The sequence below is a fragment of the Aquitalea sp. FG25 genome, from assembly GCF_057809375.1.
Genome location: NZ_JBMDJV010000018.1, coordinates 1 through 113,277 on the forward strand (window position 1 = coordinate 1; position 113,277 = coordinate 113,277).

Here is a 113,277-nt window from a genome sequence, read left to right on the forward strand (position 1 = left end):
GCGGCGTTGTGACGTTGGCTGAAGGGTAGGTGAGGTGTTGAACAACAAGGGCTGCTGCGGCAGCCCTTTTGTTATGCCTGATCAATAGCGAATGAATTGTGACATTATTTTTATTCGTATTTTTTCGGTTGTGAAAATAATGAAAAAACAACAGGATAGATCACTTCGCGTGAAGATATTCTTGGCTTGCCTTTGTCTTTATCTGCAACGATAATCGCCCCCATCATGCAGGAGAGAGTGGCCAATCGCGGCCACCGCCGAAGGCGCAAGCGCACCCGCAATCGCTCAGGCAAAAGGACTGCATCATCGGATATCACGTATCTGCTTTACTCTGGAGAGCGCTGCCCGCGTAGGCAGCCACCGAAGGGGCTAACGGCGGCTGAAAACGCCCGCCGGAAAATCTCAGGTGTCAGGACAGAGGGGTGTTGTACCAAGACAGGCAAAACACCCCCTTTGCAAGGACGCACAGATGACGGCCCCGAAACGTACCCCCCTGTTTGACGCTCATGTCGCCGCCGGCGCCAAGATGGTTGATTTCGCCGGTTGGGAAATGCCCATCCATTACGGCTCCCAGCTGAAGGAACATGAGATCGTGCGCAGCGACGCCGGCATGTTCGATGTGTCCCATATGACGGTCATCGACATCAGCGGTGCCGATGCCAAAGCCTGGCTGCAACAGCTGATTGCCAACGATGTGGCCAAGCTGCCCTTCGAAGGCAAGGCGCTGTATTCCGGCATGCTGACCGAAGACGGCACCGTGGTGGACGACCTGATTGTCTACCTGACGTCCTACGGCTACCGCATGGTGGTGAATGCCGGTACCACCGATAAAGACCTGGCCTGGATGGACAGCCACAAGGCCGGTTTTGATGTCTCCCTCAATGTGCGTCGCGACCTGGCCATGCTGGCCGTGCAAGGCCCCAATGCCATTGCCAAGGTCTGTGCGGTCAAGCCGCAACTGGCCGACGCCATTCAATCACTCAAGGTATTCCAGGGCTTGCCTGCAGGCGACTGGTTCTTTGCCCGAACCGGCTATACCGGTGAGGACGGCCTGGAAATCATGATTCCGGCCGCTGAAGCCATCAACTTCTTCAATCAGCTGGTAGCCGCTGGCGTGGCCCCCATCGGCCTGGGCGCGCGTGACACCCTGCGCCTGGAAGCTGGTATGAATCTGTACGGCCACGATATGGACGAAACCGTGTCCCCGCTGCAAGCCGGCATGGGCTGGACCATTGCCTGGGAACCGGCCAGCCGTGACTTTATCGGCCGCAAGGCACTGGAAGCCCAAAAGGCCGCCGGTGTGCCGATGAAGCAGGTGGGCCTGGTGCTGGAAGGCCGTGGCGTGCTGCGTGAAGGCCAGAAAGTGGTGGTGGAAGGCGTGGGTGAGGGCATTATCACCAGCGGCACCTTCTCGCCCACCCTCAAGCACTCCATCGCCATTGCCCGTGTACCGGCTGCAACCGGTGCCGACGCACAGGTGGATTTGCGTGGTACGCTCACCGCTGTCCGCGTGGTGAAGATGCCGTTCGTGCGCAACGGCAAGAAAGTTTTCGAATAACAGCGAGCCGGAATACAGCTAGCCAGCCCTTGTCGCTGGCTTGCCGTTTCCCGCTCCAGTAACGGTTCAACCAATCCGAGGAGATTCAATCCATGAGCAATATCCCTGCCGAACTGAAATACGTTGCCAGCCACGAATGGCTGCGTCTGGAAGCCGACGGTTCCGTTACCGTAGGCATTACCGAACATGCACAAGAGCTGCTGGGCGACATCGTGTTTGTCGAGCTGCCGAAAGTGGGTGCCAAGCTGGCTGCTGAAGAACAAGCCGGTGTGGTGGAATCGGTAAAAGCCGCTTCCGACGTATACGCTCCGATCGCCGGTGAAGTGCTGGAAGTGAACGCCGAACTGGAAGCCGCGCCCGAACTGGCCAACAGCGAGCCCTATGGCGCTGGCTGGTTCTTCAAGATCAAGCCGGCCAATGCCGCTGATCTGGACAGCCTGCTGGATGCCGCTGGCTACGCCAAGGAAATCGGCGCCTGATTGCACGTTGTAAAAGCCTCGTGATGCTGACCATCGCGGGGCTTTTTCACTTTCAGAACCCGCTCAATATCTGCTGCGCTTCGGCGATACTGCGTTAAAAACATCTTCGGAATGCTCATTTACTCTGTGTAAATTCCGCTTCCTCAGCCGTTTTCGCCTTGTCTCGCTCTAGCTCGCTAGATCTTGAATGGATTCTCTGGTTCTGCTCTTCATTACCGGACACCCACCATGACTCTTGCTTCCCTGTTTAATCGAAACGAATTCATTGCCCGCCATATCGGGCCTTCCGATGCCGAGCGCAGCGAGATGCTGGCCGAAATCGGTGCTGCCTCGCTGGACGATCTGGTGGCCCAGACCCTGCCGGCCGACATTCGCCTGAACCGTGCGCTGGATCTGCCGTCCCCGGTGCCGGAAGCCGAAGCCCTGGCTGCGCTCAAAGATGTGGCCAGCCGCAACATCGTCAACAAGTCTTTCATCGGCCTGGGTTACTACCCGGTGCTGACCCCCACCGTCATCCTGCGCAATGTGCTGGAAAATCCGGGCTGGTATACCGCTTACACCCCGTACCAGGCTGAAATCGCCCAGGGTCGTCTGGAAGCACTGCTGAACTACCAGCAAATGGTGATGGACCTGACCGGTCTGGAAATGGCCAATGCCTCGCTGCTGGACGAAGCCACTGCCGCCGCTGAAGCCATGGCCATGGCGCGCCGCGTGTCCAAGAGCAAGTCCGAGCAGTTCTTTGTCGACAGCCGCGTACTGCCGCAAACCCTGGACGTGATGAAGACCCGTGCCAAGTACTTCGGTTTCGAGCTGGTTTCCGGCCATCCGGAACAGGCTGGCAATGGCGACTACTTCGGCGCGCTGTTCCAGTATCCGGGCGAAGCGGGCGACCTGTTCGACCTGACCCCCTACATTGCCGCCGTCAAGGCCAAGGGTGGTGTGGCCGTGGTGGCTGCCGACATCATGGCGCTGGTGGCACTGAAGTCCCCGGCCGAAATGGGCGCTGACGTGGCCATTGGCAACACCCAGCGCTTTGGCGTGCCGATGGGCTATGGTGGCCCGCACGCTGCCTACTTTGCCTTCAAGGATGAAATGAAGCGCTCGGCGCCGGGCCGCATCATCGGTGTGTCGGTGGATGCCAAGGGCAAGACCGCGCTGCGCATGGCGCTGCAAACCCGCGAGCAGCACATCCGCCGCGAAAAGGCCAACTCCAATATCTGTACCAGCCAGGTACTGCTGGCTAATATCGCCGGCATGTACGCGGTGTACCACGGTGCCGAAGGCGTCAAGCGCATTGCCAGCCGCATCCACCGTCTGGCTGCCATCTTTGCCCATGCGGTGAAGAGCGCCGGTGGCAAGCTGGTATTCGACCGTTTCTACGACACGGTACAGGTGGAAGCGGCCAATGCCGACGCCATCTACGCCGCCGCCCTGGCTGCCGGTTACAACCTGCGTCGCGTGTCCGCCACCGTGCTGGGCGTGGCCTTCCATGAAGCCGCCACCGAGGCTGATCTGGCCGCGCTGATCAAGCTGTTCACCGGCAAGGATGCCGACATCGCTGCGCTGGATGCTGCCGCTGCCGATGCCATCCCGGCCGGCCTCAAGCGTGAATCCGCCTTCTTCACCCACCCGGTGTTCAACACCCACCACAGCGAGCACGAGATGCTGCGCTACCTGAAGAAGCTGGAAAACCGCGACCTGGCGATGAATCACTCGATGATTTCGCTGGGCAGCTGCACCATGAAGCTGAATGCCACCAGCGAGATGATTCCCATCACCTGGCCGGAATTCGCCAATATGCACCCGTTTGCCCCGCGCGATCAGGCTGCCGGTTACCTGCAACTGATTGACGACCTGCAAACCCAGCTGAAAGCCATCACCGGTTTTGACGCCATCTCCATGCAGCCCAACTCCGGCGCGCAGGGCGAGTACGCTGGCCTGCTGGCCATCAGCCGCTATCACGAAGCGCGTGGTGAAGCTCAGCGCAATATCTGCCTGATTCCGCAATCCGCCCACGGTACCAACCCGGCTACCGCGCAGATGATGAATATGCAGGTAGTGGTGGTGAAGTGTGATGAATCCGGCAACGTCGACGTGGCCGACCTCAAGGCCAAGGCCGAGCAGCATTCTGCCAACCTGGCGGCACTGATGATTACCTATCCGTCCACCCACGGTGTGTTTGAACAACCGATCCGCGAAATCTGCGACATCATTCACAGCCATGGTGGCCAGGTGTATATGGACGGTGCCAACCTGAATGCCCAGGTAGGCCTGTGCCGTCCGGCCGATATCGGTGCCGACGTGTCGCACATGAACCTGCACAAGACCTTCTGCATCCCGCACGGCGGTGGCGGCCCGGGCATGGGTCCCATCGGCCTGAAAGCGCATCTGGCCCCGTTCATGGCCAACCACGTGGTGGCTGAAGTGCCGGGCGCGGTGGCCGGTCAGACTGCGGTGTCCGCTGCGCCGTTCGGCTCGGCTTCCATCCTGCCCATCTCCTTCATGTATATCCGCATGATGGGTGCCGAGGGCATGAAGGCCGCCACCGAAAACGCATTGCTGTCCGCCAACTACATGGCCAAGAAGCTGGGTGAGCACTTCCCGGTGCTGTATACCGGTGCCAATGGCCGTGTGGCACATGAGTGCATCATCGACCTGCGTCCGCTCAAGGCCGCCAGTGGCGTGACCGAAGTGGACGTGGCCAAGCGCCTGATGGACTACGGCTTCCACGCCCCGACCATGAGCTTCCCGGTGCCGGGCACGCTGATGATCGAGCCGACCGAATCCGAACCCAAGGCCGAACTGGACCGCTTCATCGCTGCCATGACCGCCATCCGTCAGGAAATCGACCAGGTGCAGAACGGCACATGGCCGGCAGATAACAACCCGCTGCGCAATGCACCGCACAGCAAGGCTGACATCGCTGGCGACTGGGAGCGTCCGTACAGCCGTGAAACCGGCCTGTTCCCGCTGCCGTATGTGCTGGAGAACAAGTTCTGGCCGAGCGTGAACCGTATCGACGACGTATACGGCGACCGAAATCTGGTGTGCAGCTGCCCCAGCACGGATAGCTATCTGTAAGCCAGCACCATGTCGGCATCAGTCTGCCAGCTGGCGGGACTGATACTGCACACCGTGACCATAACCCCCGTCTTGGACGGGGGTTTTCTTTTTTATACCGATGTTTGCGATGGAGCAAAGACTCTAATTGGGAGTGCGCCCTATAGTGGCCGTTACGCTGCCCACGGTGAATATTGCCCAAATTATGAGCAGTCATTAAAGAAATAAGATTTATTTTAAGCTAAAAGCTTAAAAAACGATGGAGGATTGCTAGAATGACCGGCTCATTGATGGCACTCAGCTGATGGAAGCATTGTCATGGCAGCTCAATTCATATTGGGATAGGTCGAAAGTCGATATGAAGCACGATGCAGTACCTTTCCCCACGGAAACCATGGCGCGCTTTGCCTTGCTGGAAAAGCTGCGCCATCCGGTATGGGTGTTTGATATCGATGAGCGGCGCGTGTTCTGGGCCAACCAGCATGCCCTGGCAGTGTGGGAGGCGGAAAGCCTGGAAGCCTTGTGTGCCCGCGATATGGGGCTGGATATGTCCGATTCGGTTTCGCGCCGCTTGCTGCAGTACCAAAGCGACTTCATCAGCCATGACATGGCATTTTCCGAGACCTGGACACTCTACCCGAACGGCCACCCGCGTAGCTTGCAAGTGGTATTCAGCGGCCTGCGCCATCAGGGGCGCATGCTGATGCTATGTGAAGCGCTGGGTGAATTGCAGGCTGATCCGGACACCCTGCGCAGTGCCGAAGCGCTGCTGCACTCTCCCGTCTTCATCACGCTGTACCAGGCCGATGGCCAACCCCTGTATCGCAACCCCAGCGCGCGCAAGCATGTGCTGGACCCAGCCGAATGCTGGCAATCACGCTTTGTCGATCCGGCGGATCTGGCCGCGCTGCAGCAACAGCTGGGCGAGCATGGCCGAGGACGGCTGGTGGCACGGGTGCTCACCCGGCAGGGCGAGCGCTGGCATGAAGTATCAGCCCGCCATTGCCAGGATGCGGCTACCGGTCAGAACGCCCTGTTGGTCAGTGAGATGGATGTCAGCGAACTGAAGGAGGCTGAGGCACGCGCCAGCCATCTGGCCATGCATGACATCCTGACCGGCCTGCCCAACCGCAACTTCGTACAGCAGAATTACCCGGCCTTGCTACAGCAGGCCCGCGAACAAGGGCTGGAAGTTGCCTTGCTGTGTATTGATCTGGATCGATTCAAGAATGTCAATGACAGTCTGGGTCATGGTTTTGGCGACTTGCTGCTGGTGCAGATGAGCGAGCGTTTGAAAACCCTGCTGCAGCCCGGTCAGCAACTGGCCCGGCAGGGCGGGGACGAATTTTTGCTGTTGCTGTGCGCACCACAGGTCAAGGACGAGGCAGCCCGATTGGCGGCGGATATTGTTGAGACGCTGGCACGGCCACTGTGGCTGCACGGCCAGGACGTGCAACTGACAGCCTCGGTGGGCATCAGCCTGTGTGCCGATGGTGCCGACGATGTACAAAGCCACATGCGCCACGCGGATCTGGCCATGTACAGCGCCAAGGAGGCCGGGCGCAATGGCATCCATTTTTATGATGAGGCAATGGATGCCCGCGCCCGTTCGCGCCTGGCGCTGGAGTACGAGATTCGCCGTGGCCTGGAAAATGGCGAGTTTGAAGCCTTCTATCAGCCGCGTGTCGACTGCTTTAGTGGCGACATCGTTGGTGCCGAGGCGCTGGCACGCTGGCGGCATCCAGAACGAGGGCTGTTGTTTCCGGACAGTTTCATTCCGGCTTGCGAAGAAAGCGGCCTGATTCGCGAGCTGGACCGGCAAATTCTGGCCCAGGTTGCCAGCCAGCTGGTGCGCTGGCAACGGCAGGGCAGGTCCTTGCAAGTATCGGTAAATCTGTCAGCCAGTCAGTTTGCCGACCCGGAGTTGCCCGCTAGCTTGCAACAGATTCTGCAGGACAGCACATGCTCCGCTGCCAGCATCGAGCTGGAAATCACCGAGTCCCTGCTGCTGGGGCACGACCAGCATACAATGGACACCCTGGCCTCACTGCAGGCCATGGGTTTTGCCATTGCCATCGACGATTTTGGCACCGGTTATTCCAACCTGGCCTATCTGCAAAACTACCCGCTCAATACCCTCAAGATCGACCGTTCCTTTATTTCCGGCCTGCCGCAACGTTCGGCTATCCCAGAGCTGATCACCAGCTTGTGCCGCATTCTGAAGCTGGCCATGGTGGCCGAAGGGGTGGAAACCCACGCCCAACTGGACTGGCTGCGCCAGCAAGGTTGCCAGCAGTATCAGGGTTATCTGTGCAGCCGACCGTTGTCGCTGCGGCATTTCAACGAATTGCTGGAACACAGCATCGCAACGGTCTGAGCCTGGCAGTCTGCAATACCGGTTGAAACAGCAAGGCGAATAAGCTTAGCGGGAATGTGTCATTCTATTTTTCCGCATCTTCCCTTAAGCTGATGCCCAGCCGGGGCCCCGCATGATGACGGCCTTCCCCCGCACGGAGACCAAGATGAATCTACGCCCCCTGTTGCCAGCATTGCTGCTGGCCAGCCCGCTGGTGCTGGCTGCCAAGCCGCTTACCGTTTGTACCGATGCCAATCCTGAAGGCTTTGACGTGGTGCAGTACAACTCGCTGGTCACCACCAATGCCTCGGCCGACGTGCTGATGAACCGGCTGGTGGAATACGATGCCTCCGCGCATAAACTGCTGCCCGGCCTGGCCAGCAGCTGGCAGGTGAGCGCCGATGGCCTCAGCTACACCTTCAAGCTGCGTCCGGGCGTGGCTTTTCACAGCACCGATTACTTCAAGCCTACGCGCAAACTGAATGCCGACGACGTGGTGTTCAGTTTTCAGCGCATGCTCAACCCGGAACACCCCTGGTACAAAACCGCCGCCAATGGCTATCCGCATGCCCAGTCCATGCAGCTGCCCAAGCTGATCAAGGCGGTCAGCAAGGTGGACGACAACACCGTGCGCTTTGAGCTGAACTATCCGGAAGCCACCTTCCTGTCCACGCTCAGCATGGGCTTTGCTTCCATTTACTCTGCCGAATACGCCGCGCAGTTGCAGGCTGCCGGCAAGCAGGCCGAACTCAACAGCAAGCCCATCGGCACCGGGCCCTTTGTGTTCCGCAGCTTCCAGAAAGACAGCGTTGTGCGTTACCAGCCCAACCCGGCTTACTGGGGTGGCAAACCCAAGGTGGCGGCACTGGTGTATGCCATTACGCCCGATGCCACGGTGCGGGTACAAAAGCTGAAAGCCGGTGAGTGCCAGCTGGCCTTGTCCGCCAAGCCGCAAGACGTACTGGCGGTGCAGGGCGACAGCAAGATCCGCGTGCTGTCCACGCCGGCTTTCATGACAGCCTTTGTCGCCATCAACAGCCAGCACAAGCCCTTTGATAATGTGCTGGTACGCCAGGCGGTGAACCTAGCCTTCGACAAGACCTCCTATCTGAAAACCGTGTTCGATGGCACGGCCACGGCCGCCACGCTGCCTTATCCACCCAATACCTGGAGCTATAACAAGAGCGTAAAGCCCTACCCGCAAGACCTGACCCGCGCGAAAAAACTGCTGGCGCAGGCGGGTTTCTCCAATGGTTTTGATACCACGCTGTGGGTGCGCCCCAGCGGCAGCACGCTTAACCCCAATCCCAAGGCCGGGGCCGAACTGCTCCAGGCCGATCTGGCCAAAGTGGGCATTCGGGCGCAGATCAAGGTGATCGAGTGGGGCGAGCTGATCAAGCGCGGCAAGGCTGGCGAGCATGATCTCTTGTTCATGGGCTGGGCCGGGGATAATGGCGACCCGGACAACTTCCTCACCCCGCAGTTTTCCTGCGCGGCAGTACAGTCCGGTACCAACTTTGCCCGCTACTGCAACCCGAAACTGGACAAGCTGATTAGCGACGGCAAGAAAACCAGCGACTTTGCCCAGCGCAGCAAGCTGTACCTGCAGGCGCAAAAGCTGATCAGCGATCAGGCCCTGTGGCTGCCGCTGGCTCACCCCACCGCCTATGTGCTGGAGCGCAAGGAAGTAACCGGTTTTGTGGCCAACCCGTTTGGCCGGGTTAACTTTGCCACGGTAAACGTGCAGTAGACCCTTGCTGTCGGCAAGGATGACAAAGGCAGCCTGGTGCTGCCTTTTTGTATGTTCAGGCCGCTGGATTGGTGCGCGGGATGCTGGCAAGGGCCGCTTGCGGTATTATGGGCGGGTGTTTGTCGATCACAGACGCAGCGGGTAGCGGAAGGTTGCATTCCGCCAGCTTGCACCGGGGAAAGAAACCTGCCATGAGTCGCAAAGAAAGCAAAAGTCCAACCTTCGACCGCATTGTCGAAGCCAGCTTGCAGCTGTTCAACCAGCAGGGCGAGCGCAGCGTCACGACCAACCATATCGCGCGCTATCTGAATATCAGTACCGGCAATCTGTATTATCACTTTGCCTGCAAGGAAGACATCATCAACGAGCTGTACCGGCGCTACGCCAAGGGGATGGCCGATTACCTGAGCGCGGCCGGTGAGCTAAGCGTGGCCACGTCCATCGAAGGACTGGTGAGCCTGCTGGATAAGGTGCTGCAGCATTTGTGGACATTCCGTTTTATTCCGCAAAGCATTTCCAGCCTGTTTTCTGTCAATCAGTCGCTGCGGGAAAGCTATAGCAAGATCGAAGCCGGGCTGATCAGCCGTGGCGTGGAAAAGTTGTTCTTCAAGCTGCGCGATCAGGGCATGCTGGAAGGCGACGACGTACAGATCGGCTTTCTGGCGCGCAATTTCCAGCTGTTGCAAACCGGCTGGATTGCCCGCCCCGACATTGCCAAATGCCCGCAAGAAGCGCAAACCGTAGCACGCGAAGGCTGCCTGAGCCTGCTGTACTTCCTGGCTCCTTATGTTTCCAGCCGTTTTCGCCAGCCGTTTGAACGTGTACTGGCCGGCATGGCCCCCGGCCAATCCTTGCCTGCGATCTAGTCCTTCCTTCTTCACGGCCTTGTCCGTCTGGCCGGTGCTTGCTGCACCGGCCATTTGCATTTTCATGCCGGTTTTTGCATAAGCTTTGCAGGAAATCCGGCTTGGCTTCTTTCCCTGCTGACGGTATGGTTAGTGCGATATGCAACAGGCGTAAAGCCACAGGAGAGAAGAAGATGAAACTGGAAACCCTGGCCGTGCACGGCGGCTACAGCCCGGACCCCACCACCAAGGCGGTGGCGGTGCCGCTGTATCAAACCACCAGCTATGCCTTTGACAGCACCCAGCACGGTGCAGACCTGTTTGACCTCAAGGTGCAGGGCAATATCTACACCCGCATCATGAACCCCACCACCGATGTGCTGGAAAAGCGCGTGGCTGCGCTGGAAGGCGGCATTGGTGCATTGGCGGTGGCATCCGGCATGGCCGCCATCAGCTACGCCATCCAGACCATTGCCGAGGCGGGTGACAACATCATTGCCACCAGCACGCTGTATGGCGGTACTTATAATCTGTTTGCCCACACCTTCCCGCAGCTGGGCATAGAAGTACGTTTCATCGACTACAAGGACCCGGCCTCCATCAGCAAGCTGGTGGATGGCAAAACCAAGGCGGTGTTCTGCGAATCCGTAGGTAACCCGCTGGGCAATGTGGTGGACTTTGCCGCCTTCGCCGCAGAAGCCCACCAGCACGGCCTGCCGCTGATTGTGGACAATACCGTGCCGTCTCCCTATCTGTGCCGCCCCTTCGAGCATGGCGCGGATATCGTGGTGCACAGCCTCACCAAATACCTGGGCGGTCACGGCACCAGCATCGGTGGCATTATTGTCGATTCCGGCAAATTCCCTTGGGGTGAACATAAAGAGCGTTTTGTGCGCCTGAATACGCCGGATGTCAGCTACCACGGCGTCAACTATGTCGAGGCACTGGGCCCGGCAGCTTATATCGCCCGTGCCCGCGTGGTGCCGCTGCGCAATATGGGTGCTGCCATCTCGCCGTTTAATGCCTTCCTGATCCTGCAGGGCATCGAAACCCTGGCGCTGCGCCTGGATCGTATCTGCGACAACGCGCTGAAAGTGGCCGAGCGTTTGCAGGCGCATCCGTCGGTGGAGTGGGTGGAGTATGGCGCACTGCCGGGCAGCCCCAGCAAGCCGCTGGTGGACAAATATATGGGTGGCCGCGCATCGGGCATTCTGTCCTTCGGCATCAAGGGCGGTATCGAGGCGGGTGGCCGCTTTATCGATGCGCTGCAACTGGTGACCCGGCTGGTGAATATTGGCGATGCCAAGAGCCTGGCTTGCCACCCGGCGTCCACCACCCACCGCCAGCTGTCGCCGCAAGAGCAGCTCAAGGCTGGTGTGCGTCCGGAGCTGATCCGCCTGTCCATCGGCATCGAGCATATCGACGACATCCTGGCCGATGTGGATCAGGCGCTGCAGGCTGCTGCCAGCTAGGTATTGCATTGCTGCGGGTAGGGAAAACAAGAAAGGCTGCCCTGAGGCAGCCTTTTTCGATGCGGGAGGGTGCTAGCGGCGGTGTACCACTTGCGGGTTTTGACCATTGGGCAGGTGGTGGTGCCACTTGCCGTTGATGAACTCCAGCACAAAGCGCTTGGCGCGCTCGGCATGGTCCAGCTCACCGTGCGGAGCAATATTGCTCAGGTGCACCGGATGTCCCAGCTTGTGCGCCAGCTCTTCGGTATCGACAAAAATCAGCGGTTGATTGGGAAAGCTGGGTTCGCTCACCGTTTCACGCGACAGCAGGGTGAGCTGCAGGTGGTGCTGATCGTGCTGGATGAATTCGAACAGCTCGTCCACCGCAGCTTCCTCGCCCTCCAGCATTTGCAGGAAATCCTTGTTCATCAGCAATAACAGGCTGTTGATGCCCAGGCGCTGGTTGCGCGCACGGTAGCTATCCAGCAGGCCGTGTAGTTCCTGCACCGCATAGGCAGGATTGAGGGCGCTGGAATAAATCAGGCGGATCATGGCGGTCTCCTGGCGCTATGGCGCTCTTGTGCTTGCTGTGATTGTCGGTGCTCTGGTTCATCTTCATCCGGCGCAGTCTGGTTGGCGTATGTGATGACCAGCATCTGGTGAGCCTGGCTGGATTCATGATAAGTGGAATTGCCTTGTCATGCATCATGCATTGAGCGCAGCGTCAGTCGGCGCTGCCACCATGCAGCCAGGCCAGGAAGCTGAGCAGCGCTGCCAGCGCGTGTAGCCAGGCCCGCCAGCGATAGCTGCTGGCCACGCGCTGCGGGGGGAGCGTGTTGATCAGGAAGGGTTTGCCGTCTTCTGGCTGGCGCACATGCAAAGTAGCGGGGGTGTCGGCCAATTGCTGGTGTAGCTGGCGCACCTCGCGCTCGGCGGCGGCACGTACCAGCAGCCATTCCTGCTCGCTGATCTGGCCGCTACCATCCAGATCAAAGCGGCGCAGCAAGGCCGGCTGGTCCTGCTTCCACTCGCTCAGTTTGGCGCCAACATCCTGGCGGAAGGCTTGTTGATCGGGGCGCGTGCCGCCATGACTGTGCAGTTGGCCCAGTACGTAGAGCGGGTCACCTTCGTCTATCCATTCCTCTACCAGTGTTTCCTTTCCCTCCTGCCAACTTTCGCGGTGTGGTGACTGTACTTCGGCACCTTCGGGATGAATGACGACCGTCTGTTTGCCATCCTGCAGTACAAAAGACTGATCACTACATTCCGGGACTGACAAGAGGCTGGCACTATCCAGGGACAGCGGATCAAGGGTACGACCGGCGCCGATGGCCTGGCGGTCATTGCGGTAGCGCCAGCAGCGGTACCAGACACAGCGCCGGCCCGAGTAGGGACTGTAGTTGACGGTACTGTCGTGATTGGCGGCTATGCCATAGAGTTCGACATGGCCAAGCGCGGCAGATGCCGCACGGGCGGTGGGGGTGTCGGCAATCAGCCGGTAGCGGCGGTAGTTCAGCCACCAGCCAATCAGTCCGCAGGCCAGCATGGCGGGAAGAATGGCGTGATGGAAAGCCGGTAAACCCAGTTTGAGCCCGGCGATGCCCAGCAACAGGTAGAGGCCAAATGCCATCCAGCCATTGCGTGTCCATTGCCAGCTTAGCCACTGCTGCATGGCTTAACCTTGGCGGAACAGCTGCGCCAGATCGACATCGCGCTTTTCGGCTGCGCTGAACTGCAGGGCGCGGGCGGGCGCAAAGTTGAACAGGCGGGCAATCAGCACATCGGGAAACTGCTCGATGCGCACATTGTTGAGGTTGACGGCATCGTTATATAGCTCGCGCCGGTCGGCAATGGTGTCTTCCAGCTGGCTGATGCGCTCGGCCAGATGGGCAAATTGCTGGTCGGCCTTCAGTTCCGGGTAGGCCTCGGCCACGGCCAGCACCTGGCCGATCAGCCCGCGCAGTTTGCCCTCCTCGTGGCCCAGCCCTTCCATATTGCGGCTTTGGGCATACTGCGCCACGGCTGAGCGTGCTTCCATCACCCGGCTGAGGGTTTGCTGTTCGAACTGGGCATATTGCTTGCACACCTCCACCAGCTTGGGTAGTTCGTCGTGGCGCTGCTTGAGCAGCACGTCGATATTGGCCCAGCTGCGCGCCACGGCATGCTTGAGATTAACCAGGGCGTTATACAGGGTGACAAAATACAGCAGGACAATGGCGATGACGCCAAAGAAGATCACCAGCTTCATGGTGGGGACTCCCCGAGACTGCCGTGGTGGCAGGTAAAATACTGTTAAGCAGGATTATTCTAACGGCATCGTCAGACATGCTGCTAGCGGTGTCAAGAAAGAGGATGGGTAATGCAGGAACTGAACATCATCGGAGTCGGAAAGCTGGGACGTACGCTGGGGCGGCTGGCGACTGTCAGCGGCAAGTACCGGGTGCAGGCCTGCCTGGCGCGCAGCATGGCCTCGGCACAGACTGCGGTGGGTTTTATCGGAGACGGGCAGGCCTGTAGTCAACTGGCAGCCTTGCCGCCTGCGCATTTGGTTTTGCTGTCGGTGCCGGATGATGCCATTGCGTCCACCGCCCATGCCCTGGCTGACAGTGGGGTGGTACCGCCGGGCACGGTGGTGTTTCATGCCAGCGGTGCGGCGGAGGCGGAAATACTGGCACCCTTGCGTGCAGTGGGAGCGCATATCGCCAGCCTGCATCCGGCGTTTTCCTTTGCCGATCCGGCTCGGGCGGTTGAGCAATTCGCTGGCACCCTGTGCGCGCTGGAGGGGGATGCGGCAGCGCTGCCCTTGTTGCAGGACTTTGCCGCAGCCATCGGTGCGCGCCCGTTTGCGCTGGCCCCTGGTGGCAAGGCGGCTTACCACGCGGCCTTGTCGGTGGCATCCAATTATCTGGTCACGCTAACCGACATCGCCCGTCAGTTGGCTTTGCAAGGCGGGGTGGATGAGGCGCTGTTGTCAGCCTTGCTGGGGCCGCTGATGCAGGGCAGTCTGGCCAATGCGCTGAGCATGGGGCCGCAGCAGGCACTGACCGGGCCGATTGTACGTGGCGATGCGGCGACGGTGGCGCGCCATCTGGCGGTATTGCCGCCGGACTTGCAGCCGGTCTACCGGACGCTGGGCGAGCGCACGGTGGCGCTGGCGGGAGCGCGTCTGCCTGCTGACGCCCGGCCAACGCTGCTGGCCTTATTGCGCGACTGAATCACTCTCTGGCGCTGCCACCTTGAACACCTGGCGCAGATAGGCCAGGAAGGTGGCATCGCTGCACATGGTCTTGCCCGGGCTGTCGGATAATTTGGCCACCGGCTGGCCGTTGCAGCTCACCAGCTTCAGCACAATCTGCAGCGGCTCCAGCCCCATGTCATTGGTAAAGTGAGTGCCAATGCCAAAGCTCACCTGAATGTGCGGGCTGTAGCGGCGGTGCAGTTCCAGCGCCTTGTCCACGCTCAGGCCATCGCTGAAGGTGAGCATCTTGGTGGCAGGATCGATACGCAGCTTGCGATAATGGGCAATGGCCTTGTCTGCCCATTCAATCGGGTCGCCACTGTCGTGGCGCAGGCCATCAAACAGCTTGGCAAAGTACAAGTCGAAATCCGCCAGGAAGGCGTCCATGCACACCACGTCGGTGAGCGCGATGCCCAGGTCTCCACGGTATTCCTGTACCCAGGCTTCCAGCGCCGCATTCTGGAAGTCACGCAGCCGCACGCCCAATGCCTGGAAGGCCTGGAAGAATTCGTGCGCCATGGTGCCGATGGGGGTGATGCCCAGCTTCCAGGCCAGCCAGACATTGCTGGTGCCACGGAAAATCTTGGGCAGGGCGGCATTGAGTTGTTCCACCACCTGCTGCTGCCATTCGCGGCTGAAACGGCGGCGGGTGCCAAAATCGGAAATCAGTAGCGGAAAACGCTGGCTGGCACTTTCTTCCGCCTCGAAACGTAGCAGGGTGGCAATCTTGGCATCCAGCCGGCGCTGGCCTTCCTCACGCACTTGTGGGGTGTCCAGGCGGCGGAAGTACAGCTCGTTGACGATGGCCAGCACGAAAATCTCGAAGAACATGGCCTGCACCAGCGGCCCTTCGATATGAATGGTCAGGGCATCGCCGTCACACTGCACCCGAATGAAGCGGCGCTGCAGGTGAAACAGTTCCAGATAATCGACAAAATCGCTCTTGATGAAGCGCAGGCTGCGCAGATAGGCCAGTTCCGGCTGGGTAAACTGCAGCTGGCACAGCCAGTCCAGCTGCGCTTCCAGCTCCTTGTGCAGCTGCGACAGCGGAAAGTCAGGCTGGTTGCGGCAGCGGAAGGCATATTGCCCGTAAGCCGCCGGAAACTGGTGCAAGATGGCCTGCAGCATGGTGAACTTGTACAGGTCGGTATCCAGCAAGGAGTGAATCAGCGGCGGCAGCTTGGGCATGGGGTGGTCTCTCAGGCAGCGTGCAGGATGAAAATGGCCGGGCGCTTGTGGAAGTCCGGCGCGTTTTGCGGCCAGTCCTTTACCTGGCGGCTGACGATGGTTTCTGTCGGCAGGGTCAGGTCGCAAGCCACGGCCAGCCGGGTGCTGGGGGCCAGTGTCTCACGCAATTGCTGCAGCAGCGCATTGTTGCGGTACGGTGTTTCAATGAACACCTGGGTTTCATTGCGCTGACGCGAGCGTTGTTCCAGCTCCTTTACCAGTTTGGCCTTTTCGGTGGCATCTACCGGCAGATAGCCATGAAAGGCAAAGCACTGGCCATTGGCCCCGGAGGCCATCAGCGCCAGCAAAATGGAAGAAGGGCCGATCAGCGGTGCCACGCGGATGCCGCGCTCGTGCGCCAGTGCCACCAGTTGCGCGCCGGGGTCGGCTACTGCCGGGCAGCCGGCTTCGGAAATCAGACCCACGTCTTCACCGTCCAACAACGGTGTCAGCAGGGCGGCAACATCGGCAGGCTTGGTGTGTTCGTTGAGCGTGCTCATCGCCAGCTCGCGGATGGGCGTGGTCACGCCCAGCGCTTTCAGATGCTTGCGCGCGGTTTTTTCCGCCTCCACCACAAAGTGGCGGATATGCAGCACTTTGGCTGCCTCGGCTGCGGGCAGCCAGGCAATGTTTTCGTCGCCCAGCGGGGCAGGGATGAGAAACAGGGTTCCGGCCATTACAGTATCTCCACACCTTCAGTGTTCAGCATGCTGATCAGCTTGAACAGCGGCACGCCGATCAGGGCATTGGGGTCGTCCGACTCCACTTTTTCCAGCAGCGCGCCACCCAGGCCCTCGCTCTTGGCGCTGCCGGCGCAGTGCAGGGCGTCTGGTTCGCGTGTCAGATAATTGCGGATTTGCTGCTCGGTGAGTTGACGCAGGGTGACGTGGGTAATGCCCACGGTTTCCTGCAAGCGCCCGCTGGCGCTGTTGTATAGTGCCAACGCCGAATGAAACACCACGGTGCGGCCACTCATCCATTGCAGCATGGCCACGCCGTTTTCAAACGAGCCGGGTTTGCCGATTTGCTGGCCATCCAGCAGGGCCACCTGGTCGGAGCCGATGATCAAGGCATGCGGGTAGTCAGCCGCCAGCGACTGGGCTTTGCTGCGTGCCAGGCGCACGGCGGTGTCCAGCGCGCTTTCGTCCGGCAGCGGGGTTTCGTCGCAAACGGGCGGTACGGCAGTGAAGGGGAGGCCCAGGCGGGCGATGATTTCCTGCCGGTAGCGGGAGGTGGAAGCCAGGATGATCTGCATGGTGGTATTGCTTGATTATTTTGACAAATCAGGGAGGCGGATTATATCATGCTGGGTTTATGTCTAACCCGATTTTGATCGACCCGCTCAAGTTCGCCCGTGAGGGCCGCGTGCTGACCGGCAAACTGCCCGTTAGCGCCCTGGACGAGCGTGTGCACAGCGACCTGTCCGACACCTCCGGTTTGGTGGAATACACCCTGGAAGGTTTTCGTGATGGTTCGTCCCGCCTTTCCCTGCGCCTGCAGGTGAAAGCCAGTGTCTCGGTAAGCTGCCAGCGTTGTCTGGACGTGATGCCGTTCGAGGTGAATACCGATTCGGTGCTTACCTTGTTCACCCGGCAGGAAAAGCTGGATGAAGCCTGCGAGCTGGACGAAACGCTGGATGCCATTCTCGCGCCGGAAGAGCTTGATGTGGTGGCAATGATCGAAGACGAAATCATCATGGGCTTGCCGCACTCGACGAAACACGACGAATGCGGTTCGGAAGCTCTGACACGTGCCAAGGCTGACAAGCCCAATCCGTTTGCGGTGCTGGCCACGTTGAAGACCTCCAAGTCTTGAGTTATCAATACACGCGATTTTCCTAGGAGTCGAACATGGCTGTTCAACAGAACAAAAAGTCCCCGTCCAAGCGCGGCATGCATCGTGCACACGATTTTCTGACCGCTCCGTCGCTGGCTAGCGAGCCGACGACCGGTGAAACCCACCTGCGTCACCACATCAGCCCGAACGGCTTCTACCGTGGTCGCAAGGTCGTTAAGACCAAAGGCGAATAATTCGTCCTTTCTCACCCAATACTTACCGTTTGTATAAAAACAGGTAGGTTTCACTACCGTACACGTTGATGACTATCACCGTCGCGGTTGATGCAATGGGCGGTGACGTTGGCCTCAAGGTCACCGTCCCAGCATCGATCCAATTCCTGCAAGACCATCCCAACACCAATCTGATTCTTGTCGGAGACCAGGCAGCCATTGAGGCTGAATTGTCCCGCCATCCGGGTGTTGCGCGTTCGCGCGTCCGTATCCAGCATGCCACCCAGGTGGTAGGCATGGACGAGTCGCCGCAGCTCGCCCTGAAGAACAAGAAAGATTCGTCGATGCGGGTGGCGATCAATCTCGTGAAGGAAGGCGAGGCGCAAGCCGCCGTGTCTGCCGGCAATACCGGCGCACTGATGGCAACCGCACGCTTCGTTCTCAAGACCATCCCGGGCATCGAACGACCGGCCATCGCCAAGATGATGCCATCCGTCAAGGGCAGCACCTGCATGCTGGACCTGGGCGCTAACGTCGATTGCACACCAGAACAACTCATGCAGTTCGGCATCATGGGCTCGGAGCTGGTTTCCAGCATCACCGGCAATGCCAATCCGCGTGTCGGACTGCTCAATATCGGCTCGGAAGACATCAAGGGTAACGACAGCGTCAAGCGCGCTGGCGAATTCCTGCGGCAGTCCGAGCTGAACTTCATCGGTAATGTCGAAGGTAATGACGTCTACAAAGGCACGGTAGATGTGGTAGTCTGCGACGGTTTTACCGGCAATGTGGCGCTCAAGTCGGCTGAGGGGCTGGCGCACATGATTGCCTCTTTCCTGCGGCAGGAATTCACCCGCAATTGGTGGACCCGCCTGTGTGCGCTGGCAGCCATGCCGGTGCTCAATCAGTTCCGCAAACGTGTCGACCCGCGTCGTTACAACGGTGCCAGCTTGCTGGGCCTGCGTGGCATCGTGGTGAAAAGTCATGGTGGAACCGATGCCGTGGGATTCCGTTTCGCGCTGGAACAGGCTTGCGAGGAAGCCGGCTCCGACGTGATTGGTCATATCACCGACCGGGTTGCACACCAATTAAACAACCTCAAGCAAGCCGAGCCGGAAGCGAACTGATTAATACATGGCCCATTCCCGCATTCTAGGCACTGGCAGCTATCTGCCATCCAATGTGCTCACGAATGCGATGCTGGCCGAGCGCGTGGAAACCAGTGACGAGTGGATTGTCTCGCGCACTGGTATTCATGCCCGCCACATCGTGTCCGATGAAGAAACCACCAGCGATCTGGCGCTGAAGGCAGCAGAAGCTGCCATCCAGAGCGCTGGCATCGACAAGGCCGAGATCGATCTGATCATCGTTGCCACCACCACGCCCGACATGATTTTCCCCAGCACCGCCTGCCTGTTGCAGGAAAAGCTGGGTATTCACGGTTGCGCTGCATTCGACGTGCAGGCGGTTTGTGCCGGCTTCATGTTTGCCCTCACCACGGCGCACAACTACATCAAGGGCGGTATGGCCAGCAAAGTGCTGGTTGTCGGTGCCGAAGTGATGTCGCGGGTGATGGACTGGGAAGACCGTCGCACCTGCGTGCTGTTTGGCGATGGCGCCGGTGCCGTGGTACTGGGTGCCTCGGATGAGCCGGGCATCTTGCATGCCAAGCTGGCTGCCGATGGCCGCTACAAGGATATTCTCAATACCCCGGCGCAGATTTCCGGCGGCAAGATCCAGGGCATTCCCTTCTTGCACATGGACGGCCCGGCGGTGTTCAAGTTTGCCGTCAAGGCATTGTCCGACATTGCTGCCAGCACCCTGGCCGAAGCGGGTGTGGATAAATCGCAAGTCGACTGGCTGGTGCCGCATCAGGCCAATTTGCGCATTATCGAATCCACGGCCAAGCATCTGGGCATGTCGATGGAGCGGGTGATCGTGACATTGCCACAACAGGGCAATACCTCGGCGGCATCCATTCCGCTGGCGCTGGATCACGCGGTGCGCGATGGCCGTATCCAGCGCGGCCAGACCATTCTGCTGGAAGGCATCGGCGGTGGTTTTGCCTGGGGTGCTGTGCTGCTGAAGTACTGATTCTTAGCGACGGAAGTCTGGCCGGTATCATGCAAGGTCATGCACTAAGATAACGCCCATTTACATGGGCGTTTGATCTGACTGCTTGGCAGTACGGTCTGATTACCTCATGCTTCCGTCGATTATTATTCCGTCGAAATTGCGGAGACTATCTATGGCGTTTGCCTTTCTCTTTCCCGGTCAGGGCTCGCAAAGCCTGAAAATGATGGACGGCTTTGCCGACCTGCCGGTGGTCAAGCATACCTTCGAAGAAGCCTCCACCGCGCTGGGCGTGGATCTGTGGGCCATGCTGCAGGCTGACAGTGCCGAGGCCATCAATGCCACGGTCAATACCCAGCCCATCATGCTGGCTGCCGGTGTGGCCACTTATCTGGCCTGGCAGGATGTCAGCGGCCAGCAACCTGCTGTGGTTGCCGGTCACAGCCTGGGCGAATACACCGCCCTGGTGGCTGCCGGTGCGCTGCCGTTTGCCGAAGCGGTAAAACTGGTGCGCCTGCGTGCCGAAGCCATGCAGAATGCCGTACCGGCCGGGCAGGGTGCCATGGCCGCCATCCTGAACCTGTCGGACGATGAAGTCCGTGCCGCCTGCGCCGAAGCGGCCAATGGCGACGTGGTGGAAGCCGTTAATTACAACTCGCCGGGCCAGGTGGTGATTGCCGGTAGCAAAGCTGCTGTCGAGCGCGCCATGGAGGCCTGCAAGGCCCGTGGTGCCAAGCGTGCGCTGCCGCTGCCAGTGTCGGTGCCTTCGCACTGCGCGCTGATGAAGCCGGCCGGCATGCAACTGGCCGAGGCCCTGCTGCAAGTACATATCAATACCCCGGCCATTCCGGTGCTGCACAATGCCGACGTGGCCAGCTATAGCGACGCGGCGGATATCCGCGACGCACTGGTGCGCCAGCTGTACAGCCCGGTGCGCTGGACCGAAACCATCCAGAAGCTGGCTGCCGACGGCATCGTCAGCATGGCCGAGTGTGGCCCTGGCAAGGTGCTGGCGGGTCTTGCCAAGCGCATCGACGGCAACGTCAAGTGCCTGGCACTGACCGATGCTGCCGCGCTGCAAGCGGCCAAGGCCGAGCTGCAATGATACTCAGCCGCCAGCCTGCGTTGTGGGCGGCTGGTGGCTGGTGATGTACACAACAAGGAGACATCCTCAATGAGTCTGCAAGGCAAAGTAGCCCTGGTTACTGGCGCTTCGCGCGGCATTGGCGCAGCCATTGCCGATGCGCTGCAAGCCGAGGGCGCCATTGTCATTGGTACCGCGACTTCCGAGTCCGGTGCTGCTGCCATCAATGAACGTCTGGCTGCCAATGGTGGTGCCGGTCGCGTGTTGAACGTAACCGAAGACGGTGCCATCGAAGCGCTGGTGGATGCCATCGACAAGGAATTCGGCGCGGTGGCCATTCTGGTCAATAATGCCGGTATTACCCGCGACGGCCTGTTGATGCGCATGAAGGACGACGACTGGGATGCCATCATGGATACCAACCTGAAGTCGGTATTCAAGGCATCCAAGGCGGTACTGCGCGGCATGATGAAGGCCCGTTGGGGGCGTATTATCAACATCGCTTCGGTGGTGGGTGCAACCGGTAACCCCGGTCAAACCAACTACGCAGCGGCCAAAGCCGGTATCATGGGCTTCACCAAGTCCATGGCACGGGAAGTCGGCAGCCGTAACATTACGGTAAACTGTGTGGCACCGGGCTTTATCGACACCGATATGACCCGTGCCCTGCCGGAAGAACAGCGCACCGCACTGGTAGGCCAGATTTCCCTGGGCCGCCTGGGCGATGCCAAGGATATTGCTGATGCAACCGCCTTCCTGGCATCGGATCGTGCGGCCTACATAACCGGCCAAACACTGCATGTCAATGGCGGCATGTTCATGCCTTAACTGGTCCTGTCGAACAAAAGACAAGATTTAGGTGGGCTGCTCTAATTTTTTTTTGTAGAATACACGGGTTTTGTGATCCCGAATCAGAAAGGTCAAGGGTTTAGACAAATGGAAAACATCGAAGCGCGCGTTAAAAAGATCGTTGCCGAACAACTGGGCGTAAACGAAGCTGAAGTCAAGATCGAATCGTCCTTCGTTGATGATCTGGGCGCTGACTCCCTCGACACCGTTGAGCTGGTAATGGCTCTGGAAGAAGAGTTCGAGTGCGAAATCCCGGACGAAGAAGCTGAAAAGATCACCACTGTTCAGCAAGCCGTTGATTACGTTACCGCCCACCTGAACAAGTAATACTTTCAGGCCTGTACAGGACCTCTGCGCGGTGTGGCCTTGGCTCGCCTGCAGAGGTTCTTTTGTTATAGAGGGTTCCAAACGTCCGTTTGACTGTCATCATCCTCAAACAGAGGTTGTGGGATCATCGGGAGACTGCCTCCCCTCTACTCACGGAGATTCTTCGTGTCCAAACGCAGAGTTGTAGTAACCGGTCTGGGACATATTTCCCCGGTCGGCAATGATGTCGTTACCGGCTGGGCCAATCTGTTGGCTGGCAAGAGCGGCATTGGCAAAGTGACCCGTTTTGATGCCAGCGATCTGAATTGCCAGATCGCCGGTGAGGTCAAGGACTTCGACATCAGCGCGTACATTTCCCCCAAGGAAGCACGTCGTTCCGACCTGTTCATCCACTACGGCATCGCAGCAGCGCTGCAAGCCGTGGCTGATGCTGGCCTGGATGATGTTGCCGATCTGGACAAGACCCGCGTTGGCGTCAACATCGGTTCCGGTATCGGCGGTCTGCCGCTGATCGAGGAAACCGGCGTGGCCGTACAGCAAGGCGGTTCGCGCAAGATTGGTCCTTTCTTCATCCCCGGTTCGCTGATCAACCTGATCGCCGGCCACGTGTCCATTCTGAAGGGCTTTCAAGGCCCGTCGTATGGCATCGTGTCTGCCTGCACCACCGGTGCGCACTGCATCGGCGATGCAGCCCGGATGATTCAGTACGGTGATGCCGACGTGATGGTGGCCGGTGGTGCCGAAGGTGCCATTTCCAAGCTGGGCATGGGCGGTTTTGCCGCCATGAAGGCGCTGTCCACCCGCAATGACGACCCGGCAACCGCGTCCCGTCCGTGGGACAAGGGCCGTGACGGCTTTGTGATGGGTGAGGGCGCTGGCGTGCTGGTGCTGGAAGAGTACGAGCACGCAGTCAAGCGCGGTGCGCGTATTTACGCCGAGCTGATCGGTTTTGGCATGAGTTCCGATGCCCACCACATTACCGCTCCGAATGCGGATGGCCCGGCTCGTGGCGTGCAGAACGCACTGCGCGATGCCCGGATCAATCCGGATCAGGTGCAGTATGTGAATGCGCACGGCACCTCCACCCCGCTGGGTGATACCAACGAAACCAGCGCGCTGAAGATTGCCTTTGGTGATCACGCCAAGAAGCTGGTGGTGAATTCCACCAAGTCGATGACCGGCCACTTGCTGGGCGGTGCTGGCGGCGTGGAAGCCATCTACTCCATCCTGGCGCTGTACAACCAGGTATCGCCGCCCACCATCAACCTGCACGAGCAGGATGTGGAAGCGGGTTGCGATCTGGACTACGTGGCCAATACCGCGCGTGACATGAAGATTGATATCGCCATTTCCAACTCGTTTGGCTTTGGTGGTACCAACGGCACGCTGGTATTCAAACGCATGTAATGCCTGGCGTGCTGTACCGCATACTGCGGTGCAGCGCGCAAATGGATTGACAGCCCGAACCGCTGCGATACACTCGCGGCGGTTTTCTTATTTGTGCGGCGTCTTCATGCCGCCTCTCCGGATCTGGCATGTTCACCGAACGACTCGACTTCCTGCCCGAGCTGCTGGCCCTGCATGCCGCGCATCGTGCTGAATTTCCCTACCTGCTGATGTCCTCTGGCGAGCAGGGCTGGGACATGCTGTTTGCCGCCACCAGCACCACCCTGTACCACGCGGGCGAAGGGGCTGCCTTTGTCGAGGCCCTGCGTGGTTTTCAGCCACAGGCGGTGGACAACCCGCATGGCCTGCCCTTTGTTGGCGGGCATTTTCTCTATCTGGCTTACGACTTGCTGTCGCAGTTTGAAGCCAGGGTGGAGGAGGCGCTGCCGGACAGCTTTCCGCTGGCAGCCATGGCGCGGGTACCGGCGGCTGTGTTGATCAACCGGCGCGATCAAACCGCCTGGCTGGTGGCCGAAACTGCCGAGCAGTTGCAGCGCCTGCATGCGCTGGTGCAGCGCATTCCCGCCTTCAGCCCCCAGCCGGTCAGCTTGCAATCACTGCAGGAAGACCCGCCACAGTGGTATACCGATGCGGTGCTGCGCTTAAAGCAATACATTTACGAAGGCGATGTGTTTCAGGTAAACATCTCGCGTGGCTGGCGTGCCGAACTGGGCGCGGAAGTGGCCGCGCCCGACCTGTTTGCCGCCCTGCGCCACGCCAACCCGGCCCCGTTTTCTGCATTGGCAGATTTTGGCAGCGCACAGATCGTCAGCTCCTCGCCAGAACGCCTGGTACGGGTGCGTGACGGCTGGGCCGATACCCGTCCGATTGCCGGCACCCATCCGCGCTCGCCAGACCCGACCGAAGATGCCGCCCTCAAGCAGCGGCTGATTTCCAGCATCAAGGAACGCGCCGAGCATGTGATGCTGATCGATCTGGAACGCAATGATCTGGGCCGCATCAGCCAGCCTGGAACGGTGGAAGTGAACGAGCTGATGGCGGTGGAAAGCTATGCCTATGTCCACCACATCGAATCCAATATCCGTGGCCGACTGCGCGACGATGTGTCGCCGCTGGACACCATCCGCGCCCTGTTTCCCGGTGGCACCATTACCGGCTGCCCCAAAGTGCGCACCATGCAGATTATTCGCGAGCTGGAAAATAGCGCGCGTCGTGCCTATACCGGCAGCCTGGGTTATCTCAACCGCGATGGCAGCATGGACCTGAACATCCTGATCCGCACCTTCATGCAGGAAGGTGCACAACTACGCTTCCGTGCCGGTGGTGGCATCGTGGCCGATTCCGACCCCGAACGCGAGCTACAGGAAACCCGCCACAAGGCACGCGGCCTGCTGCGCGCGCTGGGCGTGAAGCAAGCCTGATGACGATGCTGATCAACGGCCAGCCCGGTGCACAGGTTTCCGCCCTGGATCGTGGCCTGGCCTATGGTGACGGCATTTATCGCACCATCGAAATCCGTGATAGCCAGCCCCGGCTGTGGGCCTGGCAATACCGGCGACTGGTGGCCGATGCCAGCCGCTTGAAGCTTTCGGTGCCGGACGAAGCCTTGCTGCTGGATGAGATTGGTCAGCTGGCGGCTGGAGTAGCGCAGGGCGTGGCCAAGATTGTGCTCACCCGAGGCGTGGGCGCACGCGGCTATGCCATCCCTGCTGATTACCAAGCCACCCGCATCGTGTCTGTCACCGCCTGGGCCGGATATCCACCTGAACGTGCCCGTGACGGCGTTGCTGTGCGTTGGTGTGACACCCGGCTGGCCTGCCAGCCCTTGCTGGCTGGTATCAAGCACCTGAACCGGCTGGAGAACGTACTGGCGCGTTCTGAATGGCAGGACCCGGCCATCCATGAAGGCTTGATGCTGGACACGCGTGGCCTGTTGGTGGAGGCCACCATGAGCAATGTCTATCTGGTGCAAGGGCAGCGTATTCTCACCCCTCGGCTGGATCAGAACGGCGTACAGGGCATGCTGCGCGACTGGCTGTTTGCCCATGCTGCGCAGTTGGGCTATCTGCTGACCGAGGCCGAGATTCTGCCTGCGCAACTGCAGGCTGCCGATGCGGTATTCCTGTCCAATAGTCTGATCGGCCTGTGGCCGGTAGCCAGTATCGACGGCCAGGCCCTGCCGCAAGGGCATCCCTGCTGCGCACAGTTGCAGGCCCTGCTGGCCGGGCAGAGGTAATGATCCTGGCCGGATTCATCACCTATCCTGACTGATCTTGCAGTGTGGCTAGCGTGAGCAGCCGGCTTCACCAAGGCTGTGCGCTGCACGCTTTCCTGTTTTCATCCGTTTGCTTAGATATATTTTGCATAAGGTTTGCTGATTAAATTATTTCTGGCGCTAAACAGGGCTGGTTATAGTGGCTGCCACAAGGCGGGGAGCTATTTCCTGACGCCAAACCAGCGTGCACCCACGCTGCGCCAAGGAGAATCAGCATGGTGGCAGCCAGCCTGCTGGAACAGCTTGCCTGTCAACAGCCCGCCGCACTGGCACCGATCGAACGCGACCTGGCTTTTATCAACCAGCTGCTGAACGCCCACCAGTTCGAACAACACCCCCTCAGCCTGCAAGCCGGACGGGTGCGCGGTCGCCATGAAGAGTGGCGCTTCCGCTCGGTATTCCAGCCCATCTATGCGCTGGAGAACGGCACTACCCGCTTGTGGTCGGTGGAGGCACTGGCCCGCGTCACCGACAGCTTTGGCGGTCAGTTGATTCCCACCGTGCTGTTTGCTGCCGAAACCTCGCCACGGCGTTCGGTGTTTCTGGATCGCCAGCTACGCTGCCTGCATCTGCTCAATTTCCTGCTGCAACAACCCGCGTCTGATTTGGTGCTGTCACTGAATGTGAACGCCCAGCATCTGGTGAATGTCAGCGAAACCCATGGCCAGTTTTTTGCCGAAGTGCTGCAGCAGCTGGGTATCCCGGCCAGCCGGATCTGCCTGGAAGTGGTGGAAGATGCGGTGAGCGACCCGCTGCGCTTGCTGGAAGCCGTGCAGCGTTATCGCAGCCTGGGTTTCCAGATTGCGCTGGATGATTTTGGCCAGGGTGCGTCCAATCTGGAAAGGGTGTGGCTGCTGGAGCCGGACTACGTCAAGCTGGACAAGGTGCTGATGCGCCATGCGCTGATGCGTCCTGGTGTGCGCGACAAGCTGGCGCGGCTGGTGGACATCCTGCATCTGCATGGGGCGCTGGTGGTAGGCGAGGGCATAGAAAGCACCATGCAGCTGGATATTGCCCGCGCTGCTGGTTGTGATTTCGTGCAGGGCTTCCATCTGGCCCGGCCCGCAGAGTTGCTCAAACTGCCTGCCTGATGACGCCCCTTGCGCGCTGGGTTGTGCTGCCTGTTGCTTCAGTCATCCAGCGCCACAAACCACTCTGCATGCCGCGCTGTTAACGCCTGTTCCAAGCCATAGTCCTGCAGCGCCTGTTGCAGTTGGCGGGTAAATTCCACGCTGTCTTTCACCTCCCGATACACTTCCATCCAGGTCTGCAGGTCGGTGCTGGCTGTCTCATCCTGCCTGCGCATCAGGCTGGCTTGCACGCCATGCACTGCCAGCGCGGCCTGCATCTGGCGCAAGCGTGGCAGGAGTGCGCGGCCCTGCTGCGGGGAAATCCGGTAATACACATACAGCTGGCTGGGCATGCTTGGGCTCTCTTCTATCGGGCGCAGGCTTTGCAGCAGCGCAAAATCGCTTATCATAGACCCTTCGTCCATGATCGTGGGCGAGCAGAATCCGGGTGATCGCGCAGGAAAGGGGAGTGGTGTGCAGCAGGGTATTACCACCTTGGTGGTGGTTGGCGTCGGTCTGATTGGTGGCTCGTTTGCCTTGTCGCTCAAACGCGCAGGCAAAGTACAGCACGTCATCGGTGTCGGTCGCACACTGGAAAACCTCAACCGTGCGCTGGAACTGGGTGTGGTGGACGAAATCAGCCAGGACCTGGCCGCCGTGGCTGGCCGGGCCGATATGGTGTTGCTGGCCTGCCCGGTAGGGCAGATGGGCAAGATGATGCAGGCCATGGCCCCCCATTTGCCGCCACATGCCATTGTCAGCGATGCCGGTAGCACCAAGGGTGATGTGGCCCAGCTGTTTGGCCAATATCTGCCACAGCACCTGGCCTGCTGCGTACCGGCCCACCCCATTGCCGGGTCTGATTTGTCCGGTGCTGCCGCCGCGCAGTATGGTCTGTATGAAAAGCGCAAGGTGGTGCTCACCCCCTTGGCACAAACCAGCATCGCCGCCTGCGATAAGGTGGCCGAGCTATGGCAGGCCTGTGGTGCCGTCATCCACCGCATGCGGCCGGAAGAACACGACAGTGTGTTTGCCACCGTCAGCCATCTGCCACACCTGCTGGCCTTTGCCTATGTCGGCATGGTGGCGGGCAAGGACGACGCCAGCCGCTGTTTTGACTTTGCCGCTACCGGTTTTCGTGATTTCACCCGTATTGCCGGCAGCCACCCGGAAATGTGGAAGGACATCACGCTGGCCAACCGCACGGCCTTGCTGGACGAACTGGAACGCTACCGCCAGGCATTGGCTGCCCTGACTGCCCAGGTGGAGGCTGCGGATGAAGTCGGCCTGGCCGCCAGCTTTGAAACCGCCCGTGCCGCTCGCGTGGGCTGGTACCAACGTTTTCTGCGCGAAGGGCAAACCTGAGATGGCCCCCACCCTGCTGATTACCGGTGCCTCACGCGGCATTGGCGCGGCCACGGCCTTGCAGGCAGCGGCGGCGGGCTGGCTGGTGGCGCTGAACTATCGACAGGATGCAGCTGCTGCTGCGCAGGTGGTGGCTGACATCCGCAGCGCCGGTGGTGTGGCGCAGGCGTTTCAGGCCGATGTGGCTGAGGAAGAGCAGATCGTCCGCTTGTTTGCCGATGTCCTGACCCATTTTGGTCGGCTGGATGGCTTGGTCAACAATGCCGGTAGCACCGCGCCCATGGGCAGGCTGGACAGCTTTAGTGCCAAGCGCATCCAGCACATGCTGCAACTGAATGTGGCCGGCCCCATGCTGTGTTGCCGCGAGGCGGTACGCCACATGTCCACCGCCCATGGCGGGCAGGGCGGGGTGATTGTCAATGTTTCCTCTGCGGCCTCCCGCCTGGGTTCTGCCGGGGAATATGTCGATTATGCGGCCTGCAAGGGGGCTATCGATACCCTGACGCTGGGGCTGGCGCGCGAAGTGGCCAGCGAAGGCATCCGCGTCAACGCTGTCCGCCCCGGTCTGATCGAAACCGGCATCCATGCCATCAGCGGTGAACCCGGCCGTGTGGCAAGGCTGGCACCGGGCGTGCCCATGCAGCGTGGCGGCCAGCCGGAAGAAGTGGCGGCCGCCATTGTCTGGCTGCTGTCTGCTGCTGCCAGCTTTTGTACTGGCAGCATTCTGGATGTTGCTGGCGGGCGTTAGTCCGCTGTCTTGGCCGTTGACTGGGCCTGGGAGCCCGGTAGCACAAACACCCGTTCCGGCAGACTGAACTGGCGCAGCTTGAGCAAGGCCAAGGGACCATCTGCCGCGCTGGTGCGCAGAATATAGCGCGCGGTCAGGCCATCGGGCAGGGCAAAGTCCAGCTGGTAACGTGCCTTGTCCAGTTGCTCCACCTTGGCCTGCTCCAGCAGACGGATAAATGCCCAACGCCCGTTGAATGCCAGCGTTTGCCGGCTACCGGCCTTCAGCGATTCCCACACCAGTTGGCTGCCCGGCTGCTGGGCATGGCCCGGCCAGCGTAATGCGCTCCAGCTGGCTTGCTGGTTGAAATAGCTCACGGTTTGCCCATCCACGGTCAATTCGGTGCGGACCAAGCCTGGCATCGCCACTGGCTGCAGTTCAAAGCTGAAAGCGGCGTCCCCTTCGGTAAACCAGCGGCTGGCCAGCCGACTGAGGCTGTTGACGGCATTGAGGAAGGCCGCATCAAACGGCGCAGCATTGGCCAGATTGGGGCTGGGCAACCATTGGTCACCTTCCTGCACCAGCGCACCGCCCAGGGTTTGTTGCAAGAAGCGGGCAATCTCGCCCTGTTGTGGTGCCAGATAGCGTCCCAGGGCCGGAATAGCGGCATCGTTGTCGGTACTGTTGAAGGGATAACGTCCGCTCATCTCGCTGCCCCAGGGTAGTACGATGCTGCGCCGCCACAGCGCATTGATGTCGGCAGCGGCGGGTAGCAGCACCACGGCACCGGCCTCATCCAGCGGGCTGACAAAGGCTTGCTGGGCAAACCCCGCCCATTCCTGACCCAGGCTGGCGGCCAGCAGGGCGGCGTATTTCTGCCCATCGCTGATTTCATTCTGCCGTCCTTGAAACAGGGCCTGCGCCAGTTGGCGGGCTGCCGCATCCGGATTGGGGCTGGCGGCCAGTTGTTGCAGTTTCAGCCGTACTGCAGTGAGGGTTTCCAGATAGCGGGTCAGGCTGACGCTGCTGGCCGGTGTGGTATTGCCCGTGTTATTGCCATCTGGCGGTACGCTGAGCGCCAGCAAGGGGCCAAAGGCGGCAGTCAGCGGGTCGGATGCCGCCCGCTGCTCGCTTGCCGTATTCTTGCCCACCAACTGGCGGGTTTTGTCCAGCAGATTGCCAGCCAGTGATTTCTCTGCCGCACCGGCGCGGCCCTGATACTGCAGCATCGCCATCAAGGCTTGCAGCGGCGAGCGTTGCGGATCGGCATAGGCATTCAACTGCTCGCTGGCGGCGGCCAGCGATGTGGTGTTCTGCCAGTGCAGCCGGTTGAGAAAGGCCTGCCAGGCGGCAGCATAATCGGCAAAGTAGCGCTGGCGCAGCCGTTGTGCCAGCACCGGCCCCTCGCTTTTGCTGCTGGCAACGCCCAACACCCAGCCAGCCTCGCTGCCTTGTTTGGGGTCCGCCTGCTCGAACGCCTCCTTGAGATATCCTTCCCATGCCTCCCGCGTATAAATGCCCGCTACGGTGCCGGGCAGGACAAACAGCCCGCGGCTATCCACCCCCGGCAGCAGGCTGGCAGCACTGCGTGGCGGGTACTTGGCTTCTGCCTGTTTCAAGATGGTTTGGTACAAGGTGGCATCGTCATGTTCGATGCCATTGAGTGACAGCAGCGTTTGGCGTGCCGCAGCCACCACGGTGGGTTCGGCAGCCTGCCGCCAGCCTGCTTGGCTTGGCAGCTGCTGGCTGTAAAAGCGCAGTACATCGGCCCGTCTGCCCTGTGCCAGCCCATCCGCCTGCACTAGTTGTGCAGTTAAAAAGGCAGGCTGCGCCCGTGCCGGCTGGTCCAGCATCAGGTAAGCCTTCAGGCTGTCATAGCCTTGCCGTTGCGCTTGCTGCAGCAAGGCGTTGTCCCCCGTTGTTAAAGGCAGCGCATTCAATGCCTGCAATACCTGACGCAGATTCTGCCGTGCCGGTTCCACCAGCCAGCGTCGCGCGGCCTTGCCATAGCCATCCAGCAAGGCCTGCTGTACCGCAGGTAGCTGGTTCAGGCCCAAACGCCACCACCATGGCAAACCCTGACGCTGTGCCTGCTGCAATTGAGTGATTTGCTGTTGCACCGTAGCCAGTGTGGGCAGGGCCGCAGTCAGCGCAGCGGCCTGTTGCAGCGCCTGCCGTTGTTGCCTTGCCTGCTGAATCATCTGGAAATTGTGCTGAAACGACAGCGCTACCCCCAATAACAGCAAGCCGACCATGGCGGTGACTGCCCAGCCAGCCTTGTCGCTGTGCGACAGCCGGTGCCGACGTGGCGAAAACTGCTGCCAGGGCCGTGTCGTGGTGGTGGGGAGTCGCGCTGCGTTGTCCGCCACCCAGCCTAGCTGCACCAGCGGCTGCCCCGGTGGTAGCTGCTGGCTGATGGTGCGCAGCTGCTGTGCCAATTGTTTGATGACCTCGGGCTTGTCCAGTGCGGCAGATAGCGCCAAGCGCTTATTGTCCGACGCCTGCTGTAGCAAATCAGCCTGCCCCTCCACGGCCAGCGTCCAGGCCAACTGCTGCAAATCGCGGGCGGTGGTTTCTGTATTACTGGCATCCGTTAACTGGCAGACCACCCCATCGGCCGGCACAGTCCAGCCGCTCAGCGCCAGGCACAGCGGCAGCCGCCAGCCACTACGCTGGTTGAACTCCAGCAACTGTTGCAGCGCCGGGCTGCCGACGCTTGGTAGCGTGGATGCAACCAGCATCACGCCGTCCAGCGGTGGACGAAAGCGGCCGCGCAGGGTACGCACCTCTTGTGTGGGGATGCTATCCGGCAGAGGAATGAACAAGGCAGTATCGCTTTCCTGCAAGCGCCTGAGCGTCTGGCGCAGCTCGGGCCGGGGGGCGGGCAGGCGGGTGCGCTGCTGGCCATCGTGCGGTGGTGGCTGGGCAATGCTGTCCCAGCGCACAACACGGGCCAGCCGGAATGCCGCAAATGCACCTTGCGGCTGTTGTCGCAGATAGCTGCACATGGCGCGCAGCTGCTCCAGCAACATCTGGCTGGACTCAATCACGTTCTCGCCGGCCTGATGACTGCTTTGCCTTGCTGCCGGCGGTGTTGCGGCGTCAAGCGGGCTATCGCTGTCAAAGGTGGCCAGCATGCTGCGCAGTCCGGCCCAGGCATCGTTCAGCACGATGCCATGCTCTGCCCATTGCCCGGTCAGCGTGTCCAGATGTTGCTGCAGCGCCTGGCGTAGCGACTGGGCTGGCGCATCCAGGCTCTGCAGCCAGTCCAGCACCTTGCTGCTGCCAAGCCAGCCCAGAATGGCATGGCGTGCTGCCTGACGTTGCGGATGCAGGGCGGTGCCGTAATGCAGGGTCAGCATTTCGAGAAACTCCAGTCCCCGTTTCAGTCCGTCCCAGCCATGCTGGCGCATCCAGGCATAAACCAGATACACCGCCGGGCGCAGATCCTTGCCTTGTTGCAACAGCAGGTGACAGTCCTGCTCCAGCGCCAGACAATCCAGCCCGCTCAGGCGGGACAGGTTGTCCTTGAGTTGCAGGAATACCTCATGCTGACCCACATCTTCGCCGCAGGGCGTGTCTGCCTTGCACGGCTGCACCAGCAGGACAATGTCTGCGGGCGCATCTGTGTGGGCAATGCTGGAACTGTCCGGTCGAATCAGGCGCGTGAGCCAGTCTGGTTTCATGGATGGTCCGGTTGATGGCAGTGGGAATGGCGGAAGGAAATGGCGCAATGGCATGGGCTTGCCCGCCGCAAGGCCGGGCAAGCCGCTGCCTGACTAGCTGTTTTTGGCCTTGGGCATCTGCGATACCAGCGACAGGCTGATGTCCATGCCCTCCACCTGGAAGTGCGGCACGATAAACAGCTTGATCTTGAAGAAGCCCGGGTTATCGTCGATGTCCTCCACCACGACGCGTGCTTCGCGCAGCGGGTGGGATGCCTGCAGCTCGTCGGCCGGGTCTGTCATCTCGGTGACCAGATTCTTGATCCAGCTGTTGAGCTCCAGCTCCAGCACCCGGCGGTCCTTGGTGGTGCCAATGTTTTCGCGCTGGATCAGCTTCAGGTAATGGGCAATGCGCGACAGCAGGAAAATGTAGGGCAGGCGGGCATTGATGCGACTGTTGGCCGTGGCCTCCCGGGTTTCGTACAAGGCCGGTTTCTGTACCGAATTGGCCGAGAAGAAGCAGGCGTAATCACGGTTCTTGTAGAAGGACAGCGGGGTGAAACCGAGGTTGGCGAATTCAAACTCGCGGGTTTCGGGAATCAGCACTTCGGTGGGAATCTTGATCTGGTTGCCGGTGCCCAGGTCGTACAGATGGATGGGCAGGTCTTCCACCAGCCCGCCAGCCTGTGGACCGCGGATTTGCACGCACCAGCCATTGTGAATGAAGCTGCGCACCATATTGGCGGCAAAGGCAAAGGAGGCATTGGCCCACAGATAGCGCTGGTGGTCCGGCCCTTTTACCTGTTCGCAGTAGTTGAAGCTGCGTACCGGTACGGTGTCCGGCCCATAGGGCAGGCGGGCCAGGAAGCGCGGCAGGGTGAGGCCGACATAGCGGGCATCGTCGGTATCGCGGAAGCTTTTCCACTTGATGTATTCGGCGCGGTCAAAGTAGTTGGCCACATCCTGGATGGCGGCCACTTCTTCCATGCTGTCCTTGCCAAAGAAGGCGGCACCCACCGAGGCGATGAACGGCATGTGGGCGGCGGCGGATACCTTGGAGACATTGCGCAGCAGGGCAATGTCCTGCGGGCCACGGTCGAATTCGTAGTCGGCGATGATGGCACCGATGGGTTCGCCACCGGGGGTATCGTATTCCTGGATGTAGGTGTGGCGGTACAGGCCGCTTTGTATCACTTCCGGGCTGTCGTCGAAGTCCTGGCGCAGGGCTTCCTTGGAGACATCCAGCAATTCGATCTTGATGTTCTTGCGAAAATCGGTGCGGTCCACCAGAAACTTCAGGCCGCGCCAGGCCGACTCGGTGCGCTGGAAATCCGGATGATGCAGCACGGCATCCAGCTGGCGGCTGATCTGGGCATCAATGCGGTCGATATGGTAGTCGAGCAGGCTTTTGTCCAGCCGGTCCACCTTGAGTGCGGATTCCTGCACCAGCTTGAGAAAGACATTGACGGCCACGGTGATGCGCTCATCGAGGCTGGCTTCGGACAAGGCATCCTGATTGCGGAAGACTTCCACTGCAGGTGCGTGGCTGACCGGGGTCAGGTTGATGCGACTGCACAGTGCGCCGTACACGCCGCTGCCTGTGGTGGTGTCGGCATCAAGAACGGCGGTATTGCCTGGCTGGCTGGTATTTTCCATGTGTTTTCCTTGGTGATCCGGGGTGGTCAGGATTGAGGGGCGTCCAGTGGGGCGATGTGTTCCAGCTCGGCGCGCAGGCTGCGGGACAGTTGCTCGTCTTTCATGATCTTTTCCAGCTTGCGCCTGAAGGCTGCGTTGTCCAGCAGATTGGATTTCAGATCGCGCAGCAGATTGCGCATGGCTAGCAGGGCGGCCAGTTCGGGAATCTGGCGCACTACCTGCTCGGGGTGGAAGTCACGCAGGCTGTTGAAGTCCAGCGTGACCGGCAGTTCCGAGCCATCACCCGCCAGTGTGTTTTCCACGCCCAGACGCAGGGTGGGGTGGTAGTCGGCCAGCACGGAGTCGAAGTTGTTTTTGTCGATGCGATGTCTTGTTTTTTCGGCCAGCGGGGTGCCATCGTCGCGTTGGCTGAAGTCGCCCAGCACCAACAGCTTGAGCGGGAGCTCCAGCTTTTTGCGGGCTCCGCCGGTGTGCAGGTCGAGCGTGATATTGACGCGAGCTGGGGGGACTTCTTTCTGGAAACTGTCAGCCATGGTTGCTTGCTCCGTAGTTGTGTGCTGCAGGTGGCTCAGCCATTGCGTATGCTGTACTTTCTGCAAGCTGTTGATGTTTAATGGTTTTTATTATGTGCGTAACCATATTTCATGTAATTTTTGCGATCAATAGCCATTTGTATTGTTCTGAAAATGCGGATTGGGTTGAGGCAAAAGTCCATTGGATGACGGAAGAATGAGAAGGGCGACTCAGATAATGACTAATGCATTCATCAGCGCCGGTGGGAATGAGCAGGCTGCCGGGAGGGCGTGGTGATGCCGATGGGGATGCATGCCTCGGCTAATGGCGGGCAATCTGACTTTGGTCGGCTTGGCTGGAGGTCGGGAGGATTGCAGTGCTGCTGAAGCAGCTGGTGGTGCGGGTGGTCAATCGTTCGTGCGGCTGGGGTGAGGTCGGGCAGCGTTTAGCGCTTAAAGCGGCAATGTTCGGGTTTCAGCGCGTGATGTCCCCTGACGGGGTCATCACGCGGTGCAGGGCAGACAGGTCAGTAACTGAGGCCGGGGATGGCATAGTCGCGCAGGCGGTAATACAGCATGCCGGCAGCCTGCAAGGGCACGCGCAGCAGCTTGCCACCCGGGAAGTCCGGCTTGGGCAGGCGCATGAACAGTTGTAGCAGATGTGTGTCGCCCAGAATGGCATTGGCCAGCACACGGCCAGCGGCGCAGGTGGGCACCACGCCATGGCCGGAAAACCCCTGCGCCCAGTAGACATTGCCACGGTGGCCGAAGTCCGGAGTGCGCGGTACGGTAATGTCGATATGGCCGCCCCAGGTGTGGGTGATCTGGTAGGGGGCCAGTTGCGGAAACACGCGCAGCAGGTCGGCACGCATGCTGGCGGTGAGATTGGCCGGTGTGCGGCCGGAGTAGGTGCATTTGCCGCCAAACAGCAGGCTGCGATCGGCAGTGAGGCGGAAGTAGTCCAGGATGAACTGGTTGTCGGACACGGCCATATTGCTGGGCAGTAGCTGGCGGGCCACGTCTTCCGGCAGGGGTTCGGTGGCAATCATATAGGTGCCTACCGGCATGATCCTGCGTTCCAGTGCCGGGTCCAGCTGGTCGATATAGGCATTGGTGGCCAGTACCAGTTTGCGGCAGCGGATGCGCCCCTGTGCTGTGTGTACCACGCAGCCATCGCCCTGGCTGGTGTAGGACAGCGCCCTGGTTTGCTCGAAGATTTGCACACCCTTGTCCTCGGCGGCGCGCGCCAGCCCCAGGATGTATTTGAGCGGGTGAAAGTGGCCACCTTCGTGGTCGATCAGCCCGGCGACATAGCGTTCCGAGCCCACGTGCTGTGGCAAGGCCTGGCGTGGCACGAACTCCAGCGCTTCATAACCATAATGCCGTGCCGCATGTTCCTGCCAGTCGGACAGCAGTTTGATGCGCTGCCATAGTACCGAGGTCCACAAATGGCCGGCTGCCAGTTCACAGTCGATAGCATGGTGGCTGATTTTGTGGCGGATATCGGCTGCGGCACCGCGCAGTAGCTGCCAGATTTCCTGTGCCGCCTCTAGGCCCAGCGCGGCTTCGATGGGTGGCATGTCGCAAGAGAACCCCAGAATGATCTGCCCGCCATTGCGCCCGCTGGCCGCCCACCCCACCCGGCTGGCTTCGATCACGGCGACATTGATGCCAGCATCGGCCAGATTATGCGCGGTATACAGGCCGGTGAAGCCCGCGCCCACCACCAGTACATCCACATCCATATCCTGTTGCAGTGCCGGGCGCTCGGTTTGCTGGGCGATGCTGCTGGCGGCATACCAGCTGGTCGGATAGTGCTGGTTGGATTCAAACATGGCCTTCTCCTTGGTCTTATTGTCTGCGGGCAGGTAGTGCTGCGGTTCAGCTGCTGACGGTGTAGGCCCACATCACCTGGGTTTCTGCGCTGCCGGGATTGCGGTAGCGATGTGGACGGCTGCTGTTGAAGCTGAAACTGTCGCCAGCGGCCAGCAGGTGGCATTGTTCGTCCACCCATAACTCCAGTTGGCCGCTGAGCACCATTCCGCCCTGATCACCACCGTGGCTGAGCGTTTGCGGGCCAGAGCTGGCACCAGGGGCAAAGCGGGTGAGCATGAGTTGCAGGCCGCTGCCAAAGCCGGGGGAGAGCAGGGCATCGCTGACGCCTTCGGCATAGTGCAGCACCGGGCGGTGTGCCTGGCGCACCACCAGGCCGCGTTCATGCAGCGGGGCCTGGCTGAAAAATACGCCATAGGGCACGGCCAGGGCGGTGGCCAGCTTGTTGAGGTCGGATACGCTGGGCTGGCTTTTGCCGCGCTCCAGCTGCGAGAGAAAGCCGATGGAGCGGCCAGTGGCTTCGCTCAGTTGCTGCAGGGATAGTTTGCGCAGCTTGCGCAGTTGGCGGATTTGCTCGCCCAGCCAGCTTGGGTCTGGCTGGGTATGGTCGCTGTGTGGTGTGTCTGTCATGCCTGCCAGCATACGCAGGCAGACAAGAATTTTGTGAAAAAATTAAAACAAATTTTCATATATTGAAAATTAATGTTGTATTTTTTCAGCGTGGGCGGCAGTGTGGGCAGTTAGGTGCGTTATCCCAATGGGGGCTCAGTCCGGCCGGTCTGTCGGGGACGTGGAGCAGGATTCAACCGCCCGCGCGTTTCACTGTGAAACCCTGTTTTTGCAAGGCAGTGATGATGGTGGCCACATGGTCACCCTGGATTTCGATGATGCCATCCTTGATGGTGCCGCCCGTGCCACAGGCAGCTTTCAGCTGCTTGCCCAATGCCGTCAGGCCGGCAGCATCGCGCAGCACGCCTTTTACCACGGTAACGGTTTTGCCGCCACGGCCCTTGTTTTCACGGCTGACGCGTACGATGCCATCGCCGCTGGGCAGGGTGTGCTGCTGGCAGATACAGGCGTCAACCGGCTGGCGGCAGCCCGGACACATGCGGCCATGTTCGGTGGAATAAACCAGGCCGCCGGAAGAGGATTTCGATTTCATGATGCATGCGGGTGAAAAGGGCAGCCGGCAGTCTAGCGCCAATTGCGCGGCTAGACGATGGCTTTGAGCATGACAGAGCGAGGACGGGGAGACGGCGTATGGCGGATCAGCAGCGTGTGATGTTGGTGACCGGTGGTACATCCGGCATTGGCAAGGCAACAGTACAGTTATTGGCACGGGATGGTGCCCTGGTGTTGTTTACCGGGCGCAGGCAGGCGGAGGGCATGGCCTTGCAGCAGGCTTTGCAGGCCGAGGGGCTGGCGGTGGAATACTGGCTGCTGGATCAACTGGATACCGCTGCCACCGCGCAGACGGTGGCGGCTATGCTGGCCCGTCACGGGCGCATCGACGGCCTGTTCAATAATGCCGGTGTGGTGCTGGGGGGAACGGCTGAGTCTACCAGCGAGCAGGACTGGGCCACGGTGATGAACCTGAATGTGACGGCGGTCTGGCGCATGTGCAAGGCGGTTATTCCCGCCATGCGGGCGCAGGGTGGCGGCGCTATTGTCAACAATGCTTCGGACTGGGGGCTGGTGGCGGGCGAAGCCGCCGTGGCCTATTGCGCCAGCAAGGGCGCGGTGGTGCAGATGACGCGGGCGATGGCGTTGGACCATGCGCGTGACCACATCCGCATCAATGCGGTGTGTCCGGGGGATACCGAGGTAGAACGCTGGGCGGCAGAACGTGCCGCCGCCGGGCCGGATACGCCCTCGCTCACGGTGGAGGGCGGGGTGCCGTTGGGGCGCACCGCACGGCCAGAGGAAATCGCTCGGGCGGTGCGTTTTCTATTGTCTGCTGATGCCAGCTTTGTCACCGGCACCACGCTGGCGGTGGACGGCGGTAATACCGCGCGCTGATCAGGCATAGGTATTGATGCGGCCATCCGGTACCGGTGGCACGGCAGCAGCACTGGGCGCTACGGCTGGTGTTGTGTTGGCGGGGTTGGGGCTGCCAGTGGCTGCCGCTGGGGCCAGTGGCGGATAGTTGACTGGCTGCGGCGTGGTGACGGTAATCATGCGGTGCTGACCTGGCGGTGGAAAACAGCTAACCATGCAGAGGACATGACGCCGCAGCAAGCCTGTGCGGTGGGCTTTTGCGTTTATTTACCTGATGCGGACGAAGTGTCGGGCGCTTGTCGTGCAGCTGAACTGCCAAAAAAGTGCCAACCCGGTAAAGGGTTGGCCCGAGAGTAAAGCCGAGAAGAAACAACGGAACAAGAGACAATCCAGCACCAGTAGCTGGCTCGGGAGGAATTGTCGTCTTGTCATGTGACAGCGTCTTGACGTTGAGATGAAAAAACCGCGATGCCTAGCGGGCGTTTTCTGGATGCATGTCATTAAAGCGCTGCAGTATCTGGTGCAGCTCGTCGCGGCTGATATTCAGTTCCAGCATGGCGGTGAGGGTGATGAACAGGCCGCCGAACATATCGGGTGCCATGCTGACCAGTTTGGCCTGCGCTTGCTCCACGCTCAGTGGACACTTGCTGGCCACCAGTTGGGCCACCGCCTGCAGCATGGGTGGATGCCGGGTAAGCTGCACCAGTGAGGAGTCGGCGGTTAGCCGGGGATAAAGCGGCTTGCTGTGGACGGTCAGCATGGCTTGCTGGCGGATGTCGCGGCTGGATGCGCCGATACGGATTGCATACTGGCCACTCTCCACTACCCAGGCCGTGTGGGCCGGGTCGTAACAGGCAAAATCCTCACGCTGCAGGGTGAACTGTGCCTGGCGCATGCCGCCTGCCGGGATGTCGAGTTTGACGAAGCCGCGCAAGGCCTGTGCTGGTCGCGCCAGCGCACCCGGCGGCGGGGCGATGTACAGCTGCACAATCTCCTGGCCGGCGCGGGTGCCGATGTTGTGAATGTCCACGCTAAGACGCAGCGTGTCGTGTTCATCCATGCTGTTGCTGGAGAGCTGCAGCTTGCGGTAGTCGAAGCGGGTGTAGCTCAGGCCAAAGCCGAAGGGAAACAGCGGTTGCAGCTGGCGTTTGTCGTAATAGCGGTAGCCCACGAACAAGCTTTCCCCATACAGATGGCGGCCATTTTCGCCGGGGTAATGCAGATAGGCCGGGGTTTCTTCCAAGGTATTGGGCAGCGTGGTGGTGAGCTTGCCGCTGGGGTTGTTGTGGCCAAACAGCGTGGCAGCCACCGCATGGCCCATGCCCTGACCGGCAAAAAAACATTCCAGCACGGCAGGCACCTGCGGCAGCCAGGGCATCAGTACGGCATCGCCATTGCACAGCACCACCACCAGCTTGGGCTGCACGACGGCCAGCCGCGCGATCAGGCGCTCGTGACTGGGCAGCAGGCCCAGATGCTGGCGGTCGCCATTTTCACCGTCCACCCCGATGGGGGTACTGACAAACACCACCGCCACTTCGGCGGCGGCAGCGATGGCGCAGGCTTGTTGCAGTGCTGCCTCGTCGTCGTGTTCGTCGTGCGGTGCGCCGACGGCATAGTCAATCTGCACGCCACTGCCTGCCAGTGCGCGGATTTCATCCAGCGGGCAGTCCAGCTGCCAGGGCTGGGTGGTGGCGCAGCCCGAGCCCTGTATCACCGGCTGCCGTGCCGGTTTGCCGATGACCGCCAAGCGGTGCAGCTGCTGGCCATCCAGTGGCAACAGGTCGTGGTCATTCTTCAGCAATACCAGGGATTCGGCGGCAATCTGCCGTGCCAGCTGATGGTGGGCGGCAAAATCAGCCTTGGTGCCGGGGCGGCGGCCAGCCTGCACTTTGTCGATCAGTTGCAATAGGTGCAGACAGGCGTTGTCGAGTACCTCCTGCGGAATGCGACCTTGTTCGATGGCGGCCAGCAGTTCGGCATTGTCCAGCGGGTTTTCCGGCATGGCCAGTTCATTGCCGGCCAGCAAGGACGCCGGGCGATCCTTGATGCCATACCAGTCAGACATCACCAGCCCCTGATAGCCCCACTCTGCGCGCAATACCTGGGTGAGCAGCCAGTGGTGCTGCGAGGTTTGTTGTCCGTTCAGCCGGTTGTAAGAAGACATCACCGTCCACGGCCTGGCCTTGGCAATGGCGCGCTGGAAACCGTACAGATAGATTTCACGTAGCGCCCGTTCTTCGACGATGGAGTCCATCTCGGTGCGCTGGAATTCCGAGTTGTTGCAGGCAAAGTGCTTGAGGCTGGCACCTACCCCTTCCTGTTGCAGACCGTTGATCAGCGCGGCGGCCAGATCGCCGCTGAGCAGCGGGTCTTCTGAGTAATACTAGTAACCACGTCCGGCCAGCGGGGTGCGGCGGATATTGATGCCCGGCCCCAGCAGCAGGCCCACGCCCATGGACTGGCATTCGATGCCCAGCGCTCGGCCCATTTGCTGTACCAGGTTCACATCCCAGCTGCAGGCCAGGCTGGAGCCATTGGGAAAACAGGTGGCCGGGCGCGAGTGGCCGAACAGCGCTTCCGAGCCGCCCTTGCCGCCGTCGTCTGCCTGTTGGCCTGCGTCCTGCTGAATTACCGCCAGAAAGTCACTGATATTCCAGCTTTGCTGCTGGTCAATCTGGGCACTGCTGTAGCGCACGCCATAAGTGCCATCGGTCATGACAAAGCCGCAGATGCCGTACTCAGGCAGGCTGGCGCTGCGCCACAGGCCCTGGCCGCTGAGCAGCTTGACCTTGTCTTGCGGGCGCATGCGGGCGATCAGTTCTGCATGGGTGGATGTCATTTCAGGACTCCTGTACTGGGGTGGCGGCGTGTTGCTTGCGTGCCTCGATTTGGCCAACCATGCGCAGATAGCTGTCTTCATCCAGCTGATAGCGCAGTACAAACAGCAGGGCGAGCACGAACATGGCGGCGGGAATCAGCGTCATCATCAGGGCGATCCAGTCCTGCGCTCGCGCGGTGATGTGAGCGGCGTCATAACCGGCATATTGCAGGATGAGCCCGGCCAGCCCACCGGCAATGGCCATGGCCACCTTGGTGATGAAGTTGAAATAGCCGTAAATGGCGCCCTCGGTACGCACATGGTGCTGCCATTCGGCGTATTCCACCGTGTCGGCCAGCATGGCGTACATGCAGACAAAGATGCTGCCCATGGCGGCGCTGTATAGGCAGACGCAGGCCATGATGGCCAGTCGGCTGTCACCTGCCAGCCAGTACTGATAGGCCAGCGCCAGCGCTCCGGCACTCAGGGTGAGCAGGGTCAGTCTTTTTTTGCCGCAGCGGGCAATCAGCGGTTCCGAGGCAATGGTGCCGAACAGATTGGCCACGGTCTGGATGGCAAAAAAGCTGGCGGTATAAGCCGGGTCGCGCAGCACGTACTGGATGTAGTAGATGGCGGCGGCCATCCACACGCTGTAGGCGATATAGGTAAACACGGTAAACATCGATAGCTGGAACAAGGGCCGGTTGGCGCTAATGGCCTGCACCATCTGGCGCAGGCTGGGGGCTTCTGCCTTGTCCTGCCGGATGCGTTCCTTGGTCATGGCAAAGCAGGCGTAAAACAGCAGGGTGGCCAGCACGGCACACAGGGCGATGGTGAGCTGGTAGCCGGTGCGCGGGTCGGCAAAGCGGCGAATCAGCTGCTCGGCATATACCGACACCACAAAGTAGCCCAGCGTGGCAAACAGCATGCGGTAGACCGACAGCGAGGAGCGCGACATGGCGTGCTGGGTCAGCATATTGTTCATGGCCGAATAAGGCGTGTTCACCGTGGTGTAGGCCAGGCAGTACAGGGTATAGCTGGCCTGAGCATAGGCAAACTTGTAGCTGGTGTCCGGGGTGCTGAAGCACAGCACGGTCAGCACACCCAGCGGCAGCGCGCCATACAAAAGATAAGGCCGCAACTTGCCGTGGCGGCTGTGGGTCTTGTCGATGGCGTAGCCCAGCAGAATATTGAACAGCGCGTCGAGGATGCGGGCAATCAGGAAAATCAGGCTGGCTTCGCCAGCGCTCAGGCCAAAGATATTGGTGTAGAAAAACAGCAGAAATAGCGAGACGGCACCAAACGACAGATTGGATGCCATATCACCCAGGCCATAGGCGATTTTCTCGCCAAGGCCCAGTTTGACATCAGCGGCGGACAGGGCAGGGGCAGACATGGTGCGGTTCTCCAGAGCCTAGGCGGGAATGGGGCCTACCATAGCAGTGCAGCCCGGCACTGCTTTGGTCATTGCAGTCTGGAAACTTCGGTTTTTGTCGTGGGAATTGCGCAGTAAAGGACAAAAAAATGCCAACCCGCAAAGGAGTTGGCCCGAGAGAGAGAAACTGTTAAGCGGCCAGCAGATCTGCGCTGCCGGGCCGGATAGGGTTTACTGTGCCAGCGGTTTTTTCAGTACGCGCAGCATCACGGCGGTCAGCACTGTACCCACTACCAGCGCCACCAGATAGGATCCCAGATGGGTCACCGCATTGGGGATGGGCAGTACGAACACGCCACCGTGCGGCACTTTCAGTTCCACACCCATGGTCATGGAGATGGCACCGGTTACGGCGGAACCCACCATCAGCGACGGAATCACGCGCAGCGGATCGCGGGCGGCAAACGGGATGGCACCTTCACTGATGAAGGAAATACCCAGCACGCCAGCGGCCTTGCCAGCTTCGCGCTCGTCGGCGGTAAAGCGGTCGGCAAACAGCTTGGTGGCCAGCGCAATACCCAGCGGCGGCGTCATGCCGGCGGCCATGACGGCAGCCATCGGGGTGTACACCTGGCTGGCGATCAGGCCGGTAGCAAAGGCGTAGGCTGCCTTGTTCACCGGGCCGCCCATATCAAAGGCCATCATCGCGCCCAGAATGGCACCCAGCAGCAAGGCGCTGCTGCCCTGCATGCTCTTGAGGGCATCGGTCAGCATGGCCAGCAGGCCGGCCACCGGCGTGCCGATGACGTAGATCATCAGCAGGCCCACCAGCAAGGAACCCAGCACCGGCAGAATCAACACCGGCTTCAGGCCATCCAGATTGCGGCCCAGCTGGATTTTCTTGTTGAGGAAATCCGTGCCGTAACCAGCGATGAAACCGGCGGCGATACCACCCAGAAAGCCGGAACCCAGGCTGGCGGCCAGCATGCCACCCACCATGCCGGGGGCAATGCCCGGACGGTTGGCGATGGAGTAAGAAATATAACCGGCCAGAATCGGCACCATCAGCGCAAAGGCGGACTTGGCACCAATCTGGAACAAGGCCCAGGCCAGTGTGCCCTTGTGGGCGTCGTCAAAGGCGTAAATACCGCCCAGCGCAAACGCCAGCGCAATCATGATGCCGCCCGCGGTGACGAAAGGCAGCATGAAGGACACACCGGTCATCAGGTGTTTGTAAGCGCCATTGCGCTGTTCGCTCTGGCCACTGGCTGCCGGTGCGGCGGCCTGGTTGCTGGCGGCCTGGCTGGCACCGTGTGGCTGGGCTTCGGCAATGGCACGGCGTACCAGATTTTCACCATCATTGATGGCCGGTTTGGTGCCGCTGGAGAACAGACGCTTGCCGGTAAAGCGCGACAGGTCCACCTGGGTGTCGGCGGCAATGATCACTACATCGGCCAGGCGGATTTCATCCGCCGTCAGCGTGTCTTGTGCACCGACCGAACCCTGGGTTTCCACGCGGATGCTGTGGCCCAGCTTTTGCGCGGCCTGGCTCAGGCCTTCGGCGGCCATGAAGGTGTGGGCAATACCGGTGGGGCAGGAGGTGATGCCGACAATGCGCAGTGCGCTGCTGGCGGTTTGGGCATTCAGGCTGGCCTTGAGCTGGCCTTCGGCATCGGCCAGCACTGCTTCCAGCGAGCTGAGCAGAGTGTGGCTGTTGGCAAAGCGCACATCTTGCGCGGCAGCTTCGCCAATCAGCAGCACGGCGTCGGCGTCGGCAATGGCGCTGGCACTCAGCGGCTGCTGCACGCCTTGTGCGGTGTGGATTTCTACATCGATCTTGTGTTTCAGCCGGGTAGCCGCCTGGCGCAGCGCTTCGCCAGCCAGCATGGACTGGGTGCTGCGATCGGGAGCTGCAATCACTGCCAGCAGGTTTGCCATTGTCTTTCTCCTAGTTTTATCTGCCTGTTGTTGTTGCTTTGCTGATGATCTGCCGCGTGGCGGGGGTGGGTGAGCGTTGCCCGCCCGCAGCATGATGGTTTAGAGCCGCTAACAAAAAACCTGATGCGGCGTTGCGCCTCCTAGCCGTACTGCTTGTACTGTCTGCGTCGGCGCGCCTTGCCTCAGGGACGCTGCGCTATTTTGTTAACCGCTCTTGCTGTAAGTGCTGCACTTCCACTTGCCGTGCCAGTTGTTCCACCTGGCTGCGTTCCGGCAGGTGGGGGCCGATGCGGGCCAGCTTGGCGGTGGCAAAGGCCACGGCCAGCCGGGCGCGGTCTTCACCGGCCAGGCGCTGGTGGCGTGCGGCACTCAGGCCAGCTACCAGAGCATCACCAGCACCCACGGTGCTGAGCGGGTTCTGTACCGGCAGGCGGGCCAGCAAGGCCGGGCCGTCGTCCAGTACAAACAGCGCGCCTTCTTCACCCAGCGACACCACCACCTCGGCCACACCGGCCTGTTGCAGTTGGCGGGCGCAGGCCAGCACGTCGTCCAGGGTGGGCAGTGCACGGCCAGCCCATTGTTCCAGTTCGTGGCGATTGGGCTTGATGCAGTCCGGCAGGCTGGCGCGTGGCGCGGCCAGTGCGGTGGCCAGTGCGGCACCGCTGCTGTCCAGCAGCACATGCGCGCCCCATTGGCGCAGCTTGCCAATCAGCACCGGCAGCCGTTCCGGCTCCAGTCCTTGCGGCAGGCTGCCGGCCAGCACGATCTGGCTGCCCGGATTGACGTCGGCGGCCAGCAGGGTCAGCAGGCGTTCCCATTGCGCCTCGCCTACGCTCAAACCGGGCAGGTTGATGTCGGTGGTGCTGGCATTGGCCTGATCGGACAACTTGATGTTGACGCGGGTATCGCCCGGCACGCGGATAAAGCGGTCGGCAATGCCTTTGTCCTTGAACAGCGCTTCAAACGCTTCGCTGTTATTGCGTCCCAGCAGGCCGGTGGCCAGCACCGGCAAGCCCCAGTCGGCCAGACAGCTGGCCACGTTGACGCCCTTGCCTCCGGCATTGCTGGTGCTGGACAGCGCCAGATTGACGCTGCCGGGCTGAAAATCCTGCACACACACCGTCTGGTCGATGGCCGGGTTCAGGGTGATGGTAATCAGCGGGCCGTTCATGACAGCAGGCTCTGCAGGGCGCGCACTTCTTCGGCGCTATCGCAATCCAGCGCTTGCTGTGCCAGCTCGGCCAGTTTGGCAAAGTCGCTGCCACGCAGGCGGGCCTTGACGCTGGCGATGTCGCGCGGACTCATGGACAGTTCGTTCACACCCAGGCCGGTGAGCAGGGCGGCACCAAAGGGGTCGCCAGCAATGCCACCGCACACGCCCACCCAGCGGCCATGCTGGGCTGCGCCTTGTACCGTCTGGTGAATCAGGCGCAGCACCGCCGGGTGCAGGCTGTCGGCTTCGGCGGCCAGTTCCGGGTGCTGGCGATCGATAGCCAGTGTGTACTGGGTGAGGTCGTTGGTGCCGATGGAGAAGAAGTCCACATGCTCGGCCAGTTTGTCGGCCAGGGTGGCGGCGGCAGGCACTTCCACCATGATGCCGATCGGCACCACCGGGGCGTTCAGCTCGCGGCGAATGCCTTCACACAGGCCCTTCAGGCGGGTGATTTCCTTCAGCGAGGTAATCATCGGGAACATGATGGACAGCGGCTGACCACCACGGGCGGCGCGATACAGTGCACGCAGTTGCGGTTCCAGCAGGTCGCGGCGGCGCAGCAGCAGACGGGCACCACGCATGCCGAGGAAGGGGTTTTCCTCATGCGGCAGGTTGAGGTAGGGCACTTGCTTGTCGCCGCCGATATCCAGCGTGCGCACGATCAGCGGGCGGCCTTCCAGAGCCTGCAACATGGCTTGGTAAGTAGCGAACTGTTCTTCTTCGTCCGGGCTGTCGTCACGTTCCAGGAACAGGAATTCGGTACGCATCAGGCCCACGCCTTCGGCACCGGCGGCAATGGCGGCGGCCACTTGGTCCGGGCGATTGACGTTGGCGGCCACTTCCACGCTGTGGCCGTCACGGGTTTGGGCTGGCAGGCTGCGTTCGGCTTCTTCGCGTTCCTTGCGCAGCTGCTGTTGTGCCATCCAGTCGCGGGCTGACTTGAGATCGGCTTCACCCGGATTCAGGTAGAGGCGGCCAGCCTGGCCATCCAGAATGGCAGCCGTGCCATTGGCCACGCCCAGCAGGCCGGGGCCACCGGCTACCAGCGCGGGTAGGCCGAGGGTGCGCGCCAGAATGGCAGTGTGCGAGGTGGGGCCGCCCTGGGCGGTGGCCAGGCCAATCACCTTATTGGTATCCAGCCCGGCGGTGTCGGACGGCGACAAATCGCTGGCCAGCAGAATGCAGTTGTCCGGCAGCTCGGACAGAGTGGTGGCTTGCAGGCTGGGGTCGATCTTGCCCAGCACACGGCGGCCCACGTCGCGCAGGTCGGCAGCACGGGCGGCCAGCAGCTGGTTGCCCAGCGCGGCCAGCCGGTCGGCCAGGCGCTCCACCGCCTGATGCCAGGACCAGGCCACGCCGTGGCCTTCCACCATCAGCTGGCAGGACAGGGTGATCAGGTCGGTATCGCTCAACAGCTCGGCCTGCGCCTTGAAAATGGCGGCTTCGGCATTACCCAGTCGCTGGGCGGTGTCTTCGGCCAGCTTGGCCAGTTCGGCACGGGTATCGGCCAGTGCGGTGTGCAGCTTGTCACCGGCTTCGGCCAAGGCCAGCGGGTGATCGGGAATGGCGGGCAGGCCGTGGGTGAGCACATGCACCTGACCAATTGCCAGGCCGGGGCTGGCGCTGATGCCGGCCACTTCTAGCGGGTGGCCCGGCGGCTGCCAGTTGTTTTCGCTACGCTGGGCCTGGGCTTTTTGTGCGGCCAGCGCGGCGTCGGTTTGTTCCTGTGCGGTCAGGCGGGTCATCACCCCTTGCAGGGCTTGCAGCAGGGCGGCGGCATCGCTGCCTTCGGCGGACACGATCAGGCGGTCGCCACGTTGCAGGCCCAGTTGCAGCAGGGAAATCATGTTCTTGGCGTCAGCCACATGGTGGCCGTGACGCACTTGTACCTGTGCCGCGTATTGGCGCGCGGTTTCCACCCATGCTGTCGCCGGGCGGGCATGCAGGCCGTTGGGATAATCCACTAGCCATTCAAATTTTTCCGCCAGATCGCCCGCCGGTTCCTGCGGTGCAGCCGGTGCGGCAGCTGTGTCGGACAGGGCGGCAATCAGCTCTTGCGGATTGCTGGTGGCAAACAGCTGCTGCAGGCGGGGCTCGTCTTGCAGCAAGCGAGTCAGGCGGCGCAGCAGCTGGATGTGTTCGTCCGACTGGGCGGCAATGGCAAACAGCAGGTGGGTAGTCTGGCCCGGATTCCATTCCAGTCCCTGCGGAATTTGCAGAATAGCAATACCGGTACGCTTGATCAGGTGGCGGTCTTCCACCATGCCGTGCGGAATGGAGACGCCGTGGCCCAGAAAGGTGTTGGCCACGGCTTCGCGTGCCAGCAGGCTATCGATATAGGCGGCGTCGATGCAACCGGCATTAGCCAGCAGCTGGCCAGCCTGACGGATGGCTTCTTCCTTGCTGGCCGGGGCGGTAGCAAGGCAAATCAGTTCCGGATGGATCAGATCGTGCGACATCGGGAGTGGTCTCCTGGTACTGTTATTTTGCTGCATTGCACCCAAAAAGGGGCCGTGCTGGCTATTGTCTGGTGTTGCGTTGCTGGCATTGAAATCGATTACACAACACCTGTCAATATTGATCGTAGATCATCTTGATAAAACACGACTTCAATCTTTAATGATCCTTGTAATTAAAGGCTTGCAAAGCTTTTTCACTTGATGCAGGATCACGACAACCTGACTGAAAACGATTGCAAAATGACGGTACGCATCAAGGATGTAGCCCGGGCTGCCGGGGTGTCGGTGGCAACGGTGTCGCGGGCGCTGGGTGATGGCCCGGTCAGCGATGTGCTGCGCAAGAAAGTGGAAGCCGCCGTGGCCGCCACCGGTTATCTGCCCAATCTGTCGGCGCGCCGGCTGCGCTCTCAGCATAGTCATACCATCGGTCTGATTGTGTCCGATATCCGCAACCCCTTTTTTACTGCGGTCAGCCGCGCAGTAGAGGACGCCGCCTACGCGGTGGGCATGCGCGTCATCCTGTGCAATACCGACGAAAACCCGCAAAAAGAAGCCATGTATCTGCGGCTGATGCAGGAAGAGCGGGTCACTGGGGTTATTTTTGCCCCCACCCGTGCCACGGCGCAAAAGCTGGACCCGCAGCAATTGGGCTTCCCGGTGGTACTGATCGACCGCGCCGCGCCGCCCGGCCAGGCCGATGCCGTGGTGCTGGACAATGCCGAGGCCGCCAGCCTGCTGGTGGAGCATTTGCTGGCACAGGGCTATCGCCGCATTGGCGGCCTGTTTGGCAATACCAGTACCACGGGTGCCGAACGCCACGCCGGTGTGGTGGCCGCCATGCAGCAGCAAGGCCTGCAAGCGGAAGCACGCTTTATTGCCCCCACCCCGGAAGCGGCGGAGCAGGCAATGTATGACTGGTTGCGCGAACCCTCGCCGCCACAGGCCTTGATTGCCAGCAATGGCCTGGTGTTGCTGGGCATGTTGCGTGGGGCGCGCAAGGCCGGTATTGCCATCCCGGAGCAACTGGCGCTGGCCGGCTTTGACAATGACAACTGGACCGAACTGGCCGGCCCCGGCCTGACGGTGATCGAACAGCCGGTGTACGACATTGGCCGCACCGCAATGAAGATGCTGCTGGAACGACTGGAAGACCCGGCGCGCAGTGCGCGTAAGGTGGTGTTGTCTGGCCGCTTGGTGGTGCGAGGGTCGACCCATGCATGAGTGAAATGGCCAAATGGATGGCTGTTTACCACCATCCCGTGACAACAATAATGGTTTTGATCATGTTAAGTGGGTGATCAAGCCATTTTTATTATCCAGTCCGAATTTCTGCCCATGGCCGGTCTGGCTTGGCTAGCGTCACTATTTTGCGAGTGATGACATGTCAGAGTTTCCGTATCAGCAACTCATTTTCCGTATCGTGCTAAGCCTGCCGTTGTTCGCGGCGCCATTTACTTATGCTAATGAGGTGGGTGTGTTTGACCTACCTGGCTGGGCAAGTAGTGAGCCGGCAGGATGCAAAGTCTGGATTGATGAGGAACGCGAGATATCAGCTCAGCGAAAGGTCAACTGGTCCGGTGCTTGCCAAAATGGCAAAGCGGCAGGCAAGGGGATTCTAACCGTGGTTGATGATGACACGGAGCGGATGCATTTTGATGGAGAGATGCTAGAGGGAAGACTCCATGGCAGTGGCGTGTTGAAGATAACAGACGGACTTGATCGTGGAGAGGCATGCACTACGCGGGGCAGTTTTCTGCATGGCCTGACTGAAGGCAAGTTTGAGCAAAGTTGTCGGTCTGGCCGGCGCTACGAGGGGTGGACGCATCGTGGGGTACTGTCTGGATTTGCTCGTGCCTCAATTCCGCGCGAAGCTTACGCTGAGGAGATTGCAGAGTTTGAACGAAATCGGCTGGGCGTATGGCAAGGTTCATTATTCGTGATTACTGGCTGGTGGGAAGGTGGTTTACCACAATTATCCTGTGCCGATGAGGCTGCTTGCCTCCCCTTGGTGGCAAACCGTAAGGAAGAATTAGCCCGCGAAGCCAGGCGCGAGGCCGAGGCTGGGATTCGTCCTTATCTGCTTGTTATGCAAGGTGCCGAGATAGACTTTCCCTTGCCGGAAAAAGGGATCCGTTATATATGGCGTAATGGCAATGGCCAGCTTCTGTCCCGTGGTGTTGTTGATAACCAAAGACGTGCGTTGATTGTTCCTGATCCGGCTGGAGGTTCACGCTATGAGATAAGTTTGGATAATGGCGATTGGGAAGAGTGGGAGATATTGGCAGAGTGTTGGCAACGTCCGGTAAAAGCATTGCAGGCGTGTATGCAACTCATCCGTACCAGTCGTACTGAAAGCGATACTGAAATCGAAGAGCGGGATGTGTTTAAGAAAAATGTGCTCACGTGGGCGCTCGAGGGCCAAAAAGACGCTTGGCCTATCGCCGAAGCCTACATTAAGTTTTTAGCAGAGCATAATAAGTGGGTCCGCCTGCCTGTGGCTAAAATCTCCAGCCAGTCATTCCGTTGTCAGCCTTATCAACCGGTAGTAAATGTGCAAGCAGAGCAAGCTTTTGCTAAGGCTGCCAACCTGCCTGCAGGTAATGAGCAGAAGTTGGCCTATTTCGAAGCCGCGCAGTTGGGCAGCTGGCGTGCAGTGGATCGCTGGATATCGCTGACGCTGGACAATGAATTTTGGGAGGGCACCATCCCGATGCTTTATTGGCTGTCCAGCCATCAGGTTCCTGCCACCTATAACAGGCTGGCTGATGTTATTGAGATTCAGTCCAGTTACGATGCGGCCATGTCAAGTACTGGTATGTCGTCGCTTATCACCAGCCTGCGCTGGCGTGCGGCTTTATTGGGAGACCCGGAGGCGCAGATTAAGATGGCCAGATGGGCGCGCACCCATGCACATACCGCTTTGGCCGACAGCTTGCGTGATTGCGCCGTGCAACAGAATCCAACGCTGGTTGAGTAATGACAATTGTACCGAATTGGCTGGCTCCGGCCTGGCCGTGAACGCGCTGATCACTAGCCGCATCTACAGCCAAGGAGGACGTCGGGAGACGTCCTTTTTTCTTGGCGTTACCGGCTGCTGGTGTGGACTGCTTGTCGTTCTGTCGCGGCAAAATGCTGTTCCAGCCCGTCGAGTAACAGGCGGGTCTTGGTGGGGAGCAAGCTGCGATTGGGCACCAGCGCATAGGTTTTCAGCGGGGGCAGGGTCCAGTCGTTGAGAAGGCTTTGTAGCTGTCCGGCGGCCAGCGCCGCAGCGGCAAAATTGCGCGATACCAGACACACTCCGCGCCCGGTAATGGCTGCCTGCAGGCGCAGGCCGGCATTGGCAGTTTGCAGATGCAGCGCCTGCTGCAAGGCGTAGTGGCTGCCGTCGGCATGCTGGAATACCCAGGGCAGGGCGCTGGCGGCCCCCAGCAGGGGCCAGTCCTGTAGCTCGGAAGGGTGCTGTGGCCGGCCGCGTTCGGCCAGCAAAGCGGGGGCCGCAAACAGACCCTGCTGCAGGGTGTACAGGCGTTTGCCCAGTTGGCTGGAATCCGGCAAGGGCTGGCTGGTCATCACAAAACTCAGGTCGTGGCCGCTGCCCAGCGGGTCGGTCTGATTGCTGACGACATCCACCTCGATGTGCAAGTCCGGATGCGCCAGCATGATGTCGCACAGCACCGGGCTCAGGTGCAGGCTGGCGAACTCGTACGGCGCGGCAATGCGCAGTGTGCCCCTGAGTGGTGCTTCCGCCTGGCCTTGCAAGTGGTCGGCCACGTCCTCCAGCCTGGCAAACAAGGGGCTGATTTCTTCCAGCAGATGAAAGCCCGCCTCGGTCAGCCGTAGATGGCGGGTACTGCGCTCGAGCAAGCGTGATCCCAGTTTTAGTTCCAGTCGTGTCAAGGCGGTGCTGACTGTCGATTTTGGCAGTTGCAGTCGTTCGGCCGCCCGGCTAAAGCTGCCCAACTGCGCCACGCAGTTAAACAGGTACCAATCATTCCAGTCGTTTGTACGTGACATTGAATAATCATTTCAATTTTGACGATTTATTCAAAATAACATGATCTTTATAGTCAGCGTGATCCATCCCAGCCCACAGTCCCTATCCGAATGAATGCATATCCCGTGCTATTGCAAGCCCACCCCGAGTGCCGTCCCTGGCAGGTGCGGTTGTTTGGCCTCACCTTGGGCCTGGTGACGGGGGCGGATTTTGTTGCGGTCAGCATGATGGGCGTGGCGGGCGGGGCGATTCAGGGCGGGGTGGCCGCAGCGCCGCAAGAGTATTTGTGGGCTTTGACCAGCTTTGCCGTGGGCGCGGTGCTGGTCAATCTTTTGCTGGGGCGCTTTGCCACCTTGATCAGTTACCGGCGTTATACCGAGTGGGCCTTGCTGCTGTTCATGGCCGGCAGTGTGGGCTGTGCCCTGGCGGAAGGAATCACCAGCCTGGCGGTGGCGCGCCTGTTTCAAGGGCTGGGCGGTGGTGGGCTGTTTACCGCCTCGCGCATTCTGTTGCAATTGGTAGCACAACCCAAGGAGCGTAAGCCGCTGATGTATGGCTTTCTGCTGGGCTTGTTTGGCCTGTCCGGCATTGCCCCGTGGCTATCAGCCTTGCTGGTGGAGGACTGGGGCTGGCAGGCGATTTTCTGGTTGCAGGCCGGTTTGGTTCCCTTGCTATTGCTGCTGGTACAAATCAGCTATCCCCGGCATGCCGGTGCGCCCACCCGTGCCCAGGCCGGGGAGCTGGATTGGCTGGCCGTGGCGGCGCTGGGGCTGGGGGCCTTGCTGGTATTGCATACTCTGGAGGATTTGCGCTTTTTGCGTTTTAGCGCCCGCCCTGGCATGTGGTTGGCCTTGCTGGCTGGGGCTGGCTTGTTATTGTTAGCCTGGCGGCGCAGCCATACCCACCCGGACCCCTGGTTGCAGCTGCATGCAGTATTGCGACGGCGTTATCTGATGGGGCTGGCGTTTTATGCGCTTTACTACCTGTGCAACGGGATTTGGTCTTATTTGTTGTCTGCCATGCTGCAGCACGGGCTGGGTTTCGACTTTGTCACCACGGGTTGGGTGATGAGCATGGGCAGCCTGGTGACGGTACTGATGGCCATGTCCTATCTGTATGCCAGTCGTTGGTTGACGCGGCGTCACCATGTGCTGGCCTTGGGCTTTGGCCTGCTATTGCTCTGCTGTGTGTGGCTATCGCAGGTGAGCATGCCGGGCGCGGCACTGGCCAGCGTATTGCCAGCCGTACTGCTGCATGGCTTGGTGCCGGTGCTGTCGGTATTGCAGATTGCGGCCATGACTTATGCCGAAGTGCAGACGGAAGACTTTGCCCATGCCTACCAATTGAAAAACATCTTGCGTGAACTGGCCATGGCGATGGGAACCGGCTTGGCTGCTCTGCAATTGCAGGCGGGGGAGGCGGTGGCGCGCATGAGCCTGCTGGATCGCCTGGACGCTCTTAGCCTGCAGCAGTGGGGAATAGGGTTGGATCCGCTTGGTCTTGCACGGTTGTCAGCCCAGGTGACGCAGCAGGCGGTGCTGATTGCCTGCGATCATGCCTTGCTGGCCTTGGCACTACTGGCGGGGCTGGCCATGGTGATTGCCCTGTGGCAAAGAGACTTGCGCTGATCAGCCAGCCCGAAATGCAAGACACCCCGTGGGCTACGGGGTGTCTGTGTCAGAATCAAGGGCGAATCGGGCCGGTCAGGCGGGTGAGGGTATCATCCTTGACAAAACGGTGATGCCAGACCGCAGCCGCAGCATGGAAGATGGCCAGCCACAGCAGCAGATTACCCAGCGCTTCGTGAATTTCTTTCAGGTTGTGCGCGGTTTCCTTGCCCAGCGAGAAAAATACCGGCAGCGTGCTACCCAGAAACACCACGTCCTTGCCATTGCCCTGCACGATGGCAATACCCAGGATGGGCAAGGCCAGCATCAGTCCGTATAGCAGCCAGTGAGCAGCATGGGCCAGCAGCATGGCCGCAGGCTGTGGTGTCGGCGTGATGTCGGGTACCCGGTTGGCCAGCCGCCACAGCAGGCGCGGTATGAATAACATCAGTACGATGATGCCGGCTTGGAAATGGCCGGACTTTAGAAAGTCGCGCAGCGAACTGCCCTTGGGGGCAATATCCTTGAATTCGATGAAAGCCAGTGCGGCAATCACTGCCAGGGCACTCAGCCAGTGAAAGGCACGGGCCAGGCGTCCGTAACTGTGTTGTGAATTTTTCAGCATGCAAGTTCCCCTTGACCGTAGGTGAATCCAGATTGATCGGATGGGATGTTAACCAACCTTTATTAAAGCAGACTTAATCCTGCGAGCTATTGTCCGGGCTCAGTAAAACCGAGCATCGGATGACGGCAAGCTTGTCTGCAGGCTGCCAGCCATCCGGCTTCAAGATTTTGCCATCTGCGCGCTTCACCACCTTGCCATTTATCTGCTTGCGCAGATTGGCCTGATGAATGGCCTCGGTCATCGCTTCCAGTGGCATGCCTTGTGACAGCAGCAAGCCGGTCAGCACGTTCAGTACATCCACCCCCTCTGCCGTAAGTTCGGCCATGCGGCGTTGCTGCTCATCCTGGCTGCATTCACCCATTTGTTTAAATTCTTGCAGGGCATGCAGAAACTCGGCCATTTCTTCGTGCAGCATGTTTTCCCACATTGCCAGTGTGTTGCCATGCAGCCTGGGCTGACTGGGGGCGGGCAGGTCAAACTGCTGCATGAATTCACGGCGGATGGTGTAGAGGTTACTCATTTTGTAGTGTCTTTATTTGCAAAAATATCTATATATTGTGTTTTTTGATGGGTTATAGCAATAAAAAAACGCCCGCAAAACGGGCGTGGTGCTGGTGTAAGTAGGTTAGCTGCGCAGCGTGGCAAGTACTTCGAAGTAGTCCGGGAACGTCTTGGCCACGCATTTGGGATCATTGATGATGACCGGTGCGCCCAGCAGCGAAACCAGCGAGAAGCACATGGCCATGCGGTGGTCATCATAGGTATCGATCTGGGCATCGGGGGTCAGGCTTGTGGGCGGGGTAATACGGATATAGTCCTGGCCTTCTTCCACGGTGGCCCCCAGCTTGCGCAGCTCGGTGGCCATGGCCGACAGACGGTCGGTTTCCTTCACGCGCCAGCTTGCGATATTGCGCAAGGTGGTGGTGCCATCGGCCGCCAGCGCAGCCACGGCAATGGTCATGGCAGCGTCAGGGATGTGGTTGAGATCGACATCAATGGCCTTGAGCTTGCCTGTGGCCGTTGCCTCGATCCAGTTGTCGCCCATGGTGATGGATACGCCCATCTGGCGCAGGGTGTCGGCAAACTTCACATCACCCTGAATGCTGTTATTGCCCACGCCTTCCACTCGTACCGGGCCTCCGGCCAGTGCACCGGCAGCCAGGAAGTAGGAGGCACTGGAAGCATCGCCTTCAACATGTACTTCGCCCGGCGAGATATAGTGCTGGCCGCCCGGAATGACAAACCGCTGCCAGCCCTGACGTTCTACCCGCACACCAAAGCGGGACATCAGGTTGAGGGTGATTTCGATATAGGGTTTGGAAATCAGCTCTCCTACCACTTCGATGGTGGCGGTTTCTCCGGTCAGCGGCAGCGCCATCAAGAGGGCGGTCAGAAACTGGCTGGAAACATTGCCCTTTACCGGAATGACTTCGCCAGCATGCAGGTTGGCCGGGCGAATGGCCAATGGTGGATAGCCAGGGTTGCCCTGGTAGCTGATATCGGCACCGGTCATGCGCAGTGCATCCACCAGATCACCGATCGGGCGCTCATGCATGCGTGCCACACCGGATAGCTGGTAGTGTCCCTGCATCAGCGCCAGCGCAGCGGTGAGCGGGCGAAATGCCGTGCCAGCATTGCCCAGGAACAGGTCGGCGCTCTTTACCGGAAACTCGCCGCCCACGCCCTGTACCCGAAAATCACGGCTGTTGCCGATCTGCTCCACCTGTACACCCAGCAGTCCAAGCGCCGCCAGCATGTGGCGGATGTCATCCGAATCCAGCAGGTCGCGTACCAGCGTGCTGCCGCTGGAGAGAGCCGCCAGCAGCAAAGTGCGATTGGAGATGCTTTTGGAGCCGGGTAGTTTGATGGTGCCGGCAAGGTGCGGAGTTGGAGTAAGGCGGAGCTGTTCCATGGCGTGGCGTTGAGTCTCTGTAGTGTCTTGTTCAGGGTGTCCGGGTCTTGTCATCACGCACAGTGCCTGCGGACAGGTGTTGTGCGTTGTGGTCCATCACTGTAAAGGGCGTCGGGGTAACGTGCAAACTACAATCTTGCTGATTGGTGGCATTTGGCGCCGCCTTAAGGCAGAAAATCCGGCCAGAAGCGTTCCTGATGGCCGGGGGCTGCGCTAAAATCGGCATTTTGGTGATGTGCCGCTCATCGCTGCCTGCAACTGGATGCAAATCAAGCCCATGTCTGTCTCTGTCATTACCATCGATGGCCCTTCTGCCTCCGGCAAGGGAACCGTCGCCGCCATCGTTGCCCAGCGCCTGGGCTTTCATTATCTCGATTCTGGTTCGCTCTACCGCTTGCTGGCCTTGCATGCTCGCAGGCTGGGCGTGGCTTGGGACAACGAGCCTGTGCTGGCCGATCTGGCCAGCCGTTTGCCCGCCGCATTTGAACAGGGGGCGGTGTTGCTTGATGACAACGACGTCAGTGCCGACATCCGTGCCGAAGATATTGGTAACGGGGCATCGAAAGTGGCTGCTCTGCCGGCGGTACGGGCTGCGTTGTTGCAGCGCCAGCGTGATTTTGCCGTGGCTCCGGGCCTGGTGACCGATGGCCGGGACATGGGCTCGGTGGTGTTTCCGCAAGCTGCGGTAAAGATTTTTCTGACCGCCAGTGCCGAAGAGCGTGCATCTCGCCGCTATAAGCAGTTGATCGGCAAGGGAGAATCTGCTAACCTCCCGCAGATTAAGCAGGACATTATTGATCGGGATGCGCGTGATGCCGCCCGATTGGTAGCGCCGCTGCGCCAAGAGCCGGACGCCTTTCTGCTCGACACTACGGAGCTCACCATCGACCAGGCGGTCGAAACGGTCCTCCGCTGCTTCGGGCAGTACCAGGCCTCCGGCGTATGATTTTTTAAAGGGGTAATTCTTGCTGCACTGCAAGAGGCGCCCTGTGTTCAACCCTAACCCCGCACGCCGCAAGGTGTGCACCGAGAGTAAGCTTGATGACTACCCTCTCCATGGAAAACTTTGCCCAGCTGTTCGAAGAAAGCCTGACCCTTCACGACATGCGCGTGGGCGAGGTGATCACTGCTGAAGTCGTTGCAGTTGATTCCAACTTCGTAACTGTAAATGCCGGCCTGAAGTCCGAATCCCTGATTCCGGCCGAAGAATTCAAGAACGACGAAGGCGTTGTTGAAGTTGCCATCGGCGACTTCGTGACTGTTGCCATCGACGCACTGGAAAACGGCTTTGGCGAAACCAAGCTGTCCCGTGAAAAAGCCAAGCGTCTGGCTGCATGGGTTGATCTGGAAGAAGCGCTGGAAACCGGCAAGATCCTGTCCGGCCTGATCAGCGGCAAGGTCAAGGGTGGCCTGACTGTTATGGTCAACGGCATCCGCGCCTTCCTGCCGGGTTCCCTGGTTGACGTACGTCCGGTGAAAGACACCACCCCGTACGAAAACAAGAACATCGAATTCAAGGTTATCAAACTGGATCGCAAGCGTAACAACGTCGTTGTTTCGCGTCGTTCCGTTCTGGAAGAAACCCTGGGCGAAGAGCGTAAGGCTCTGCTGGAAACCCTGAAAGAGGGCGCCGTTATCAAGGGTATCGTCAAGAACATCACCGACTACGGTGCGTTTGTTGACCTGGGCGGTATCGACGGCCTGCTGCACATCACCGACCTGGCATGGCGTCGTGTGAAGCACCCGTCCGAAGTTCTGGCTGTTGGCGACGAAGTAGAAGCCAAGGTCCTGAAGTTCGATCAAGAGAAGAACCGTGTATCCCTGGGTCTGAAGCAACTGGGCGAAGATCCGTGGGTTGGTCTGTCTCGTCGCTACCCGGCCAGCACCCGTCTGTTCGGCAAGGTAACCAACCTGACCGACTACGGCGCCTTTGTTGAAATCGAACAAGGCATTGAAGGTCTGGTACACGTGTCCGAAATGGACTGGACCAACAAGAACGTACACCCGTCCAAGGTAGTTCAGGTTGGTGACGAAGTTGAAGTCATGATCCTGGAAATCGACGAAGACCGTCGTCGTATCTCCCTGGGCATGAAGCAGTGCCTGGCCAACCCGTGGAACGAGTTTGCCGACAACTTCCACAAGGGCGACAAGCTGAAGGGCGCGATCAAGTCCATCACCGATTTCGGTGTGTTCGTTGGTCTGCCGGGCGGCATCGATGGCTTGGTTCACCTGTCCGACCTGTCCTGGAACGAAACCGGCGAAGATGCCGTGCGCAAGTTCAAGAAGGGTGACGAGGTTGAAGCCGTTGTTCTGTCCATCGACGTGGAAAAAGAACGCATCTCCCTGGGCATCAAGCAACTGGAAGGTGATCCGTTCAACAACTACGTTGCCATGAACGACAAGGGTGCGCTGGTTAAGGGTACCGTGAAGGCTGTTGATGCCAAGGGTGCCGTTATCTCCCTGGACATGGACGTTGAAGGTTACCTGCGTGCTTCCGAGCTGTCCCGTGACCGCGTGGAAGATGCCCGTACCCTGCTGAAAGATGGCGAAGAAGTGGAAGCCGTGATCATTGCCGTGGATCGCAAGTCCCGCAATATCAGCCTGTCCATCAAGGCCAAGGATGCTCAGGAAGACAGCACCGCCATGAAGAATCTGTCGGTTGACAGCGCTTCTGCCGGTACGACCAACCTGGGTGCCCTGTTGAAGGCCAAGCTGTCCGGCTCCAACGAGTAATTGCATCATGACCAAGTCTGAGCTGATCGCGCGGCTGGCAGAACGTCTTGCCGAGCGCAATTCTCAGTTGGTCTACAAAGATGCTGAGCTGGCCGTCAAAACCATTCTGGATGCGATGGCCAGCAACCTGGCACAGGGTAGCCGCATTGAAATTCGCGGCTTTGGTAGCTTCGACCTGAACTACCGTCCGCCCCGCGTGGGCCGGAATCCGAAATCAGGTAGCAGTGTCTCGGTTCCTGAGAAATATGTGCCGCATTTCAAGGCCGGCAAAGAGTTGCGCGAACGGGTGGATCTGTCCCTGCTGGAACAGACCCAAGCCTGATTGGCGTGACTGCTGGTCTCGCAAGCCCAATCGAAGCGCCGCTTTTGCGGCGCTTTTTCTTTGTTTGACCATCCTCTTGCTTGGGTTGCAGCAGACTATCGTTTAAACTTGCACTCCGGTTACCCTCTCCGAGTAAAAAGCATGCGCTACATCGTGCGTATCATCGAATTGGCCCTGCTGGTTTTCCTGATTGCCGTTACCGTGCAAAACAGCCACATGGTCGAATTCAAGCTGTTCTTCGGCCAATCCTGGTCGGCACCGCTGATTGTTTTCCTGCTGGTGTTCTTTATTGCCGGTGCTGCCGTCGGTTTGTTGGCCACCTTCTCCTATTACCTGCGCATGCGCAAAGAGCTGTCCCAGCTCAAGAAAGAATTGCGCAGCCGTCCGCCCAGCAGCAAGGTTGCCGTCGATCCCAGCGATGCGCTGGCCGACTGACTTAGCCTGCTCCTGATACCGCCTGCGTTGCGGTACGGATTCTTACTCTCCTTGAAGGAAGTTTTCTTTGGAACTGGATTTGTGGTGGCTGCTGCTGTTTCCGGCTTTTTTTGGTCTGGGCTGGCTGGCTGCGCGAGTGGACATGCGCACGGTGCTGAAACAGGCCAAGTCGGTACCGACCGGGTTTTTTCGTGGCCTGGATGCCTTGGTGGACGACAAGACCGATATCGCGGCCCAGGCGCTGGCCGAGGTTTCGCGTCAGCAGAGCTCTGCACCCGAGCTGCAACTAACGCTGGGTAAGCTGTATCGCAAGCGCGGTGAAAACGATCGTGCCATCCGCCTGCATCAGCGCATGCTCGAATCGTCCGACCTGCCCGCCGAGCAGCGTGACATCGTGCGCAACGAACTGGCGCAGGATTTTCGCAAGGCCGGTCTGGTAGACCGGGCCGAGGAAATCTTGCTGAAACTGTTGAACGGCAATATGACGCTGGCTGCCCGGCGGCAGTTGCTGGATATCTACCAGCAGGATAGGGATTGGCAAAAGGCCATTGAAACGGCCAGGGAATTGCGCAGCGATGCCCATTCCTTCCAGCATGAAGTGGCGCAGTTCTACTGCGAGCTGGCACAGGGTGAACTGTACCGGTCGAATTACCCGGCGGCTCGTACGCTGGTGGCCGAGGCGATGCAGGTCAATCGCAAATGTGTGCGCGCCAGCCTGATTCTGGGCGATATCGAGTTTGCCGAAGGCAAAATCGAAGCTGCGATTGCGGCATGGCAAAACATTGAGAAACAGAATTACGAATACTTGTCGATGGCAGCAGAACGCCTGTTTGATGCCTACGAAAAGCTGGATAAGCCGCAGGAAGGCATCGCCTTGCTGCAGGGTTACCAGAAAACCTTCCCCCAGCTGGAACTGACCGATTTGCTGTACCAGAAGCTATCGGCCTATGAAGGCGAGGAGCGCGCATTGGATGTGGCCCGCCAGGCCGTTCATGCCCGCCCCAGCCTGATGGGGGTTTACCGGCTGATCGAAGCGCAGATGGACGAGCTGTCGCCGGAAGGACGCATGGATGCCGAAGTGGCCCGTGCGCTGATTCAAAAGCATGCAGCGCGCCTGACTGTGCACCGCTGCAAGTGTTGCAATTTCCGCTCGCGGGCCTTCTTCTGGCATTGCCCTGCCTGCGGCGAGTGGGAAAGCTTTACGCCCAACCGCTCGGAAACCCATTGATTGTATTCAGGAGAAGACATGAATCCGCTAATTGCCGCCGGTCAGTATCAAGAACCGGCATCTCCTGTCGTCGTGGCGCTGGATTTTGCCGATGCGCCGTCGGCTCTCGAATTTGCCGCCCGTCTTGACCCGCAACAATGCCGGCTCAAAGTGGGCAAAGAGCTGTTTACCGCCTCGGGTCGTAGCCTGGTGGAAAGCCTTGCCGCCCGTGGTTTTCAGGTATTTCTTGATTTGAAATTCCACGACATTCCCAATACCGTGGCTCAGGCTTGCAAAGTGGCTGCCGATGCCGGGGTGTGGATGGTGAATGTGCATGCTTCCGGTGGTCGCCGCATGATGGACGCCGCCCGCGAAGGACTGGCGCAATACAGCCAGCGACCATTGCTGATTGCCGTTACCGTGCTGACCAGCATGGAAGCGGCTGATCTGGTCGACATCGGCATTACTGCTTCGCCACAGGAGCATGTACTGCGTCTGGCTACCCTGACGCGTGATTGCGGGCTGGATGGCGTGGTGTGCTCCGCACAAGAGGCTCCGATGCTCAAGTCCGCGCTGGGGCAGGCGTTCAAGCTGATCACGCCGGGTATCCGCCTGGCCGACAGTGCCGCCGACGACCAGCGCCGGGTGATGACGCCGGTGGCTGCGCTGCAAGCGGGGGCGGATTACCTGGTGATCGGCCGTCCGATCACCCGTGCCGATGCGCCGCTGGATGTGTTGCACAAGATCAATGGCGATATCGCCAATTACCGGGCTTCCCTGTCATGAAAATTACGGTTGTTGGCTCCGGCTATGTCGGCCTGGTAACCGGCACCTGCCTGGCTGAAGTAGGTAATCATGTCCTGTGTCTGGATGTTGATCCGGCCAAGATCGCTACCCTGCAGCAGGGTGGCATCCCTATTTATGAACCGGGTCTGGACGACATGGTGCGGCGCAATGTTGCTGCTGGCCGCCTGTCCTTCACGACCGATATTGCCGCCGCTGTCGAGTTTGGCGAAATCCAGTTTATTGCCGTGGGTACGCCGCCGGATGAAGATGGCTCGGCTGACTTGCAATACGTGCTGGCCGCAGCCCGCAATATCGGTCTTTACATGACCGAGCCCAAGGTGGTGGTGGACAAATCCACCGTGCCGGTGGGGACTGCCGACAAGGTAAAGGCACAGATTGCTGCCACCCTGGCCGAGCGCGGTGCCGATATCGCCTACAGCGTGGTGTCCAATCCCGAATTCCTCAAGGAAGGTGCGGCGATCGAGGACTTCATGAAGCCGGACCGCATCGTGGTGGGGGCGGAAGATGAGCGTGCCATTGAGCTGATGCGTCGCCTCTATGCCCCGTTTCAGCGTAACCACGACCGCATCCTGTTTATGGACGTGCGTTCGGCAGAGCTGACCAAGTACGCTGCCAATGCCATGCTGGCCACCCGTATTTCCTTCATGAACGAACTGGCCAATCTGGCGGAAGATCTAGGGGCAGATATCGAGCTGGTACGCCGTGGCATCGGTTCTGACCCGCGTATCGGCTACCACTTTCTCTATCCTGGTGCCGGATACGGTGGCTCCTGCTTCCCCAAGGATGTGAAGGCGCTGGTGGCCAGTGGGCGTGAGCAGGGCCACGCCATGCGGGTGCTGACTGCCGTGGAAGAAGCCAACGAGGCACAGAAGCGTCGTCTGGTAGACAAGCTGGTCAAGCGCTTTGGAGAAAACCTTGCAGGCCGTCATTTTGCCATTTGGGGCTTGGCCTTCAAGCCGAATACCGATGATATGCGCGAAGCATCCAGCCGCGTGATTGTGGCCGAGCTGACCCGCCGTGGTGCCACCGTGGCGGCCTACGACCCGGTGGCGGCTGAAGAGGCAAAGCGCGTGCTGGGGGACAATCCCGGCCTGTGCTTTGTCGACGACATGATGGCTGCGCTGCAAGGAGCGGATGCCCTGCTGATTGTGACCGAGTGGAAGATGTTCCGCGCACCGGACTTCGATGCCATCAAGGCCAGCCTCAAACAGCCGGTGATTCTGGATGGCCGCAATATGTATGATCCCGCCTGGCTGCGTGAGCTGGGCTTTGACTATCAGGCGATAGGACGCTGAAGAGTATGAATCTGTTGCAACAGCTGGGATTGGACAGCAGCAGGCTGGCGACCGATCTGGCCGCAGCCAGGGTATTGGTAGTGGGTGACGTGATGCTGGACCGCTACTGGTTTGGCGATGTGTCGCGCATTTCGCCGGAAGCCCCGGTGCCGGTGGCGCGGATTGGCCGGATGGAAGAGCGTGCCGGCGGTGCTGCCAATGTGGCGCGCAATATCGCCAGCCTGGGTGGCAAAGCGTCCATCCTGTCGGTAGTGGGGGATGACGAGGCGGCAACGGCGCTGGAACGCCTGATGCGGGAGGATGGCATCCGTACTCTGTTCAAGCGTGATGCCGCCATCTCTACCACCATCAAGTTACGGGTGGTCGCACGGCAGCAACAATTGATTCGGCTGGATTTTGAAGATGCACCCAGCTATGAAATCCTGGCGGACAAGCTGGAACAATACCAGGAAGTGCTGGCCGAGCATGATGTAGTCATCCTGTCGGACTACGGCAAGGGTGGCCTCACCCATGTGGCACGCATGATCGAGCTGGCCCGTGCGGCTGGCAAGCCGGTATTGATCGACCCCAAGGGCGATGATTACGCCAAATATGCTGGTGCCACCCTGCTGACGCCCAATCGCAGCGAGTTCAAGGAAGTAGCTGGCAGCTGGCAGAACGAAGAACAGCTGATTACCAAGGCGCAGGCCTTGCGCAGCCAATTGCAGCTGGATGCATTGCTGGTGACACGCAGCGAAGAGGGCATGACCCTGTTCCGCGCAGACGGTGCCTTGCATCAGCCTACCTTTGCCCGTGAAGTGTTTGATGTGTCTGGCGCGGGGGACACGGTCATCGGTACGCTGGGCCTGGCTATAGCTGCCGGCTTACCGCTGCCGGTGGCCATGAGCCTGGCCAATGCAGCTGCCGGCATTGTGGTGGGCAAGCTGGGTACCGCCGTTTGCACACAGCAGGAACTGTTTGCCAGCTAGTCTGGCCGGACCGCTTTATGCCACCGGGGCTAAGGCTGCATGCCCGCGCCGGTGGAACACAAAAGGATCAATCATGACCATCGTGGTTACCGGCGCAGCCGGCTTTATCGGTTCCAATATCGTCAAGGCGCTGAATGCGCGTGGCATTACCGACATCATCGCAGTTGATAACCTGACCTCCGGCGACAAGTTCCGCAATCTGGTGGACTGTGAAATTGCCCATTATCTGGACAAGCATGATTTTCTGAATCTGCTGCTGGAAGGTGAATACGCGGGCGAGATCAGTGCCATTCTGCATCAGGGTGCCTGCTCGGACACCATGAACCATGACGGCAAGTACATGATGGATAACAACTATCAGTACACGCTAGCCTTGTTCGATTATTGTCAGCATGAGGAAATCCAGTTTCTGTTTGCCTCCAGCGCGGCCACCTATGGCAAGGGCACCATCTTCAAGGAAGAACGCCAGTACGAAGGCCCGCTCAACGTCTACGGCTATTCCAAATTCCTGTTTGACCAAGTGCTGCGCCAGCGCATGAAAGAAGGCCTGTCCGCCCAGGCCGTGGGTTTCCGCTATTTCAATGTCTACGGCCCGCAAGAACAGCACAAGGGCCGCATGGCTTCGGTGGCCTTCCACAATTTCAACCAGTACCGTGAACACGGCAAGGTCAAGTTGTTCGGCAGCAACGATGGCTGGGGCAATGGCATGCAAAGCCGCGACTTTGTCTCGGTGGAAGATGTGGTCAAGGTCAACCTGTACTTCCTGGATAATCCGGGCAAGAGCGGTATCTACAACCTGGGTTCCGGTCGTGCCCAGCCCTTCAATGACGTAGCGGTTTCCACCGTCAATGCCTGCCGTCGTCACGAAGGCAAGCCGGCACTGAGCTTGGACGAGCTGGTGGCCCAGGGCATCATCGAGTACATCGACTTCCCCGAGGCACTCAAGGGCAAGTACCAAAGCTTTACCCAGGCCGATATCGGCAAGCTGCGTGATGCTGGTTACACCGCACCGATGCTGACGGTAGAGCAGGGTGTGGATCGCTATGTGGACTGGCTGATCAGCCGCTAAGGCTTGTTCGCCCCATTAAAACCGCCATGCCCTGCGCTGGCGGTTTTTTCATGACTTGAGTTGGCATGCCGGGATTGGTTATTTGATTAGAAATAACGGTTCGACTGCCCGATAGCACCAGGTCGTATAATGGCGCTCTCGCAAGGAGACACACCGTGTACAAGTATCTGGAAGATTTCGTCGGCCATACCCCCCTGGTAAGGCTCAAGCGCATGCCGGGCGACAGCAGCAATATCGTGCTGCTCAAGTTGGAAGGCAACAATCCTGCCGGGTCGGTCAAGGATAGGCCAGCCCTGTCGATGATCCGCCGGGCCGAAGCGCGTGGCGATATCAAGCCGGGCGATACCCTGATCGAACCGACCAGTGGCAATACCGGTATCGCGCTGGCCATGGCGGCGGCGATGATGGGCTACAAGATGATTCTGCTGATGCCGGAAGGCTCCAGTGCCGAACGGGTGCAAACCATGCGCGCCTATGGTGCCGAGGTGATTCTGACACCGAAAGAGGGTTCCATGCCCGGAGCCATCGACGAAGCGTACCGCATGCAGCAAGCCGGACTGGGGGTCATCCTTGACCAGTTTGCCAATCCGGACAATCCGCTGGCGCATTATGAAAGCACCGGCCCGGAGATCTGGGCCGATACCCAGGGGCGTATCACCCATTTTGTTTCCAGCATGGGCACTACCGGCACCATCATGGGTAACAGCCGTTTCCTCAAGGAAAAGAACCCAGCTATCCAGATCATCGGCGTGCAGCCGGAAACCGGCAGCCAGATTCCCGGTATCCGCAAATGGGAAGACGCCTATCTGCCCAAGATCTGTGATTTCAGCCGTATCGATCAGCTGATTCATGTGTCGCAGCAAGAAGCAGAAGACACCGCCCGCCAGTTGGCGCGGGAAGAGGGGATTCTTGCAGGGCCATCCTCCGGTGGTGCACTGGCCGTGGCGTTGCGGCTGAACCAGCAACTGGAAAACGCCGTCATCGTGTCCATCGTTTGCGACCGTGGCGACCGCTATCTGTCGACCGGGCTGTTTCCCCTGTAAGCCTTAGTAGGCAGATCAAGAAAGCCGTTTCCGCCTGGAAGCGGTTTTTTTATGGCAGCTGCCTGCAGCTGGCTTAACGATGGACATCGTGGCTGACAAAGGGCTGTTCGGCACTGGGCATGTCCAGCCAGCCGGGGCGGCGCAGGCTGTTGCGAATGTCTTGATAGCCGCTATGCCAGTGCTGGCGCATGGTGGGCAGGCCAAACTGGTAGTCCTTGTAATGGTCATCGTAAACCTTGTCCTGATAAATCAGGTGCACCACGTTCAGACGCTGGCAGTTGGCGGCGTGCCGGGCGGCCAGAAAGGCTGGCGAGCCATGTTCATGCTCGGGTACCAGCGCCATCAGCTCGGACAGTAGTTCGCGGTACTGCAGTTCCTGACGCAGCACATCGGTCACCATACGGGTGCGGCTGGAATACTGGATATCCTTTTGCCGCATGGCCACTTCCTTCATATTGCCGGGTAAATTGCCGCGCGCACTCCACAGGTCTACCTGAAAGGCGAGGGTATTGTGGCGATTTTCCTTGCTGATCAGCTGGCTTAGCGGGGTATTCGATACCACTCCGCCATCCCAGTAAAACTCGCCGTCGATTTCCACTGCGGGAAAGCCGGGCGGCAGCGCACCCGAGGCGATGAAATGCTCGGGACGCAGCTTTTGCCGGGTATTGTCGAAATAGACGAAGTTGCCGCTGCGTATATTGACCGCTCCGACGGATACCCGCATCTGGCTGCTGTCGTTGATACGGTCGAAATCGGCCAGCTGTTCCAGCGTCTGCTTGAGCGGGCTGGTATCGTAAAAACTGATTTCTGCCGGGCTGCTGGCGTGTTGCAAGGCCCAGGGCAGACGGGGCCGGTAAAAACCGTTTTGTCCCTCCAGCATCGAACGCCAGGCTTCCCAGCCAGCCAGCAGGTGCTGCATGCTGGCTGGCCAGTGCTCGGTATCCAACATGGCCAATGGTGTGGCGGGCAGGATGGGCGGCTGGCAGATGGTTTCCCAGAAGCGGCGCAACTGGTCGACACGTTTATTGGGCGGATTGCCGGCAATGATGGCGGCGTTCAGCGCGCCAATGGAAATGCCGGCTACCCAGTTGGGGTGCAGTTCGGCTTCGGCCAGTCCCTGATAGACGCCGGGCTGGTAGGAACCCAACGCACCGCCACCTTGCAGCAACAGGGCGACGACATGGTATTGATGGCCGGCCGGCAGGCTGGCGCTGTGATAAAGGCGGTGTTGCGGATCGTAGCCAACGCTCATGCAATACTCCGTGTGCACATACCGTGCGGCTGGTTGCTGGTTTGCCAAAGAAGGAGAGCCGCTTGTTGCCAATGACCTGGCGGCCCCGTGTATGACCCGGTGCGGCGGCAGCTAACACAAAAGCGAAGTGTTACTGGGGCCAGGTGCGCCGACCCAGGCTGTACGAGAGGCAGCCTGGAGGCGCAACGCCGCAGTTGGGGGACGGCTCTTATTGCATATACCAGCCGTGGCTGACCACCACCGATTGGCCGGTGAGTGCCGCACTGGGGAAGGCCGCCAGGAACAGTGCGGTCTGGGCAATATCGTCCACCGTGGTGAAGACGCCATCCACGGTATCGCCCAGCATCACATGCTTGATGACTTCTTCTTCGCTGACGCCCAGCGTGGCAGCTTGTTCGGGAATCTGTTTCTCCACCAGCGGCGTGCGCACAAAGCCAGGGCAGATGACATGAGAGCGGACATTGAATTCAGCCCCTTCCTTGGCCAGTACCTTGCTTAAACCCAGCAGCGCGTGTTTGGCGGCAACATAGGCAGATTTCAGCTTCGAGCCTTCATGCGAGTGCACCGAACCCATGTAAATGACGGTACCGCCGCGCTTGTCCTTGTACATATGAGGCAGGGCGGCGCGGGTGGTGAGGAAGGCGCCGTCCACATGGATGGCCTGCATTTTTTTCCAGTCGGCAAAGCTGAAATCCACCAGCGGGCTGATGATCTGGATCCCGGCATTGGAAACCAGGATATCCAGTTGGCCAAAAGCATCCACCACCGCCTGGGTACCGGCAATGACGGCCTCCTCGTTGGTGACATCCATGGCTACACCCATGGCTTTACCGCCGGCGGCTTCAATTTCCTTTGCTGTCGCCTGGGCTGCTGCCAGATTGATATCGGCAATGGCAACTGCAGCGCCTTCTCGGGCATAGGTTTCGGCAATGGCGCGGCCGATACCACTGGCAGCACCGGTAATCAGGGCAACTTTTCCTTGCAGTTTCATGAGGCTTCTCCCGTCTCAGACCAGATAATCAAATTCGACTTTGCCCAGACCCAGTGTCAGGTCGGCAACATAGTGTTTGGCACCCAGTACCTCCAGCACCGGCAGTTCTGCCACCGGCGCCAGTGCATGGGCAAACAGCGACAGCGCAGCCGGGCCGCTCCAGGCACCGTGCACGGTGACATCCAGCATGGGAAAGCTGACCAGCTCGCAGATGCGCGCTGTGCCATCAACATGCGGGATGATTTTCAACAAGTAGTTAGGTGTGGTGCGCAGGCTTTCGGCAATAGCTTGCCGATCCAGTTCCCGGTGTTTGTAACCCATGCTGCCGGTGGCGATGCGTATCGGGCCGTAGTTCAGTTCGCCCACCAGGGTATCGGTATGGACTTGCAGGCGTGGGCTGGCCATCTTCTTGGGAAAGCCCCACAGCTCGCGGCCACCGGCGGTGGGCGGGTGGTCGTTCAGGTACATGGCATGGGTGTAGTTGCCCGGTTTGCCCTGATAGGAAACCGGAATGACCTGGCCGCTTTCGGTGTAGTCGCCAAAACCGGTGGAGTCCGGCATGCGGATGAATTCGAAATTAACCACCGGCTCGGTCATCTGCAGTGGCTCTGGAATGATGGCGCGTAGTTTTTCCGGATCGGTACGGTAGCTGATGATGAAGAATTCCCGCTGGTAAAAGCGGTAGGGTCCCGGTGGAAAAGCCGGACTGCTAAAGGGCATGGCAAAGGCATCCCGGCGAATCTGTTCAATATTCATGGCCGTACCTGTAAGGAAGTCGTACGTTGCTGGGGTGCATGCCGCCATGGCCGGCTGGCGACAGCCCGTTAAGAATGTCTGGCGAGATTGCTAACAGCCAGATTGGGATGTCCGGTCTAATTGTCAGGGATGAATGATGGCAACTGCCGGTCCGCTACCGTTCTTCACTTAACCGGCAGCGCGTCGATTCGGGTTATCATGCGCTATTAATCGCCGGACGGGCAGGGCCCACGGTATGGCTTCTTTGCGCCGGTGCTCACCTGCGCCACAACACCAACAACAGAACAGCACACATCATGTCTCAGCATACCTTTTCCCCGGATGGCAACGTCCTGACCAGCCCTAAGGCCTGGTATCAGGCCGCCAGTGAAAAGCCCGGTTTCATTCATGACGCAGCACAGGCGGCTGCCATCGAAGAACTTGATGCACTGTGGTATCAGTTGCTGGAGTTCAAGGATAAGCGCAACCGTTTTCTGGGGCGCAGCCTGCGCAGCCCGGATGTGCCGCGCGGCCTGTATTTCTGGGGCGGGGTGGGGCGCGGCAAGAGTTTTCTGATGGATGCCTTCTATGCCTGCGTGCCTTACCGTCGCAAGCGGCGCATTCACTTTCACAATTTTATGGCTGAGGTGCACCGTGAGCTGCGTCTGCTGGCTGGTAGCAAGGACCCCTTGCTGGCCTATGCCGACAAGATTGCCCGCGAAACCCGGCTGCTGTGTTTTGACGAATTTCATGTCAGCGACATTGCGGATGCCATGATGCTGGGCCGCCTGCTCAGTGCCTTGTTTGAGCGTGGCGTCGTGCTGGTGGCCACTTCCAATTATCCGCCGGATAATCTTTATCCCAATGGCTTGCAGCGACAGAACTTCCTGCCGACGATTGACTTGATCAAGCGCGAGCTGAATGTGCTGAATGTGGATGGCGGCAATGATTACCGCCTGCGCGAGCTGACCCGCGAGCCCTTGTTTATGGTGCCGGACGACGCAGCTGCCGAGGCGCGCATGGAAGGCATGTTTACCCGCCTGAGCAGCGAGGCCTTGATTGCCAAGCAGGAAATCGAAGTGCTGGGTCGGCAGATTCCGGTGAAGAAGCTGGCGCCGGGCATCATCTGGTTTGATTTTTTCGCCATTTGCGATGGTCCGCGTGCCCAGACCGACTATCTGGAAATCGCCACCGAATTCCATACCGTGTTCATCAGCGGCATTCCCAAGCTGATGGCCAAGGATGCTTCCATTGCCCGCCGCTTTACCTGGCTGGTGGATGTGTTTTACGACAATCGGGTGAAGCTGATTGCCTCTGCGGCGGTAGCTATCGACGATATTTATACCGACGGCGTGCAGGCCAGCGAGTTTTTCCGTACTGCCAGCCGGCTGACCGAGATGCAATCCAAGAGTTATCTGGAACTGCCGCACCAGAGCGCTGGCCAGACGCACGACCAGCCGCCGCCGGGCGTGGTGATCTGAAGCACCGTGCTTTACCGTTCATGGCCAGACATTGTCTGGCCATTTGGCGATCAGGCTGGCGGAATATCGTCGATGAGGCTGATCAGATCGGTCACACCAACATCCTCACCCAGCTGGGAGAGCAGGGTAGTGGCCTGGCCACGGTGGTGGGTCTGGTGGTTGAAGAAGTGCAGCAGCAGGGCGTAGAAATTTTTGCATTGCGCCACGCCACGGGTGTTGTGATAGGCCAGGGTGTGTTCCAGATCGGCTTCTTGCAGCGTGTCGCATAGTGCGATGATGACATCGTCCAGCAGCTGGCGGCGCGTGCTGAGTGCGGCCAGATTGTCAAACAGCAAGCCGTCTAGTGCGCTGGGTACTGCCATGTCTTGCAGCGCTTGCAAGGCAGCAAAGCCTGCCGGGTGCTGGCGATAGCGCTGTAGCCACAGGGTATCGGCCACCACGATATGGTTAAGCGTGCCTAGCAGGGAGCCGAAAAACGCACCCATATTGCGTGTGATGGCCTCGGGAGGCAGGCGGGCGGCAGCCTGGTAAAGCTTGTCGTTCATCCACTGGTTGTAGCGGGCTTGCAGGGCAAGCTGGCTGAGTCGGTTCATGGTCTGCTCCTGAAAACACCACGATAACGCAGCCTTTGCTGGAATGACAGGTAAAACAAAAGCGGCCCATGGGCCGCTTTTTCTACAGCATCAGGAAGGCGATCAGGCGCGCTTCTTGAATTCGCCAGTGCGGCTGTCGATTTCGATTTTTTCGCCGGTAACAACGAAGGCCGGAACCTGTACTTCGAAGGTGGTGCCAACCAGCTTGGCCGGCTTCAGAACCTTGCCCGAGGTGTCGCCACGTACGGCCGGCTCGGTGTATTCCACTTCGCGAACCACGGTGGTCGGCAGTTCAACGGAGATGGCCTTGCCATCGTAGAAGGTAACCTGGCAAATGTCTTCCATGCCGTCAACGATGTAGTTGATGGTGTCGCCCAGGTTGTCGGCTTCTACTTCGTACTGGTTGAATTCGCTGTCCATGAACACATACATCGGGTCAGCAAAGTAGGAATAGGTGCAATCCTTGCGGTCCAGAACCACGACATCGAACTTGTCGTCAGCGCGGTAAACGGCTTCGGAGCCGGCGCCAGTCAGCAGGTTCTTCATCTTCATCTTTACGACGGAAGCGTTACGGCCGGATTTGCTGAATTCAGCTTTTTGCACGACCATCGGGTCGTTGCCTACCATGAATACGTTGCCAGCGCGGAGTTCTTGTGCGGTTTTCATTACGTGTAAAGTCCCAAACTCTTGATTGAACTCGGAAAACGGTTTCCGAAAAACGGGCTATTTTAGCCGGTTTTGTATGAATTGCACCAGCCGCATCCCCAAGTCTCCCGCGTGCAGCAGTTTGTCCGGCCAGCTGCGGCTGTGCTGGTGCCACTGCGGCAGATGCTTTTCCAATGCCTGCCAGGCAGGCAGCATGCCCTGGCCATGGTTCCAGGCATGGCTGGCTGCCTGTAGCGCACTGGCGGTTTCTGCGTCAATACCTCGACAGTAGTGTGACAAAAAGGCATCAAGCTTCACCTTATGCGCGGCATCTTCCTGAGGGTAGATATGCCAGATGAAGGGTCTGCCTGCCCATTGCGCACGCACGAAACTGTCTTCGCCGCGTACAAAGTTGATATCGCAAGACCACAAGGTCAGGTCATAGCTGTCCTGATCCGTCATCGGCAACACGTGCACGGTCAGTGCACCACGGCTGAGGTGCTGGCCTGCGCGCAGCGGCTGGCCAAGTACCGCTTCTACATCGGCCAGAATCTTGCCCTCCGGCACCATGCAGTGCACCGGCATCGGGTTTTCTGTCCAGTAGGCCAGCAATTCGCGTGCGGCCGGGTTTTCATAGGCAAACAGGCTGACGCGCCATTCCTCTGGCTGCTTCTCCGGGATATCGAACATTTGCCAGAAGGCACGCTGCGCCAGGCTGTCCTGTTGCCACTGCTGTCGGGTTTCGATCAGACCGTCCTCACACAGCAGGCCGCCGGTGTGGTCGGTAAAGCCGGGAAAGAAAAAGTATTTAGTCAGCGGCAGACGCGGGTGAGGGGATGCCATGCCGTGGCAGCCTTCCACCCAGTCTTCTGCCGACAGGTATTCCAGATTGATCCAGACCGGCTTGATGTCAGCCCGGGCCATGGCTTGTTCCACCGCGTCGGGAAGGCGGCAGCCAAACGCCTCTATCACCACCTGCGCCGGCTGGTAGTCGACAAAAGCGTCATCCTCACGCCACTGGCAAATGCGGATGCCTTCCAGCTCCTGGCTGGCCGTGCCTGGCTCTAGCAGCGGGGCAATGCGGCTGAAGCTGTTCAGGTCGTCCACCCACAGCCGTACCGCGTAGCCGAAGTCATGCGTCAGTCGACGTGCCAGTCGCCAGGCAACGCCGATATCACCGTAGTTGTCGATGACGGTGCAGAAAATATCCCAGTTCGGAGGTGTGGAATGTGGCATGGCATGCTGGCTTAAGGATGGCTGGCGCAGCATAGCACGGCAGGATGACCGTGTGAGGAAGATGCCAGGCGGGCTGCAGGACAAGCTTGCTAACAACATGTAACTAACACTGTTGGATAAAGTCGTTAAAATGAAAAAATGCTGTCAAAAGAAGATTGTCATGAGCGCAACTGATCAGAGTACCGGGAAACCACCTTCTTCACGTCGACCTGCACGCTGGCGGCGCTGGCTGGCGGGCATTGCCGCCATGCTGCTGTTGCTGTGGGGGTTTCTGGCTGCTATTGCGCCGGGTATCGTCCAGCGTCAGGCGGCCAAATGGGCGACAGGTATCGGCCGCACACTGAGCCTGGGTGAAGTGTCGATCAATCCCTGGCGCATGGCCGTGGAAATACGTCAGCTCAAGCTGGCCGAGGGCAAGGGCAGCCCCTTGTTTGCGGCAGACCGGGTGTATGTGAATCTGGACCCCTCGGCCTTGCTGCTGGGGCGTTGGCAGCTGTCGGAGTTCAGCGTCGATGCGCCACAGGTATGGGTGCAGCGCGATGCGCAAGGGCAGTGGAACTGGGCGCGCTTCATCCGTGATGCCAGCGGTCCGGCCCAAGCCAAGAAAGAGGACAGCGGCCCGACCAAGTTCCTGTTGCAGGCCATGAATATCCGTAATGGCCAGGTCCTGTTCCAGGATAGGCTGGCCGGTGACGACAATTTCCGGGTGTCGCCGCTGAATCTGGCGCTGACTGATGTTTCCACCTTGCCGGAGGCCGGTGGCTATCGACTGCATGCTGCGCTGGGTGATGGCACCCAACTGGACTGGAAGGGCAGCCTGCAATTGCAGCCCTTGCAATCCAGCGGTGAGGCCACCATTCGCGGTTTTACCCTGGCCAGCGTGTGGGACTACGTCAAGCCCTACTTCAATATTGCCAAGCCGCAAGGCACGCTGTCGGTGCAGGCCAGTTACCAGTTTGACCTGAAAGGCAAGTCGCCGCAGTTGCAAATCAGCCCTTTCAGTGCCGAACTCAAAGGCCTGCAGATGCAGGCCCCCGGTACCCAGCACCGCTTTGCCTTGCCTCTGCTCACGCTCAGGGGTGGGCATTTTGACCTGCAAGGTAAGCAGCTGAGCATGCAGCAGATTGCGCTGGAGGGAGGCAGTCTGGAAGCCATGCGGGCGCAGAACGGCAGTATCGACTGGCTGGCTGCGCTACCCGCAGCAAGCGACACCACCCCGCCCAAGCCTGATCAGGCTGGTCAGAAAGCATCGGCACCGTCGCCCTGGCAGGTGAAGGTGGAAGACATCAAGCTGGCCAACTGGCAGTACCGCTTTACGGATGCCGGGTTTGCCACTCCACTGCAACTGGGGGCATCGTTGCCGCTGCTGCATGCCCGCTTCGCACTGGACCCCAAGCATGGTTTCAGCGTGGACAAGCTGGCTGGTGAGCTGGCCGATATCAAGCTGGGCAATGCTGCCCAGCCAGAGAAAATCACCCTGGCCAAGCTGAGTGTGCAGCCCTCGCGCATCGTGCAGCAGGGGCAATTGCTTGAACCCGGTGCCGTGGAACTGCAAGGCCTGCGGGTGGCGGTGGAGCGCAACAAGCAGGGGCAGCTGAATCTGGCGCAGTTGTTTGCCAGCGGCAAGCCGGCGGCCACACCTGCCAAACCTGCCGTGCAACAGGGCAAGCCGGGCTGGCAGCTGCATTACCCCACGCTGACGCTGAGCGATGGCGAAATCAGCTGGAATGACTACACCCTGTCGCGCCCGGTAACGGCCAGCCTGCGGGCACTCAATGCCCGGGTGGAAAGTGTCGATCCGCAACAATTGGCCGTTACGCTGGATGGCAAGCTGGAGAACGGCCAGTTGCAGGCAGCATTGCAACTGGATCCGGCAACGGCTGCTGTCAAGGGGCGGATCAATGCCTCGGCCTTGCCGCTGGCTCCATTTGCACCTTACGGCCTGTCCACGACGCCGCTGCGACTGCGTGGTGGCCTGTTGAGTACGGCGCTGGATGTGGAATCAGCCAGCAAGGGCTGGAAAGTGGCCGGTATTGCCGGCATCAGCAGCCTGGCCATCATGGAGCCGGGTCAGAAACTGCCGCTATTGGGTTGGAACAATCTCAAGGTCAACGGCATCAAGGCGCAAGGCAGCCCAGCGGTGCCGTTGAGCGTGGCGGTGCAGGACATTCAGCTGGAAGCCTTGTCGGCGCGGCTGATTCTGGATGCCCAGCGCCAGCTCAACTGGCAGCGTATTTTTGCGTCCAAGCCTGCGGCTAATCCGCCGTCGGCCACGTCAGTCGCGCCAGCGAAGGCCAGCACGATACCGCCGGTGGAAATCCGCAGCATCCATCTGAATCGTAGCAAGGTACAGTTTGCCGACCAGAGCATGAACCCGAACTTTGCCACCCAGATGCACCATCTGCGCGGCTCGATTCAGGGCCTGTCCACCCGTCCGGGGCGTACTGGCACCATCACGCTGGATGGCGATGTCGACCAGTACGGTGATGTGCGGGTACGCGGCGCGCTGGCACCGATGGCGGTGACTGACAATACCGATGTCACGCTGTCCTTCCGCAATATTCCGCTGAACAATCTCAACCCCTATGCCACCACCTTTGCCGGCTGGCGCATCAATGACGGCCGTCTGACGGTAGACCTGCACTATCTGCTGGATCACCGCCAGATGAAGGGGCAAAACCGGGTGGTAATCAACACCATCCAGCTGGGCGACGAGGTGCCAGACTACAAGGGTACCCACCTGCCACTGCGTTTGGCCGTGGCCTTGCTGGAAGACAGTGATGGCAAGATCGATCTTGACCTGCCTGTATCCGGCAGCCTGGACGACCCGCAATTCAGCTATGGCCAGATTGTGTGGAAGGCGCTGGTGAATGTAGTAACCAAGGTGGTCACCGCCCCGTTCCGTGCGCTGGGCGCGTTGCTGGGCGGCGAAGGCTTTGACAGCGTGTACTTCATTCCAGGCGAGGCCAGCGTGGCTCCTCCGGAACGCGAGAAGCTGGAAAAGGTGGCCGGTGTGATGGCCAAGCGGCCCAAGATGCAGCTGCAGATGGCTGGCAGCTACGATCCGGCGGTGGACAGCAAGGAGCTGGCGCGGGCACGTGTCGATAGCGCAATTCTGCAGGCGGCTGGGCGCAGTCTGCTGCCTGGTGAGCCGCTGCCGGTGCCGGATCTGGCCGACCCGGCCATGCTGGATGCCATCAAGACCGTCTATGTGCATGATTTGGGCCGGCTCAAACTGATGTCCCGCACCCTTAACCCTGGTGGTCCATCGGGTGCTGCGCTGGCCAAACAGCTGCGCAGCGAACTGATTGCAGCCCAGAAAGTGGACGATGCCGCCTTACTCCTGCTGGCGCGGCAACGGGCAGAAAATGCCCGCAAGGTGATGATGCGAATTGACAACACGCTGGCCGATCGCCTGACTTTGGGTGAACCGGCCAAAACCCGCGCGGAACGGGACGGCGTGGCACTGGGAATCAAGCTATCCAGCAAATAGTTCCTGAAATGGCTTGATGTCCATCAATAAACGGCGTAACTACATATAGTGTAATACGCCGTTTTCTTTTGCCAGATGTTGTGGCTTTCCCCGCTTGCCTGATACACCCTCCTGGGCGCGTGTCAAGGTGTGCATTGCCTGGCGAACAGGCGTAAAGTGCATGGATTGCCGAAATGGCAAGGCTGCAGAAGTAGGGAAAATTCTCAAAAATTTCAGGAAATCGAGAGGCCGGAATGAAGCGTGAAAACAGTGCCGTCATGCTGGAGCAGGATATCTCGCGCGAGGTATTGCTGGAAAAGTATGCCAAAGGTGATGAACAGAGCGTCGGTGAAGTCAGACAGCGTGTTGCGCGCGCACTGGCGGCGCTGGAGCAGGACCCGGCCCGTTTCGAGCCGCTGTTCTTCCAGGCACTGGACAATGGCTTCATTCCCGGTGGTCGCATCAACTCCGCAGCCGGTACCGAGCTGCGCGCCACCTTGATCAACTGCTTTGTCCAGCCAGTGGGCGATTCGGTATCCGAACCTTCCCGTGGCAAAGTGGGTATTTACGAAGCCCTGTTGCAGGCGGCCGAAACCATGCGCCGTGGTGGTGGTGTCGGTTACAACTTCTCGCGTATCCGCCCCAAGGGCGCGCGGGTGAAGGGCACCAACAGTCGCGCTTCCGGGCCGGTATCATATATGCGTGTGTTCGACCGCAGCTGCGAAACCGTGGAGTCAGCCGGTGCCCGCCGTGGTGCACAGATGGGGGTGCTGGATGTCAGCCACCCGGACGTGGAAGACTTTATCCACGCCAAGGACAAGGGCGATCTGCGCAACTTCAATATTTCGGTTGGCGTGTCGGATGACTTCATGCGCGCAGTAGAGGCCGGTGCCGACTGGGAACTGACCCACAGTGTGGAGCCCGCCACCGATGCCTTCCCCGGTCACTACCAGCGTGGCGATGGCTTGTGGGTATATCGCACCATTCCGGCACGCGATCTGTGGCAACAGATCATGGCTTCCACCTATGACCACGCCGAGCCGGGCGTGCTGTTCATGTCCAAGATCAATCAGGACAACAACCTGTCCTATTGCGAGGTAATCGAATCCACCAACCCCTGCGGCGAACAACCGCTGCCGGATTACGGTTGCTGCGATCTGGGTTCGGTCAACCTCACCAAATATGTGCGCCAACCGTTTGGGGCCAAGCCCAGCTTTGATTTCAAGGCCTTCGAGAGCGTGGTACGCATGTCCATCCGCATGCTGGACAATGTGCTGGACCTGACGGTATGGCCGCTGAAGGAGCAAGAACGCGAAGCGCAGTCCAAGCGTCGTGTCGGCCTGGGCTTTACCGGCCTGGGTGATGCACTGATCATGCTGAAGATTCGCTACGACAGCGAAGAAGGCCGCCGTTTTGCCGCCCGTATTTCTGAAGCCATGCGCGATGCTGCCTACGACGCCTCCGTTGATCTGGCTATCGAAAAGGGTGCTTTCCCGCTGTTTGATGCCGACAAGTATCTGGCCGAGCCGCACTGCGCCAGCCGCCTGCCGGACAGCATCAAGGCCCGTATCCGCAAACACGGCATCCGCAATTCGCACCTGCTGTCCATTGCCCCCACCGGCACCATTTCGCTGGCCTTTGCCGATAACGCCAGTAACGGCATCGAACCGCCGTTCTCCTGGTTCTACACTCGCAAAAAGCGCATGGCCGATGGCACGACCCAGGAATACCTGGTGGAAGACCACGCCTATCGTGTGTACCGCATGCAAGGTGGCGATACCCAGGCATTGCCGGACTACTTTGTTTCGGCACTGGAAATGAGCGCGCTGGATCACATGCGCATGGTGGCCGCTGTGGCACCGTATATCGACACCGCCATCTCCAAAACGGTGAACGTACCGGCTGATTACCCGTTTGCCGATTTTGAAAGCCTGTACCTGGAAGCCTGGCGCAATGGCCTGAAAGGCATTACCACCTACCGTCCCAACAGCGTGCTCGGTTCGGTATTGTCCATCGAGCCGGCCAAGGAAACCGCCAAGGAAGCCCCGCAAGACCTGTCCGCCAGCCAGGATGGTGATCCGGATCGCCGCATCACCCTGAATACCGCGCCCAGCCCGGCCTTGGCCAGCCTGAAATGGCCGAACCGCCCCAAGCTGAAAGAAGGCAACCCGTCCTGGACCTATATGGTGGAAGGCCCTGCTGGCGACTTTGCCGTGGTGGTGGGCCATGTGGAAAACGGCCGCATCACCCCGTTTGAGTGCTGGGTGAATGCCACCGAAGAACAGCGCGGCCTGGGTGCCATTGCCAAAACCTTGTCCATGGACATGCGCTGCCGTGACCACGCCTGGCTGTCGGCCAAGCTGGAGGCGCTGTCGCACACCAATGGTGACAAGCGCTATGTGTTTGAGCTGGGCGAGCGCACCGTGTATGCCACCTCGGCAGCCGCTGCGCTGGGTCAGGTGGTGCGTCACCGCGTGGAACAGCTGGGCGCGCTGACCGCCGAGCAGCACGAACCCACCCCGGTGATGGATGCACTGTTTGCCCGCAAGGAACCCAAATCCGGCACCGACGGCACCATGAGCTGGTCGGTGGATGTGGCCAATCCGCAGACCGGTGACGATTTTGTACTCTTCCTGAAAGAGCTGGTGCTACCTCATGGCCAGCGCCGTCCGTACTCAGTGTGGCTGGCTGGCAACTACCCGCGCGAGCTGGACGGCCTGTGCAAGATGCTGTCGCTGGACATGCGGGTGATCGACCCGGCCTGGATCGGCATGAAACTGCGCAAGCTGCTGAGCTATGCCGAACCACAAGGCGACTTCTTTGCCCGCATTCCGGGCCAGGAAAAATCGCAAAGCTGGCCATCCACCGTGGCCTATATGGCGCAGCTGATGATTCACCGCTACGCCATGCTGGGCGTATTGACCCAGGACGGCGTGCCGCTGGAGGAAATGGGGGTGATGGTGCCGGAGCAGAGCGATCTGTTCAGCCCGGAAACCGCCGCCCAATCCGCACTCAAGCCCCTGTCCGGCAAACCCTGCCCGGAGTGTGGCAACCACGCACTGATCAAGAAGGACGGCTGCGAATTCTGCACCGCCTGCGGTCATGTGGGGGCGTGTGGCTGAACGGTATTAGCCAGCTGCACAACGCCGGTCCATGTGGCCGGCGTTTTTCATGGTGCTTGCAACTGATGGGCTCTGGCTGGAAAACCGAAGCTGAAATTCAGACCAGCTTGTTGGTGCGGGCAAAGTCGGTCAGGTCCACCACATTTGAAATACCCAGTTTCTCGAAAATGTTCACCTTGTAGGTGCTGACGGTTTTGTTGCTGATGAACAGCCGGTCGGCAATGTCCTTGTTGGACAGCCCCTGCGCCAGATGCTGCAGTACGGCCAGCTCACGGTCAGACAGTTTCTCAATACGGCTGTCCACCTGGCTTTCTACATTGAGCTTGGCTCCGGATACCACATCGCGCGGGAAGAAGCTGTAGCCGGCCATGATGGCATCCGATGCCGACAGGATGGCATTCAAATCCTTGCTCTTGCTGACAAAACCATCCGCTCCAGCCTGCATGGAGCGCGAGGCATACACCATTTCGTCCTGGGCTGAGAGAACCAGCAGCTTGATGCCAGGATGCTGCCCCTTGATGCGCTTGATCAACTCCAGGCCACTGATGCGCGGGATATTGAGATCGATGATGATCAGGTCGACCTTGTGTTCCCTGACCAGCTCGATGACGGACTGGCCATTGTCGGTTTCGCCGATGATTGCGTATCGTCCCGACTTTTCCAGTACAGAGCGGACCGCCAGACAGATGGCTGGGTGGTCATCGACAATGATGGCGCTTTTCATGGTGAATCTCCGGAATATTATGGATTTTAGAAGTAATATTTTTCTAGCATTCGACCGAAGGAGAGTAAATGTGTTTCTTTAAAAAAGTCATAAGAAAAATCTAGTATTCAATCAGAATTTTCCTATCAGTATTCAGTATCTAGGTAAGGATAATGTAACGCTTATAAAAAACCAAGTTTTATGATTTCGGGTATTTTTAATGACTAGTCGATTATTGCAGAGAGATGTTTTTCCATTGCGGATATTGATTGTCGAAGATCACGCCATTCAGCGCATGGCATTGCATGAGCTGCTTCGACAAGCTGGAGCGAGCCTGATTGACGAGGCGGAGGATGGCTATCAGGCACTGTCACTGCTGGAATCGCGCCGCTATGACTTGATGATTTGCGATCTGGACATGCCCAGGCTGGATGGTATCCAGCTGATGCGCCACATGCGCAGGCTGGAGCATGTTCCCCAACTGGTTTTGTGCAGCGCACAGGCCGGGGATATTCTGCACAGCGTGTCCCGCTTTGGCGGTCATCATGAATTACCCGTTCTGGGTAGCCTGGAAAAACCAGTGTCGGCTGATCAGCTCAAACCCCTGCTGCAAGCCTGTATCAACCTGCTTGCCGACAAGCCCGAGACTGCCGCTACCAGACATTATGCTTTCAGCCGTCAGGAGCTGCGTGATGCCATGCGTGCCGGTCAGATTCTGCCCTGGTACCAGCCCAAGATCGACCCGCAGACCATGGAAACGGTTTCGGTAGAGGCGCTGGCGCGCTGGCAGCACCCGGTACACGGCCTGATCGCACCGGCGCTGTTTCTGCCCCGCATTGATGAAACCGGCCTGGGCGAGGAGTTGCTTTGTACCATGCTGGAACATTCGGTGCGGGATTGCTGCGAGTGGGATACCGAGTTTCCTGCATTAAAACTGGGGGTGGCTGTCAATATCAATGTAAAAGAATTCGACAGGCCGGATATGCCGGATAAACTCAATGCCATACTCCGGGCGGCTCATCTTTCTCCGGCCAGAATTACATTGGAATTAACGGAAACCCAGCCGCTGGATAATCTGAGCTGTTCTCTGGAAAATGCCATTCGTTTGCGGGTAATGGGGTTTAATCTGGCACTGGATGATTTTGGTGCCGGTTATTCCGGTTTCCATCATTTGCGGGAAATACCGGCCAATTCAGTCAAGATAGACCGCACGCTGGTCCATCAGGCTGCCGGAGATCCTGCGGCAGAGAAACTACTGGGCTTTGCTGTGCGCATGCTGCAAAACCAGCATGTCTCCGTTGTAGTGGAAGGTGTCAGTCGGCGCCAGGATTTTGATCTGGTCAAGCAATTGCATGTTGATCTGGTACAGGGTTTTCTGCTGGCCGAGCCCATGGCGCGGGGCCGCTTGCCAGGCTTTATTCGCAATCCGCTGTTCTTGCCGCAAGCCTTGTCCTAAAAACGCCGCAGCGACCACAATGCCAGCCCCATCAGGCCAATGCCCGCCAGTTGCCAGCCATCCAGCGCATGCTGATAGATCAGCCAGTCCACCACAATGGCTGTTACCGGATAGACAAACTGCAGTACGGCAAAACGGCTGGTGGAAACCCGGCTCATGCCACTGTAAAGCAGGGCGTAGGCAAGGCCGGTATGCAGGCTGCCCAGCCCTGCCAGCCAGGCCCAACTGGCTGCGGTAGCCGGCCAGCCATGCAGCAAGGGCCACCAGGTCGTCAATACCACGCCCACGGCACATTGCCACCAAGCAAGGGCAAATGAACTGATGCCTGGCTGACTTTTGGCAATGATGGGCAATCCGGCATAGGCCAGTGACCCGCCGATGCACATCAGTACGCCGCTCAGAAAGCCATCCGGCAAGCCCTCGCTGCGCAGTCCTGCCAACCCGCAGGCCAGCCCCAGGCCGATCAGGGCGGTGATCGCGGCCAGCAGATGCTGGCGCGACAGCTTTTCACCCAGCAGCAGGCTGCCGTACAGCATGACCCAGAAGGGCTGCAGGTGAAACAGCACGGTAGCCAGTCCGATGGAGGTGAGGGGGATGGCGGCAAAAAACAGCCCCCAGTTGCTCACCATCAACAAGCTGGCCAGCAAGACGGCCAGCAGCGATCTGCCGCGCAAGCGCAGCTCGCCCAGCTTGCCGCTGCAGGCTCCCCAGCCTAGCAGCGCAATACCCCCAAACAGGCAGCGCATCAGCACGGTCAGCAGCGGAGGCTGATTGGCTTCGGTCACGAAGATGCCCAGCGTGCCCAATAGCAAACCGGCCAGCACCATGCTCCGGCTGCCGCGATCCTGTTTGTGCTCCCCGGCAGCGCTGGCCAGGTGCAAGATGCTGGTGTCTTTCATGGCAGAAATCATCGGGGCGGCTGCTTGCTTCGGTAAAGCGAATTTATGATATGTTAATCATTCGATTTTCGAATGATGATGTGGATGGCAATGACCATGCAGGACTTGCAACTGGATTGGCTACGCGCTTTTGTTGCCGTGGTGGATGCCGGCTCGCTCAGTGCAGCCGCCGGCCAGGTACACCGCTCACAGTCGGCAGTCAGCATGCAGCTGAAAAAGCTGGAGCAGGCTGCAGGGGGCGTGCTGATGTTACGCAATCCGCGCGGGCTGGCACTGACTGCAGCCGGGGCCGAGCTGCTACCGCATGCGCGCCGGGTGCTGGCCGCGCATGCCGCCGCGCTGGAGACCCTGCATGGCGCTCAGGTTAGCGGGCCATTGCGGCTGGGGGTGCCGGAGGATTACGCTGTTGCCTATCTGGGCAATGTCTTGCGCGATTATGTGGGGCGCTTTCCTGCGGTGGAAATCAATCTGGTCTGTGAGCAATCGACGGCCCTGATCCGCAAGGTGGACAGCGGCGAGCTTGATCTGGCCCTGGTCAGCCGGGATGAGCCGGATCGGGGGGAGTACCTGTTTGACGAAACCATGGTCTGGGTGGGCGACAGCCGGCATGCAGCCTGGCTGCGCGACCCGCTACCGATTGCCCTGTACGAACTGGGCAGCCGGGCGCGCAGTGCCGTGCTGGATGCGGTAGAAGCCAGGCAGCGTGCCTGGCGTGTGGTGTACAGCAGCCCCAGCGTGGCCGGGCAGCTGGCGGCAGTGCACAGCGGTATGGCAGTTGCCGTGTTGACCGCATGCAGTCTGCCACCGGGTATTCAGGTGTTGGGGATGGAGCAGGGGCTGCCCGCTTTGCCGCCTTTGCAGGTGGCGCTGATCCGTAGCCTGCATTCCCAGGGAGCCCGTGCCTGTGACGTGATGCAGGAAATGATTCGGCAGACTCTGCAAAGGCGAGGGCAAGCAGGCTGATCAATGCCGGGCATGTGCGAGCGCATGGGTGTTTGTAAGGTTGACAATATCAATCATTTCCTGCATATTTTATCGGTGATATTGTCAATTAATATGTGTGCAGCTGCCCTGTCCGGTGGCTACATGCCTGCAAGGAGTTGCCCATGGCTGAACCCAGCCCCTCCCGCGAGCGCGGCCTACTGTGGCTGCTGGCGCTGACCCAGTTCACCATCATCATGGATTTCATGGTGATGATGCCGCTGGGGCCGCAAATCATGCGCGCCTTTGCGATCAGCCCGGCTGCGTTTGCCACGGCAGTATCGGCCTATTCTTGGTGTTCCGGCCTGTCCGGCCTGTTTGCCGCTACCTATATAGACCGCTTTGACCGTCGCCGTCTGCTGCTGGTGATCTATGGCCTGTTTGCCGCCTCCAACCTGGTTTGCGCCTTGGCCAGTAACTTTCACATGCTGCTGCTGGCGCGTGCCTTTGCCGGCCTGAGTGGCGGCGTGCTGGCATCCATCATTATGGCAATTGTCAGTGACATCATTCCGGTTTCCCGCCGTGGTGCAGCTACCGGCACCATCATGACGGCCTTTTCGCTGGCGGCCATTGCCGGGGTTCCAGCCGGCATCGTGCTGGGGGCGCACCTGGGCTGGTCATCGCCGTTTTACCTGCTGGCGGTGCTGTCAGTGCTGATCTGGCTGGCGGCGCTGGTATTGGTGCCCTCGCTGCGGCTGCATCTGCAGGTGGCGCCGCCGCCGCTGCGTCAGGTTCTGCCCGCTTTGTGGAGTTTGCTGAGCAATCCGCTGCATATCCGGGCGTTCGGGCTGACCTTTCTCATGCTGGTGTCGCACATGATGGTGATCCCCTTCATCTCGCCGGTGCTGGTAGCCAATCATGGCATCGCGCCGCAACAGATTGCCTGGATCTACATGGCAGGCGGTGCTGCCACCTTCTTTACTTCACGACGCATTGGCAGATTGGCCGACCGCTATGGCAAGCACCAGTTGTTTCGCATCATGGCGGTGTTTTCCATGCTGCCGGTGCTGTTTGTCACTCATCTGCCTGATTTGCCCTTTGTCGCCATCGTGGCGTTTTTCCCGGTATTCATGGTGGCCCTGTCCGGCCGCATGATTCCGATGCAGGCTTTGTTGACCACGGTACCGCAAGCGCAAAACCGGGGTGCGTTTCTCAGTGTCAACAGTGCGATTCAGTCGCTGGGCAATGGCTGCGGTGCCTGGCTTGGGGGCTTGCTGCTCAGCAGCGGCAGTAACGGGCAGATCATCGGCTATGGCAGCAATGGCTGGTGTGCGGTTGCGCTGGTAAGTGTGGCCTTGTGGTGGGTGGGACGGGTACAGGGGCAGCCGCAGGGGGCAATGGCAGCGGCATCCTCCTGAAACCGTTGCGCGGATATCCATTTGTTTCTTGTGGCTAGGCGGCGATGAAATTTAATCTGCCTGTGCTGGTTGTGGTTTGCTTGCAGACGTTAGAATGCCCGGTTGGTCCGGCATATTGTCGTACGGTGGCTGAGGGGCTCCGGTACGGTTGACATGGCATGCCGGATGTTTCTGACAGAATACTGGGCATAAGCATAACGAGCATGCAAAACAAAAACCGGATGACACGGCGGACAAGGTCGTGGGCAAGTCGGAGCCAGTTGCTGATGTTGATTGGGGCCGGGCTGACTGTACATGGTTTGCCACTGGCTGCCGCTGAGGTCAGCAATGGCATTACCACCATCAAGCCAGAGCTGGGGTCTGCCAGCGAACAGGAGCTGGGTGCCGCCACCTTGTCCATGCGCGGCTGGCTGGGGCTGGGGACGGTAATCCGGGCCGCCAATCCGGACCCTGCGCTCACCAGTACTGCCTCAATGAATACCCTGAACGATGGTGACCTTAACTACCGCCGTGGGGACGCAGTATCGACTGCCATTGAAAGCTATCTGCAGGCGGATTTGCAATATCAGGGCCTGGGTGTGCGTCTGGCAGGCAAGGCCTGGTATGACTACACCTTGGCACAGCAATCGGTACTGCATGGCAATGTGGCCAATCATTACCAGTCTGGTGCCGCGCTGAGCGACGCTGGCTTTGTACCGCTGGGACGTTTTGGCAATGCGGTGCTGGATGATGCTTATGTATACGGCACGACTCATCTGGCGGGCTATCCCGTGCAACTGCGTGCCGGCAGGCTGAGCATTCCCTGGGGCAGCCCCACCTCCAGCGGCATGCTGTCGCAGGTAAATGGGATTGACTATGCCGCGCTTAGCCGCGCCAGTTCGGTATCGGCCGAGGCGGGTATTCCGGACTGGGCCGTCTACGCCAAGCTGAACCTGAGCGAGCAACTTAGCCTGGATGGCTTTTACCAGTTTGCCTTCACCCCCAATGTCTATCCCGGTTGCGGTACATTTTATTCCACTGGCGATTACGTACAGCCGGGCTGCAATCAGCTCACCCTGAATGGTGCCTTGCTGTCGGCAATGGCCCACCGCAACATCAGCACCAGCGATGCCCAGTCAGCCAGCAATGCGCTGGATTACGTCAGTCGCAGTACCGACCGGCTGCCATCCGGCGGGCAATATGGTGGCGGCGTGCACTATTTGCTGGATGGGGTGGGCAAATTCGGTTTTTACGCCGCCAATATCGACAGCAAGATCGGCTACACCGGCGTGCAGCACAATAGCGCCGGCGTGCTGACACCCTTGCTGGCCAATGCTGGCCTGGCCAAGGCTACCGGGATAAGCAGCCAGTATTACCGTAGCTATCCCGCCAATCTGCATTTGTTTGTGCTGAATTTTGCCACCCGGCTGCCCGACCAGACCGCTGCCTATGCCGAGCTGGGCTATATCCCGGACCAGCCCCTGGCCTGGAACGGGTCGGACTTCTTCAATGGCCTGCTGTTGGGGCGAGGGCCGCTGGCACGCTTGTACAATCTGCCAGCAGGTGCTTCTGCCGAGGGGTATGACCGCTTTCAGGTCATGAGCCTGAGTCTGGGGGCGACACGACCGCTGGGCAAGGTTGCCGGGGGCGACTTCAAAGCCTCGGCCGAGCTGGGGCTGAAGCATGTGTTTGCCCTGCCAGACCCGTCGGTCATGCGCTATGGCCGTGCGGGCTGGGGCATGGCCGCCAGCCAGGCTTACCCCAGTTGCAGCGGGGATGCGGCTAGCTGCCGGATCGATGGTTTCATCACCAGCAATGCCTGGGCCGTGCGGGTGCGGCTGGAGAGCCGATATGCCACACCCTGGTCGGATTTGACGCTTACCCCGGCACTGACTCTGGGGCAGGATGTGCGCGGCTATTCCTATGATGGCCAGTTTTCCCAAGGGCGCTTTACCACCATGTTGAGTCTGGCGCTGCATGTAAGGCGCGATTACCAGCTGGATCTGAGTTATCTGAAAACCGGCGGTGGCGATTACAATGTGCTGCGCGATCGCAGCCTGGTGGCACTGGGCTTGGGCATGCGCCTGTAGTCAGCACCGGCATTGCCTGTGCCCCTATAGCCGCTTACACTTGCGGCCAGTTTGCCCAGCGTCATCCTTCCGACTCCTTCTGATTGTCCTGATGCCATGAACCAACAACGCGCGCTCAACACGATCAACCAGGCCATGCAGCAGTTGCAGCAAGGCCAGCCAGCCGCCGCCCGCGACGGTTTGAGTCGTGTATTGAAAGCCTTTCCCGACAGCCCGGAAGTCAATTTCCTGCTGGGGCTGGCGCTGGTGCAACTGGCACAGCTCAAGGGGGCGCTCACCTATTTCAACCGTGCCATTGCGCTGGCACCGGATTTGGCCGAGGCCTATGTCAACCGTGGCATTCTGTTGAAAAACCAGCAACAACTACCGCAAGCGCTGCAGGATTTCGACCGCGCCATTGCCCTCAGCCCAGGGCTGGCCGAAGCCTATAGCAACCGTGGCAATGTACTGGTATTGCTGGGTCAGCCCGCGCGCGCCCGTGCGGATTTTGCCAACGCCATTCGGCTGGACCCACGCAATAGCGATGCGCTGGTAAACCTGGCCGCGCAGTTGGCCAGTGACGGCGAAATCATGCAGGCACAACCCTTGCTGGAGCGCGCCATTGCCATCAGGCCGCAACTGGTTGAAGCCCAGGTCAATCTGGCCAATGTGGAATGTCGTCTGGGTCAGGAACAGCAAGCCCTGCAACGGCTGGAAGCCGTGTTGCAAAGGCAGCCGGCTGACATTCCTGCCTTGTGCTGCAAATCCAACTTGCTGGCTGAGCGTGGTGACATCACCACTGCCCATGCACTGCTGGACAAGGCGCTGGCACATGCGCCGTCTGATGCCCTGGCTCGCTATGACCGCTCGTTGCTGTTGCTGCGGCAAGGTGACTACCTCCGGGGCTGGCAGGATTACGAAGCGCGCAAACTGGATAAGCAGCTATGCCAGCGTTCCGGCCTGCAGCACTTTTCCCAGCCCGAATGGCAGGGTGAAGGCCTGGAAGGTAAAACCCTGCTGCTGCATCAGGAGCAAGGGCTGGGCGATGCCATCCAGATGCTGCGTTATCTGCCGCAACTACAGCAAGCCGGAGCCCGGGTGCTGATCCTGCTCAACCCGGCAGTCGCCGGGCTGGCCAGCCAGTTGCTACCGGAGGCGCAGGTGTTTACCCAGCGTGAGGCGCTGCCAACGTTTGACCTGCATTGTCCCATCATGTCGCTGCCCTTGCGCATGGGTACGACGCTGGACAATATCCCGGCTGCCGCAGGCTATCTGGCGGTGGATAAGGCTGACCGACAGCATTGGGCTGCCTTGCTGGGGGAGAAAAAACGGCTACGTATCGGCGTGGTGTGGTCTGGCTCGGCACGGCATCTTAACGATCGCAAGCGCAGCCTGGCGCTGGACGCACTGTCCGCATTATGGCAACTGGATGTGGAGTGGCACAGCCTGCAGCGCGAGTACCGCGAAGCACCGGCGCAACTGGCGGCTGCCGGCATCATCGACCATGCCGTACAGCTGGCCACCATGCAGGACACGGCCGGGCTGATCAGTCAGATGGATCTGGTCATCAGCGTGGATACCTCGGTGGCCCATCTGGCTGGCGCACTGGGCAAGCCGTGCTGGCTGTTGTTGCCGTTCAACCCGGATTTCCGTTGGGGACTGGGGCGGGACGACAGCCCGTGGTATGCCAGCATGCGCTTGTTTCGCCAGCCCGCACCGGGCGACTGGCGCAGCGTTCTGGAGCAAGTGGCTGCGCAAGCCGCTGTGTTGGCCTAGTCGTCGCGGCTAAGGACTTCCAGCACTTCTATTTCAAACAGCAAATTGGAGTGCGGCGGAATGCGCGTGCCGATCTGGCGTTCGCCGTAGGCCAATTGGGACGGCACCCACAGCTTGCGCTTGCCGCCCACTTTCATGCCCATCAGGCCGATATCCCAGCCCTTGATCACCCGTCCGGTGCCAATCACGCACTGGAAGGGGCGGCCCTTGTCATGGGATGAGTCAAACTGGCTGCCATCTTCCAGCCAGCCAGTGTAGTGGGTGGTAATCAGCGCACCACGCACCACTTCCTTGCCATCACCGATGCACAGGTCTTCGATTTTCAGTTGCTGGTCCATCTGTTCATTTTCCGGTTCATTTGTGTATCAGGCCGCCACCGCAGCCACCGTGGCGGCATTTTATCCGCCCGCTGCCTGCTGGTGAAGCAAGATGCACTAGCCCGGTTGACCGTCGCTGCGTGCTTTCAGGTAGAGCCGGATAAAACGCAGGCTCCAGTACAGCAATAACAGCAGGCAGCTGATGGCCGTCAGTGCATACAGGCCGGCGGCCCAGCTCGCTGGCAGGCAGTCGGTGGCCACCCGCAGCACGGCCATACAATGTACGGCCAGATACAGACGCCACAACCAGGCGGGGGCTTGCAAGGGCTGCCCGGCGTGACCCAGCGATACCCGCGATACAAAGGCAATCACCATGCTGATGAAAAAGCCGGTGGTGACCGCATGCAATGGAGCCAGCCCCAGTGTATTGGCAGGCAGCACGTCGGCCAGGCTGAACAGCAGAAAGGCGAGCGGCAACCAGGCAAAGGACAGGTGCAACATGCCCAGCAGTTTTACCTGCAGGGTACGCCAGCCCTGCCAGCGCCAGCTGGTGTAAGCCAGCAGCAGGCAGAAGGGCAGGTCAGCGGGCAGGGTGGTGACACCCAGTATGGACAGCAGGCCATGCAGCCAGCTGCCAGCCAGCAGCGCCCACAGCAGCCAGTCTGGCTTCCAGGCTGGAATCTCGGGCATGGCGCTCACGGTGAAGAAGGGCAGCATGCGGTGGCAGACGGTCAGGAATACCGGCAGCAGAAAACCCCACAAGGCTAGGTCGCGCATCAGCAGCCAGCCGCCAGCATTACCGCTGTAAAGCCAGTAGAGTCCAGCCAATAAGCCTGCCAGACCCAGTACGAAGCCGCACAGCACCATCCAGGCATGCAGGCGGTTGGCTTGCTGGCTACGCAATATCAGTTGGGCAAAGGTCAGCGTCAGCCCGAGAAAGCCAGCGCTGTACAGCAACTGTCCCGTCTGCAGCCAGCGCTGGCCCAACCCAAGGCCGGCCAGCCACAGCAACAGGCCGCTGGCCAGCAATGCCGGCACGCTGAGGTAGCGCAGGCGCGAAGGTGCCGGCACGCCCAGCCAGCGCGGACCGGCAGTAAAAATGAAGCCGGTCATGAAAAAGGGAAAGATGCCGTACAGCATCAGGAAACCATGTGCCATCACCGCCGGAACTGCCGGCAGGATGGGATGGCTACCCAGGCGCGAGGCCAGCTCGGCAAACCAGGCGGCAAACAGCAATAGCGCCAGCAGCATGCCAAACAGGAAGGCAATGCGGTGCGGCGCACGCAGCAGTGGGGGAGGGAGGGGCTGGGTGTTCATGGCAAGCTCGATTGGGTGGTGATGGCCCAGTATGGCCAGTCGGACATCAGGATGGGAATGATTCGCGTCAAGACAATCAGCCTTGCCGACAGGGGGCGGCGGCAGGGCAGACTGACTGGTGGACGCAAACAAAATAGCGCAGGGCTGCTGGGTCAAGGCCCACCTGTGCGGATAACCAGGGGTGGACAGGCAGGCGCAGGGTTTTGGTTGGTGGAGCCTATTGCTTGAACAGTACGGCAATCAGGTCTGACTGGGTAATCATGCCGCATAGCTGACCATCCGCATCAATCACCGGCATGTGATGCATGCCGCCATCTGAAAAGGCCAGCGCCAGCTCGCTGATGGGCTGGGTGGCCTGCAGGCTGCGGGCGGGCTGGCTCATGATGTCGGCCACCTGACCATCCAGCCTGGCTGCATGCGGTGCTCCCGTGGTCTGGTGGTGCGGAAGAAAGAAGTCGTGCAGGGAAACCAGACCCTGCAAGCGACCGGCCGCATCAATCACCGGCAAAGCCTTGACCTTGTGATGTGCCAGCTTGTCCCAGGCTTGTTGCAAGCTGGCTTCCGGCTGGATGGACACCACATCGCGCGACATGATGTCACCACAGCGGATGGCACCAAAGCGGCGTTTTTGCGCTTGCTGCTCGGCGGCGGTGAAGATGGCGGCCAGATCGTCCTCGCTCACATCCAGTACTTCGCCAAAATCGGCCAGCGCCTGGTGCAAGTCCTGCTGATTGAAGGCGCGGCGTTCACTGGGGCGCAGGTCACGGGTGTGGTGCGCGTTGGCGCTGTCGGCAGGCAGGTGTGGGTAGCGCCGCTGCAAGGCATTGTTGAACAACAGGGCTACGCCCAGCAGCAACAGCGAGTTGGCCAGCACCGGCCACAGTACAAACTGGAAACCCAGCCCCTGTATGGCCGTGCCGCCCAGCACGGCTGTAATGGCCACGGCACCACCAGGCGGGTGCAGGCAGCGCAGCTGGAACATGGCTGCGATTGCCAGCGCACCGGCTACGCTGGCAGCCAGGCCGGGGTCGGCGATATAGCGGGCGCAGGCTACGCCGATGATGGCAGAAACCAGATTACCCGCCAGAATCGACCAGGGCTGGGCCAGCGGGCTGGATGGCACGGCAAACAGCAGCACGGCGGAGGCACCCATCGGGGCGATGAACCACGGGATGGCACTGCCCAGGGCGGCACGGCTGATCAGTTCGGTGAGTAACAGGCCGATACCGGCGCCAAGGCAGCCATACAGCCGCTCGCGGCGGCCAGCCAGTAATTGGGCAGGCAAAAAACCGCGCAGCCAGGCATGGTGGCGCGCAGCAACAACAGATGCAGTCATGATGTGGTGGATGGGGTGGGGGTGGGCTATTGTATCGTATGGCGATATTTTTGCCAGCCACAGCCAGCCAGCTGCTGGCTTTAGCTTTGCAGGCTGCGGTGAATGTTCTGCAGCAGGTCCAGTGATTGAGCACCGCCCAGGTTTTTCAGCAGCAGCAGTTCCTCACGGTGCAGGGCGGCCAGCTTGGCCACGAGTTCCTGCCCTTTGGGTAGCAAACTGATTTCCACTTGGCGGCCATCCTGGCGGCCAGGGGTTTTTTTGAGCAGTTCCTGTTCCTCGCAGCGCTTGATCAGGCCGACCACGCTGTGATGATGTGATTGCAGGCGTTCGGCCAGCTCGGCCACGGTTGCCCATTCCCGCCCCGGATAACCTTGCACCTGCAGTAGCAGCAGGTATTGCAGCGGTGTGATGCCATGCTCCTGCGCCAGTTCTTCGCTGAAACGCAAAAACTGGCGCAGCCGGTAGCGAAAATCGGCCAGGCGTTCGAAATCCTGCTTGCTCAGTACGGGAACAGTCATGGTGGATAAGGCGTGGGACAGGCTGACAAAGAAGCTGTTCACCTTATCACATCAGCCCGTCGCTGCCGAACTGGGCCGCATAACATACCGGCGAAGCATAGTGCGTGGGCGTGTCGTCCTGTTGCCGCAGAAACTGTTGCAGTGCGCGAGCCGCGCTTAAATGAACGTCGCTCTCGGCATATACCAGGATGATGCCATTGCTACGCGCCATGCGTGCCAGCCAGTCCCAGCGCTGGGGATTGTTATGCAGCACGGCCCAGTAGATTTCGCAAAACTGACTCCAGCGCTCTTCGCGCAACTGCAGCCAGGCAGCCAGTCCGGGAGCTGGTGACAGCGCCGGCAGCCAGCGCAGTCTGCGCGCTATTTCGGCAGAAATACCGGCAGCGGGTTCGCTGCCGATCAGGAAAGCCGGCGTATTGCCGGGAGTGTAGCGTTGCAGGGCTTGCAGGCTGATGTTCACGTGGTGTACTCCGGTTTACAGCAAGGGCAGTAGCAGCAGGGCCACGACAAACAGCCATACCAGCGCGCCAATGGCGAAGATGGTATAGGCCAGCGACAGGGTGTGGACCGAGTCATCGTGTTCGAACCAGGCATCCAACCCGTGGTAGAGCAGTCCGGCCGATGCAGCCAGGCCCAGTACGGCACAGCTCATGTTCAATAGCGGATAAGGCAACAGCAAAGACAGTGCCGACAACCAGATTGGCAGTGGTACCAGCGCGGCCAAACGGTAGCAATCGGCAAACGCCGGGCGGCTGCTGGCATGCACCGACTGACGGATGACCCAGCCCATCAGGGCCACGGCCAGCCAACTGGTCAGCAGCAGGATCAGGCTGGCTTGTTGCCAGTTTTGCGTTGCTACGCCGGGGGCATAGCTATCGGCGTGATAAACCCCGGCGTATTGCACCATGCCTGCGGCAAACAGCGAGGCAGGCAGCACGATTTTCACGAAACTATGGGCAACGGACGGATGGCGCTGGCCAAGCTGGTCCCACCCATGGTGCGACGAGTAAATCATCTGGAGCGGATGTTGCAGGTTCATGGCGATCTCCTTGGCAGCAAGGGGCTGCCACTCAAATATATATCGTATTACGATATAAATCTACTGCCAAATGTGCGCATGTGCTGAACATGCGGTTGTGTGGGGCGTTGGGAGTGGGGCTTGGGGAGACGCGCCCTTGGCGGGCGCGGGTCAATACGGAGTAGGGCTTAGCGGGAGGTGCTGAGTGTGCTGTCGGCATGCCGTGCCAGGCAAACTGCCCGTACTTGCCGATACAGCTGCCACAGCTTCCTGCCATGCCAGCCAGCCGCAGCGGCCAGCAGCAGGGTGCAGATAGCCAGTGGTGTCTGCCAGATGACCGGCCAGCGGCACCAGGCCAAGGCCAGCAGCAGCCAGCCCGCATGCAGGCCGGTCAGCCGGGCAACAACCTGCTCGGACAGAAAACCATGCGTGCGTGGCAGTACGCCACGTGGTGGCTGCAGGCGCTGCAGATGTAGCCAGGCCAGAAAGGGGGCGATTTTGCCCAGCATGCCCAGCACGGCTGCCAAGCCCATGCCACCCAGCCACAACACGCCACACCATAGCGGCAGGCTGCTGCTGGCGGCGGGCAAATACAGGCCTGCGATAGCAAGTGGCAAGGTGAGCAGCAGGCATACCGTGGCCAGCAGCCAGCTGCGCCACAAGGGGTCCTGCCGACGGCGGCTGGCACGCAACTGGCGCAAGGTGAGCATGGCAAAGCAGGCAGCGGGCAGGCAGGCAAGTACCAGTAGCCATTCTGCGGTGGCAGGTTGCCACAGCAGCAACAGGCTGAGCCCGGCCAGCAGCGTCAGCAAGCTTGGTATCAGCCAGCGGGTGTGGCTGGGAAAGGCCGGTGTAACCAGAAACATCGGCATCACGGTCTGGCTGACCGCCAGCAGCAAGGCCAGCAGCCAGCCCAGGCCGGCCCACAGTACGTGGCTGTGCAGCAGCGGCAGAAAGGGGGGGCTGATATCTCCGCCCAGCGTCAGCACCAGCAACAGGCCTTGCGCCAGTGCCAGGCCAAGCCCTGCCAGCGCCAGCCGCAGGCCCTGACTGGTGGCGTCACGGGCGGGGCTGTGCCACAGGCCGTAGCCTGCATGCCACAGCAGGGCTAGTCCGGCGCAGCACAGCAGCAGTGCACCGCTTACGAGCCAGAGGGGGCTGAACCCGTGGCTGAAGCCCCAGCACAGGCAGGCAACACCGGCCTGCCAAACCGGAAAGGTGCGCCACCACAATGCCTGTGGCCGGGGCGTACCAACGCCAGCGGCCACGGCCAGTAGCTGTAGCAGCGCGCCCAGCATGGTGTTGCCGAGTACGCCCAGTGCCAGCAGATGGGTCAGGGTGACGATGAGTGGATCAAAGCGGTTGGGCATTACCGTGCTGCCCAGCAGCAGGGTGAGCCCGGTTACCAGCAGCCATGACAGGCTGGCCGCAAAAAAGCTGCCCGGCAGCCATGGCGGCGGGGCAGCTTCGTAAGACAGCCAGGCCTGGCTCATGGCCGGCTCAGGATGAGAATGACACCGCCGTCACCGGAGAGCTCAAAGCGGAAATCCAGCCCTTGTTGCTGCAGCAAGGGCAGCAGCGGGCTGGGGTGGTGCGGCAGGATGTAGGCTGCTTCCTGGCCGGATTCCAGCAGGTCGGCTTCGTCCAGGATGATTTCCATTGGCTGCGGCGCCGGCAGGTGGCGCAGGTCACGCGGGTTCATGCTGCGCTTCCTGCGTTGACCATGGCGTCGAAGTCGGCAATCTGCTGGCTGCACATGGGGTAGAGAATGTTTTCTTCTTTTATGTTGTGCTGCTGCATCAGGATCAGCAGGGTATCGGCACAGCCCAGGTAGTCGGTGGCCTGTTCGGATGATAGCAGTTGCGCCATGTCTTGCATCAGTGCACGCATTTGCGCGTGTTCGCTGCGCATGACGGCAGTTGGCCCCATGCTGCTGCCGATTGCGGCTTCAAAGGCCGGAAACAGGCTGTCTTCTTCCAGGGAAAAATGCTGCAGCATGGCATTGTGAAAGGCCTGGAATACGGCACGGGCCTTGGGCCAGTCGGCATGGCGGACGGCTTCTTCGGCCAGGGCAAAGTCGGCATCGCACAGGCGATGTTGCTGAGTGAGCTGTGAAATGGCGTTCATGGTGCGTGATCTCGATGTGTGGGGGGTATGCCTGCAGTATTGCTGGCTGGCGCTGCGGCCTGAATGACCCGGATCAAGAAATCATCGCCTGCTGGCGCAAGGCCAGTAGTTGCTGGTGCAGCGTGACCACTTTGCCAATCACCAGCAGGGCCGGTGTGCTGATGGCCGCATCGGCGATCAGTTGAGGCAATTGGTCCAATTGGCCGCATAGGCAGCGTTGCGCACTGCTGCAGGCTTTTTCCACGATGGCTACCGGCGTGGCCGGGTCGCGGCCATGGGCCAGCAACTGGCTGGCAATGTGGGCGGCTTCTCCCAATCCCATATAAACCACCAGCGTTTGTTCCGGCTGGCTGTGCTGTGTCCAGTCCAGGGTGCTTTCACCCTGACGACGGTGACCGGTGACCAGGGTACAGCCCTGCGCGTGATCGCGGTCGGTCAGCGGGAGTCCAAGGGCGGCGGCTGCGCCCAGTGCCGCGCTGATGCCCGGTACAACCTCGCAGGGGATGCCTGCTGCGGCCAGCGCCAGCATTTCCTCGCCACCACGGCCAAACAGTAAGGGATCGCCGCCTTTTAGCCGCACCACCCGCTGCCCGCTGCGGGCAAAGTCAATCAGCAGTTGGTTGATGTCGGCCTGTGGCAGGGTGTGGCGGCTGGCGCGCTTGCCCACGCAGATGCGGCTGGCCTGCGGCGGTGCCAGTCGCAAAATTTGTGGGTCCAGCAGGTGGTCGTACAGCACCACGTCAGCTTCACCCAGGCGTTGTACCGCGCGCAGGGTGAGCAGGTCGGGGTCGCCGGGGCCGGCCCCCACCAGGCAGACGCTGCCGGGGGCGAGGCCGGTGTTGCTGGCGGCGGAGGGGGCTGCGCTGGCGGTATCGGGATGGGGCAGCGGGGGCAGGGCGGGTCGGTGCATGTGGACTCCTGGGCAAAGGCTTGCCAAATGGTGATGTCGCCAGTGTAGGGATGAGGGTGACCGGGAATCGTTGATACGAATCAATGCTATATGGATGCCTGAATCCGTACATTTCGCCCCAGGTACCGGACTTGCCGGTGCAAGCACTTTGAGGAGGACGTGATGAGCGCGAGCTTCACCAAATCGACGGCCCGCAACATCTTTTACGGTGGGTCGGTGTTCTTTTTTCTGCTGTTCCTGGGGCTGACGCTGGATACCACCATGGCCCTGCCCAGTCATAACGCCAAGGCCAAGCTGACTGATGCGGCCGTGCGCGGCAAGAAAATCTGGGAGACGCGTAATTGTGGCGGCTGTCACACCTTGCTGGGTGAGGGTGCCTTCTTTGCGCCGGAGCTGGGTAATGTCTACGTACGCCGTGGCCCCGAGTTCATCAAGGGTTGGATGAAGGCCATGCCTACCAATGTGCCGGGTCGTCGCCAGATGCCGCAGTTCCACCTGAATGATGGCGAGCTGGACGATGTGGTGGCTTTCCTGAAATACACCTCCGAGATCAATACCAATAACTGGCCGCCCAATATCCAGGGCTGATCGCACCAGACCAATCGCTTACGGAGATAAACATGAGCAATGCAAGCGCGGCAACGCTATCGGCTGCCACAGCCGGTGCGCCAGCCCAGATCAAGTACCGCTCGCAGGCAGTGGCCAAGCCCTATTTCATGGCAGCCATCGGCCTGTTCATCGGCCAGATCCTGTTTGGCCTGATCATCGGCCTGCAGTATGTGAAGGGTGACTTCCTGTTTCCTGCCATCAGCTTCAGTACTGCCCGCATGGTGCATACCAATTTGCTGATCGTGTGGTTGCTGTTTGGTTTTATGGGTGCAGGTTATTTCCTGATTCCCGAAGAATGCGAGCGTGAGCTGTATAGCCCCAAGCTGGCCATCATCACCTTCTGGGTGTTTCTGGTGGCGGGCGCGCTAACCATCGTCGGCTACCTGGGCTTGCCGTACAACGTACTGGCCCATCTCACCGGCAACGACTTGCTGCCCACCATGGGACGCGGGTATCTGGAGCAGCCGCTGATCACCAAGGTGGGCATCGTGCTGGTGGCACTGTCCTTCCTGTTTAACCTGTCGATGACGCTGCTGTCCGGCCGCAAGACCAGCATCAGCATCGTGATGCTGCTGGGGCTGTGGGGCCTGGCCATCTTCTTCCTGTTCTCCTTTGTTAACCCTAACAACCTGGTGCTGGACAAGTACTTCTGGTGGTGGGTGGTGCACCTGTGGGTGGAAGGCGTGTGGGAACTGATCATGGGTGCCATGCTGGCCTTCGTGCTGGTCAAGGTAACCGGGGTGGACCGCGAAATCATCGAAAAATGGCTGTACCTGATCATTGCCATGACCCTGATCACCGGCATCATCGGTACCGGTCACCATTACTTCTGGATCGGCACACCGGCCTACTGGCAGGTATGGGGTTCCATCTTCTCCGCCCTGGAGCCGGTGCCCTTCTTCATGATGACCATGTTTGCCTTCAATATGGTGAAGCGCCGTCGTCGTGCCCACCCTAACCAGGCTGCCACACTGTGGGCGCTGGGTACGGGGGTGATGTCCTTCCTGGGCGCTGGCGTATGGGGTTTCCTGGGTACGCTGTCGGTAGTCAACTACTACACCCACGGCACGCAGCTGACTGCATCGCACGGTCACATGGCCTTCTATGGTGCTTACGCCATGGTGGTGCTGACCATGATTTCCTACACCATGCCGCTGCTGCGTGGCCGCGAAGCCAATAGCCCGCAAGCGCAGAAGGTGGAAAAACTGGCGTTCTGGATGATGACCTTGTCCATTGTCGGCATCACGTTGTTCCTGACTGCTGCCGGTGCCACCCAGGTATGGCTGCAGCGTATGTCCAGCACGCCGCTGTCCTTCATGGAAACGCAGGATCACATCATGCCGCTGTACTGGGCACGTCTGGCGTGTGGTCTGTCTTTCTTCAGCGGTCTGGTGTTGTATGTAATCAGCTTCTTTGTCACCGGCAAGCGCGAAGACTGAGTGTTGAAGCAAGCAAGCGGCCCCTGGTGGGCCGCTTTTTCATTGGAGATAGCTGATGCGTACCGACAGTCTGGTGCTGGAAGACATACCGCAGAACCGCCATGTGCCGGGAGATCTGGCCATGTGGTGTTTCATTCTGGCCGAGTTGGCGGTGTTCGGCGTGTTCTTTCTGGTATACGGCTACCACCGCTGGCGCGACCCGGCCTTGTTTGCCGGTGGCCAGCAACACCTGGGCCTGCTGTTGCCCACCCTCAATACCCTGCTGCTATTGGCCGGCAGTGCCGCCATCGTGGCGGCGGTACGCGCTTTTGCGCAGGACCGGCAGGCCAGCGGCCGACGCTGGCTGGTGCTGACCATGGTGGCTGGTGGTGGTTTTCTGGTTCTCAAGGCCTTTGAGCTGGGTGGCAAATTTGCCGCTGGTATCACCCTGTCCAGCAGTGATTTCTGGATGTTCTACCTCTCGCTTACCGTGTTTCACTTTTTGCATGTGGTACTGGGCATGGTGATTGTGGCTGCGGTGTGGTGGCAGGCGCGTGACGGACGCTATCGCGGCGAGTCCATTACCGGCGTGGAAACTGCCGCCGCCTACTGGCATATGGTGGACCTGGTGTGGATTGTGCTGTTTGCCCTGGTTTATGTGGCGCGTTAAAGACCGCTGACAATACCTTGGCTTCGGCCTGGCATGGACTCACTGCGCAGCGCACCTTGGCCCAGGTGCGCTGCGCAGTGTTTTCATGGCCGCTGGTGCCATGCTGCAGCGGGCGCAGTTTGTTGGCAGGGCTTATCTCGAATCAAGGCCATGGCGGGGGAGGGCCGGTATCGTTGGCGCTATGAACACACCTGCCCCCCTTACCCAATGGCTGTTGTGGGCCTGGCTCAGTGGCCTGACCTTGCTGGCAGCCACCCTGGCCGAAAGCGGCCAGCTGTCTCAACACTGGCTGGCACCGCTGGTGCTGGGCTTTGCCTGGTTGAAGGGCTGGGCCGTTATCGAGCACTACATGGGCCTGCGCCATGCACCGCGCTGGCTGCGTGCCGGCGTACATGGCTGGCTGCTGCTGGTAACTGGTGTGCTGTTGTTGAGCTTTCGCTGAGGACATGCCATGAACGCACCACTGCGCCCCGAAGTTTCCGCCCCTTACTACCAGCCGCAGGGCGACGAATGCCAGCTGTTCGAAGCTGCCTGGCAGCAACAGCTGCCGGTGCTGATCAAAGGCCCTACCGGCTGCGGCAAAACCCGCTTTGTCGCCCACATGGCCGCCCGGCTTGGCTTGCCGCTGATTACCGTGTCCTGCCATGACGATTTGTCCGCTGCCGATCTGGTGGGTCGCCACCTGATTGGCGATGGCGAAACAGTATGGTGCGACGGCCCGCTCACCCGTGCGGTGCGTCAGGGCGGCATCTGCTATCTGGACGAAGTGGTGGAAGCACGCAAGGACACCACCGTGGTGTTGCATCCGCTCACCGACGATCGTCGCATCCTGCCCATCGAGCGTACTGGAGAGGTGCTGGTGGCCCCACCCGGTTTCATGCTGGTGGTGTCCTACAACCCCGGCTACCAACATGTGCTGAAAACCCTCAAACCCAGTACGCGCCAGCGCTTTGTTGCCATGAGCTTTGACTTTCCCTCCGCCGAGGTGGAACAGCAGGTGGTGATGCTGGAATCCGGCCTGGGCGATGCACAAGCCCGGCAACTGGTGACGCTGGCCGGGCAATTGCGCCGCCTGTCCGGTTACGATCTGGACGAATCGGTCAGCACCCGCCTGCTGGTGTATGCCGCCAAGCTGATGGCCGCTGGCATGGCCCCGGCACTGGCCTGCCGCACCGCTCTGGCCGAACCGCTGAGCGACGAGCCGGATACCGTGGCTGCCTTGCTGGCCATCATCCACACCCAGTTTCCTGCCTGATCGGGGCCTGTCATGGAAGATATCGTCGGCGGCTGGTGGGACAAGCTGGTCAAGCGCGCAGCCTACCGTGGCCATGCCGCTGCTGCCGTGCGGCTGGAACAGGTAGCCGCCGTGGCACCCATGTTTTTCCGCGCCATGGGCGGCGACCCGGCACTGGCGCTACGCTCCACCGTCGGCACCGAACATGGCGCACGCCGCCGCTGGCTGGAACGTATCTCCGGCACCGGCGAGCGGGTGGAACTGGCCTGGTCCGACCATCAGGCCTTCTATCTACCAGAAAAAATCGACCTGTTTGCCAATGCGGCGCTTAACCGCGAGCTGTATTTCTGGCTGATGGCCCTGGCTGCCACTGCCCGGCCCGATGGCGACTGGCTGAATGCCAACCGCCAGGCGGCAGCCGACTGCCTGGCGGCCATGCCCGGCCTGGCCGCCAGCTATCAGCGCCTGGTGGCCGCGCATCTGTTGCAGCGGCCAGACCCGGCACGCCTGCCCGCGCCCGAGGCCGCCTGGGAGCGCGCCATCCGTCAGGCCTTGCAGCAGCCGCAGCAGCCGCAGGACACCCCGCCACCAGCACGTCCGCCTTACCCCTTGCCGCTATGGCTGCATCCGGCCCCGCCCACGCTGGACCATACCGCCCCGTCCACCGCGCAGGACCCGCAGCAAAGTGGCGAACGCAGCAAGCCACAGCAACGCCAGCGCCGCCGCTACCGCGCCCAGCGCGTGGTGCAGGACGAACGCAAAAACGGCATGCTGATGATCTTCCGCGCCGAAAGCCTGTTTACCTGGGACGAGTACGTCAAGGTCAACCGCCATACCGACGAAGATGACGACGACAATGCCGCCGCCGCTGCCGAGGACATGAACCGCCTGTCGCTGGCACAAGACGCTCACACCAAGGGCGGCAAGCTCAAGTTTGATCTGGATCTCCCTGCCGCCGCCTACGACGATACCCCGCTAGGTGCCGGGCTGATGTTGCCGGAATGGAACTGGAAACAACAAAGACTGGTGGAGGACCACTGCCGCCTGCTGCCCATGTTGCCAAGGGATGCCACCCCGGCCGCCTTGCCCGAGCGCCTGCTGCCGCTGGCACGCCGCCTGCGCCGCCAGTTTCAGGCGCTGGCACCGGAACGTACCCGCAAGAGCGGACAGGAATGCGGCCCGGACATCGATATCGACCGCGTCATCCGTTTTCTGGCCGAACGCCACAGTGGTGTCGCCCAGGCCGAACCTGGCTTGTATCAGGCCTGGCCGCCTGGCGAGCGCAGCCTGGCCTGCCTGACCCTGGCCGACCTGTCGCTCTCCACCGAAAGCTGGGTAGGCGACGCGGGCAGAGTCATCGACGTCATCCGTGACAGCCTGTTGTTGTTTGCCGAGGCATTGTCCGCTGCCGGTGACAGTTTTGGCCTGTACGGTTTTTCCTCCATTCGCCGTCAGGAAGTGCGTTTTCAGGTACTGAAGGATTTTGCCGAGCGCTACGACGACACGACGCGTGGCCGCATCCTGGCTATCCGCCCCGGCTACTACACCCGCATGGGCGCAGCCATCCGCCAGAGCAGCCGCATCCTGCTGCAACAGCCGGCCGCGCGCCGCCTGCTGCTGATTATTTCCGATGGCAAACCCAACGATCTGGACCATTACGAAGGCCGCTACGGCATCGAAGACACCCGCCAGGCCATTCTGGAAGCACGCCGCGACGGCCTGCTGCCCTTCTGCCTGACCGTGGACCGCGAAGCCGGCGACTACCTGCCGCACCTGTTCGGCCATCGTGGTTATGTGGTGGTACAACAGGCGCAAATGCTGCCCACCGTGCTCACCCGCTTGTATGCCCACCTGACTGCCTGATCGCGGCAACTGCACCGCGGCCGCCGCAACCCTACTCCAAGGTGTAATCACCTTCTTCACCCGGCCTTGCGCCGGGTTTTTTTTGATATGTAGCAAGTCGCCCACGCCCACAGGCTCGGACAATGACACTCTGCCTGATCGCGCATTCTGCTACTGGAAAGGAAATATCATGGCCAGGAAATTTCCACTGCACCCCGCCCACCCGGAGCGCATCTGCTGGGGCTGCGACAAATACTGCCCGGCCGACTCCATGCAATGCGGCAATGGCTCTGGCCGCACCCAGCATCCGGCGGAAGTGCTGGGCGAGGACTGGTACGAATACGGCGACTGGGGGCTGGAGGTGGAACCGGAACAAAAATCGCTGACGCTGCCGGAGACTGACTGAGTCGCGGCATACCCTGCTGCCAGGCATTGGCCAACAGATAGCGTGCCGTAGCCTGACCGCGGATGACGGCGGCCAGAGAGGCCGGTGTAGGTGTGACGCGAGATCTCTATTTTTTTCCGATATCGCTCTGGTTAAGCAGGTGGATCAATGTAAAAAGCTGCGGCGCTGTCGTGTGATGGCGGCCATGCAGTGGGTGGATAAGACACTGCTGACCTCATGGTTAAAGCGTTGATACGTATCAAGGTGGGAGATATGCCTGCGGGATGAAGATGCCGGCTATCAAGCATTACTGTCACGCTGGAGCCCTAACCATGAAGACCCCGCGCTTGTCCTGGCTGCCAAGAAGTGTATTGCTGGCGGCCCTGCCTTTTTCCGTGATGCAGGCCTGGGCGGATACTGCCGCCACCTCGACTTCCGCCCCGGAAGCGAAATACCAGGGTGCGGCTTCGCCGCTGGCTTCCGAGCCCATGCACCAGAACATCAACCCCAAGGCCCCGCCGATGACCGAGGCCGAATTCGGCCTCGCCAAGCAGATTTACTTTGAACGCTGCGCCGGCTGTCACGGGGTGCTGCGCAAGGGGGCTACCGGCAAGCCGCTAACCCCGGATATCACACTGGGTCGTGGTACCGAATACCTCAAAACCTTCATCAAGTATGGCTCGCCGGCTGGTATGCCCAACTGGGGGACTTCAGGCGAGCTGACCGATGCCCAGGTAGACCTGATGGCACGCTATGTGCAGCAGGAGCCGCCGACACCGCCGGAATTCGGCATGAAGGACATGCTGGGTACCTGGAAGGTGCTGATTCCGCCGGAAAAACGCCCGACGCATAAAGAAAACAATCTGGATGTGGCCAATCTGTTCTCGGTCACCCTGCGTGACGCTGGCCAGATTGCCCTGATCGACGGTAACAGCAAGAAAATTGTCAGCGTGCTGAAGACCGGCTACGCCGTGCATATTTCCCGCCTGTCGCAATCTGGCCGCTATCTGTACGTGATTGGCCGCGACGGCAAGATCAACCTGATCGACCTGTGGATGGCCAAGCCGGATACGGTGGCGGAAATCCGCATCGGCCTGGAAGCCCGCTCGGTGGAAACCTCCAAGTTCAAGGGCTTTGAAGACAAGCTGGCGGTAGCCGGGGCCTACTGGCCGCCGCAATACGTGATCATGGACGGCAACAGCCTCAAGCCGCTGAAGATTGTCGGCACCCGTGGCATGACGGTGGATAACGAATACCACCCGGAACCGCGTGTGGCGTCCATTGTGGCCAGCCACTACAAGCCGGAATTCGTCATCAATGCCAAGGAAACCGGCAAGATCATGATGGTGAATTATTCCGACCTGTCCAACCTGAAAACCACCACCATCGACGCGGCCAAGTTCTTGCATGACGGCGGTTTTGATACCACCGGTCGTTACTTCATGGTGGCGGCCAACGCCTCCAACAAGGTGGCGGTGGTGGATACCAAGCTGGACAAGCTGGCTGCACTGGTGGATGTGGGCAAAACCCCGCACCCGGGCCGTGGTGCCAACTTTGTCGACCCGCAATATGGCCCGGTATGGGCTACCGGCCACCTGGGCGACGACAGCATCAGCCTGATTGGTACCGACCCGGACAAACACAAGGCCCAGGCCTGGAAAGTGGTCCGTGTGCTGAAGGGGCAGGGTGGTGGCTCGCTATTCATCAAGACACATCCGAAATCGCACAATCTGTGGGTGGATACCACGCTGAATCCGGATGCCGCCATCAGCCAGAGCGCTGCCGTGTTTGATATCAACCACCTAGACAAGGGCTATGTCAGCCTGCCGATCGGCGAATGGGCTGGCCTGGGCGATGGGGCCAAGCGCGTGCTGCAGCCGGAATACAGCAAGGACGGCAGCGAAGTGTGGTTCTCGGTATGGAGCGGCAAGGACAAGCAATCTGCCATCGTGGTGGTGGATGACAAGACCCGCAAGCTCAAGGCAGTGATCAAGGACCCGCGCCTGATCACACCGACCGGCAAGTTCAATGTATTCAACACCCAGCATGACATTTATTGATCTGGGATAAATCTTTCTTGATCGTTCACTGTTGAAATCCGGCAGACAGTACATTGTCTGCCGGAATAAGGAGAATACGATGAAATATGCACTGATCGCTCTGGCCCTGTGTGGGGCTGTTTCCGCATCGCTGGCGCAAGCTGCCACCGGGCCGGAACTGGCCAAACAATACAACTGCCTGGCCTGCCACAGCGTGGATGCCAAGGTGGTTGGCCCGTCCTACAAGCAAGTGGCCGCCAAATACAAGGGCCAGAATGTCACGGCCAAGCTAATGCAGAAAGTGAAGGCCGGCGGTTCTGGTAGTTTTGGTGCCATTCCGATGTCGCCTAATCCGCAAGTGCCGGATGCCGACCTCAAGCAGCTGGTGACATGGATTCTGGCCCAGTAAGGCGCAGCCTGCGGCTGCTGGCACTGTTGGCGTTGTTGAATGCCAGCCTGTGCCAGCAGGCTGTTGCGGCGGCACCGGCAGAACCCCGTGCCGGTGTGCTGCTGCAGCTGCTGCATAACGACTGCGGTGCCTGCCACGGCCTCAGCCTCAAGGGCGGGCTGGGCAGCCCGCTTACCCCCCAGGCGCTGGCTGGCAAATCAGCCGACAGCCTGGTGGCCACCATTCTCAATGGCCGCCCCGGCACCCCCATGCCGCCATGGCGGCCTTTCCTTTCCGAAGAAGAAGCGCAATGGCTGGTTCAACTCTTGCAACAGGGCGGCGCACGCTAGCCCGCCTGCTGGCACCGCTGCTGTGCCTGGCACTGGCCGCCTGTGCCAGTACGCCGCTGCGCGGCACGGGCGACCTTGGCGTGGTGATCGAACGTGCCAGTGGCAGCGTGCAGATTGTCGACAACAGCCACGCACAATCGCTGGCGCGGGTGCAGGGCCTGGGTGATTTGTCGCATGCCTCGGTGGTGTTTTCGCGTGATGCCCGCTATGCCTATGTGTTTGGCCGCGACGGTGCCATCAGCAAGGTGGACCTGCTGACGGCCCGGCTGGTGAAGCGGGTGGAGCAGGCCAGCAACAGCATAGGCGGTGCCATTTCCAGCGACGGCCGGGTAATTGCCGCGCAAAACTACAGTCCGGGCGGGGTGAAGCTGTTTGATGCCGACAGCCTGCAACTGTTGTCCAGCGTCAGCACGGCAGCCGTTGGCGGTAGCGAATCCAAGGTGGTGGGTCTGGCCGACATGCCGGGCAACCGCTTTGCCTTTGCCCTGTACGACAGCGGAGAAATCTGGCTGCTGGATGCCAGCACGCCCCGCGCGCCCAAGGTCCAGCGCTTCGAGCACATCGGCAAGCAGCCTTACGATGGCCTGGCCAGCAGCGATGGCCGCTATTTTATTGCTGGCCTGTACGGCGAAGATGGCCTGGCCTTGTTTGATAGCTGGCATGCCGATGCTGGGGTGCGGCGTATTCTGGGCGGCTATGGCCGTGGCCGGCAAACCCTGCCGGTATACAAGATGCCGCATTTGCGCGGCTGGTCGATTGCCGGGGATTATGCCTTCCTCCCCGCCATCGGTCAGCATGAGGTGCTGGTGGCGGATAACCGCAGCTGGGCGCAAGTGGCTACCGTGCCGGTGCTGGGCCAGCCGGTATTCGTGATGGCTGAACCTGGCGGCCGCCGGGTATGGGTCAACTTTGCCTTCCCCGACAATGACAAGGTGCAGGTGATTGATGTGCCGACCCGGCAGGTGATCAAGACCCTGCAACCGGGCCGCGCCATCCTGCACATGGAATTCACCGCCCGTGGCGATGCGGTATGGTTGTCCAGCCGTGACGACAACAAGCTGGTGGTGATCGACACCGCCACGCTCACCACGCGCAGCACGCTGCCTGCGCTGGAGCCGTCCGGCATTTTCTTCACCCAACGCGCCAGCCGCATGGGGATGTGATGCAAGACTTGCCAAGCCTGACGGCACTGCCGCCGCGCAGCCTGAATGCACTGGATCGCTGCCAGAAACAGTTTCCGCTCAGTGCAACGCCATTTGCCGATATGGCTGCCCTGCTGGGGGATGGCTGGACTGCAGATGAACTGATGCAGTTGCTGCGCGAGGCGCAACAGGCCGGGCTGTTATCCCGGCTGGGGGCGGTGTTTGCACCCAATACCGTGGGCAGCAGTACCCTGGCCGCGCTGGCCGTGGCACCGGAGCGACTGGATGCGGTGGCTGCCTTTGTCAGCAGTCATGCCGAAGTCAACCACAACTACCAGCGCGATCACCATTTCAATCTGTGGTTTGTGGTGACTGCCAGTGACGTAGCTGCGGTGACTGATGTGCTGTCGCGCATTCATCTGGCCACCGGGCTGACGCCGCTCAACCTGCCTTTGCTGCGTGAATACCATATCGACCTGGGCTTTGCGCTGGATGGCAGCACTGCCGTGCGCCAACCACAGCGCGCGCCTGCACCCATTCGCCCGGACTGGCGCCAGCAGCGCCTGCTGGCTGGCCTGTGTAGCGGCTTGCCGTTGCAATTGCGGCCCTTCACCTTGCTGGCCACCCGCTGCGGCCTGACCGAACAGGAAGTCCTGCAGCAGTTGCAGGACTGGCAGGCCGGCGGCGTACTGCGCCGTTTTGGTGCGGTACTGCGCCATGCCGAGCTGGGCTATCGCCACAACGCCATGTGCGTGTGGCAGATCGACAATGCCGCCAGCCGCGAGGCTGTTGCCTGGCAACTGGCTGGCGAACCCGCCGTGACGCTGTGCTACGAGCGCCCGGCGCGACTGCCGCACTGGCCTTACCAGCTGTTTTGCATGATTCACGCCAGCGATGCGGCCAGCCTGCAGGCTGCCCTGGGACAGATCATCCAGCGCCATGGCCTGCAGCACTACCCGCATGCGGTATTGCCCTCCCTGAAACGCTATACCCAACGCGGAGCCTGTTATGGCCATCACGCATAGCCAGGCCAAGCTCAACCCGCTGGAAATCAGCATTGTCAATCAGTTGCAGGGTGGCTTCCCCTTGTCCAGCCATCCTTATGCTGCCGCTGCCACCGCACTGGGTTGTAGCGAAACCGCACTGCGTCAGGGGCTGGATGACTTGTTGCAGCGACAGGTGCTCACCCGCTTTGGCCCGCTCTACCAGATAGAACGCATGGGCGGCTGCTTTGTGCTGGCCGCACTGGCGGTGCCGCCCGCGCGTTTTGATGAGGTGGCCGCCGCCGTCAACAGCCTGCCAGTGGTGGCGCATAACTATCAGCGCACCCACAAGCTCAATATGTGGTTTGTCCTGGCCGCTGCCAGTCAGGCGGGTATTTCCGCCGCCTGCAGCGCCATCGAACTGCTCACCGGCCTTACCGTGCATGCCTTTCCCAAACAGCGCGAATACTTTGTCGGCATGCGCTTTACCGTGGGCGGTCAGGCGGCGGTGGGGCAGGCCAGCGCCGGGCGTGGCAGTGTGGACGATAGCCAGCAGGTGCCGGAACTGGACGATGACGACTGGCGGCTGATCCGCGCCACCCAGGCCGGTTTGCCGCTGGTGGAACAGCCCTACCGCCAGTTGGCCGACAGCCTGCAACTAGCGGAAGACATGGTGCTGGCACGGCTGGGGCGCATGCTGGAGCAGGGCGTGATCCGCCGCATTGGCGCAGTGCCCAATCACTACGCCATCGGCTACCGCGCCAATGGCATGGCGGTGTTTGATGTGGCGGACGATCAGGTGGATGAACTGGGCCAGCAACTGGGACAGCTGGATTGCGTCAGCCACTGCTACCGCCGCCCGCGCCATCTGCCGCACTGGCCGTACAACCTGTTTGCCATGGTGCATGGCGGCAGCCGCCGGGCAGTGCGCGAACAGCAGGCGGCTTTGCTGCAACTGCTGGGCCCGGCCTGTCGGCGTCATTCCTTGCTGTTTTCCACCCGTATCCTGAAGAAATCCGGCCTGCGCGTATAAACCGGGGTGGTCTCGTTGATACGGGTCAAGGAGCCGGATGCGGCTGCCCCGGCACACTGTATGCTGTCGCCATTGCCGGAGCCTGCCATGCTGCGCCTGACACCTTATCTGCAAAGTCTGCTGAACCCGGCAGCCGCGCCCGCCCGCAGCGCCAAGCCCAGCGGCCCGGTGGTGATCTGGAACCTGATCCGCCGTTGTAATCTCACCTGCCAGCACTGTTACTCCACCTCGGCCAACAAGGATTTCCTGGGCGAGCTGTCCACCGCCGAAGCCTGTGCGGTGATGGACGATCTGTACGCCTTTGGCGTGCGGGTGCTGATTCTGTCCGGCGGCGAACCGCTGCTGCGGCCGGATATCTTCGAGCTGGCCGCCCGTGCCAAGGCCATGGGTTTTTATGTTGGCCTGTCCAGCAACGGCACACTGATTGACGAGCGCAATATCTCGGCGCTGGCGGCGGTGGGCTTTGATTATGTCGGCGTCAGCCTGGATGGCATTGGTGCCACCCACGACCGCTTCCGCCGCCTGGCCGGTGGCTACGAACTGGCCTTGCGCGGCATGCGGCTGGCACGCGATGCCGGGCTGAAGGTTGGCCTGCGCTACACCATGACCGAAGACAATGCCGACGACCTGCCAGCGCTGCTGCAATTGCTGGCGGTGGAAAACATCGACAAGTTTTACTTCTCCCATCTCAATTACGCCGGTCGCGGCAACAAGCACCGCGCTGACGACGCCCGCCAGCCGCGTACCCGCTGGGCAATGGAGCTGCTGATCGAGGCCTGCCTGCAGCATATCCGCGCGGGCAAGCCACGTGATTTTGTTACCGGCAATAACGATGCCGATGCGGTGTACCTGCTGCACTGGGCGGCCCGCCATTATCCAGAGCAGGCCGCGCAACTGCGCCAGCGCCTGCTGGCCTGGGGCGGCAATGCCAGCGGCGTTAACGTGGCCAATATCGACAACCTGGGCAATGTGCACCCCGACACCATGTGGTGGAAGGTGCAACTGGGCAATGTGCGCGAGCGGCCATTTTCCGCCATCTGGCGGGATGAATCCCATCCGCTGATGGCTGGCCTGCGCCAGTCGCCGCGTCCGGTGGAAGGCCGCTGTGCGGCCTGTCAGCACCTGGCCATCTGCAATGGCAATACGCGGGTGCGCGCCTGGGAGCTGACCGGTAATTTCTGGGCGGCAGACCCGGCCTGTTATCTGAGCGACGAGGAAGTCGGCGTCGCCAGCGGCGTGCATGCGCTGGCCCCGCTGACCCCCTGGCGTAAGGAGGCTGTGTGATGAAACGCTGGCTAACCCTGTTGGGCATGGCGTTGAGCCTGCCACTGTATGCTGCTCCCGCCGCCGACGCGGACCCATCCGCCGCTGCGCGGCTATACGGCCAGCATTGCCAAAGCTGCCACGGTGCCGACCGGCTGGGCGGCATGGGCCCGGCCTTGCTGCCGGAAAGCCTGGAGCGGCTGAAAACCGCCGAGATCAGCAACACCATCCGCCAAGGCCGTACCGCTACCCAGATGGCCGGTTTTGCCGGGCAACTGAACGAGGCGCAAATCAGCCAGCTGACGGCCTATGTGCAAAGCGCCCCGGCCACGCCGCCGCGCTGGAGCGAGGCCGACATGCGCGCTTCGCACCGCCAGCCGGTGGCGCTGTCCAGCCTGCCGGCCAAGCCGCAATACCGTGCCAACCCGCTTAACCTGTTTGTGGTGGTGGAGGCGGGCGACCACCATGTCAGCGTATTGGATGGTGATCGCTTTCAGGTGCTCACCCGCTTTGCCAGCCACTATGCCGTGCATGGTGGCCCCAAGTTTTCCCCCGATGGCCGCTTTGTTTATTTCTCCAGCCGCGATGGCTGGGTAACCCAGTACGACCTGTACAGCCTGCAGGTGGTGGCGGACATTCGCGTGGGGCTGAATACCCGCAATATCGCGGTATCGGACGATGGCAACTGGATTCTGGCCGGCAACACCCTGCCGCAAACGCTGGTGCTGCTGGACGCCCACGGCCTGGCCCCGGTGAAAACCATTGCGGTGCGCGATGCCGCCGGTCATCCGTCGCGGGTGTCCGCCGTGTACGAAGCCGCGCCGCGCCACAGCTTTGTGGTGGCGTTAAAAGATGTGCCAGAGCTGTGGGAAATCAGCTACGACCGCCATGCCGAGCCGGTTTATTCCGGCCTGGTGCATGACTACAAAATGGGCGAGTCACTGGCGCAGCCGGGCTTTCTCACCCCACGGGTGACGCCGCTGTCCATGGTGCTGGACGACTTTTACTTCGACCCGTCCTACCGCCATGTGCTGGGTGCCTCGCGCAGCGGCCAGGCGCAGGTGATCAGCCTGGATGCACGCAGCAAGGTGGCCGACCTGCCGCTGGATGGCATGCCGCATCTGGGTTCCGGCATCAGCTTTGAGCGCGATGGCCATCGCATCATGGCTACGCCTAATCTCAAGGGCGGTCAGCTCAGTTTCGTCGACATGGACAGCTGGCAGTTGATCAAACAAGTGCAGTTGCCGGGGCCGGGCTTCTTCCTGCGCAGCCACGAAAACACCCCGTATGCCTGGGCCGACTCCATGATGAGCGCACACAAGGACACGCTGTCCATCATCGACAAGCGCAGCCTCAGCGTGGTGCGCCAGCTGGTGTTGCGGCCGGGCAAGACCACCGCGCATGTGGAATTCACCCGCGATGGTCGTTATGCACTGGTGTCGGTGATGGAGAATCCGGGCGAGCTGATTGTGGTGGATGCGCAAACCCTGCGCGAAGTGGCCGCCTTGCCCATGGCCAAGCCCATCGGCAAATACAATGTGTTTAACAAGGTGAATCGCTCGGAAGGGACAAGTCACTGAGGTCACTGCAACCGGACACAGCACCGCTTGATTTTGCGCTGCGGCTGCAAGGCCGTTAGCGGATGTGGGACAAGCCGGTCTACGCCATTTGGCGTAGCCGGCTGATGCTTATTGCGCATGGCGATGTCCTTGGCTGCGGCTTATAGTCGGCGGCTGGGCAGGGCATTGCGCCCGGCGTTCTTGGCGCCGCTAACAAAACCCCTGCGGTGGCGTTACGCCTTTTGGCCGTACCCTTGTACTGTCTGTGGCGGCGCGCCTGGCCCCAGGGACGCTACGCTATGTTGTTAGCTGCTTTTATGGAAAAGTCATGCAAACTGTCGATATCCCCTCGTTTTTGCGGCACCAGCCGCTGTTTCAGCAATTGTCCCCGGCGCAGATCGATGCGCTCGTGCCCTTTACCCACGAGGTACGCGGCAACAAGGGCCAGGTGATTTTCCAGAAGGGTGATCCCTGCGACGGCATGTTCCTGGTGGTGTATGGCCGGGTGAAGCTGGCCATTTCCTCCTCCCAGGGCAGCGAAAAAGTGATGGAAATCATCCATCCCGGCCAGAGCTTTGCCGAAGCGGTGATGTTTCTGGGCAAGCCCTGCCCGGTGATGGCGCAGTTGCTGGAAGATGGTTTCCTGCTAAAAGTGGAAGCCCAGGGTATTAATCAGGCCATCCAGAACGACCCGGCCTTTGCCCGTCGCCTGCTGGCGGGCTTGTCCATGCGGCTGCATGGTCTGGTGCGCGATGTAGAACGCTACACGATTGAAAGCTCGCTGCAGCGGGTAGTGGGTTATTTGTTGCAGAATGCCGATCTGGACGCCGCCATGCCGCTGGTTACGTTGCCGGTGAACAAGAACCTGATCGCATCGCGGCTGAACCTGACGCCGGAAACCTTCTCACGCATGCTGCACCAGCTGAGCGAGGCTGCGCTGATTGATGTCAACGGGCGTGATATCCAGTTGCTGGATCTGGAAGGCTTGCGCCACAGCGCGGACTAAGCGGCCCCGCCCGCGATGACAAGCAAAATAATTTGGTACGATTTCGCAGGGCCCGGCAACGCCGGGCCTTTCGCCTAAGTGATAGATTCCGCAGCCTGCCCATTTATTTCCTATCCCCCCACCCTTGCTTTGCCAATTGAAGCAGGGCGCCTCGCTTTGCGCCAAGAAATTAAGAGAGATAGTTTGTGAATAATCTGAAAGGCCGGGTTTAATCCGGCCTTTCAGGCTGTTGGCAAAGTAATGTGGTGCGATTTCACCAAACTTAGCAAAGCCGGGTATTCCGATTAAGTGATTGATTCCGCAGTCTTCCCCTTTATTTCCTATTCCCCCGCGCTTGCTTTGTCAATTGAAGCAGGGCGCCTCGCTTTGCACTAAGAAATTAAGAGAGATAGTTTGTGAATAATCTGAAAGGCCGGGTTTAATCCGGC

Annotated in this window: 101 protein-coding genes, 1 pseudogene and 2 riboswitches; of the genes and pseudogenes, 59 read left to right on the top strand and 43 right to left on the bottom strand. The window is 60.2% G+C overall.

Features of this window, described 5'->3' with window-relative positions; all coding sequences use genetic code 11:
• Positions 1 to 218: 218 nt before the first annotated feature.
• Positions 219 to 311: riboswitch (glycine riboswitch) on the top strand.
• A gap of 10 nt (positions 312 to 321) precedes the next feature.
• Positions 322 to 428: riboswitch (glycine riboswitch) on the top strand.
• A gap of 41 nt (positions 429 to 469) precedes the next feature.
• The 7 genes from gcvT to ACODR9_RS16080 all read left to right on the top strand — a co-directional run bounded on the left by gcvT (position 470) and on the right by ACODR9_RS16080 (position 11,520).
• Positions 470 to 1,558, top strand: a complete 1,089-nt coding sequence (gene gcvT / locus ACODR9_RS16050) for a glycine cleavage system aminomethyltransferase GcvT (protein ID WP_488810413.1) — start codon at positions 470 to 472, stop codon at positions 1,556 to 1,558.
• A 92-nt stretch (positions 1,559 to 1,650) separates the two neighbouring features.
• Positions 1,651 to 2,037 (top strand): glycine cleavage system protein GcvH, encoded by a 387-nt coding sequence (gene gcvH / locus ACODR9_RS16055; RefSeq protein WP_045846158.1) that lies wholly within the window; start codon positions 1,651 to 1,653, stop codon positions 2,035 to 2,037.
• Between the two features lie 228 nt (positions 2,038 to 2,265).
• Positions 2,266 to 5,118, top strand: coding sequence for an aminomethyl-transferring glycine dehydrogenase (gene gcvP / locus ACODR9_RS16060; RefSeq protein ID WP_488810414.1), 2,853 nt, complete (start codon positions 2,266 to 2,268; stop codon positions 5,116 to 5,118).
• 337 nt (positions 5,119 to 5,455) lie between these two features.
• Complete coding sequence (locus tag ACODR9_RS16065) at positions 5,456 to 7,474, top strand: putative bifunctional diguanylate cyclase/phosphodiesterase (RefSeq protein ID WP_488810415.1); 2,019 nt, start codon at positions 5,456 to 5,458, stop codon at positions 7,472 to 7,474.
• Between the two features lie 145 nt (positions 7,475 to 7,619).
• A complete protein-coding gene (locus ACODR9_RS16070) occupies positions 7,620 to 9,203 on the top strand; it encodes an ABC transporter substrate-binding protein (RefSeq protein ID WP_488810416.1) in 1,584 nt (527 codons plus the stop codon).
• Positions 9,204 to 9,394: 191 nt separating this feature from the next.
• On the top strand, positions 9,395 to 10,069 hold the full coding sequence (locus ACODR9_RS16075; protein WP_488810417.1) for a TetR/AcrR family transcriptional regulator: 675 nt from the start codon (positions 9,395 to 9,397) through the stop codon (positions 10,067 to 10,069).
• A 173-nt stretch (positions 10,070 to 10,242) separates the two neighbouring features.
• A complete protein-coding gene (locus ACODR9_RS16080) occupies positions 10,243 to 11,520 on the top strand; it encodes an O-acetylhomoserine aminocarboxypropyltransferase/cysteine synthase family protein (protein WP_488810418.1) in 1,278 nt (425 codons plus the stop codon).
• Positions 11,521 to 11,592: 72 nt separating this feature from the next.
• On the opposite strand, the gene ACODR9_RS16085 is transcribed toward ACODR9_RS16080, so the two are convergent.
• From ACODR9_RS16085 to ACODR9_RS16095, 3 genes are all read right to left on the bottom strand, one after another.
• Positions 11,593 to 12,051, bottom strand: a complete 459-nt coding sequence (locus tag ACODR9_RS16085; RefSeq protein WP_488810419.1) for a BLUF domain-containing protein — start codon at positions 12,049 to 12,051, stop codon at positions 11,593 to 11,595.
• A 172-nt stretch (positions 12,052 to 12,223) separates the two neighbouring features.
• On the bottom strand, positions 12,224 to 13,171 hold the full coding sequence (locus ACODR9_RS16090) for a hypothetical protein (protein WP_488810420.1): 948 nt from the start codon (positions 13,169 to 13,171) through the stop codon (positions 12,224 to 12,226).
• A gap of 3 nt (positions 13,172 to 13,174) precedes the next feature.
• Positions 13,175 to 13,747: a LemA family protein gene (locus tag ACODR9_RS16095; RefSeq protein ID WP_488810421.1), complete on the bottom strand. Its 573-nt coding sequence runs from the start codon at positions 13,745 to 13,747 to the stop codon at positions 13,175 to 13,177.
• A 111-nt stretch (positions 13,748 to 13,858) separates the two neighbouring features.
• On the opposite strand from ACODR9_RS16095, the gene ACODR9_RS16100 reads away from it, so the two are divergent.
• Complete coding sequence (locus ACODR9_RS16100) at positions 13,859 to 14,713, top strand: Rossmann-like and DUF2520 domain-containing protein (RefSeq protein WP_488810422.1); 855 nt, start codon at positions 13,859 to 13,861, stop codon at positions 14,711 to 14,713.
• Here ACODR9_RS16100 and pncB read toward each other — a convergent pair.
• Genes pncB through ACODR9_RS16115 form a run of 3 tightly spaced genes read right to left on the bottom strand, consistent with a single transcriptional unit; the run spans position 14,699 to position 17,219 of the window.
• The gene (gene pncB / locus ACODR9_RS16105; protein WP_488810506.1) at positions 14,699 to 15,916 is read right to left on the bottom strand and encodes a nicotinate phosphoribosyltransferase; all 1,218 of its coding nucleotides are present in this window, start codon (positions 15,914 to 15,916) and stop codon (positions 14,699 to 14,701) included. The genes ACODR9_RS16100 and pncB overlap by 15 nt on opposite strands.
• A gap of 20 nt (positions 15,917 to 15,936) precedes the next feature.
• On the bottom strand, positions 15,937 to 16,641 hold the full coding sequence (locus ACODR9_RS16110) for an SAM-dependent methyltransferase (protein ID WP_488810423.1): 705 nt from the start codon (positions 16,639 to 16,641) through the stop codon (positions 15,937 to 15,939).
• Positions 16,641 to 17,219, bottom strand: coding sequence for a Maf family protein (locus ACODR9_RS16115; RefSeq protein ID WP_488810424.1), 579 nt, complete (start codon positions 17,217 to 17,219; stop codon positions 16,641 to 16,643). The genes ACODR9_RS16110 and ACODR9_RS16115 overlap by 1 nt, the downstream gene beginning before the upstream one ends.
• A gap of 59 nt (positions 17,220 to 17,278) precedes the next feature.
• On the opposite strand from ACODR9_RS16115, the gene ACODR9_RS16120 reads away from it, so the two are divergent.
• The 11 genes from ACODR9_RS16120 (at position 17,279) to ACODR9_RS16170 (ending at position 27,079) form a co-directional block, all read left to right on the top strand.
• Positions 17,279 to 17,779, top strand: coding sequence for a YceD family protein (locus ACODR9_RS16120; protein ID WP_488810425.1), 501 nt, complete (start codon positions 17,279 to 17,281; stop codon positions 17,777 to 17,779).
• A 35-nt stretch (positions 17,780 to 17,814) separates the two neighbouring features.
• Entirely contained in the window at positions 17,815 to 17,994 is a 180-nt protein-coding gene (gene rpmF / locus ACODR9_RS16125; RefSeq protein ID WP_103525193.1) for a 50S ribosomal protein L32, read from the top strand.
• A 68-nt stretch (positions 17,995 to 18,062) separates the two neighbouring features.
• On the top strand, positions 18,063 to 19,100 hold the full coding sequence (gene plsX / locus ACODR9_RS16130; RefSeq protein WP_159875342.1) for a phosphate acyltransferase PlsX: 1,038 nt from the start codon (positions 18,063 to 18,065) through the stop codon (positions 19,098 to 19,100).
• A 7-nt stretch (positions 19,101 to 19,107) separates the two neighbouring features.
• Complete coding sequence (locus ACODR9_RS16135; RefSeq protein ID WP_488810426.1) at positions 19,108 to 20,067, top strand: beta-ketoacyl-ACP synthase III; 960 nt, start codon at positions 19,108 to 19,110, stop codon at positions 20,065 to 20,067.
• A gap of 154 nt (positions 20,068 to 20,221) precedes the next feature.
• Entirely contained in the window at positions 20,222 to 21,151 is a 930-nt protein-coding gene (gene fabD / locus ACODR9_RS16140) for an ACP S-malonyltransferase (protein WP_488810427.1), read from the top strand.
• Between the two features lie 69 nt (positions 21,152 to 21,220).
• Positions 21,221 to 21,958: a 3-oxoacyl-ACP reductase FabG gene (gene fabG, locus ACODR9_RS16145; RefSeq protein ID WP_488810428.1), complete on the top strand. Its 738-nt coding sequence runs from the start codon at positions 21,221 to 21,223 to the stop codon at positions 21,956 to 21,958.
• A gap of 108 nt (positions 21,959 to 22,066) precedes the next feature.
• Complete coding sequence (gene acpP / locus ACODR9_RS16150; protein ID WP_019103041.1) at positions 22,067 to 22,306, top strand: acyl carrier protein; 240 nt, start codon at positions 22,067 to 22,069, stop codon at positions 22,304 to 22,306.
• A 165-nt stretch (positions 22,307 to 22,471) separates the two neighbouring features.
• A complete protein-coding gene (gene fabF, locus ACODR9_RS16155) occupies positions 22,472 to 23,713 on the top strand; it encodes a beta-ketoacyl-ACP synthase II (protein ID WP_488810429.1) in 1,242 nt (413 codons plus the stop codon).
• Positions 23,714 to 23,841: 128 nt separating this feature from the next.
• The gene (locus tag ACODR9_RS16160) at positions 23,842 to 25,134 is read left to right on the top strand and encodes an aminodeoxychorismate synthase component I (protein ID WP_488810430.1); all 1,293 of its coding nucleotides are present in this window, start codon (positions 23,842 to 23,844) and stop codon (positions 25,132 to 25,134) included.
• Positions 25,134 to 25,949, top strand: coding sequence for an aminodeoxychorismate lyase (gene pabC / locus ACODR9_RS16165; protein ID WP_488810431.1), 816 nt, complete (start codon positions 25,134 to 25,136; stop codon positions 25,947 to 25,949). The genes ACODR9_RS16160 and pabC overlap by 1 nt, the downstream gene beginning before the upstream one ends.
• A 254-nt stretch (positions 25,950 to 26,203) precedes the next feature.
• Complete coding sequence (locus ACODR9_RS16170) at positions 26,204 to 27,079, top strand: EAL domain-containing protein (RefSeq protein ID WP_488810432.1); 876 nt, start codon at positions 26,204 to 26,206, stop codon at positions 27,077 to 27,079.
• Between the two features lie 38 nt (positions 27,080 to 27,117).
• On the opposite strand, the gene ACODR9_RS16175 is transcribed toward ACODR9_RS16170, so the two are convergent.
• Positions 27,118 to 27,468, bottom strand: coding sequence for a DUF4936 family protein (locus tag ACODR9_RS16175; RefSeq protein ID WP_488810433.1), 351 nt, complete (start codon positions 27,466 to 27,468; stop codon positions 27,118 to 27,120).
• A 13-nt stretch (positions 27,469 to 27,481) separates the two neighbouring features.
• Between ACODR9_RS16175 and ACODR9_RS16180 the strand changes: the two genes are divergently transcribed.
• The gene (locus tag ACODR9_RS16180) at positions 27,482 to 28,423 is read left to right on the top strand and encodes a prephenate dehydrogenase (protein ID WP_488810434.1); all 942 of its coding nucleotides are present in this window, start codon (positions 27,482 to 27,484) and stop codon (positions 28,421 to 28,423) included.
• A 1-nt stretch (position 28,424) separates the two neighbouring features.
• Entirely contained in the window at positions 28,425 to 29,171 is a 747-nt protein-coding gene (locus ACODR9_RS16185; protein ID WP_488810435.1) for an SDR family oxidoreductase, read from the top strand.
• On the opposite strand, the gene ACODR9_RS16190 is transcribed toward ACODR9_RS16185, so the two are convergent.
• The 6 genes from ACODR9_RS16190 to ACODR9_RS16215 form a co-directional block, all read right to left on the bottom strand.
• Positions 29,168 to 32,836 carry an ImcF-related family protein gene (locus ACODR9_RS16190; RefSeq protein ID WP_488810436.1) on the bottom strand — a complete coding sequence of 1,223 codons (3,669 nt, stop codon included), beginning with the start codon at positions 32,834 to 32,836 and terminating at the stop codon, positions 29,168 to 29,170. The two genes, ACODR9_RS16185 and ACODR9_RS16190, sit on opposite strands and share 4 nt — an antisense overlap.
• Before the next feature lie 93 nt (positions 32,837 to 32,929).
• Positions 32,930 to 34,471, bottom strand: a complete 1,542-nt coding sequence (gene tssC / locus ACODR9_RS16195; protein ID WP_488810437.1) for a type VI secretion system contractile sheath large subunit — start codon at positions 34,469 to 34,471, stop codon at positions 32,930 to 32,932.
• A 26-nt stretch (positions 34,472 to 34,497) separates the two neighbouring features.
• Positions 34,498 to 35,004 carry a type VI secretion system contractile sheath small subunit gene (gene tssB / locus ACODR9_RS16200; RefSeq protein ID WP_488810438.1) on the bottom strand — a complete coding sequence of 169 codons (507 nt, stop codon included), beginning with the start codon at positions 35,002 to 35,004 and terminating at the stop codon, positions 34,498 to 34,500.
• A 506-nt stretch (positions 35,005 to 35,510) separates the two neighbouring features.
• Positions 35,511 to 36,818: an NAD(P)/FAD-dependent oxidoreductase gene (locus tag ACODR9_RS16205; RefSeq protein ID WP_488810439.1), complete on the bottom strand. Its 1,308-nt coding sequence runs from the start codon at positions 36,816 to 36,818 to the stop codon at positions 35,511 to 35,513.
• Positions 36,819 to 36,864: 46 nt separating this feature from the next.
• Positions 36,865 to 37,446 carry a helix-turn-helix domain-containing protein gene (locus ACODR9_RS16210; RefSeq protein ID WP_488810440.1) on the bottom strand — a complete coding sequence of 194 codons (582 nt, stop codon included), beginning with the start codon at positions 37,444 to 37,446 and terminating at the stop codon, positions 36,865 to 36,867.
• Positions 37,447 to 37,618: 172 nt separating this feature from the next.
• Positions 37,619 to 37,978 carry a translation initiation factor Sui1 gene (locus tag ACODR9_RS16215; protein ID WP_488810441.1) on the bottom strand — a complete coding sequence of 120 codons (360 nt, stop codon included), beginning with the start codon at positions 37,976 to 37,978 and terminating at the stop codon, positions 37,619 to 37,621.
• 98 nt (positions 37,979 to 38,076) lie between these two features.
• Between ACODR9_RS16215 and ACODR9_RS16220 the strand changes: the two genes are divergently transcribed.
• Complete coding sequence (locus tag ACODR9_RS16220; RefSeq protein ID WP_488810442.1) at positions 38,077 to 38,835, top strand: SDR family NAD(P)-dependent oxidoreductase; 759 nt, start codon at positions 38,077 to 38,079, stop codon at positions 38,833 to 38,835.
• Here the strand turns inward: ACODR9_RS16220 and ACODR9_RS16225 are convergent, their stop codons facing one another.
• From ACODR9_RS16225 to ptsP, 8 genes and pseudogenes are all read right to left on the bottom strand, one after another.
• Positions 38,836 to 38,994, bottom strand: coding sequence for a hypothetical protein (locus ACODR9_RS16225; protein WP_488810443.1), 159 nt, complete (start codon positions 38,992 to 38,994; stop codon positions 38,836 to 38,838). It lies immediately after the preceding gene.
• A gap of 292 nt (positions 38,995 to 39,286) precedes the next feature.
• A complete protein-coding gene (locus ACODR9_RS16230; protein ID WP_488810507.1) occupies positions 39,287 to 39,874 on the bottom strand; it encodes a fibronectin type III-like domain-contianing protein in 588 nt (195 codons plus the stop codon).
• Positions 39,875 to 39,928: 54 nt separating this feature from the next.
• Positions 39,929 to 41,185, bottom strand: a pseudogene (locus tag ACODR9_RS16235) (glycoside hydrolase family 3 protein); the annotation flags it as partial.
• A gap of 15 nt (positions 41,186 to 41,200) precedes the next feature.
• Positions 41,201 to 41,656, bottom strand: coding sequence for a hypothetical protein (locus ACODR9_RS16240; RefSeq protein ID WP_488810444.1), 456 nt, complete (start codon positions 41,654 to 41,656; stop codon positions 41,201 to 41,203).
• Position 41,657: 1 nt separating this feature from the next.
• A complete protein-coding gene (locus tag ACODR9_RS16245) occupies positions 41,658 to 43,031 on the bottom strand; it encodes an MFS transporter (protein ID WP_488810445.1) in 1,374 nt (457 codons plus the stop codon).
• A 210-nt stretch (positions 43,032 to 43,241) separates the two neighbouring features.
• A complete protein-coding gene (locus tag ACODR9_RS16250) occupies positions 43,242 to 44,948 on the bottom strand; it encodes a PTS fructose transporter subunit IIBC (protein WP_488810446.1) in 1,707 nt (568 codons plus the stop codon).
• A 196-nt stretch (positions 44,949 to 45,144) separates the two neighbouring features.
• Positions 45,145 to 46,119 carry a 1-phosphofructokinase gene (gene pfkB, locus ACODR9_RS16255; RefSeq protein ID WP_488810447.1) on the bottom strand — a complete coding sequence of 325 codons (975 nt, stop codon included), beginning with the start codon at positions 46,117 to 46,119 and terminating at the stop codon, positions 45,145 to 45,147.
• A complete protein-coding gene (gene ptsP, locus ACODR9_RS16260) occupies positions 46,116 to 48,620 on the bottom strand; it encodes a phosphoenolpyruvate--protein phosphotransferase (protein WP_488810448.1) in 2,505 nt (834 codons plus the stop codon). Before ptsP ends, pfkB begins: the two co-directional genes overlap by 4 nt.
• Positions 48,621 to 48,860: 240 nt before the next feature.
• Here ptsP and ACODR9_RS16265 point away from each other — a divergent pair, with 240 nt between their 5' ends.
• Both ACODR9_RS16265 and ACODR9_RS16270 read left to right on the top strand, forming a co-directional pair.
• Positions 48,861 to 49,841, top strand: a complete 981-nt coding sequence (locus ACODR9_RS16265; protein ID WP_488810449.1) for a LacI family DNA-binding transcriptional regulator — start codon at positions 48,861 to 48,863, stop codon at positions 49,839 to 49,841.
• 160 nt (positions 49,842 to 50,001) lie between these two features.
• The gene (locus ACODR9_RS16270) at positions 50,002 to 51,597 is read left to right on the top strand and encodes a hypothetical protein (RefSeq protein WP_488810450.1); all 1,596 of its coding nucleotides are present in this window, start codon (positions 50,002 to 50,004) and stop codon (positions 51,595 to 51,597) included.
• A gap of 107 nt (positions 51,598 to 51,704) precedes the next feature.
• Here the strand turns inward: ACODR9_RS16270 and ACODR9_RS16275 are convergent, their stop codons facing one another.
• Positions 51,705 to 52,634, bottom strand: coding sequence for a LysR family transcriptional regulator (locus tag ACODR9_RS16275; protein ID WP_488810451.1), 930 nt, complete (start codon positions 52,632 to 52,634; stop codon positions 51,705 to 51,707).
• Between the two features lie 90 nt (positions 52,635 to 52,724).
• Here ACODR9_RS16275 and ACODR9_RS16280 point away from each other — a divergent pair, with 90 nt between their 5' ends.
• A complete protein-coding gene (locus ACODR9_RS16280) occupies positions 52,725 to 54,242 on the top strand; it encodes an MFS transporter (protein ID WP_488810452.1) in 1,518 nt (505 codons plus the stop codon).
• 55 nt (positions 54,243 to 54,297) lie between these two features.
• Here ACODR9_RS16280 and ACODR9_RS16285 read toward each other — a convergent pair whose 3' ends face one another.
• From ACODR9_RS16285 to aroA, 3 genes are all read right to left on the bottom strand, one after another.
• Positions 54,298 to 54,846: a cytochrome b gene (locus ACODR9_RS16285; protein WP_488810453.1), complete on the bottom strand. Its 549-nt coding sequence runs from the start codon at positions 54,844 to 54,846 to the stop codon at positions 54,298 to 54,300.
• Positions 54,847 to 54,919: 73 nt separating this feature from the next.
• On the bottom strand, positions 54,920 to 55,366 hold the full coding sequence (locus ACODR9_RS16290; RefSeq protein ID WP_488810454.1) for a pyrophosphohydrolase domain-containing protein: 447 nt from the start codon (positions 55,364 to 55,366) through the stop codon (positions 54,920 to 54,922).
• 105 nt (positions 55,367 to 55,471) lie between these two features.
• Complete coding sequence (aroA, locus tag ACODR9_RS16295; RefSeq protein ID WP_488810455.1) at positions 55,472 to 56,758, bottom strand: 3-phosphoshikimate 1-carboxyvinyltransferase; 1,287 nt, start codon at positions 56,756 to 56,758, stop codon at positions 55,472 to 55,474.
• A 277-nt stretch (positions 56,759 to 57,035) separates the two neighbouring features.
• Here aroA and cmk point away from each other — a divergent pair, with 277 nt between their 5' ends.
• The 10 genes from cmk to cysM all read left to right on the top strand — a co-directional run bounded on the left by cmk (position 57,036) and on the right by cysM (position 66,637).
• Positions 57,036 to 57,704, top strand: coding sequence for a (d)CMP kinase (gene cmk, locus ACODR9_RS16300; protein WP_488810456.1), 669 nt, complete (start codon positions 57,036 to 57,038; stop codon positions 57,702 to 57,704).
• Between the two features lie 95 nt (positions 57,705 to 57,799).
• Complete coding sequence (gene rpsA, locus ACODR9_RS16305; protein ID WP_488810457.1) at positions 57,800 to 59,491, top strand: 30S ribosomal protein S1; 1,692 nt, start codon at positions 57,800 to 57,802, stop codon at positions 59,489 to 59,491.
• Between the two features lie 7 nt (positions 59,492 to 59,498).
• Complete coding sequence (locus ACODR9_RS16310) at positions 59,499 to 59,813, top strand: integration host factor subunit beta (RefSeq protein WP_045846200.1); 315 nt, start codon at positions 59,499 to 59,501, stop codon at positions 59,811 to 59,813.
• 141 nt (positions 59,814 to 59,954) lie between these two features.
• Positions 59,955 to 60,248, top strand: coding sequence for a LapA family protein (locus ACODR9_RS16315; RefSeq protein ID WP_089084685.1), 294 nt, complete (start codon positions 59,955 to 59,957; stop codon positions 60,246 to 60,248).
• A gap of 67 nt (positions 60,249 to 60,315) precedes the next feature.
• Complete coding sequence (lapB, locus tag ACODR9_RS16320) at positions 60,316 to 61,476, top strand: lipopolysaccharide assembly protein LapB (protein ID WP_488810458.1); 1,161 nt, start codon at positions 60,316 to 60,318, stop codon at positions 61,474 to 61,476.
• Positions 61,477 to 61,494: 18 nt separating this feature from the next.
• Positions 61,495 to 62,241: an orotidine-5'-phosphate decarboxylase gene (gene pyrF / locus ACODR9_RS16325; RefSeq protein WP_488810459.1), complete on the top strand. Its 747-nt coding sequence runs from the start codon at positions 61,495 to 61,497 to the stop codon at positions 62,239 to 62,241.
• Positions 62,238 to 63,557 (top strand): UDP-glucose dehydrogenase family protein, encoded by a 1,320-nt coding sequence (locus ACODR9_RS16330; RefSeq protein ID WP_488810460.1) that lies wholly within the window; start codon positions 62,238 to 62,240, stop codon positions 63,555 to 63,557. Before pyrF ends, ACODR9_RS16330 begins: the two co-directional genes overlap by 4 nt.
• Positions 63,558 to 63,562: 5 nt before the next feature.
• Positions 63,563 to 64,525, top strand: a complete 963-nt coding sequence (rfaE1, locus tag ACODR9_RS16335; protein ID WP_488810461.1) for a D-glycero-beta-D-manno-heptose-7-phosphate kinase — start codon at positions 63,563 to 63,565, stop codon at positions 64,523 to 64,525.
• Positions 64,526 to 64,598: 73 nt separating this feature from the next.
• Entirely contained in the window at positions 64,599 to 65,594 is a 996-nt protein-coding gene (gene rfaD, locus ACODR9_RS16340; protein WP_488810462.1) for an ADP-glyceromanno-heptose 6-epimerase, read from the top strand.
• Positions 65,595 to 65,749: 155 nt separating this feature from the next.
• Positions 65,750 to 66,637 carry a cysteine synthase CysM gene (gene cysM, locus ACODR9_RS16345; protein WP_488810463.1) on the top strand — a complete coding sequence of 296 codons (888 nt, stop codon included), beginning with the start codon at positions 65,750 to 65,752 and terminating at the stop codon, positions 66,635 to 66,637.
• A 73-nt stretch (positions 66,638 to 66,710) separates the two neighbouring features.
• Here cysM and ACODR9_RS16350 read toward each other — a convergent pair whose 3' ends face one another.
• The 3 genes from ACODR9_RS16350 to ACODR9_RS16360 all read right to left on the bottom strand — a co-directional run bounded on the left by ACODR9_RS16350 (position 66,711) and on the right by ACODR9_RS16360 (position 69,636).
• Positions 66,711 to 67,889 (bottom strand): DUF3734 domain-containing protein, encoded by a 1,179-nt coding sequence (locus ACODR9_RS16350; RefSeq protein WP_488810464.1) that lies wholly within the window; start codon positions 67,887 to 67,889, stop codon positions 66,711 to 66,713.
• Between the two features lie 208 nt (positions 67,890 to 68,097).
• Entirely contained in the window at positions 68,098 to 68,880 is a 783-nt protein-coding gene (locus tag ACODR9_RS16355; protein WP_488810465.1) for a 3-hydroxybutyrate dehydrogenase, read from the bottom strand.
• A 15-nt stretch (positions 68,881 to 68,895) separates the two neighbouring features.
• Positions 68,896 to 69,636: an acetoacetate decarboxylase gene (locus ACODR9_RS16360; protein ID WP_488810466.1), complete on the bottom strand. Its 741-nt coding sequence runs from the start codon at positions 69,634 to 69,636 to the stop codon at positions 68,896 to 68,898.
• A gap of 296 nt (positions 69,637 to 69,932) precedes the next feature.
• Here ACODR9_RS16360 and zapE point away from each other — a divergent pair, with 296 nt between their 5' ends.
• Complete coding sequence (zapE, locus tag ACODR9_RS16365; RefSeq protein ID WP_488810467.1) at positions 69,933 to 71,096, top strand: cell division protein ZapE; 1,164 nt, start codon at positions 69,933 to 69,935, stop codon at positions 71,094 to 71,096.
• Positions 71,097 to 71,146: 50 nt separating this feature from the next.
• Here zapE and ACODR9_RS16370 read toward each other — a convergent pair whose 3' ends face one another.
• The 3 genes from ACODR9_RS16370 to earP form a co-directional block, all read right to left on the bottom strand.
• A complete protein-coding gene (locus tag ACODR9_RS16370; protein WP_488810468.1) occupies positions 71,147 to 71,689 on the bottom strand; it encodes a DinB family protein in 543 nt (180 codons plus the stop codon).
• A gap of 102 nt (positions 71,690 to 71,791) precedes the next feature.
• On the bottom strand, positions 71,792 to 72,355 hold the full coding sequence (gene efp / locus ACODR9_RS16375) for an elongation factor P (RefSeq protein WP_488810469.1): 564 nt from the start codon (positions 72,353 to 72,355) through the stop codon (positions 71,792 to 71,794).
• 57 nt (positions 72,356 to 72,412) lie between these two features.
• Positions 72,413 to 73,570, bottom strand: coding sequence for an elongation factor P maturation arginine rhamnosyltransferase EarP (earP, locus tag ACODR9_RS16380; RefSeq protein ID WP_488810470.1), 1,158 nt, complete (start codon positions 73,568 to 73,570; stop codon positions 72,413 to 72,415).
• A 160-nt stretch (positions 73,571 to 73,730) separates the two neighbouring features.
• Here earP and ACODR9_RS16385 point away from each other — a divergent pair, with 160 nt between their 5' ends.
• Positions 73,731 to 77,063 (top strand): DUF748 domain-containing protein, encoded by a 3,333-nt coding sequence (locus tag ACODR9_RS16385; RefSeq protein WP_488810471.1) that lies wholly within the window; start codon positions 73,731 to 73,733, stop codon positions 77,061 to 77,063.
• A gap of 233 nt (positions 77,064 to 77,296) precedes the next feature.
• The gene (locus tag ACODR9_RS16390) at positions 77,297 to 80,164 is read left to right on the top strand and encodes an adenosylcobalamin-dependent ribonucleoside-diphosphate reductase (RefSeq protein ID WP_488810472.1); all 2,868 of its coding nucleotides are present in this window, start codon (positions 77,297 to 77,299) and stop codon (positions 80,162 to 80,164) included.
• Positions 80,165 to 80,261: 97 nt separating this feature from the next.
• On the opposite strand, the gene ACODR9_RS16395 is transcribed toward ACODR9_RS16390, so the two are convergent.
• The gene (locus ACODR9_RS16395; RefSeq protein WP_488810473.1) at positions 80,262 to 80,888 is read right to left on the bottom strand and encodes a response regulator; all 627 of its coding nucleotides are present in this window, start codon (positions 80,886 to 80,888) and stop codon (positions 80,262 to 80,264) included.
• 199 nt (positions 80,889 to 81,087) lie between these two features.
• Between ACODR9_RS16395 and ACODR9_RS16400 the strand changes: the two genes are divergently transcribed.
• On the top strand, positions 81,088 to 82,323 hold the full coding sequence (locus ACODR9_RS16400; protein ID WP_488810474.1) for an EAL domain-containing response regulator: 1,236 nt from the start codon (positions 81,088 to 81,090) through the stop codon (positions 82,321 to 82,323).
• Here the strand turns inward: ACODR9_RS16400 and ACODR9_RS16405 are convergent.
• The gene (locus ACODR9_RS16405) at positions 82,320 to 83,222 is read right to left on the bottom strand and encodes a DMT family transporter (RefSeq protein ID WP_488810475.1); all 903 of its coding nucleotides are present in this window, start codon (positions 83,220 to 83,222) and stop codon (positions 82,320 to 82,322) included. The two genes, ACODR9_RS16400 and ACODR9_RS16405, sit on opposite strands and share 4 nt — an antisense overlap.
• Before the next feature lie 84 nt (positions 83,223 to 83,306).
• On the opposite strand from ACODR9_RS16405, the gene ACODR9_RS16410 reads away from it, so the two are divergent.
• The 4 genes from ACODR9_RS16410 to ACODR9_RS16425 all read left to right on the top strand — a co-directional run bounded on the left by ACODR9_RS16410 (position 83,307) and on the right by ACODR9_RS16425 (position 89,385).
• On the top strand, positions 83,307 to 84,185 hold the full coding sequence (locus ACODR9_RS16410; protein WP_488810476.1) for a LysR family transcriptional regulator: 879 nt from the start codon (positions 83,307 to 83,309) through the stop codon (positions 84,183 to 84,185).
• Between the two features lie 143 nt (positions 84,186 to 84,328).
• Positions 84,329 to 85,561, top strand: a complete 1,233-nt coding sequence (locus ACODR9_RS16415) for an MFS transporter (RefSeq protein ID WP_488810477.1) — start codon at positions 84,329 to 84,331, stop codon at positions 85,559 to 85,561.
• Between the two features lie 266 nt (positions 85,562 to 85,827).
• On the top strand, positions 85,828 to 87,630 hold the full coding sequence (locus ACODR9_RS16420) for a DUF1302 domain-containing protein (protein ID WP_488810478.1): 1,803 nt from the start codon (positions 85,828 to 85,830) through the stop codon (positions 87,628 to 87,630).
• Positions 87,631 to 87,726: 96 nt separating this feature from the next.
• Entirely contained in the window at positions 87,727 to 89,385 is a 1,659-nt protein-coding gene (locus tag ACODR9_RS16425; protein ID WP_488810479.1) for a tetratricopeptide repeat protein, read from the top strand.
• Here ACODR9_RS16425 and ACODR9_RS16430 read toward each other — a convergent pair.
• The 10 genes from ACODR9_RS16430 to cobA all read right to left on the bottom strand — a co-directional run bounded on the left by ACODR9_RS16430 (position 89,382) and on the right by cobA (position 96,928).
• Complete coding sequence (locus tag ACODR9_RS16430; RefSeq protein WP_488810480.1) at positions 89,382 to 89,723, bottom strand: FKBP-type peptidyl-prolyl cis-trans isomerase; 342 nt, start codon at positions 89,721 to 89,723, stop codon at positions 89,382 to 89,384. The genes ACODR9_RS16425 and ACODR9_RS16430 overlap by 4 nt on opposite strands.
• A gap of 96 nt (positions 89,724 to 89,819) precedes the next feature.
• Positions 89,820 to 91,019: an NnrS family protein gene (locus tag ACODR9_RS16435; protein WP_488810481.1), complete on the bottom strand. Its 1,200-nt coding sequence runs from the start codon at positions 91,017 to 91,019 to the stop codon at positions 89,820 to 89,822.
• Between the two features lie 217 nt (positions 91,020 to 91,236).
• Positions 91,237 to 92,355: an HPP family protein gene (locus ACODR9_RS16440; protein ID WP_488810482.1), complete on the bottom strand. Its 1,119-nt coding sequence runs from the start codon at positions 92,353 to 92,355 to the stop codon at positions 91,237 to 91,239.
• Positions 92,356 to 92,435: 80 nt separating this feature from the next.
• Positions 92,436 to 92,915 carry a MarR family winged helix-turn-helix transcriptional regulator gene (locus ACODR9_RS16445; RefSeq protein WP_488810483.1) on the bottom strand — a complete coding sequence of 160 codons (480 nt, stop codon included), beginning with the start codon at positions 92,913 to 92,915 and terminating at the stop codon, positions 92,436 to 92,438.
• A 4-nt stretch (positions 92,916 to 92,919) separates the two neighbouring features.
• Positions 92,920 to 93,333, bottom strand: a complete 414-nt coding sequence (locus tag ACODR9_RS16450) for a DUF488 domain-containing protein (RefSeq protein ID WP_488810484.1) — start codon at positions 93,331 to 93,333, stop codon at positions 92,920 to 92,922.
• Positions 93,334 to 93,348: 15 nt separating this feature from the next.
• Positions 93,349 to 93,912, bottom strand: a complete 564-nt coding sequence (locus ACODR9_RS16455) for a YIP1 family protein (protein WP_488810485.1) — start codon at positions 93,910 to 93,912, stop codon at positions 93,349 to 93,351.
• Positions 93,913 to 94,079: 167 nt separating this feature from the next.
• Positions 94,080 to 95,384 carry a hypothetical protein gene (locus ACODR9_RS16460; protein ID WP_488810486.1) on the bottom strand — a complete coding sequence of 435 codons (1,305 nt, stop codon included), beginning with the start codon at positions 95,382 to 95,384 and terminating at the stop codon, positions 94,080 to 94,082.
• Positions 95,381 to 95,593, bottom strand: coding sequence for a DUF2249 domain-containing protein (locus ACODR9_RS16465; protein WP_488810487.1), 213 nt, complete (start codon positions 95,591 to 95,593; stop codon positions 95,381 to 95,383). The genes ACODR9_RS16460 and ACODR9_RS16465 overlap by 4 nt, the downstream gene beginning before the upstream one ends.
• The gene (locus ACODR9_RS16470) at positions 95,590 to 96,018 is read right to left on the bottom strand and encodes a hemerythrin domain-containing protein (RefSeq protein ID WP_488810488.1); all 429 of its coding nucleotides are present in this window, start codon (positions 96,016 to 96,018) and stop codon (positions 95,590 to 95,592) included. The genes ACODR9_RS16465 and ACODR9_RS16470 overlap by 4 nt, the downstream gene beginning before the upstream one ends.
• Before the next feature lie 73 nt (positions 96,019 to 96,091).
• A complete protein-coding gene (cobA, locus tag ACODR9_RS16475; RefSeq protein WP_488810489.1) occupies positions 96,092 to 96,928 on the bottom strand; it encodes a uroporphyrinogen-III C-methyltransferase in 837 nt (278 codons plus the stop codon).
• 162 nt (positions 96,929 to 97,090) lie between these two features.
• Here cobA and ACODR9_RS16480 point away from each other — a divergent pair, with 162 nt between their 5' ends.
• From ACODR9_RS16480 to ACODR9_RS16555, 16 genes are all read left to right on the top strand, one after another.
• Positions 97,091 to 97,516 (top strand): c-type cytochrome, encoded by a 426-nt coding sequence (locus ACODR9_RS16480; RefSeq protein ID WP_488810490.1) that lies wholly within the window; start codon positions 97,091 to 97,093, stop codon positions 97,514 to 97,516.
• A gap of 32 nt (positions 97,517 to 97,548) precedes the next feature.
• Positions 97,549 to 98,976 (top strand): cbb3-type cytochrome c oxidase subunit I, encoded by a 1,428-nt coding sequence (locus ACODR9_RS16485; protein ID WP_488810491.1) that lies wholly within the window; start codon positions 97,549 to 97,551, stop codon positions 98,974 to 98,976.
• Positions 98,977 to 99,031: 55 nt separating this feature from the next.
• Positions 99,032 to 99,625 (top strand): cytochrome c oxidase subunit 3, encoded by a 594-nt coding sequence (locus ACODR9_RS16490; protein WP_488810492.1) that lies wholly within the window; start codon positions 99,032 to 99,034, stop codon positions 99,623 to 99,625.
• 181 nt (positions 99,626 to 99,806) lie between these two features.
• Positions 99,807 to 100,067 carry a cytochrome C oxidase subunit IV family protein gene (locus ACODR9_RS16495; RefSeq protein WP_488810493.1) on the top strand — a complete coding sequence of 87 codons (261 nt, stop codon included), beginning with the start codon at positions 99,807 to 99,809 and terminating at the stop codon, positions 100,065 to 100,067.
• Positions 100,068 to 100,076: 9 nt separating this feature from the next.
• Positions 100,077 to 100,880: a CbbQ/NirQ/NorQ/GpvN family protein gene (locus tag ACODR9_RS16500; RefSeq protein ID WP_488810494.1), complete on the top strand. Its 804-nt coding sequence runs from the start codon at positions 100,077 to 100,079 to the stop codon at positions 100,878 to 100,880.
• Between the two features lie 12 nt (positions 100,881 to 100,892).
• Positions 100,893 to 102,722, top strand: a complete 1,830-nt coding sequence (locus ACODR9_RS16505) for a nitric oxide reductase activation protein NorD (RefSeq protein WP_488810495.1) — start codon at positions 100,893 to 100,895, stop codon at positions 102,720 to 102,722.
• Between the two features lie 169 nt (positions 102,723 to 102,891).
• Positions 102,892 to 103,107 (top strand): DUF3079 domain-containing protein, encoded by a 216-nt coding sequence (locus ACODR9_RS16510; protein WP_488810496.1) that lies wholly within the window; start codon positions 102,892 to 102,894, stop codon positions 103,105 to 103,107.
• 311 nt (positions 103,108 to 103,418) lie between these two features.
• Positions 103,419 to 105,146, top strand: coding sequence for a cytochrome D1 domain-containing protein (locus ACODR9_RS16515; RefSeq protein ID WP_488810497.1), 1,728 nt, complete (start codon positions 103,419 to 103,421; stop codon positions 105,144 to 105,146).
• 79 nt (positions 105,147 to 105,225) lie between these two features.
• The gene (locus tag ACODR9_RS16520) at positions 105,226 to 105,534 is read left to right on the top strand and encodes a c-type cytochrome (RefSeq protein WP_488810498.1); all 309 of its coding nucleotides are present in this window, start codon (positions 105,226 to 105,228) and stop codon (positions 105,532 to 105,534) included.
• Positions 105,516 to 105,863: a c-type cytochrome gene (locus tag ACODR9_RS16525; RefSeq protein WP_488810499.1), complete on the top strand. Its 348-nt coding sequence runs from the start codon at positions 105,516 to 105,518 to the stop codon at positions 105,861 to 105,863. The genes ACODR9_RS16520 and ACODR9_RS16525 overlap by 19 nt, the downstream gene beginning before the upstream one ends.
• Complete coding sequence (locus tag ACODR9_RS16530; RefSeq protein ID WP_488810500.1) at positions 105,824 to 107,026, top strand: cytochrome D1 domain-containing protein; 1,203 nt, start codon at positions 105,824 to 105,826, stop codon at positions 107,024 to 107,026. Before ACODR9_RS16525 ends, ACODR9_RS16530 begins: the two co-directional genes overlap by 40 nt.
• Complete coding sequence (gene ahbB, locus ACODR9_RS16535) at positions 107,026 to 108,030, top strand: siroheme decarboxylase subunit beta (protein WP_488810501.1); 1,005 nt, start codon at positions 107,026 to 107,028, stop codon at positions 108,028 to 108,030. The genes ACODR9_RS16530 and ahbB (ACODR9_RS16535) overlap by 1 nt, the downstream gene beginning before the upstream one ends.
• The gene (gene ahbB, locus ACODR9_RS16540; protein ID WP_488810502.1) at positions 108,014 to 109,021 is read left to right on the top strand and encodes a siroheme decarboxylase subunit beta; all 1,008 of its coding nucleotides are present in this window, start codon (positions 108,014 to 108,016) and stop codon (positions 109,019 to 109,021) included. Before ahbB (ACODR9_RS16535) ends, ahbB (ACODR9_RS16540) begins: the two co-directional genes overlap by 17 nt.
• 60 nt (positions 109,022 to 109,081) lie before the next feature.
• Entirely contained in the window at positions 109,082 to 110,305 is a 1,224-nt protein-coding gene (gene nirJ, locus ACODR9_RS16545) for a heme d1 biosynthesis radical SAM protein NirJ (protein WP_488810503.1), read from the top strand.
• Positions 110,305 to 111,864 carry a cytochrome D1 domain-containing protein gene (locus ACODR9_RS16550; protein ID WP_488810504.1) on the top strand — a complete coding sequence of 520 codons (1,560 nt, stop codon included), beginning with the start codon at positions 110,305 to 110,307 and terminating at the stop codon, positions 111,862 to 111,864. Before nirJ ends, ACODR9_RS16550 begins: the two co-directional genes overlap by 1 nt.
• 307 nt (positions 111,865 to 112,171) lie before the next feature.
• A complete protein-coding gene (locus ACODR9_RS16555) occupies positions 112,172 to 112,849 on the top strand; it encodes a Crp/Fnr family transcriptional regulator (RefSeq protein ID WP_488810505.1) in 678 nt (225 codons plus the stop codon).
• Positions 112,850 to 113,277 lie beyond the last annotated feature (428 nt).

Coding starts and splice junctions, on each gene's coding strand:
- gcvT (WP_488810413.1), top strand. CDS start 470: ATGACGGCCCCGAAACGTACCCCCCTGTTTGACGCTCATGTCGCCGCC.
- gcvH (WP_045846158.1), top strand. CDS start 1,651: ATGAGCAATATCCCTGCCGAACTGAAATACGTTGCCAGCCACGAATGG.
- gcvP (WP_488810414.1), top strand. CDS start 2,266: ATGACTCTTGCTTCCCTGTTTAATCGAAACGAATTCATTGCCCGCCAT.
- ACODR9_RS16065 (WP_488810415.1), top strand. CDS start 5,456: ATGAAGCACGATGCAGTACCTTTCCCCACGGAAACCATGGCGCGCTTT.
- ACODR9_RS16070 (WP_488810416.1), top strand. CDS start 7,620: ATGAATCTACGCCCCCTGTTGCCAGCATTGCTGCTGGCCAGCCCGCTG.
- ACODR9_RS16075 (WP_488810417.1), top strand. CDS start 9,395: ATGAGTCGCAAAGAAAGCAAAAGTCCAACCTTCGACCGCATTGTCGAA.
- ACODR9_RS16080 (WP_488810418.1), top strand. CDS start 10,243: ATGAAACTGGAAACCCTGGCCGTGCACGGCGGCTACAGCCCGGACCCC.
- ACODR9_RS16085 (WP_488810419.1), bottom strand. CDS start 12,051: ATGATCCGCCTGATTTATTCCAGCGCCCTCAATCCTGCCTATGCGGTG.
- ACODR9_RS16090 (WP_488810420.1), bottom strand. CDS start 13,171: ATGCAGCAGTGGCTAAGCTGGCAATGGACACGCAATGGCTGGATGGCA.
- ACODR9_RS16095 (WP_488810421.1), bottom strand. CDS start 13,747: ATGAAGCTGGTGATCTTCTTTGGCGTCATCGCCATTGTCCTGCTGTAT.
- ACODR9_RS16100 (WP_488810422.1), top strand. CDS start 13,859: ATGCAGGAACTGAACATCATCGGAGTCGGAAAGCTGGGACGTACGCTG.
- ACODR9_RS16110 (WP_488810423.1), bottom strand. CDS start 16,641: ATGGCCGGAACCCTGTTTCTCATCCCTGCCCCGCTGGGCGACGAAAAC.
- ACODR9_RS16115 (WP_488810424.1), bottom strand. CDS start 17,219: ATGCAGATCATCCTGGCTTCCACCTCCCGCTACCGGCAGGAAATCATC.
- ACODR9_RS16120 (WP_488810425.1), top strand. CDS start 17,279: ATGTCTAACCCGATTTTGATCGACCCGCTCAAGTTCGCCCGTGAGGGC.
- rpmF (WP_103525193.1), top strand. CDS start 17,815: ATGGCTGTTCAACAGAACAAAAAGTCCCCGTCCAAGCGCGGCATGCAT.
- plsX (WP_159875342.1), top strand. CDS start 18,063: ATGACTATCACCGTCGCGGTTGATGCAATGGGCGGTGACGTTGGCCTC.
- ACODR9_RS16135 (WP_488810426.1), top strand. CDS start 19,108: ATGGCCCATTCCCGCATTCTAGGCACTGGCAGCTATCTGCCATCCAAT.
- fabD (WP_488810427.1), top strand. CDS start 20,222: ATGGCGTTTGCCTTTCTCTTTCCCGGTCAGGGCTCGCAAAGCCTGAAA.
- fabG (WP_488810428.1), top strand. CDS start 21,221: ATGAGTCTGCAAGGCAAAGTAGCCCTGGTTACTGGCGCTTCGCGCGGC.
- acpP (WP_019103041.1), top strand. CDS start 22,067: ATGGAAAACATCGAAGCGCGCGTTAAAAAGATCGTTGCCGAACAACTG.
- ACODR9_RS16160 (WP_488810430.1), top strand. CDS start 23,842: ATGTTCACCGAACGACTCGACTTCCTGCCCGAGCTGCTGGCCCTGCAT.
- pabC (WP_488810431.1), top strand. CDS start 25,134: ATGACGATGCTGATCAACGGCCAGCCCGGTGCACAGGTTTCCGCCCTG.
- ACODR9_RS16170 (WP_488810432.1), top strand. CDS start 26,204: ATGGTGGCAGCCAGCCTGCTGGAACAGCTTGCCTGTCAACAGCCCGCC.
- ACODR9_RS16175 (WP_488810433.1), bottom strand. CDS start 27,468: ATGATAAGCGATTTTGCGCTGCTGCAAAGCCTGCGCCCGATAGAAGAG.
- ACODR9_RS16180 (WP_488810434.1), top strand. CDS start 27,482: ATGATCGTGGGCGAGCAGAATCCGGGTGATCGCGCAGGAAAGGGGAGT.
- ACODR9_RS16185 (WP_488810435.1), top strand. CDS start 28,425: ATGGCCCCCACCCTGCTGATTACCGGTGCCTCACGCGGCATTGGCGCG.
- ACODR9_RS16190 (WP_488810436.1), bottom strand. CDS start 32,836: ATGAAACCAGACTGGCTCACGCGCCTGATTCGACCGGACAGTTCCAGC.
- tssC (WP_488810437.1), bottom strand. CDS start 34,471: ATGGAAAATACCAGCCAGCCAGGCAATACCGCCGTTCTTGATGCCGAC.
- tssB (WP_488810438.1), bottom strand. CDS start 35,004: ATGGCTGACAGTTTCCAGAAAGAAGTCCCCCCAGCTCGCGTCAATATC.
- ACODR9_RS16205 (WP_488810439.1), bottom strand. CDS start 36,818: ATGTTTGAATCCAACCAGCACTATCCGACCAGCTGGTATGCCGCCAGC.
- ACODR9_RS16210 (WP_488810440.1), bottom strand. CDS start 37,446: ATGACAGACACACCACACAGCGACCATACCCAGCCAGACCCAAGCTGG.
- ACODR9_RS16215 (WP_488810441.1), bottom strand. CDS start 37,978: ATGAAATCGAAATCCTCTTCCGGCGGCCTGGTTTATTCCACCGAACAT.
- ACODR9_RS16220 (WP_488810442.1), top strand. CDS start 38,077: ATGGCGGATCAGCAGCGTGTGATGTTGGTGACCGGTGGTACATCCGGC.
- ACODR9_RS16225 (WP_488810443.1), bottom strand. CDS start 38,994: ATGATTACCGTCACCACGCCGCAGCCAGTCAACTATCCGCCACTGGCC.
- ACODR9_RS16230 (WP_488810507.1), bottom strand. CDS start 39,874: ATGGATGAACACGACACGCTGCGTCTTAGCGTGGACATTCACAACATC.
- ACODR9_RS16240 (WP_488810444.1), bottom strand. CDS start 41,656: ATGACATCCACCCATGCAGAACTGATCGCCCGCATGCGCCCGCAAGAC.
- ACODR9_RS16245 (WP_488810445.1), bottom strand. CDS start 43,031: ATGTCTGCCCCTGCCCTGTCCGCCGCTGATGTCAAACTGGGCCTTGGC.
- ACODR9_RS16250 (WP_488810446.1), bottom strand. CDS start 44,948: ATGGCAAACCTGCTGGCAGTGATTGCAGCTCCCGATCGCAGCACCCAG.
- pfkB (WP_488810447.1), bottom strand. CDS start 46,119: ATGAACGGCCCGCTGATTACCATCACCCTGAACCCGGCCATCGACCAG.
- ptsP (WP_488810448.1), bottom strand. CDS start 48,620: ATGTCGCACGATCTGATCCATCCGGAACTGATTTGCCTTGCTACCGCC.
- ACODR9_RS16265 (WP_488810449.1), top strand. CDS start 48,861: ATGACGGTACGCATCAAGGATGTAGCCCGGGCTGCCGGGGTGTCGGTG.
- ACODR9_RS16270 (WP_488810450.1), top strand. CDS start 50,002: ATGTCAGAGTTTCCGTATCAGCAACTCATTTTCCGTATCGTGCTAAGC.
- ACODR9_RS16275 (WP_488810451.1), bottom strand. CDS start 52,634: ATGTCACGTACAAACGACTGGAATGATTGGTACCTGTTTAACTGCGTG.
- ACODR9_RS16280 (WP_488810452.1), top strand. CDS start 52,725: ATGAATGCATATCCCGTGCTATTGCAAGCCCACCCCGAGTGCCGTCCC.
- ACODR9_RS16285 (WP_488810453.1), bottom strand. CDS start 54,846: ATGCTGAAAAATTCACAACACAGTTACGGACGCCTGGCCCGTGCCTTT.
- ACODR9_RS16290 (WP_488810454.1), bottom strand. CDS start 55,366: ATGAGTAACCTCTACACCATCCGCCGTGAATTCATGCAGCAGTTTGAC.
- aroA (WP_488810455.1), bottom strand. CDS start 56,758: ATGGAACAGCTCCGCCTTACTCCAACTCCGCACCTTGCCGGCACCATC.
- cmk (WP_488810456.1), top strand. CDS start 57,036: ATGTCTGTCTCTGTCATTACCATCGATGGCCCTTCTGCCTCCGGCAAG.
- rpsA (WP_488810457.1), top strand. CDS start 57,800: ATGACTACCCTCTCCATGGAAAACTTTGCCCAGCTGTTCGAAGAAAGC.
- ACODR9_RS16310 (WP_045846200.1), top strand. CDS start 59,499: ATGACCAAGTCTGAGCTGATCGCGCGGCTGGCAGAACGTCTTGCCGAG.
- ACODR9_RS16315 (WP_089084685.1), top strand. CDS start 59,955: ATGCGCTACATCGTGCGTATCATCGAATTGGCCCTGCTGGTTTTCCTG.
- pyrF (WP_488810459.1), top strand. CDS start 61,495: ATGAATCCGCTAATTGCCGCCGGTCAGTATCAAGAACCGGCATCTCCT.
- ACODR9_RS16330 (WP_488810460.1), top strand. CDS start 62,238: ATGAAAATTACGGTTGTTGGCTCCGGCTATGTCGGCCTGGTAACCGGC.
- rfaE1 (WP_488810461.1), top strand. CDS start 63,563: ATGAATCTGTTGCAACAGCTGGGATTGGACAGCAGCAGGCTGGCGACC.
- rfaD (WP_488810462.1), top strand. CDS start 64,599: ATGACCATCGTGGTTACCGGCGCAGCCGGCTTTATCGGTTCCAATATC.
- ACODR9_RS16350 (WP_488810464.1), bottom strand. CDS start 67,889: ATGAGCGTTGGCTACGATCCGCAACACCGCCTTTATCACAGCGCCAGC.
- ACODR9_RS16355 (WP_488810465.1), bottom strand. CDS start 68,880: ATGAAACTGCAAGGAAAAGTTGCCCTGATTACCGGTGCTGCCAGTGGT.
- ACODR9_RS16360 (WP_488810466.1), bottom strand. CDS start 69,636: ATGAATATTGAACAGATTCGCCGGGATGCCTTTGCCATGCCCTTTAGC.
- zapE (WP_488810467.1), top strand. CDS start 69,933: ATGTCTCAGCATACCTTTTCCCCGGATGGCAACGTCCTGACCAGCCCT.
- ACODR9_RS16370 (WP_488810468.1), bottom strand. CDS start 71,689: ATGAACCGACTCAGCCAGCTTGCCCTGCAAGCCCGCTACAACCAGTGG.
- efp (WP_488810469.1), bottom strand. CDS start 72,355: ATGAAAACCGCACAAGAACTCCGCGCTGGCAACGTATTCATGGTAGGC.
- earP (WP_488810470.1), bottom strand. CDS start 73,570: ATGCCACATTCCACACCTCCGAACTGGGATATTTTCTGCACCGTCATC.
- ACODR9_RS16385 (WP_488810471.1), top strand. CDS start 73,731: ATGAGCGCAACTGATCAGAGTACCGGGAAACCACCTTCTTCACGTCGA.
- ACODR9_RS16390 (WP_488810472.1), top strand. CDS start 77,297: ATGAAGCGTGAAAACAGTGCCGTCATGCTGGAGCAGGATATCTCGCGC.
- ACODR9_RS16395 (WP_488810473.1), bottom strand. CDS start 80,888: ATGAAAAGCGCCATCATTGTCGATGACCACCCAGCCATCTGTCTGGCG.
- ACODR9_RS16400 (WP_488810474.1), top strand. CDS start 81,088: ATGACTAGTCGATTATTGCAGAGAGATGTTTTTCCATTGCGGATATTG.
- ACODR9_RS16405 (WP_488810475.1), bottom strand. CDS start 83,222: ATGAAAGACACCAGCATCTTGCACCTGGCCAGCGCTGCCGGGGAGCAC.
- ACODR9_RS16410 (WP_488810476.1), top strand. CDS start 83,307: ATGGCAATGACCATGCAGGACTTGCAACTGGATTGGCTACGCGCTTTT.
- ACODR9_RS16415 (WP_488810477.1), top strand. CDS start 84,329: ATGGCTGAACCCAGCCCCTCCCGCGAGCGCGGCCTACTGTGGCTGCTG.
- ACODR9_RS16420 (WP_488810478.1), top strand. CDS start 85,828: ATGTTGATTGGGGCCGGGCTGACTGTACATGGTTTGCCACTGGCTGCC.
- ACODR9_RS16425 (WP_488810479.1), top strand. CDS start 87,727: ATGAACCAACAACGCGCGCTCAACACGATCAACCAGGCCATGCAGCAG.
- ACODR9_RS16430 (WP_488810480.1), bottom strand. CDS start 89,723: ATGGACCAGCAACTGAAAATCGAAGACCTGTGCATCGGTGATGGCAAG.
- ACODR9_RS16435 (WP_488810481.1), bottom strand. CDS start 91,019: ATGAACACCCAGCCCCTCCCTCCCCCACTGCTGCGTGCGCCGCACCGC.
- ACODR9_RS16440 (WP_488810482.1), bottom strand. CDS start 92,355: ATGACTGCATCTGTTGTTGCTGCGCGCCACCATGCCTGGCTGCGCGGT.
- ACODR9_RS16455 (WP_488810485.1), bottom strand. CDS start 93,912: ATGAACCTGCAACATCCGCTCCAGATGATTTACTCGTCGCACCATGGG.
- ACODR9_RS16460 (WP_488810486.1), bottom strand. CDS start 95,384: ATGAGCCAGGCCTGGCTGTCTTACGAAGCTGCCCCGCCGCCATGGCTG.
- ACODR9_RS16465 (WP_488810487.1), bottom strand. CDS start 95,593: ATGAACCCGCGTGACCTGCGCCACCTGCCGGCGCCGCAGCCAATGGAA.
- ACODR9_RS16470 (WP_488810488.1), bottom strand. CDS start 96,018: ATGAACGCCATTTCACAGCTCACTCAGCAACATCGCCTGTGCGATGCC.
- cobA (WP_488810489.1), bottom strand. CDS start 96,928: ATGCACCGACCCGCCCTGCCCCCGCTGCCCCATCCCGATACCGCCAGC.
- ACODR9_RS16480 (WP_488810490.1), top strand. CDS start 97,091: ATGAGCGCGAGCTTCACCAAATCGACGGCCCGCAACATCTTTTACGGT.
- ACODR9_RS16485 (WP_488810491.1), top strand. CDS start 97,549: ATGAGCAATGCAAGCGCGGCAACGCTATCGGCTGCCACAGCCGGTGCG.
- ACODR9_RS16490 (WP_488810492.1), top strand. CDS start 99,032: ATGCGTACCGACAGTCTGGTGCTGGAAGACATACCGCAGAACCGCCAT.
- ACODR9_RS16495 (WP_488810493.1), top strand. CDS start 99,807: ATGAACACACCTGCCCCCCTTACCCAATGGCTGTTGTGGGCCTGGCTC.
- ACODR9_RS16500 (WP_488810494.1), top strand. CDS start 100,077: ATGAACGCACCACTGCGCCCCGAAGTTTCCGCCCCTTACTACCAGCCG.
- ACODR9_RS16505 (WP_488810495.1), top strand. CDS start 100,893: ATGGAAGATATCGTCGGCGGCTGGTGGGACAAGCTGGTCAAGCGCGCA.
- ACODR9_RS16510 (WP_488810496.1), top strand. CDS start 102,892: ATGGCCAGGAAATTTCCACTGCACCCCGCCCACCCGGAGCGCATCTGC.
- ACODR9_RS16515 (WP_488810497.1), top strand. CDS start 103,419: ATGAAGACCCCGCGCTTGTCCTGGCTGCCAAGAAGTGTATTGCTGGCG.
- ACODR9_RS16520 (WP_488810498.1), top strand. CDS start 105,226: ATGAAATATGCACTGATCGCTCTGGCCCTGTGTGGGGCTGTTTCCGCA.
- ACODR9_RS16525 (WP_488810499.1), top strand. CDS start 105,516: ATGGATTCTGGCCCAGTAAGGCGCAGCCTGCGGCTGCTGGCACTGTTG.
- ACODR9_RS16530 (WP_488810500.1), top strand. CDS start 105,824: ATGGCTGGTTCAACTCTTGCAACAGGGCGGCGCACGCTAGCCCGCCTG.
- ahbB (WP_488810501.1), top strand. CDS start 107,026: ATGCAAGACTTGCCAAGCCTGACGGCACTGCCGCCGCGCAGCCTGAAT.
- ahbB (WP_488810502.1), top strand. CDS start 108,014: ATGGCCATCACGCATAGCCAGGCCAAGCTCAACCCGCTGGAAATCAGC.
- nirJ (WP_488810503.1), top strand. CDS start 109,082: ATGCTGTCGCCATTGCCGGAGCCTGCCATGCTGCGCCTGACACCTTAT.
- ACODR9_RS16550 (WP_488810504.1), top strand. CDS start 110,305: ATGAAACGCTGGCTAACCCTGTTGGGCATGGCGTTGAGCCTGCCACTG.
- ACODR9_RS16555 (WP_488810505.1), top strand. CDS start 112,172: ATGCAAACTGTCGATATCCCCTCGTTTTTGCGGCACCAGCCGCTGTTT.